This is a genomic window from Natrinema sp. DC36 (assembly GCF_020405225.1).
GTDB lineage: Archaea > Halobacteriota > Halobacteria > Halobacteriales > Natrialbaceae > Natrinema.
In genome coordinates this window covers 388,815-500,743 of the sequence record NZ_CP084472.1, presented here as the reverse complement: position 1 = coordinate 500,743, position 111,929 = coordinate 388,815, and the positions used below count along the sequence as shown (strand labels likewise).

The window sequence follows — 111,929 nt, the reverse complement described above, 5'->3', positions numbered from 1 at the left end:
AGGGTCGGACGGGACAGGGCCTCGAGCCGTCGACCGAGGGAATGACGGAAGCGGGCGACGAGCGGCATCCGGATACCGAGGAGGCCCCGCCGGAGGGAGACCGGACGGTTACGAAAGACCGCGGCGAGGACGAGGATCGATAATTGTGAGTGGCTATGGAGCAGGTGTTCGAGGGGACTTGGAAGGAAACGGACGCATTCTGCTATCGTGGCAACAGGGAATCGCCACGCCCTCCCCAGCCGATTCGCTCACTAGCGTTCGCTCATCCCTCGCACGACGTTTCGCCGCGCTTCATTGGCATTCACCGCGGCACAGCGCGCGCCACCGCACGCCGGTTGATCGATCCGAAGTGATCTCAAATCTCTCTCCTTACTGCATCCGGCCGTCTTGAAAAACGAGAGTTGTAGGCTATCGGTCCTCGAGCGTTCTCCCGACCGAACGCGAAAAAGCGTCGTTCGAATTCAGGCGCGGGCTCGCGTCTGTTCTGGCGTGTCGGCCTTGTTGTTGGCGTAGGCGTTGTAGGCCGAGAGGGCGGCGACGAGCAGGCCGGTGATCGCGGTCCCGGTCGCGAGCTCGTTGCTTCCCATCTCGATGAACGAGGGCGAGACGAGTGCCCACAGCCCGAGCAGGACCGCGAGCGATGCGACGCCGACGCTCGCCAATCGATCCCTCGAGAGGCGGACGAAGTTGTAGCCCGCGGCGAGGAAAATCGCCGTTCCGACGAGGGTGTCGTTCCAGATCGCCGCGTCCGTGGCCTCGAAGAGGAATGGGGAGGCGACGAGGTAGAGCCCGAGCAGCGCGACGAGGGCGCTCAGCCACTGCATCGCGTCCGTATTCAGTGAGTTGTAATCGGTCCGGGTATCGCGGCCGGTTTCGGTGTTCGGTGTGTCACTCATTTGTTACTCACTCGAAGGTAGCGGCCTTTCGAGCAAAACGTGCGTGCCTGCACCTGTCGGGAAATTCGCCGACTGGAATTTACACGTTATTGGCCAGTTCAGGGCTTCGTGTGGCTCAATCAGCTCTCTTCGTCAGCTATCGACCGACTGGCACGGTGGGTCGAACGCCGGAGCGCCGTCGGTGTTCACGCGTCTACCACGGATGGACTCGAGTGAACGAACAGCGGCGTTTCGGGTGCCGAATGCTCCAGTCCATTCGCGATATGTGAACCACCATCAGGATTTTCACGATGCCCGCCGTTCTCTCTCGTATGAGCCAGCAACGCACCGAACGGGGACGCGGCCACTACATCGGCGGCGAGTGGACCGACGGGAACGGCGCGGAACAGGGCCCCGCGAGCGATCGGACAGAGTCCGACGGCGAACGGACGTTCGAGAGCGAGAACCCCGCGACCGGGAAGCCGCTGGCGACCTTCCAGCGCGGGACGGCGGCCGACGTCGATGCGGCCCTCGCGGCCGCCGAATCGGCCGCCGAAGCGTGGCGCTCCCTGTCCTACATCGACCGCGCGGAGTATCTCTGGGACATCTACCACGAACTTCGGGACCGCCACGACGAGTTGGGGGAAATCGTCTCGAAGGAGTGCGGCAAGGAAATCTCGGAGGGAAAAGCCGACGTCACCGAGGCCTGGCACATGGTCGAGTGGGCGGCGGGCAACGCGCGCCACCCGCACGGGGACGTCGTCCCGAGCGAGATCGGCAGCAAGGACGCCTACATGCGCCGGAAGCCGCGCGGCGTCGTCGGCTGCATCACGCCGTGGAACTTCCCGGTCGCGATCCCGTTCTGGCACATGGCCATCGCCCTGGTCGAGGGCAACACCGTCGTCTGGAAGCCCGCCGAGCAGACCCCGTGGTGCGGGCAGATCATCGCCGAAATGTTCGAGGAGAGCGGGATCCCCGACGGCGTCTTCAACATGGTCCAGGGCTTCGGCGACGCCGGCGCGGCGATCGCGGACGACGAGCGCGTCGATACCGTCCTCTTCACCGGTTCCGCCGAGGTCGGCCACGAGATCGCCGGCAAAGTCGGCGGCGAACCCGGCAAACTCGCGGCCTGCGAGATGGGCGGCAAGAACGGAATCGTCATCACCGAGGAGGCGGATCTCGACATCGCCGTCCACGCCGCGATCATGTCGAGTTTCAAGACGACCGGCCAGCGCTGCGTCTCGAGCGAGCGCCTGATCGTTCACGAGGATGTCTACGACGAGTTCAAAGCCCGATTCGTCGACATCGCCGAGGACATCGCGGTCGGCGATCCGCTCGCGGAAGACACGTTCATGGGACCGGCGATCGAGGCCGACCACGTCGAGAAGATCCGCCGGCACAACGACCTCGCCCGCGAGGAGGGTGCGAACGTCCTCGTCGATCGATTCGAACTCGCGGACGAGGAGATTCCGGACGGCTCCGAAGACGGGGCGGCCACTGCCGCCGATGGTGAGCGTCGCGCTAGCTACGCGAACGGCCACTGGGTCGGCCCGTTCGTCTACGAGATCGACTACGAGTCCGACCTGCGCTGTCTGAACGAGGAGTGTTTCGGCCCCCACGTCGCCCTCATCGAGTACTCGGGCGATATCGAGGACGCAGTCGAGATTCACAACGACACCCCCTACGGACTGGCGGGCGCGATCATTTCGGAGGACTACCGCCAGCTCAACTACTTCCGAGACCGCGCCGAAATCGGGCTCGCGTACGCGAACCTGCCGTGTATCGGCGCGGAGGTCCAGCTTCCCTTCGGCGGCGTCAAGAAGTCCGGTAACGGCTACCCGAGCGCCCGCGAGGCCATCGAAGCCGTCACCGAGCGGACGGCGTGGACGATGAACAACTCCAGAGAGATCGAGATGGCACAGGGGTTGTCGGCCGATATCAAGACGACTGAGGACTGATAACAGTCGGCGAACTGTCAGCGCCGCACCGATACGTCGCTCGCTTCCCCACCAGTAGCAACGAACCACTCCACTTTCATTTTCTACCTCCGAACGAATCGCTTATCCGGGGATTCGTGGAAGGGAGGAGTACATGAAGGCAGTCGTTCTCGCGGCGGGTCAAGGGACGCGGATGCGACCGTTGTCAGAATCGGTTCCGAAACCCATGCTACCGGTCGCCGATCGACCGCTCGCGGCCCACACCGTCGACGCGGCAGTCGACGCCGGAGCCGACGAAATCGTCCTCGTAATCGGCTACGAAGCCGAAACGGTTCGGACTCACTTCGGTACCGAGTACCGCGGCGTCCCCGTTTCCTACGCCGTTCAGGAAGAACAGGCGGGGACCGCCGACGCGGTCAACGCCGCTCGAGACCATATCGAGGGTCCCTTCGCCGTGCTCAACGGCGACAATCTCTACGATCAGGCCGCGATCGACCGGTTGTTCGACGCCTGCCCGGCCGTGTGCGCGATCGAGGTCGACGAACCGAGCAATTACGGCGTCCTCAGTACCGACGGCGAGGACGGCCTGATAACGGAGATCGTCGAAAAGCCCGCCGATCCGCCGACGAACCTCGCCAACGCCGGGGCCTACGCCTTCCCCGCCGAAGCCCGTGAGTGGCTCGAGGTCCCCGCGAGCGAGCGCGGCGAACACGAGATCACCGACGTCGTCGCGCGGGTGATCGACGAGTACGACGTAACGCCGATCACCCTCGAGCGGTGGCTCGACGTCGGCCGACCCTGGGAGCTGCTCGAGGCCAACGAGTGGAAACTCGCGGAGATGGAGCGCCGGATCGACGGCGATGTGAGCGAGGATGCACGGCTCGAGGGAGCGGTCGTCGTCGAAGACGGCGCGACGATCGAACCCGGCGTCGTGATCGAGGGGCCGGCACTGATCCGCGAGGGCGCTGAGATCGGACCAAACGCATACGTCCGCGGCGCGACCTTAGTCGGCCCGGACGCCGAAATTGGCCATTCGGTCGAGATCAAAAACAGCGTCGTTTCCCGCGGAACGTCAGTCAGTCACCTCTCTTACGTCGGCGACAGCGTCCTCGGCCGCGACGTCAATTTCGGAGCGGGGACGAACGTGGCGAACCTCCGCCACGACGACGCAGACATTCGGTTTACGGTCAAAGGCGATCGCGTCTCGACGAACCGACGGAAGTTCGGCGTCGTCGCCGGCGACGAGGTCAAAACCGGGATCAACACGAGTCTCACACCCGGACTGAAACTCGAGACCGGAGCGACCACGAGGTCCGGCGAAACCATCGAGCGAGACCGTTGACATCCTCCCCGCCCTACAGGGCGGGCTTTCCCCCTGATTTTCCGTAAACTGTGCGCTGTATTCAGGTTCTGCGAAAGGGCTCACGTCGGTCGAACTGACTCTCCCTCGAGCGAACGGGCACGAAACTGAGATGGAAGGTGGGAGGCGAAAGGTGGGACGAGGCGGGTGCGGACGTGGTCGCTCGGTTCCCGCGGGAAACCGAGCGTGCGACGGGCCGGAGCGACGCGCTATGCCGGGTAGACGTGAAAAGCGCCTGTACCGGCATCCAAACGAATGACCTGATGAAATAAAAAGTCAGCGGTCGGTGCCCGTGGTGTCCGTGCTGTCAAAGCGGTCACGGGTGGGAGTCCTCCAGCGCTCACAGCCGCTGATCACGGAACAGTTACAGCTACCGATCACACAGCAGTCACAGCCGCCGATCCCGCAGCGCCGGGAACTCCGCTCGGACCCTCCCGACCGTTCCGGGGTCGATATCCGTCGTGACCAGCGCCGGCTCGTCGCCGCTCGAGGCCAGCGAGACGCCCCAGGGATCGTAGACGCTCGAGCGGCCGAGCAGCGTGGCGTCGTCGAACTCGCCGGCGCCGTTGATCGTCGCGACGTAGGCCTGGTTCTCGATCGCGCGGGCCCGCGAGAGGGTTTCCCAGTGTTCGATGCGCGGGTAGGGCCACGCGCTCGGGACGAGCACCAGTTCGACGCCGTCGTCGACCAGTCGCCGATAGAGTTCCGGAAACCGAAGATCGTAGCAGGTCGTCACGCCGACGGTGAAGTCGCCGATCGTCGCCGTCTCGAGGCGGTCGCCGGGGACGAGCAGTTCTGACTCTGCGGATTCGTAGCCGAAGAGGTGGTGCTTTCGGTAGACGAGTTGCAGGTCGCCGTCGGCGTCGAACAGCGCGGCGGTGTTCGCCAGTCCCTCGTCGGCCGGCGTGTCGACGCTGTCGGTCGCCGATAGATCCTCGACGATGCTGCCCGCGAGGACGGCGATGCCGTGGTTGGCGGCCGCCTCCCGAAGCCGGGTGAACGTCTCGCCGCCGAACGGTTCGGCGGTGCGCGCGTAGAGGTCGAACGCGAAGTAGCCCACGGTGAACAGTTCCGGCAGGGCGACCACGTCCGCACCGCGATCGGCGGCCCGCGACACTGCCTCGAGCGCCCGGTCGACGTTCGCGTCGATCTCACCGGCCTCGACGTGGATCTGTGCGAGTGCGAGCCTGAGCGAGTCGCCAGTCTCGGCGTCCGCAGCGGCGGCGTTCGCGTCGACAGTCATCGTTCACCTGTGGCCGCCCCACCACCGTTACTGTGTCGGCTGCGGTACCGTGTCGACCGCATCACCGTGATAGCTGCGTTACTGAGTCGTTTGCAGGTCCCGCTCGAGCGCGCGCTGGAGGTTCTCGAGTTCCGAATCGAGGTTTCGCTTGAAGAATCGCTCGACTCCCGGGAGCTTGCCGTCGACGACGAAGCTGTTCTGGAGGCGAGCACCGTCGTCGGTCTCGACGATCTCGTGTTCGCCGGTGACGTCCATCACTTTCGATTTGCCGACGAACTTGACGTACTCCGGCGGTCGTCGCGTGACGTCTTCGGTGTCGACGGCGATCGTTTTCCGAACGAGCGGGATCGGGAGCGAAACCTGCCAGGTCGCGCGCCGACCAGCCGGATCGTCGATCGAGTAGGATTCGACGACGCTGATCGCCTGGGCCCGGTTCGCCGGATCGACGATAAACTCCCAGACTCGTTCCGGCGACGCATCCACCTCAAATGATCGGTCGATCCGTACAGTCATGCCCGTACCTGTGCGATTGTCGGATAAAAAGACCGTGGACCGGCGGGGCCGGTCCTCGTTGCGATTGCAGTAATCTCCAGCGAATCCGGGCAGGAGTGGGAGAGTCGAGTGACGCGCGTTGACGCCGATCAACTGATCGTGACTCGCCAGGTCGTCGACCGGGCGCGGCCCCATTTCTCGATGTCGACGTCGTCCGTTTTCTCCGCGAGGTGTGGCAGTCGAGCGCCGACCTGTTTCGACGAGAGTCCGATCGCGTCCGCGATGTTCTTCGCCCGGAAGTACTGCTCGCCGCGGGCAGCGCTCTCGCGGAGGTACGAGACAATTCGCCGCTCTTCGTCGGAGTAGTCGGTCATCGTCCGTACGCCACTCTAGGTGGCCGTCGGTCTTAACTTTTAACGGCTGGAACGTGCCGGGTTCGGTACCGAGCGCCGTTCGATCAGCCGTCTCGAGCCACCGATTCGGTTCGATCCGTCGAGTCGATTCTCCTGTCGCTGCGCCTCGTCAGTCGAAGAGGTGGATGCCGACGACCGCGAGTGAGCTAAAGAGAACGGCCCCAGCGAAGCCCCACGCCGCCGTCACGTCAGGTGCACCGACGAGCATGACGAGTGCGCCGATCACCGCGAGTGCGCCCAGTGCGAGCGCCAGTCCGACGCCCTTGTCCGTCGTCTCGGTTTCCGTAGCCATGCTCGGGCGTTGTGTGTGGGGTCTCTTAACTTCTCTCTTTCGTGACCGAATGACAGCCGACGACGCCGGTCAACCCGGCGGCGCAGTCACTTGATCGTGGTGTGCTCGGACTCCTCATTGAGCGCAAGGTTCGCCGCGATTTCGGCGTTTCGCATCGCGTACTGGGCGGTCTGTTGCAGGCTGACGAGCACCTCGCGGACCCGTAGCAGATCTTCGTTATCCATCTCCGGTAACTCCGCGAGGATTTCCTGCTCGAGGTCGGAGATCTCGTGGAACAGCGCGCGGACCTCGTTGGACTTGTTGTAATCGCGTTCGACGGCCGCTTCGACGGCTCTGGACGTGATGTCGTCGACCAGTTCGTTTAGCTCCCGAATGTCGCGCATCACGGAGCTGTCGACGTTGAGCGAGTGCCCTTCGGTCTCGATGACGATCTCGGCGATGTCCTCGCCGTTGTCGGCGGTTAGCTCGAGGTTCTTCGCGATCGAGCGGTAGCCGATCAGCGGGAAGCCCGTGTTGAGACCGACCGCTCGCGCGAGGTTCGGGTTCTGGTAGGCCGTAAAGATCAGGCGAAGCAGGAGGACGAAGATCTTGTTCGCCTGTCGCTCCCGGTTCAGGGCGCGCTGGGCGAGATCGGGGTTGCCGTGGGCCAGCGCCTTGATCCCCTCGCCGCGCATCGTCTGGCCGGTCCGCTCGAGGCGCTCGAGCAGGTTGTCGAGCGTGAAGTCCTCGGGATCGACCGAGCAGCGGATCGAGATGCTCTCGGGGGTCTCCTCGATGACGCCGAGTCCCATCAGCTGGGTCTCGGCCTGGTAGACGGCGTTGATGTGATCGGACTCGAGGGCGCCGTCCTCGCGCTCGATGCGGATGATGCGCCGCCCGAGGACGTACTGGGCGACGATCGCGCGCTCGACGGCGTCGGCGTCGAGTTCGTCGGTGTGGATGATCGCTTCGGTCTCCTCCGTGTTGGCGGACTCGGGCATCACGGTCAGTGTACCCTTGCCGCTGGTCCGCAGCGATACTTCGTCGCCCTTTTCGACGGCGTGTTCGGACGCCCACTCCGCCGGGAGCGTCATGGCGAGGGTCGACGGACCGAGTCGTTGCACTTTCCGCGTTTCCATGTGACACCATAGTACCGACTTGACCTTAATCTTGACTATATGGTCATTATCGTGAGTCCAATCGTTATATGGTTGTAGTCAGCAGCCGTTTCGACATCATCCTTATATAATTTGTTTCGTGGCCGTCCGTTGAGCGGTTTTCCGGGGGTGCAGACGGCGGGGTACGACCTGTGACCGACGAGACGCTAACTGAGACGGCGATACTCGGGCGGACCCGAGGGGTCAGGCGACGGGGACCATCCGCGTGGTAAACCGCCCCGTCCGAACCTGCAGCCACCCCTCGAGTTGTTCGTTGATCTCCGCGTCGTCGGTATCGACGTGCAACGTATCGATTCCGTCCAATTTCTCGTCGGCTGCGACGACCTCGATATCGTCGGCGCGGCGGATCACTGCCGGCGAGATCTGGTGGTTCCCCCGACCGAAGATGAACCCTTGTCCCCCGATCGGCGAGACGACGATGGTGACCGGATCCGCGAGCACCGCGAGGATGTCCGACTCCGCGGCGTCGCGAGCGAGAATCTCACCGCGCTGGCCGGCAGACTCCGCGTCGTCGCCCTCCGTCCCATCCGTCCCGTCCGTTTCGATCCCAGCGCGCCAGATATCGACGCCCAGCGGCGAGGGGTCGATTCCCAGTTCCCGCTCGATGGCCCCGACGGTGCTGCCGGGACCGAAGACGTAGGTCCGCCCCGGTTCGACTTCGCGAGCGAATCCCGCGGCCAGCGAGTCGACGCTGCCGCTCGAGACCTGCTTGCCCGACTGCAACTCCGGTGCAACGGGGACCTGAACGATCGCCCGCAGTTCCGACCGGACCTCCCCTTCGCGGTAAGCGGCCTCGTCAATGTCGTTGACCTCGCGGGACTCGACGCGGTCGAACTCGGCGGCGATCCGGCCGGCGTCGGTCGGGGTGACGCCGAAGACCGACGAGTAAATCTTGACTCCGGCCGGCACGCCGAGCATCGGCGTCTCTCCCCCCGCCTCCTCGAGCACCGCGGCGACGTCGACCGCGGTGCCGTCGCCGCCGACGAACAGAAGTAGTTCGACCCCCCGCTCGAGCAGCGCGCGGACGGCAGCGCGGGTATCGTCCGCCGTCGTCTCGGCGGCTCCGGGATCGCCGGGTCTCGCCGGATCGCTCGAGCCGTCGTCGCCGGCCGCCCCCGGCTCGTAGACGACCGTGGGCTCGAAGCCCGCGTCCCGGGACGCCTGCTCGCCCAGCACGCCGGCGGCGGTGTAGACGGTGAGATCCGGTGCACGTCGGTGGAGCGATTGCAACGCCTCGCGCGCCCGGTCCGGCGCTCGCGGTTCGGCACCGCGCCGGCGCGCCTCCTCGACGTTTCCGTCGGTCCCCTTCAATCCGACCCGACCGCCCATCCCCGCGATCGGGTTGACGACGACGCCGATTGACTCCATGGCTGGCTATCCGAACGCCAGTGGGAAAGCGGTATCGCAGCCGTCCGTCGGTCTCGCGCCGCGTACGGTACCGCAACTCACCCACGACACAGCCGTCACTCACCCCCAACTCACCTCCGACTCGAGTCCGGCGAGCGACGAGCTATCCGCTCGGTTTCTGAACAATTAAGAGGGACGGGGACGGATCGCCGACCATGCCTGCACTGATCGACGCCGCCGTTCTCGCGACGGACACACAGCTGCCAATGGATATCGTCGGCTGGGGCGCGCTCGCCTTGGGCCTGCTCGTAACGGTCGCTTGGATGGCTTACTTCTACCGCTAACGTTCGAACTTGTCATTACGACGATTCGACCCGCTCGCGGAGCCACGCCGCCGCTTCCGCGACGGTCGCTTCGTCGGTCCCTTTGAGTTCGATCCGGACCGACTCGCCAGGATAGCTCCCGACGGAGACGTCGTAGCGCTCGCGGAGGGCGGCGATCCGATCGAGGAGCGCGCTTTCGGGTTCGTCGGCGACGACCGTCTTCCGGTAGGTCGGCGTCCCCGTGAACTCGTCGGCGATCGTCTCGAACATCGCTTTCATCTCCGAGGGGACGCCGGGAAGCACGTACACGTCCTCGAGGACTGCGCCCGGAGCGACACCAGTTTCGTTGTGCAGCGCCCGCGCACCCGCCGGCAGGTCGGCCGTCCCCGCCGCGAGGTCGTCGCGGGTGTAGCCGTCCGTCTCGAGCCAGGCGAGGGCGTCGTCGTGTTCCTCGAGCGAGCGCCCGAGCGCGGCCGCAACGCCCTCCATCGTGAGGTCGTCGTGAGTCGGGCCGAGCCCGCCGGTGACGATCACGGCGTCGTACTCGGCGCGGTACTCGTTGACGACGCGGGCGATGTCGCCGACCCGGTCGGGGAGCGTCGTCACGCGCTCGACGTCGACGCCGCGATCGTCGAGCTGCTCGCAGAGCCATGTTGCGTTCGTGTCCGCCGTTCGTCCGGCGAGCAGTTCGTCTCCGATCGTCACGACCGCGACCTTCATACCGGCTCGTTCGAGCCGGGACCTCAAATGCGTCTCGCCCTCGCCGACGCACGGATACACCACGCTTCGAGCGGGACCGCCGCCTCGGTCGTCTACGCTATCGGTTGATATCGCAGTAGTTGTAGCCGTAATAACACTCTACGAAGAGGATTGGTAATTGAGCGAATAATTCAGTATAACGTGTAACTCGCAACAACCATAAGATTCAATTATGGTAATTGATAACGAGCGGAGTATGTCTCGCAGTCGGACGGAACGAACGGACGCGGATTCGACCTCGGTGCTCTCCGCGCTAGGCAACAAATACAGTGCAGAAATACTCTGTGCAGCGGGAACGCCGAAATCAGCCCAATCACTGAGCGAAGCGATCGAGATTCCGATCGCGACCTGCTATCGTCGAATCGAAGAGCTCGTGGACGCCGGGCTGTTGACCTGCGAGGGCCGACAGCTCTCCGATGAAGGACGACGAACGAACATCTACCGACGCACGCTCGACGAGATCGAGATCGACTTCTCGGACGACGTGCCCGAGTTTTCGCGCAAGCGTCGCACCGAGGCGAAAAACCGGCTCCAGGATCAACTCCAGGACTGATACGGACTGTTATCAGTTCCGGAGCAACTGCGAACCGTTCTACGATTGCTCCAGTGCACCGGTACAGCAGACCGTACGACGACGGCTTCGATACCGGGTCCTCGCTGCTTTGTCACCGATTGACGCCGTCCCTCGTTGCCGGGAACCGCCCCTTCGTCGACGCTGATCCTATTGGCCGTCCGTGATCGGCCATCTTTAAGTATTCTCTTGAGAATACCTGAATATGACCAAACCAGTCGAAAGCCGCGAATCCGGATCGGCCGCCACGGCGGACGATGGTGTCGTCGGGAGCCGCCGCGTCCTCCACGTCGGCCGCGACCGACCGATCAGAATCAGCGCCGGTCACCGGATCAGACATCACGACGGCAAGTGTTCGCGACCCCACGGACACAACTACGAGGTCGCCGTCACCGTCGCGGGCCGCCTGACCGAGGAGGGATGGATCGCCGACAAGGGAGATATTACTGACGTAATATCCGAGTGGGACCACGTGTTCCTGCTCGAGGCCGGCGACCCCCTCGTCGAGGCCTTCGAGACTGCCGGCGACGACGATGCCGTCGTCGTCCTCGAGCACCCGCCGACGGCCGAGGTGATGAGCGTGATCATGGAGCGGAAACTCGAGGCGGCCCTGCCCGAGACGGTCACCGACGTTTCCGTGCAGGTCAGCGAGACGCACGAACTCTGCGGAGGAAGCGAGTTCTGAGATGCCGGTTTCCGATTCGGTCGATCTCGAGAACGCGGCCGATGCTGCTGCCGATACTGCGGCCGATACTGCGGCCGAGAACGCAACCGAAGCCGACGCCGGGGACGGTGGTTCTACCGAGGGACTTCCGATCAACGAACTGTTCTACTCGTTGCAGGGGGAGGGAACGCTCGCCGGCGTCCCCTCGGTGTTCGTCCGGACGAGCGGCTGTAACCTCCGGTGTTGGTTCTGCGACTCCTATCACACCTCGTGGGAGCCGACCCACGCGTGGCTGGGGCTCGAGGAAATTATGGCGGAAATCGAGTCCCACGACGCCGATCACGTCGTCCTCACCGGCGGCGAACCGCTGATTCACGAGGAGAGCGTCGCCCTGCTCGAGGCGCTCGACGAGCGCGGCTATCACACCACCGTCGAGACCAACGGGACGATCTACCGGGACGCGCCGATCGACCTCGCCTCCGTGAGCCCGAAACTCGAGAGCAGCACGCCGACGGCGGAGCGCGATCCCAAAGGGGAGGGCGAGTGGGAAGCACGCCACGAGAGCGACCGAATCGATATGGATGCGCTCGCTCGACTGGTCGAGGACTACGACGTTCAACTGAAGTTCGTCGTGACCGACGCCGAGGACATGTCGGAGATCCTCGACCTGCTCGCGGAGCTCCGCACCGTTGCCGAGGCTCCGATCAGCGACGACGACGTGCTCTTGATGCCCGAAGGGGCGACTCGGGAGCGCCTCGCAGAGACCCGCAACCGGGTCGCCGACCTCGCGATGGAGTACGGCTTTCGGTACACGCCGCGACTGCACGTCGACCTCTGGAACGACGCCCCCGAGACGTAATCACGGTTTTCGAGATCACTATGACCGAGACGATCATCGACTCCGCGACCGACGAATCGACCGCCAAACGAGCCGTCGTCCTTCTCTCGGGCGGCATGGACAGCGCCACCGCCGCCGCCGAGGCCCGCGAACGGGGCTACGAGATCTACGCGCTGCACACCTCCTACGGCCAGCGAACGGAGGATCGCGAACTCGAGTGCGCGCGCCGGCTCGCCGACGAGTTCGACGCGGCAGACTTTCTGCGACTCGAGACCGACCACCTGTCGGCGATCGGGGCCTCGAGTCTCACCGACGACGAAATGGCGGTCGACGACGCCGACCTCGAGAGCGACGAGATCCCCTCGTCGTACGTCCCCTTCCGGAACGCGAACTTGCTCTCGATGGCCGTTTCCTACGCCGAAGCGAACGATTGCGAGGCCGTCTTCATCGGTGCCCACAGCGAGGACTTCTCGGGGTATCCCGACTGCCGCCCCGAGTTCTTCGAGGCCTTCGAGACGGTCGTCGACGTCGGGACGAAACCCGAGACCGAAATTTCGATCGAAGCCCCCTTCGTCGACGACTCGAAGACCGACATCGCCGAGCGCGGCGTCGAACTCGAGGTCCCCTACGAGCACACCTGGAGTTGCTACCGCGAGAACGAACCCGCCTGTGGCACCTGCGATTCGTGTGCGTTCCGGCTGCAGGCGTTCCAGACCATCGGCGTTCGCGACCCGATCGAGTACGCCGAGCGACCGTCGTACGCGGACGAAACCGGCGGTCAGTAGCCCGCTCGCGATCCGTCAGGATCCCCTGGGATCCGTCGGAAACCGTGAAAATTAGCCGAGATCTGCCGGAATTCGACAGAGTTTATCAGAAGCTGTCAGAAACCGTTCGGGTTCCGGCACGCGATGAAAACCTTCAACAGCCGACACGTCGAACCGGCCGCTCGTGACGCACCCCGTGTTTCGATGGTTCCGAGACGACGACGGGAGCTGGCAGTTCCCCGAGGGGCGTCGCGGCGAGTTCGTGACGCTTGCAATCTCCCTGCCGGCTTTGGCCGCGTTCGTTCACATCGATGCGGGCCTTCCCCGGCCGCTCGAGTACTGGCCGGTCGTGATCCTCGGCGTTTGTTCCGGCTTCCTGTCCGTAACGTCCTATCGAGAACTGATCATCGAGCGCGTTCCCGATTGGGTCTCCGTCGGGCAGGTGTTCTCCCTCCTGGTCGGCGGGTTCGGCCTCACGCTCCTCCGGCTCATTCACGTTGCCGATCCCACGGTCCTGTTCATCCTCGCCGCCGGCGGAACGATCGCGCTGGTCTACGGCGTCAGGTTGTGCTCACCGTTCCACCCCGGCCTCGAGCCGCCGCGACGCGGGGTCGAACCGCCACCGGCGGTCGAATCGAGGTCGAAGATTAGAACGGAGACAACCGCGACCCGTGACCGCTGACCCCGACCGTCGCTATCGCGCCCCCCCTCGGGTCCGCGTTTCACTCGTCGTCGCCGGTCCGTCGGCGCAGCCACTCGAGGGCGAGCGCTCCGCCGGCGACGGTCGTCCCGGCGGAGAACCCGGGAGTTTCGTCGGCATCGTCGGACGATTCGGTATCGGCGTCGTCGGCCGCTCCGTTCTCGGAGCCACCGATCGATTCGGTTCCGGTGTCGTCGGTCGATTCGTTGTTGGCACCAGCAGATTCGTTTCCGCCGTCGGAGGCGGTCTCGTCTTCGCCGTCGGTCCGGATCGCGAACAGGGCATCTCCGCTGACGTAGACGGTGTCGCCGACGACCGCCACCTGTCGCGGCTCCGTCCCGGTATCGACGCGCCAGTCGCCGCTTCCGTTCGTTCGGTCGAACGCGGCCACGCCGGATTCCTCGAGCCCCACGTAGACGGAGTCGTCATCGACGACCGCCGACGCGAACGATCCGTCGCCGTCCGACGGTCGCCAGACGCGATCTCCCGTCTCCGAATCGTAGCCGGTGACGGTCTTCCGGTCGCCGTCTTCGGCGTCGGTCACGGCGTACACGCGACCGTCGGTGAGGACGTCCAGCGAGTGGGCGGGAACCGTCGATCGCTCCGCACCGGTTTCGGCGTCGTATATCGTTATGATATCGGCTTTGACGGCGGCAGCGACACCGTCGGCGGCGATCGGACGACCGGAGAACGTGCTCGAGGCCCAGTCGTCGACGCCGTCCGTCCACCGTTCGTCCCCCGTTTCGGCATCCAGGGCGAACAGCCGCTTGTTGCTGAGGGCGAACACCGTTCCGCCGGCGACGGCGACGGAGTCGCGCCGAAGGAAATCGCCTCGTTCTCGTCCGTCGTCAGTCGTCACCGTGCCCGGTTTGAACTGCCACTGCCGCTCGCCGCTGTGGGCGTCGAGCGCATACAGGACCTTGTCGGCGGCGAGGAACACCAGTTCGTTCGCGACGGTGGGTGACAGATTCGTCTCGGACCCGAGGCCGCTCTTCTGCCAGCGGGACTCTCCGGTTGCGACATCGAGCGCGGTCAGGTTCGGCTCGTCCCCTTTGCTGGTAACGTACACCGTCTCGTGTGCCACCGCCGGTGGCCCCATGGCGTGCACCGGCTCCGCTCGACTCGCCGCCGTAATATCGGTCTCCCACTCGAGCGAGCCGTCCATCGCATCGATCGCGCGCACCCGCCCGTCGTCGGCGACGAGATAGACCGTCCCGTCGACGACGGCGAACGTTCCGCCGTGCTCGTCCTCCCAGGCGACGCCGACCGGCGGTTTCGGTCCGGTCGAACCCGGAACGAAACCCGTGTTTCCCGCATCGCCGCGGATCGACGACCAGCCGCTCGAGCCGGCCGTAGTCACCGATTCGTCGGTCGTCGATTCCCCGTCCGCGGTTTCGTCGTCCACGGATCCGTCGGCGTCGGTTTCCTGGGCCGCTACCGTCCCCGTCGCCGCCCCCATTCCGGCGGCAATCGTGAGCCCGGCGTACCGGAGAACGGTCCGTCTTTCGTGCTCGCTCATGATCTAGCCGAACGGCGGTATCGAGCACTGTTACTTATCGGTTCGATAACACCGTTCCACCCCGGAAACGCGGGAGTTCAAACGGTTGTAACAGCGAAAATACTCGTCAGTGAGACGAAGTGCTGGCCGGTTTTTCGGGACTCACCACGCCCGCTCGAGCACGCCCTCGATTTCGTCGACGGTCGGCTCCAGTCCCGGCGGCGCGTTCGCCATGAACGCGTCGTTCAGAATCGCCTCCGCCACCGCGGTGAACGACTCGGGGTCGGGGCCGTCGACGTCCCGCAGCCGCGAGGGAAGGCCGAGTCCGTCCCGAACTTGGGTGACCGCCTCGACGACCGCGGCCTCGTGATCCGCGGCGTCCCCGACCCCGAGCGCGTCCGCGAGTATCCCCGCACGAGCGTCCACGCCGTCGCTCTCGAAGAGATACTCGAGGACGTGGGGGACGACGATGCCGTGGGCCGCCCCCTGCTGAACGTCGTCCGTCCGCGTGAGGCCGTGGCCGAAGGCGTGGACGATCGACGCCGTCGTCTCTCCGGGTCTCGAGATGCCGTACTGGACGAGGACGACTCCCTCGAGGAGCGTCTCGAACGTCCCGACATCCCGCTCGCCGTCGCCGAACGCTCGCAGTCCGTCCTGGAGTTTCTCGAGGCCGCGGCGGGCGGTCGCGTCGGTGACCGGCGTCGCGTTGCGCGCGTAGAGCGTCTCGATTCCCTTGTCGAAGCCGTTCATGGCCGAGCCCGCGAGGATCGAGTCGGGCGTGGTCCCGACGAGTTCCGGATCGTATACCGCCGCCGCGGGCATCAGTTCCGGATCGGAGATGCCGCCGCCGATCTCCTCGTCGACCAGCCCCGACTCGGGGGACGCGGTGACGCCGGCGACCATCGAGAGATCGGCCCCGGCGAGCGTCGTCGGAATCGCGACGATCGGAACCAGCCCCTCGTCGGGGACCGTGATCGTCCCGGTCTCGGCGAACTCGGTGGCTACCTCCCGAGCCGTGCGGTCGCTCGCTGCGAGGATGCTGACGACTTTCGCGACGTCGAGGCTGCTGCCGCCGCCGAGGCTGACGAGCACGTCGGCGTCGTCCATCCGCAGCCGCTCGCGGCCGTCGATCGCCGTCGCGAGCCGTTTTGCCGGCGTCGTCTCGTCGAAGACGCCGGCCAGCCGATCGCCCAGCCCCGTCCTGACCGGGTCGATCACGTCGGGCGTGCTTCCGACGGTCGAGCCGCAGACGACCAGCGCCCGCTCGAGACCCTGCGCCTCGAGTTCGCCCTCGAGGTCGTCGACGCAGCCGGCGCCGAACCTGACGGTGGCGGGTTCGTACTCGAATCGGAAGGCCGGATCGCGGTCGCTCGAGTCGGATGCGGTCATGCGCGCTCGTACGGGCCGGGCAGTGTTAAAAGCGCGAGCAGCGGCGATCCACTCGCCAGTCGTGCGAACCGTCCCTCGACCGCGGTAGTCGAACGCCCCTTCTGATCAATCCCCGCTCGAGCCCGTGTTCGGCCCGTCGAACGCCGGCAGCTGGGCCTCGATCTCCTCGCGTTCGTCCTCGAGCCACTCCGGGAGCGCCAGCCGTTCGCCCAGCTCCTCGAGGGCCTCGTCTTCCGTGAATCCGGGCCCGGTCGTCGCCATCTCGAAGAGGACGCCACCGGGCTCGCGCGTGTAGACCGACTGGAAGTACTTCCGGTCGATAACCTCGGAGGGCGACAGCCCCGCCGCGGCGAAGGCCTCGCGCCACTCCGCCTGTTCCTCGACGCTTTCCGCCACGAACGCGACGTGGTGAACGGTTCCGACGCCCATCTGCCCGCGGCCGGCGTCGGTCTCGACGAGGTCGACCAACGAGCCCGGCCCGCCCGTCGCGCTTCGGTAGCGCCGACGGCCGTCCGCTTCGGCCTCGAGTTCGTAGCCGAGCACGTCGGTCAGAATCGATTCAGTCGGGCCGTGGTCGTCGACGGCGAGCGTCACGTCGTCGAAGCCTCGTAGCTGGTGCTCGGTCGGAACCGGACCGTCCTCCCACGGCGTCGCGTCGAATTCACCGTCGCTCGCGACGAGTTCGAGTTCGATTCCGTCCGGATCCGAAAACCGGAGCACGGTCTCGCCGAACCGTTCTTTTTCTTCGAACTCGACGCCCCGGGACTCGAGGCGGTCGCGCCAGTAGTCGACCGAATCCGAAGCGATTCCGTAGGCAGTCGTCCGTGGCTGTCCAGCGCCGAACCGACCCTCGCGTCCCCGATCGGTCCACGGGAAGAAGGTGATATTCGTGCCGGGAGAACCTTTGCCGTCGCCGAAGTAGAAGTGGTAGGTGCCCGTATCGTCGTGGTTGACGGTCTTCTTCACGAATCGCAGGCCGAGCGTCCCGACGTAGAAGTCGGCGTTCGCCTGCGGATCGCCGGCGATCGCCGTGACGTGGTGGAGTCCGGATGTGTTCGGTGACATTGCCGCTCTTAGGGACCAATCGCTTGAATCGTTTGCTCGCGTTCGCGTTACCGGGGGACGCACGGGTTACCGCTCGATTCCGACTCGCTCAAAACCGACTCACTCGTGACTCGAGACGACGGTTCGGGACCGTCCCTCGAGGCGGGCGACGGAAATAACAACGACTGTTAACACCTAGCGGACGCAATGGTACGTATGAGCTGTCCATATCTCGAGTATCGTGACGGGTCGGACGACCCCGGTCGGGAGCCGTTCGACGAAGAGCGGGCGTACTGCACGGCGGCCGACCGGTTCGTCCAGCCGATGCGAGCCGATATCTGTACCGACCGCTACGATCTCGTCCACGAACGCGACTGCGAAATCTATCGCGAGCACGCCGACGACGCCGACCCCGCGGCCGACGGCGGCGAGGCTCCCGGCGCGGACGAAACGGGGGGTGAGGACGCGTGACCTATCAGGATTTTCTCGCCGGCGAACCGGCGATCATCACGGCGGCGCTGACCGGCGGCGTGCAAGGCAAGGAAACGTCGCCCCACATCCCGGAGACGCCAGCGGAGATCGGGAAGGCAGCAGCCGAGGCGGAGGCCGCCGGCGCATCCGTCGTCCACGTCCACGCGCGCCGACCGAACGGCGAGCGGAGCTTCGCCACCGAGCGGTTTCAGGAAATCGACGACGCGATCCGCGAATACGCGGACGACGTGATCATCCAGCACTCCACCGGCGGCACGGGCGCGCCCGATGCGGACCGCCACCTCCCCCTGCGAACCGATCCCGCCCCGGAGATGGCCTCGCTCGACATGGGCCCGCTGAACCGCTACGACCACCTCACCAGCGAGAACACCCGCGGGCTCGTCAACTCGCTCCACGAGGAGATGGTCGACCGCGGCATCAAACCCGAACTCGAGGTGTTCAACGACGGCCATCTGAACGAGGTTCACGGTCTGCTCGAGCGCCGCGACCTCGCCGAGCCGGTGTACGCGACGCTGATCTTCGGCCCCGGAACGCTGACTCCGCCGCGGCCGCGAAACTTCCTGAACGCGATCGACAACCTCCCCGACGGGGCGCTGTTCAACACGCTCGGTTTCGGCCGCCATCAGTTGCCGTTCGCGACGATGGGGCTCCTGTTCGGCGGACACGTTCGCGTGGGGCTCGAGGACAACGTCTACTACCGACGGGGGGAACTCGCCGAGAGCAACGCGCAACTGGTCGAACGCGTCGTCCGCGTCGCGGCGGAACTGGGTCGCGAGGTCGCGACGCCAGCGCAAGCGCGGGAGATTCTGGGACTTTGACGGGGACTATCGCGAGCGGATCGGCTCGCAGAAGCCGACCCAGCCCTTACAACGTCACAACCGCGGAATGCTAGCATGGATCTTCGAATACGCGGACTGGCGGACCTCGAGGATCGGCTGGAGACCGCCGCCGACCGAATCGGAGAGTTTCGGGCCGGAACGCACGTGAGTTTCAGTGAGTTCTTTTCGGACGCGTTCATGCGCGATCACACGCAGTTCGACTCGTTCGCTGCGTTTTGCGAGGCGAGTCCGTGGTCGCTCGAGGAGTCGCGGGATATCCAACACGTGGACAGACAGCAGCTCGATGCCTACGTCGCGGACGCGACGGCGTTCGAGAACTGGGACGCGATGAAGACGCAGGCCGCCGAAGCGGAGATAATCGAGCGGGTCGTTTCGGATCCCTCGTGAGTCACCCGAGCTTGGACGGCGTGCAGCCACGGGAGTCCGATATCGATTCGTTCACGGTAAATTCCGATCCCCGGAGAAACGAGTGGCCCGGCAGTCGTTCTACCACCACCAAACCGATTAGCCGCCTCCGGTACTAGTACCGGTATGGACGTTCTCGAGGCGCTCCGAGCTGAGTCCGGCGCCGTCGCCGTCGTCGGTGCGGGAGGCAAGAAGACGACGCTCTATACGCTTGCCGAACGCGCCGCCCGCGAGCGGTCCCTGCGAGCGGTCGTGACGGCGACGGTTCGGATCCCGATTTTCGATCGACGCGTCGAGGCAGTCGCCGTGACCGACGATCCGGTTACGGCCCTCGAGCGAGCGGACGCGTGGCCCGTCGGCGTCGTCCCCGAACAGAAGGGCGAAGATCGGTACGGGGGGTACGATCCCGAAGTCGTGGACGACATCGCGGCGGCCGGCGTCGCCGATCTCGTTCTCGTCAAGGCCGACGGTGCGCGGACGCGGGAGTTCAAGGCGCCGAACGACCGCGAACCGCAGCTTCCCCGACACGTCGATACCGTCGTTCCGATCGCGAGCGTGCAGGCGGTCGGAAAGCCGCTCTCGGCCGACCACGTCCACCGGCCGGAGCGAGTGGCGGCGATCACCGGGCTCGATCGCGGCGACGCGATCGGGCCCGAAGACGTCGCTCGAGTGCTCGCGAGCGATCGCGGCGGGCGCAAGGGAGTCCCGGACGGGGCGACGGTCGTCCCGCTGCTCAACAAGGTCGATGACCCCGAGCTGCGTGACACTGCCGAGGAAATCGGATGGGAGTTGCTCGAGCGAGCGCCGGCCGTCTCCCGGGTGGTGCTCGCGCGGATGGTCGCCGACGACCCGGTGGTCGATATCCTCGAGTCGTAGCTGCGGTCCCGTCAGTTCCCCTCAAGGCGCTCGAGCGCCGCCTCGAACTCCTCGCGGGTGTTGACGTTCTCGAACGTCTCGAGCGGCGCGTACTCCCGAACCTCGTCCTCGTCGACGACGACGTAGTCGAGGGCCAGCAGGGGCTCGACGACTCTGCGCTCGTCGCGCTCGAGGGCGCGCTCGCAGGCGTTGATCATCGCCGTGGTCCGATAGACTGCCTGCGTCGTCTGAAACCACTGGTCCTCGAGCCGCGGCACCGCGGCCTCGTGGCCGGCCACCCGGTCGAAAAGGTGGTCGACGAGAGCGGGATCGACGAAGGGCATGTCGCAGGCGACGACGACGGCGTACGCCGCCGTCGCCTCGCCGAGTCCGGTCCTGATCCCCGCCATCGGGCCGCGGTCGGGGATCCGATCGACGGCAAACGAGGCGTCCGGACCGCCCTCGAGCGCCGAGCGGATCGACGGCACCTGCTCGTCCCGGCAGTTGACGACGATTTCGTCGACGGCGGAGTCGAGACGATCGACGACGCAGCGGATCATCGGCGTCCCGGCGAGGTCGGCGACGGCCTTGTCCGCCTCGCCGAAGCGGGTCGAGTGGCCGCCCGCGAGGATGATAGCCGTGCGCTCGTCTCGCCCATTCTCGAGGGGCATAGTCGACCGTTCGTCCAGCGGTGGCAAAAGGGTCCGGGCGCAGTCCGGGTCGCAATCGAACGACGCCGCTCAGTCCGAGAGCCGCCAGAGCGCCCGATACAGCGTCCACAGATCGCAATCGAAGCGGTCGGCGAGCGATCGGCAGCGCTCGAGGTATGATTCGTACTGCGAAACCGACGGCGAATCCGGGTACGAGTGAGAGAGTTCGTCCGCATCCCGGAGCGTCGACCACTCGCGGGGGCCGACGACGACGTACTTCTCTGGGTCGATGAACATGCAAAACGCCGAGGCGACGGGGACGTCGACCGCCTCGAGTTCGGTCAGCGAGTCGATTCCCGCAGCGGCGTCGTTCGCGTTCACGGCGTCTGAAATGGCGTCTCTGACGGCCTCGAAGTCGTTGGTCCAGAATCGCTCTTCCGCGTCCCGTCGCTCGTCGTCGGGGTAGTCGCCGAGAAATCGCCGGTAGTACCATCTGACGACCCAGGCCGCGTCCCGCCGGCCGTACTCGCCCGACTCGAACGCCGCCGGGAGCGTCTCGAGGTTCTCTTCCTCGACGGCGTACAGGGGCTCTCGCTCCCGATACTCGCGCGCCCGGGATTCCACGAGCGACCGCGTGAGCTCCATCGTGCTACCGTTTCGCATGCACGACCGTTAGCGTTTCCCTGTCGGTGAGGACGCCAGGCCATCGGATTTGCAACCGGTGATACTGACGATCAGCGTTCGGCTCATACTGGTGACGAGAAGGCGTACTTCCTTCGTCCGGTTCGTTCGATCCGGACGACACTCCGCGCTGTCCGAGCAGTCGCTCGGTACGACGTACTACATCTATGGCAGAAAACCTCATGCACGCTCGGATAGTGGATTGTGTCTAACGGGTGCGACACCTGGAGGCACTACAGATGTCCAGTGATCAACAGGAACCAATCAAAACGATCTGTCCGTACTGTGGCGTCGGGTGTGGAATCAAGGTACAGCCGGGCGAGGAGCCCGGCGACGTGCAGTTCATGCCGTGGGGTGACGCCCCGGTCAACGAGGGGCGCATCTGCATCAAAGGCGGCGCGGCGACTGAGGTCGTCGACCACGAGGACCGGCTCACCGACCCGCTGATCAAAGAAGAGGGGGAGTTCCGCGAGGCCTCCTGGGACGAGGCCTACGAGTACATCGTAAGCGAACTCGAGCGGATTCGCGAGGAGTACGGCCCGGACGCGATGGGCTTTTTCGGGTCCTCGAAGGTGATGAACGAGGAGAACTACCTCCTCCAGAAGTTGGCTCGGCGCTACGGCACCAATAACGTCGACAACTGCACGCGGATGTGCCACGCCTCGACGGTCTGGGCGCTCCGGACGAGTCTGGGCGCGGGAGCGATGACGAACAGTATGCAGGACCTCCGCGAGGAGGCAGACGTGTTCTGGATTCAGGGAGCGAATCCGGGCGAGCAGCACCCGATCGCGAACAGCCAGTACTTCCGGCAGGCCGTCCTCGAGGGGGCGACCGTCATTCAGATCGACCCCCACGCGAACAAGACGACGCGGTCGTTCAAGATCGACGACACCGACCGTCACCAGCATCTGCAGCTGAATCCGGGGACGGACATCCCGCTTCTCAATATCGTCCTCAAGACGATCCTCGAGCACCACGAAGCGAACCCCGACGACGGCTGGATCGACGAGGAATTCATCGCAGAGCGTACGGAAGGGTTCGACCACCTGAAAGAGACCCTCGAGGATTTCGATAAAGAAGCGGCCGCCGAGGAGTGTGGCGTGCCGCTGGAAGCGATCGAACTGGCCGCCGAAAAGTACGCGACGGCCGACAACGCGGCCATCTTCACCGGGATGGGGATGAGCCAGCACGCCTGCGGCGTCGACAACGTGCAAAACGAGATCAACCTGGCGCTGATCACGGGTAACCTCGGGCGACCCGGCACGGGCGTCAACCCGCTGCGCGGGCAGAACAACGTCCAGGGGACCTGCGACGTCGGCGCGATGCCGAACGTGCTGCCGGGCTACCAGCTGGTCGACGACGACGAGGCCCGCGAGTCCGTCGAGGAGGTCTGGGGCTTCGAGATTCCGGACGAGCCCGGCCTCACGAACGTCGAGATCTCCTACGAGGCCGGCGACTCGATCAAGGGCCTCTACGTCATGGGCGAGAACCCCGTGATGAGCGAACCCGACGCCAACGCCGTCGCCGAACGGCTCGCGGACCTCGAGTTCACCGTCGTCCAGGACATCTTCCCGACCGAAACCGCGGAGTACGCCGACGTGATCCTCCCGGCGACGACCTGGGCCGAACGCGGCGGCACCGTCACCAACACCGACCGGCGCGTCCAGCGGATGCGCGGCGTCGGGAAAGTCCACGAGAACACGAAGCACGACCGCGAGATCCTGAGTGAGATCGGGACGCGGCTGTTCGATGACGGCGACGAGCAGTTCGGCTTCGCGGACCCCGAAGAAATCTTCGAGGAACTCCGGCAGGTCTGCCCGAGCTACCACGGGATGACCTACGACCTGCTGGGCGAGGAGGGGCTCCATTGGCCCTGCTACGAACCCGGCGACGAGGGCGACCCGTTCCTCTACGAACACGAGTTCGACACCGAGAGCGGCCTCGGCCGGATCGAGGGCGTCGCCCACCAGCCGCCGGCCGAGACGCCCGACGACGAGTACCCGCTGATCCTCACGACCGCGCGCCTCGAGGAACACTACAACACCGGGACGATGAGCACGCGATCGCCGACGCTCAACAAGCAGACGCCGGAGAACTTCGTCGACGTGCATCCGGCCGACGCCGAGCGCTACGGCATCGAGGACGGCGAGTACGTCCGCCTGCGCTCGAGACGGGGCGAGATCACGCTCGAGGCGCAGGTCACCGAGGACACCAAGGAGGGGGTCGTCTGGACGACGCCGCACTTCGCGGCCGCTTCGGCGAACAAACTCACGAACCACGTGCTCGACGAGCGCTCGAAGATTCCCGAGTACAAGGCCGCCGCCGCCGAGATCGACGTTGACATCGAACCCCTCGGCGAGACCGCGGATCCGGCGGCCGACGACGACTGAGACGGCCGTCCGTTACGGTTTCGATGTCGAGTCGTCCGCGACCGTCACCCCGGCCAACTCGAGCCACGGATCGGCGCTCGATTCGGTACCAACGACCTCGACCACCGGTCGATCACACTCCTCGCAGACGGATCGAATCCCCACGCGAGGCTTCCGACAGCAGTGCTCGAGTCGCTCGGCCGTCGTCGTCACCCCGCCGTCGCAGGCCGGACAGCGGTCCCGGAGCAGTCGCAGTCCCGTCAGGAGGTCGCGACGCTCGTCGACCTCGAGTGTTTCCCATCCCTCGAGCCGCGTTCGGAGTTCGGTCGCCGCGGCCGCGTCCGCCGCGAGCGCGGCGATCGACTCCCATCGGATCTGCTTTCGCCCGTCGAGAACGTACGACGCGTCGCCGAGTCGCCTGATTTCGTCCGCGCCGAGCATCGACCGCACGTCGTCCGAACACGGTTCGAGAGCGCCGTCGCGCGGTAGTCGCTCGTTCCACTGCTGCCGAAAGGACGGCGTCAGTTCGATCTCGCCCCCTCGCTCAGTTGCGACGCTGGTGGCGGTTAGAACGGTCTCGAGGGCGTCGGGTGAGACCGTCTCGACTGTCGGGACGTCCGGCGGAGATTTGCCGAACACGGTGAGAAGGCGATCCGGAAAATACCGTCGAGTGATCGTCGGGGTCCCCGGAACGAGGTAACCGCGGAGGCCGATGAGTCCCAGAAAAACGGTGAGCGCGAGTGCGCCGACGGGTGCGGTGGTCGCGACGCCGAGCCCGACCGCGAGCGTAATCGCGATGACGACGTTGACCGCCGTACACGGGAGACACCGGTTTTCACCGGTGTACGCGGGCTGCTCGAGTCGCGCGAGGACGTCGGGAAGATCGATCACCGGCCACCACTGTCGATCGGTACGCGCCGAACGGTGAAAAACTGCTGCCGTAATCGCGCCGTGGAAGTTACGTTCGGCAGCGGCGGTGACGATCCGCTGTTCCGATCGGGTGTGGCAAGACACGGTGCTCGTTTCGGGAAGGCGACCACTACAGTCGGTAACTGACTCCATATCGGATCCCGTCCGCTCTGGGGGCTGGTCGCCGCGTGCGACGAGGATCGAACGAACGAAACCGACTCTGTCCGCAACTTTATCTATCGCAGTCTCACTTTCATTTAGACAGTCCGTAGCAATCCGGAATTCATTGGTAAGCATTATCAAAACACGTAATGGAGTTCTTTGTGGCGTGGTATCATGACACAAATATCCACTGCGTCAGATATGACGGTCGCGGAACAACGCGATCTGGCGACGGCTCTCGGCGTCGACACCCCAGGGGACGGGGCGGTAACGTGGGAGCTACTCGCCGGACAGATCGAACCGCGGTCCGACTCGGCGTTCGCCTCTCGAGGCGAGACGATCCGGGCCGACCTCGCCGGGCGACTCGATCGCGAGTTGCTCGAGCGAGAACGCGAGACCATCGCGGACGAAATCAGCGAGTTACCGGCCGTTCGCGATGTCGGCGTCCCGGACGAACCGAGCGGACTGTATACCGACGTCGCAGCGCCCGGCTGGCGACTGTACGACCACCTGCTCGAGGTGGGCTTCTTCGAGAGTCTCGACGAGAACCTGCCGCGGTTCACGGCGGACCACATCGAGACCACGGCGCGCGAACTCCTCCTCGCGGACCCCCTGTCGTCGTCGCTCGACGACGTCGGGTTCGACGAGTCGGAGAAGACGGCACTGTTGCTCGACGTGGCGAATAACGACGAGCGGCTCGCCCGCTGGGTCCCGTCGAACCAGATTCCGGACGGCGTCGAGTTCGAGACGGAGACCGTCCCGCCGCTCCACCAGCGCGCGATGGGCGGGGCGCTGCTGTGGATCCGCGGGCTCGACAGACACCTCTGGCAGAACGAGGTAATGATCACCGATGAAATCCTCGACGACGCGGTCAGGTACGTCAAGGCGATGCTGGGCGGGCTGTTCGTGACGGCGACCGCTGCGTGCGACCTCGCCGGGGACGGGAAGTTCACGGACGAACAGCTGACCGCCGCGCTCACCGCGGGCTCGGCCGTCCAGATCGTCAGCCAGGAGGAGTTGCTGCACACCGTCTTCTACATCAGAGACGACGTGCGCGCTCCGAGCAAACTGAGGTGATTCCGTATGGCACTACGCAACGACAGGGCCGTTCAGGCCGCGCGCGATATCGAACTGCGAGAAATCGAAGACGGCTATACCCTGGTCGGAGGCCCCGAGGAGGCGGTCACCGAACAGCACGACACCGACCGAATCCCCGAGGTGGATGTCGATCAGGAGATGCTGAGCAACACCGGGGACGATCCCGAGTCGTGGCTCATGTACGGCGGGAACTACGAACAGCACCGGGCCACACCCGCCGACACCATCACGCCCGAGAACGTCGGTGACCTCGAGCTCGAGTACGAGCTGCCGGTCGGGACCGGCTCGAGCATGGAGGGGACGCCAATCGTCGTCCCGGGAGACCCGCCGGTCATGTACCAGACGAACGGGCCCAACCACATGAAGGCGATCGATCCCCGCGAGGGGGAGGTCCTCTGGAGCTACACCTACGCGCCGCCGATCGGGATCGAGCTCTGCTGTGACGACAACAATCGCGGGGCCGCCGTCCTCGGCGACAAGGTGTACATGACGACGCTCGACTCGGGCGTCATCGCGCTGGATCGCTACACCGGCGAGGAGGTCTGGTACACGCAGACGGCGGATCACACGGAGGGCTACTCCGCGACGTGGGCCCCCGTAATCCAGGATGGAACGATCTACACGGGGAGCGCCGGCGGCGAGTACGGCGTTCAGGGATTCATCGCCAGTCTTGACGCCGAAAGCGGCGAGATAGGGTGGCAGACGACGACCCTCCCCGAAGAGGAGTGGATCGGTGCGAGCCGGGACCACGGCTGCGGGACGAGCTGGATGACGCCGACGATCGACGAGGAGCGCGGCGTCCTTCACTCGCCGGTGGCGAATCCCGGCCCCGACTTCGACGGGACCGTCCGACCGGGACCGAACTTCCCTACCTGTGGGACGCTCACGCTGAACCTCGAGGACGGCAGCAGGGAGTGGGGATTCCAGAGCAGTCCCCACGACGTCTGGGACTACGACGCGGCCGCGCCGCGGGTGCTGGTCCGCGGCGTGGAAGTCGACGGCGAGTCGATGGACATGGTCGTCAGCTCCGACAAGTCCGGGTGGGTCTACATGTTGGACGCCGAGTCCGGCAAACTCCACGAGCGCAGTCAGGAGATCAGCCAACACATCAATATGTGGAAGATGATACCTCACATCAGCCAGGACGAACGGACGCCGTTCGTTCCCGGCGCGCCGGGCGGCAACGACTGGCAGCCGCCGTCGTACAACCCGGCGACGGGGTACGTGTACGTCGTCCACCAGAACTTCCCGCAGGATCTCTACTGGCGCTACGAGGAGTACGATCAGGGCAACCCCTACTGGGGCGGCGGGCTGGACGACCCGGCCAGCGAGTTCCCCGACGAGTGGAACGGCGCGATCACCGCCTTCGCGGCGGTCGATCCGGCGACGGGCGAGCGCGTCTGGCGCGACTGGATCGAGAGCGAGGACCGAATCTACATGTGGGGCGGATCGATGTCGACCGCGACGGGGATCGTGTTCAACGGCACGCAGAACGGCAATCTCGTCGCCTACGACGGCGAGAGCGGCGATCGCCTCTGGGAGCACCAGTTCGACGTGCCGATCAGCGCTTCGCCGATGAGCTGGTACGACCCTGGGACGGAAAAGCAGTACGTCGCCGTCCAGGTCGGCGGCAGCGGCTGGCTCCGCCAGGGACCGCGCGGCGACACGCTCGCCGTGTTCTCGATGGGGAACTGAGAGACGACCAACCAATCACACGATACAACCATGACGAACGAACAACGTTCACGCGACGACGTCTCGCGCCGCAGGCTGTTGCAAGGGACGGCGGCGCTCGCCGGAACGGCCGCCGCCGGCAGCGCGAGCGCGTACCGGGACGAGATCGACTTCCTGCTTCCGGCGGTGCAAAACGACGGCGAGGGGCGGACGTTCCAGATACTCGGCATCGTCGGCGGCTGGGTGGGCGTCGCACCCCACGAGATCGATGCCAAGTCCAACCCGCCGCTGCGACTGATCGAGGGCGAACAACACGAGGTCATCTGGACGAACGGCGACGGCGCGACGCACAACTTCAACATCACCGCGGGCAGCGCGCTGGACGATGACGCCGAGATACTCGAGACCACCGAGTCGCTGACCGAACAGGGAGCGACGACGTCCCTGCAGTTCACGGCCAGCGAGGAGATGGAGGAGTACTTCTGTATGCCCCATCCGGCCCAGATGCGCGGTCCGATCGAGGTGATTCAGCCCGGCGACGTCCACGAACTGGTAGTCCACGTCGAGAACGAAGCGGGCGAACCCCTCGGGGCGGAGGTATATCTCGACGGGATGCACTCGTTCTCGAACATCGCCGGTCGGCCGGATCCGACGGAGCAGGCGGAAGACGAGATGGCGGTCGCCCGCTTCGACATGCTCGAGAACGGCGAGTACGAACTCGAGGCCTGGACGTACGGCCACGAGCGGGTTACGGATACGGTAACGATCGACGGCGACGATCAGGAAGTTACCGTCACGGTACCCCCCATTGACCCCGGTGAACCGAGCGGGACCTACTCGATGCGCCTCGAGGACGGCCAGTGGGTCGGTCAGGAGCCCGACGCGATCGCCGACGAGACGAACCCGACGCTCGAATTCGAGGCGGGAGAGACCTACGCCGTCGAGTGGGAGAACACGATCGGTCGCCTCGAGCCGGAGGGAGAGAACAGACACTACGAACCGCTCCCCGGACACAACTTCGTGATCGCCAGCGGCGGCGACACCAACGAGTGGAACACGTACCTCCGATCGGACTTCACCGACGAGGTGGGCGAGACGCAGACCGTCACATTCGTCGCGAAAGAGGAGATGGCCGTCTACCTCGACCAGTCGCAACTCGACGCGATCGGCGAGGTTTCGGTCGCCGGTGCGGGTGACGAGATGGCCGACGCCGAGGACGCGACGACCGAAACGGACGGTAACGTGACGGTTACTACGGGCGGCAACGAGACTACTGACGCGGATGGTAACGAGACCACTGACGTGGACGGTAACGAGACCGTTGAGACGGCCGAGAACGAAACGGCCGGGAGCAACTGAGACGGTCGACTCACCGCCCGTTCGCTTTTTCGTACGTCGCTACTCGCCCTCGAGTGGCTCCCCTCGCCGATCGATTCGCGTCGCGGGGAGGCCGGCTCGATCGGCGTGTTCGCGGATCGTCTCCTCGTCGTCCCCCTCGTAGTGACAGAACGCCCCCGTTACGTGCCCGTCTTCGTTCGTCATCACCTCGGACTCGACCCATCGGATCTCGAATCCCTCGTCTCGTAGCTCTTCTAGCGCCTGTCCGGACTGTTCACCCGCGGCCTCGAGTTCGTCCTCGGTAATCGGTTCGTCGAGCGATCGGAGTATGAGGAACTCGGCCAGCTCCTGTTCGGACATCATGACCACCAGTCGCACGGACCACGCCCGCGGTAATGAAAGTGGCACGGACGGCCATCGTCGCTGGCACGAACGGATCGGTCGGCTTCGAACCACTCCCCTCAGTCCACCGCCTCGCCGCGACGCTCACGCTCGAGCGTCGTCACGGCGACCCCTGCGATCACGACGAGACCGCCGGCGACCGTGATCGCGTCGGGAACCTCCGCGAGCAAGACGAGCGCGAGCAGGGTTGCGCCCACCGGCTCGCCGAGCCAGGCGACGCTGACGACGACCGACTCGAGGTGCTCGAGAACCCAGTTGCTCACCGTGTGACCGAAGACGCCCGGACCGACGGCCAGCCCGAGGAAGAGGAGCCACTCTCGAGGGGGGTAGCCGACGTAGGAGTGACCTTGCACACCCACGAGGAGGAACAGGGTGAACACGCAAGCGCCGTAGACGACGGTCACGTAGGGAAACACCGGGACGCGCTGGCGGATCGAGCGGCCGGCGAGCGTGTAGCAGGCGACGGTCACCGCGCCCAGCAGCGCGAGCGAATTGCCGTACACCGTCGCGCCGGAGAGGGCCGCGTGGCCCGCACCGCCCAGCGACATCGCGCCGGCCCCCGCGATCGCGACGACGATGCCGACCACCGTTGCGCGGCTGATCCGTTCACCCAGGAAGAGCCCCGCGCCGAGAGCCACGAAGACCGGCTGAACCTGAACGATCGTGACGCTCGCTGCGACGCTGGTGTGGGAAAGACTCTCGAACCAGGCGGCGAAGTGGATCGCCAGCGCGACGCCGGCGACGGTGGCGCCAGCGAGGTCACGTCGCGATAAGCGCGCGAAGGCTGCGCGATGCCGGGTCAGGGCGATGGGGGCGACGAGCACCGTCGTGAAGAGCACGCGGTAGAAGGCCGCCACCGAACTCGGCGCCGCGCTCCAGCGTACGAGGATCGCGCTGGTGCTCGCCGCGAAGACCGCGAACGCGACCGCGAGCGCCGGCGTGACCTCGAGATCGACGTTCACGTCGTGTCCACTCGCCTCCTGGCGCAAACGAGTACCGGAACGATCGAGCCGTTACTCGTCGGGGAGCCGGCTCTCGCGGTAGATCACCGCGATTTCCATATCGACATCCTCGAGTCCGACGATGATATCCTCCTCGGGCGTCAGGTCCTCCGACTCCCACTCCTCGAGGAAGGCGACGGCGTCCTCGCGCTCGGCGTACGGGCGCGGATCGATCCCCATCGGGTCGTCGGCCGCCTCTTTGTCCGTGATCAGGACGAAATGCGCCGCGGTCGCATCGATGAGATCCCCGGTTTCGTAATCGGTCGTCCAGGCACCCGCGATCGGCGAGTCGGGAGTCGACGACACCGTGTACGCGAACAGACAGCCCGGCGAGTCGAAGGCGGCTGCCAGCCCGTTTTCGTGAACGAGCTGGCTCGTGCCGAAGGAATCCGTCACCGTCATCCCGCAGACATCACACCGTTGTGACTCAGTCAACTCGACCGGTCCCTCCTCGACGCCCTCGATCGAGGGCTCGTACACCTGTGGCGGTGGACCGTCGTCTCCGTCGTCCGCGGACCCGCCGTCGAGACAACCGGCAATTCCCCCGGCCGCGCCGACCCCGAGCGCGCCCAGCAGCCGCCGTCGCTCGAGCCCGTCGCGTTCACTCATACGCCGCGCTACGGAGCCAGCGGTCAAAACCGACGTGGTTCGGGCGTCGAATCCGAACGCGCTCTCGCTCGAGGGCACCGGGAGCGCCGCTCACTCGAGTCGCGCTTTCGCCAGCCGGTGGCGGGCCCGAAACATGGCCGTAAAGCCCGGTTTCGAGACAGGTTCAATCGCGTCGCCGAGGCGGCCGAACGGTAGCTCGTACTCGACTCGATCCCGGACGACCGTCCGATCCCCGTCGGCGAAGAAGCTGTGCGTGTGCACCCACCGATCGAACGGGCCGTGGACCATCTCGTCGCGGAAGTACGCCGCTCCCTCGTCGCGCTCGCGGTCCGTGATCACCGAGGTCCAGTGCTGGCGCGGCCCCACCCCGAACGGGCGCATCGAAAGCGCGACTTCCGAGCCGGGCTCGAGCACGTTCGGATCTGGCTCGCCGTCGGGGCCGATCACGCGCTCGACGCGCAGATCCAACCAGTCCGGCGTCACCGCCTCGAGGCCGGACACCTGTGAATGAAACGCCCAGACGTCGTCGAACGGTGAATTGACAGTCGTTTCGCGTTCGTACGTCGGCATCGCTCGTGGGTCCTACGACGGCCAGCGGGAAAACGTTCGTCCCACGAACGGCGACGGCGGAGACGAGAGTCGAGCGACCTACTTCAATCGCTCCTGCAGGAACGAGGGATGCGCCGCGGTGACGCCGTCGATTTCGAGCAGTTCCTCCGAGATGATCTCGCCCAGCGAGTCGCCGTCCTCGGCGCGCACTTCCGCCATCAGCATGTGATCTCCGCTGGAGCTGTATAGCGCCTCGACCTCCTCGAGGTCCTTGATCGCCTGCGTCGCCTCGACGTAGCGTTCGCTCGCGACGTCGAGCCCGACCAGGGCGATCGTCTGGCTCGAGAGTTTCTTCGGGTCGATGTCGGCCGAGTAGCCGATGATGACGCCGTCCTCCTCGAGCTGGTTGATATACTTCCGCACCGTCGGTTTCGAGACGTTCGCCCGGTCGGCGATCTCGGCGTAGGACGCCTGTGCGTCCTCTTCGAGAACCTCGAGAATACGATCTTCCGTCGCCTGAGTACTCATGACCGTATCTTTTGCTCCGGCGGAAAAATATCTTTTGTATACGAAAACGACGGATATCCGAATGGAAGACGATGCGACGGCGGTTCCGACGGTCATCTACGCGGGTACGTAACCGCCGGACTTATTCGCCCGCTGGTCGCAGGTTCGCTATCGATATGGTCGAACCGAATCTCGTCAGCGGTGCCGTCTGGATCGTCTGCGGGCTTGCGATTCTCGGTCTCGGTTCGCTCATCGCGTTTCGTGGACGAGTGGACCTACACGCGAACTACGACGAGTCGGTCGACCCTGCGCACGTCGCTCGCTGGGCTGGCGGGACGGCGCTGCTCATGGGACTCCTCGTCGTCGCCTACGGCGTTCGCGAGATGCGGTACGGATTCCAGCCTAGCCTGCTCGCCGGCCTGGTCGTCGCTCTGCTCGTTTTGAGCTACCTCTCGAAGCTGTTCGCCAGCGGCTTCGGTGCCAGCGAGTAGTCGACTGCTGGTACCTCGCTCCTGCCGTTGACCGGACCGATGCGTTAAAGAGACGCGACAGGTGACGTAGTGAATATGTCCGTCGGCGATAGCGACTACCGATCCGCGCTCCCCGTGCTGGCGCTGATACTGATTCTCTTGATGGCTGGATGCGCCGCCCTTCCGAGTTCCGGCCCGACTCCGGAGGACATCGAGCGAGAGATCGCCGCGGCTGACCCGCCCGATGAGGTCTCTGCGACGGTCGATGTCCGCCGAACGATCGACGGCGAAACGACCCATTACACCGAGGACATCTGGCTCCGCGCCGACGGTCGGAGCCGCGTCGAAACGAACGCCAACGGTGCCGAGACCGTGGTCGTCGACGACGGCGACGATCGCTGGCACTACGACCCCGCCGCCGACTGGGCGACCCGCCTCGAGACCGACCCGAACGCGACGTCGTACCTTCAGGGGATATACGAACAACAAGAGCGGTACCTCGAGGCTTACGAGATCACGGGCGTCGAGGAGGCGACGGTCGACGGCCGGGACACCTACCGCGTCACGTTCGATCCGCCGACCAACGAGACGATCGAGCGCTCGATCAGCGTCCTGATCGAGGACACCGAGTACGTCCTGCCGCTGGCGACCAGCGAGGGAGAACCCGCTCAGCGCGGCGCTGATCGCGTCGAGGTCTGGTACGACCGGGAGACGCTGTTCCCGGTCAAACACGCGATCGAGGGCGACGGCGTGACGCTGGAGCGAACCTATCGGAACCTCGAGATCGACGGCGGGATCGACGACGAGCGCTTCGCGTTCGATCCGCAGTCGTCGACGGGGAACGAGACGAGCGTCGAGACGATCACGTTTCCGTCGATCAATTCCTACGAGACCGTCGACGCGGCCGAAGACGCCGTCCCGTTCGAGGTCGTCGAGCCGTCCGCGGACGCGATGCCCGACGGGCTCGAACTCGAGTCGATCGACGCCTACGAGTTCCACGACGAGAACCGGACGCAGGTGTCGCTCCAGTATCGGACGCCGGACGACGAGACGGTATCGGTCACCACGAGCGACGGCCCGCGGCGGTTTGCGACCGGCGGCGACGCGGTCCCAGTCGGTACCGCCAGGGGGACGATCGCAGGAACGGACGAGGGGACGGAACTACAGTGGCCGTGTGGTGGCCGCTACTACTCGGTGTTCGCAGAGAGCGGGTTCGACGAAGAAACGGCGATCGCGGTCGGCGAGTCGCTCGAAACCGGCTGTTAGCCGACGGAACATCCTGAAAACCGGAGCTGCGACCGACAGTCGGTACCGGGCCGGCCCCCGACCGTCGGCTATGGGAACGGACCGCAATTCGGTGTGCGCTCAGGTGTGTCGCTCGAGCAGATCGTAGCTGCGCTCCCACTCGGCGTCCTCGTCGAAGTAGCGCTCGGCGAGGGGCTGGTCGGGGAGCTCGCCGACAGCGGCCTTCTCTTCCTGGTAGGACGGCCGGTCTTCGTCGACGTAGTACCGACCGGTCAGGACGGTGCCCTCGTTGAGGACGTCCTCGGTCTCGTGCATCATCTCGGCGGCCTCGCGCCGGTCGGTGATGTCGTGGTCGTAGTCCTCGGACTCCTGAATGTCGATGTAGGGGACGTACTGGCGGGCGTCCTTGTTCCAGGTCGGACACTGGGTCAGGAAGTCGACGTGGGCGAAGCCGTCGTGTTCGATGGCCTCCGCGATGATCTCCTTGGCCTGATTCGGGTTGACCGCGGCGGTGCGGGCAACGTAGCTCGCACCGGCGGTCAGCGACAGTGACAGCGGCCGGAGCGGCGTCTTCGCGCTGCCCGAGGGCTGGGTCTTGGATTTGTGACCCTTCGGGCTCGTCGGCGAGGTCTGGCCCTTCGTCAGGCCGAAGATCTCGTTGTTGAACACGATGTAGGTCATGTCGTGGTTCTCTCGAGCCGTGTGGATGAAGTGGTTCCCACCGATGCCGTAGCCGTCGCCGTCACCGCCCGCGGCGATAACCTCGAGGTCGGTGTTCGCCAGCTTCGCGGCGCGGGCCACGGGCAGCGAACGGCCGTGGATCGTGTGGAAGCCGTAGGTGTCGAGATAGCTGCTCAGTTTGCCTGAACAGCCGATTCCGGTGACCGTCAGCACCTCTTCGGGCGTCTTGCCGACTTCCGGCAGCGCCTGTTTCAGCGATTTCAGGACGCCGAAGTCGCCACAGCCCGGACACCAGGTCGGCTGCGGTTCGACGCCGGGGGTGAACTCGTCCCGGTCGATCTCTCGCTCCTCTCCGATTGCGTTGAATGCACTCATGGTTAGTCACCTGCCGCCGGTTCGATTCGTACCTGTGCGGTCGGTTCGCGGTCCTCGTCGGCGAGGTTGACTTCGTAGCCCTCGACGACTTCGGCGGGCTCGAAGGGATTGCCGTTGTACTTCAGCAGGCTGGTCATCTTCTCGCCGAAGCGGCCCAGTTCCTTCTGGATCAGGCCGCGGAACTGCGCGGTGGCGTTCATCTCGACGACCATCGCCTCGTCGACGCTCTCGAGGAACTCCGTGACTTCGGCCTCGGGGAACGGCATCATATCGGAGACACTGATTCCCTTGACGGCGTGCCCGTCGTCGTTGAGCCGCTCGACGGCCTCGTTGACGGCACCGTGGGACGAGCCCCACGTGATGATGCCGTACTCGGCCGTATCGTCGCCGTAGTAGGTCTGATTCGACTCGTGTTCCTCGTCGAGCTCCTCCCGGATGTTCTCCAGTTTCTCGATTCGCCGCGTCATCTGCGCGACGCGGTTGTCGGGGTCCTCGCTGATGTGGCCCACCGGCGAGTGCTCGTTGCCGGTCGCGAGGTATCGCCCGCCCTTCTGGCCCGGCAGCGACCGTGGGACGACGTTGTTCTCTGCGCCCTCGTGGTTGAACCGCTTGAATTTGCCGCTGGCGTCGTGGGCGGCTTCGGCGAGTTCGTCTTCGGTCAGGGTCGATCCCAGATCCGGCTGGGGCTCGCGGTCGAAGAACTCGACGTCGACGTTCTTGTTCTCGCCGGAGAGCTTCTGATCGTAGATGACGATCGCCGGAAGCTGGTAGTCCCACGCGATCTCGAAGGCGAGCCTGGTCTGTTCGTAGGCCTCTTCGATGTTGCTGGGAGCGAAGACGACTCTCGAGGAGTCGCCCTGGCTCGTGTAGAGGACGAACTCGAGGTCGCCCTGCTCGGGTTTCGTCGGCATCCCGGTCGAGGGGCCGGCTCGCATCGACTCGACGAGGACGAGCGGCGTCTCGGTCATCTCCGCCAGACCGAGTGGTTCGCTCATGAGCGCGAAGCCACCGCCGGAGGAGCCGGACATGGCCTTCGCGCCCGCGTGGCTCGCACCGAGTGCGAGCGCCGCGGCGGCGATCTCGTCCTCGACTTGCTCGGAGACACCGCCCATGTCGGGGAAGTTCTGGGCGAGGATGGTGAACACGTCCGTCCACGGCGTCATCGGGTAGCCGGCGATGAACCGACAGCCGGCGTCGATCGCGCCGTAGGCGATCGCGTTCGAGCCCGACAGGAGCGCCTGCTCGGTCTCGTGAGAGCCCTCGGGTGCGCGAAGGTCGTGCTCGAATTCGTACTCCGTATTGATCGTGTCGTAGGCCTCGTGAAGAATCTCGAGGTTCGCCTCGAGAACGTCTCCACCCATGGCGTCGGACATTAGGTCCTCGATGTGCTCGAGGTCCATGTCGAGCAGCGCGGCCGTCACGCCGACGCCGGCGGTGTTGCGCATGACCTCGCGGCCGTGTTCCCGTGCAAGTCCGCGGAGGTCCATCGGGAAGACGTGCCAGTCGTTCTCCTCGGCGCGGGCCTCGAGATCGATCGCCTCGACGTCCTCTTCGCTGATGAGACCCTCGTCGTAAACGATGATCCCGCCCTCGCGGAGCTCGTCGAGGTTCTCCGAGAGGGGTTTAATCTCCTCGTTCCCGTAGTAGGCCTCTTCCTGCGGGTTGCGGGCGAACGAGTCGCCCAACGAGAGCAGGAAGTTGTAGCCGTCGCCGCGTGACTGTACATCGTGGTCTGCGGCCCGAATTTCGACGTACGTGTGGCCACCGCGGATCCGCGACGGATAGTGGCGGTGTGTGAATACGTCGAGCCCCGAGCGCATCAGCGCCTTGGCAAAGTTCTGGCTCGTCGAGTCGATTCCGTCGCCGGAACCGCCCGCGATTCGCCAGATGAGTTCGTCGCTGCTCATATGTGGATCAGTGGCCTGTGGGCCAACCGTACTCGGAATTCGCACTACCGAACCTAAAGACTTTGCTATAGATTACCAAGGAACTTTCGTGAAGAATGGACATCCATTGAAGAATATGTGTGAAAGACCATTACTTTCGTCGCGAATTCCGGCCACGATTGTTCACATTCGTTCATTGAATACGACTCCCGTTTCTCACTATTGAATTCTCCACACGTTTCTAAGCGTTTCTACGATGTCGACGCGATCCCGTCGGGGACGACCGGCTCGAGGCCGGTCTCGTCGACGAACTCGGCGAGGAAGTCCGCGCGCTCGGGTATTTCGGCCGGGTGGTGTGAGTCGGTGCCGAGTGTGACAGCCACGTCGTGATCGCGAAGCACCGTCAAGAACGGCTCGGCGGGGTGGACGATCTCGGCGTCGGTGAGCGCCCGCCCGGCGTTGATCTCCGGGACGGTCCGCGAGTCGGCGAGCGCCTGTGCCGCCCGCCGATACTGGTCGGTCGTCGCCCGGCCCCGCAACGGCGGCGTCCGCTCGAGCAGATCCACGTGAGCCGCGATATCGAACAGTTCCGACTCGACGAGCGCGATCAGGGTCTCGAAGTACTCGTCGACGACCGCGTCGCGCTCGGCGTCGCTCATCGCCGCGAAGTTGGACGCGACCTGCACGTTGTTCCCGTCGACGTCGTGGACGCTCCCGATCGCGTAGTCGAAGTCCGCCTCCGAGAGGAACGCGTCGATAGCCGCCTCGTCGCGCGGATCGTAGTCCATCTCGACGGCGTCGTAGATCTCGAGGTCGAAATCCTCACGCAGGCGGTCGATTCCCCGTCGCCGGCGCTCGTATGTGAGGTCGAGATTGAACCCGTAGACGCTTCGCATCGACGCGTGGCGCTCCCGAGAGGCCACGTTACAGTGGTCGGCGAAGCCGACGCCCTCGAGGCCGGCCGATTCGGCCGCTCGAACCATCGATCGGAGGAAGTCGCCGTCAGAGTAGTTCGAGTGGACGTGAAAATCCCGCATACGTCGTCGACCATGGACTGCGGGTTAGGTGTTACGCTCGAGGAGCGTGTTTCGGAGCGGGGATCCGCCGGCGGTGTGGAGGGGCGCTCGTTCGCAGCAGACGGCGTGACCGGTTCGCTACGCGGGCGGAGTAACACCGGTGTAATCAGCTAACACCGGTATCCGCGAGCGCTTAAGTCGATCTCGGCCCCAGACCAACGTACGGAACCATTTGATGTCACAGCAGAAATCCGATTACGTAGACGACGCCGAGATCGACGCGACGCTCGACGAACTGCCGACCGAGGAGGCCGTCGAGACGGCCGCGGAAAACCTCGAGGCCAACGGCTTCGAGGTCGTCGTCGCCGACTCGGCTGAGGAAGCCCTCGAAACGATCCAGTCGCAGATCCCCGCCGGCGCGTCGGTGATGAACGGTCACTCCACGACGCTCGAGGAGATCGGCTTCGCCGACTACCTCTCCGAGGGCGACCACGAGTGGGAGAGCCTGGCGGACGAGATCTGGAGCATCGACGACGACGCGAAGCGTCAGACCGCCCGTCGCGAGTCACAGACCGCCGACTACTTCCTCGGCGGGATCAACGCGATTTCCCAGACCGGTGAACTCGTCGCGGCCGACCGCTCGGGCAGTCGGATCGGCGCCTATCCCTTCGCCGCGAGCAACGTCGTGATCGTCAGCGGCGTGAACAAGATCGTGCCGACGCTCGACGACGCGCTCGACCGCCTCGAGTCGGTGGCCTACCCCCTCGAAAACGAACGCGCACAGGAGGCCTACGGCGTCGATTCGGCCATCGCCAAGGAACTCATCTTCCGACAGGAACTCGAGGAGGGTCGCACGACCGTCGTCCTGATCCGCGATCAGTTAGGTTACTAACGAATTGGTCCGTCGGGTAGGGTCTCTGCAGTGCAGAGACGCCACTTGATACGGCATTCTCTCTTGAATTCCACTAATCAGTACAGACGAAGGCGTTACCGAAGCGGCTATTTACTTCTCCGATAGTTGCCAAAAACAGCGTGCTGCATACAGAGGATAAGTTCAGCACGGCGACTTCGTTTGTTTCACGCCGAAACCGGTGAACTACCCGCTCACTACACGTGCATACTGAACAGTTTGAAACAATTGCATACGACGAAATACTGTTAATTGATGGATAGGAATATGACCGGTATTCGTACGTCGTGTCGTTATGTGGAAACGACGATCCGTGCTGGCGACTGGGGCAGCGCTGTCGATCGGGACCGGACTCACTTCGGTGGGAGGCGCCGAGGCTGACACCGACGAACTTCCGAATGGAGGCGCGGACTTCACGCGCCCAGACGGGGTCGCCTGGCGGTACGACGGTCCCCACGACATGCGTTCGGCGACCGTCGAGGACGACCGGCTCTACACCGAGAACGACGGCACCGTGTACGCGATCGATACGGCGGACGGCTCGCTAGTGTGGGAGACCGGTGACATTGGGGCCGACGGGCCGCCCGTGGTCGAAGGGGGGATGGTCTACGTCGCCGGCGAACCGGTCCAGGCGCTCGACGCCGAGACGGGGGAGGTCAATTGGGAAAGCGAATTCGAGAGCTTCGAGATGGCGGTCGGCCACGGGATGGTCTACACCTCCGAGGACGGGACAGTCTACGCTCTCGACGCCAAGGACGGCTCCATCGAGTGGGAACGCAACGAGCTGACGGTCGAGTGGGAGACCAGCGGCGAAACCGAAGAGTTCACCGTAGATAGCCTGGAGGCGGGGGACACTGACGACAACCTAGTGTACGTGTCCGGTAACGTCGAACCATGGACGCTTACCGTTGCCGGACTCGATCCGATGACCGGCAAGCTGGAAATGACCATGGGTGGAATGGAGTCAGTCGTTGGGTTTGCCGCAGAATCCGGATACATGGGTATCCAATCCAACCTTGATTACACCTATCTGTACAACATATCGACCAAGGAACGCGTCGGTAGTGTGTATCCGTCAGGCGACTACACGTTCAGTGGCGACGGCTTCTTCGGTGCCAACCGTTACGGCGTCGTCTCGGCATACGATCTCTCGGCCGGCGGTGAACTGGCGTGGGAAATGGAATACGCCCAAAGCCTCCCGCAGGTCGTCGGAAACACGGCCATCGCGCTCTATGGACCGAGTCCCCTCCAACACACTCCCGAGGAGAGCGAAGACGAAGATAGGGTGGTTGCTTACGACCTCGCGACCGGTGAGGAGCAGTGGCGCTATGTCTTCGACGAGCGCGAATGGACTGCTAGTGACGGCCCATCGACGGGGGTCGAGATCGACGAGAACGCGATCTACGTTAGCCGTGACGGCGAGCTGCTGGCGCTTCGGTCCGAAACCGAAGCGCCCGACGATCCAGAGGATGGCGATCCTCGAGACGACGAGCAGGACGAATCCGACGAGCAAGACGAGGACCAGCAGGGCGGCGAGGACGACAGCGACACGGGAGAAGACGACAGTGACGACGAAGACGAGTGCTGACCGGACGACGATCCGGCCGACGACGGAGAGTCCGTCGATGACGGCGATAGCGGGAACGGAACCGCCGGAGATGGGACGCTGGAAACGAGACGAACGCTGAAAACAAGACGGACACCGAGAGCGACACTGAGGCCGACAACGAACCCGGCTTCACGACCGGTACCGGACTTCTCGGCGGGGCGCTCGGCCTCGAGTGGCTGCGCCGGAAAGCCGGCGTCGACGAATCGACCAGCGTGAACGAACCGTCTGAGTAAGGGGATCTCGAGTCGGACGAATTCGGACGAGATCACTGAACAACGTATCGGAATCTTCTATTTCACTGAAAAGGTCGTACACTACTTGCTCTGTACTGAGCGGTCGCCACCTTCGTAAATTAAGTCGAATCTCGTGCGACATTCGCGCTACGTATCTCGCACAACTCAATGATACTGACCAATGTCTGCCAGTACTTTCGGTGTGCAGTTCGTACATATCAGGTATTTTTCTTCCGATAGGTGTCTGACGAATCGGAGGGAGACAGCGGCGATTGGTTCTCTCTTGTCTGCTATCGACTCAATATACCGTCTACGTCCGCGAAACAGAATCGAGTGCGTGCTTCCGGACCGGCGAGCTACTCGTTGCGCGGACTGCTCGGGTGGTAGTCCGTGTCGTACTCTCCGGGCTGGTCGTCGACGCGGTCGGGGTTGAGCCGACCCGATAGCAGCATGAAGTCGACCAGGGTCAACGCCAGCATCGCCTCGACGACGGGTACGCCGCGCGGCGGGAGGACGGGGTCGTGGCGGCCGATGACCTGCTCCTCTTTGAGTTCGCCGGTCTCCCAGTCCGCGGTCTGCTGGGACTTCGGGATCGAGGTCGGGGCGTGTAGCGTCACCTCGCCGTAGATCGGCTCGCCGCTCGAGATGCCGCCCTGAATCCCGCCGTGATCGTTCTCGACGGGGGTCGGGTTCCCTTCACCGTCGAACTCCCAGTCGTCATTCCGTTCCTTGCCGGTCCATTCGGCCGCGTCGGTGCCGAGACCGAACTCGAACGCCGTCGTCGCGGGGACGGCCATCATCGCCTGTCCCAGCCGGGCCGACAGCGAGTCGAATCGGGGTGCACCGAGGCCGACCGGAACCCCCTGCGCTTCGAAGTAGATGCTGCCGCCGATGGAGTCGCCTTCCTCCTGGTACTCCGCGATCAGCTCCTGCATCCGCTCGGCGGTCTCCGGGTGGGCACAGCGAACGTCGTTTTCCTCCGAGTGCTCCACGATCTCCTCGAAGCTCACCTCGGGAGCCTCGATGTCGCCGATCTGGTTGACGTGGGCCTTGAGTTCGATTCCCTCCTGAGCGAGCAATTTTTTCGCGATCGCGCCGGCCGCGACCCAGTTGACCGTCTCGCGGGCCGAGGAGCGGCCGCCGCCGCCCCAGTTGCGCGTTCCGAACTTCGCCGAGTAGGTGAAGTCGCCGTGGCTCGGCCGGGGCGCGGTGATGAACGGTTCGTACTTGCCCGAGCGAGCGTCCTTGTTCTGGATGACCATACCGATCGGCGTCCCGGTCGTGTAGCCGTCCTGAACTCCGGACTTGATCGAGACCGCGTCGGGTTCGCCGCGACTCGTCGTGATCATCGACTGCCCCGGCTTTCGACGGTCGAGGTCCGCCTGGATGTCCTCCTCCGAAAGCTCGAGACCGGCGGGACAGCCCGAAACCGTACAGCCCATCGCCTCTCCGTGACTCTCGCCGAACGTGGTCACCTGAAAGAGGCGACCGAAGCGGTTGCCGTTCATTACCACGTCCTCGGTGGCGGGGCCACTTAGCGGTGCAGGATTCACGCAGGGCGTCCGAGATGGATGACTATCGAACTCGGTGACTATCGAACGCTCGAACCTGGTCGACACCGGATCGTTCTCCCGCGTCGCTTCAGTTTCGTGACACCGATACACTCATCACGATCAGAGTCATACATTCGTACTGGTATTTAATGGGACGACGCCGTCGGCGATCTCGAGGGAGGAGTACGAGACGCCGGTTTCTCGCGAAAGCATCGCTCGTTGGCGGGGGAGTCTTGCTTTTCGGCGGGACGGAGGCGTTCTCACAGCTCGGCGCGAGCCGGGCCGTTTCGATGAACGCGACCGAGGACGGCAACGCGTTGCTCGGACTCGACATCGCTTCGTCAGTGCGGGCTGGGACGGCCGATCAGAATCTGGTCGCCCTGACGAATAACGCGAGCGACACCATCGATGTCTCGCTTTCGCTCTCGAACCCCGATCAGGGGACGCTCTCACCGTCCGCCCTCTCGATCGAGAGCGGGGCGACTCGGTCCGTCCTCGTCTCCGTCGATGCCGACAGTCCGACCGGGAGCGACGCGCTGGGGTTTGACGTCGTCGCATCGAACGAGACGGTGAGCGTGTCACTGGAACGCCGCGTTACGGTCACCTCTGGACCGGCGTTCAAACAGCAAATTCGCGACGATTCGCGGAACAGCAACGCCGCGTTTACGATCTCCTACCGCGTAAGTCAGCTTCCGAACTTCGACCGGGTGGAGCTCGAGGTCGAGAACCTCGACGCCGGTCACATCGGCACGACGACGTACGTCGAGGGAGTCACGGAGCAGACCCTCTCGTACCCGCAGGGAGGGGGCAGTGATGGCGGTGCTGCCGGCAATACCTACGAGTTCCGATTTTGCGTTTACGACGGCTCGGGCGAGGTCACCGATCTCTCCACGGTGGTCACGACGACCGCCGACGGTTCGAACCCGCCGGGCGACGATTTGGCTGACGAAGGCGATCCGACGCTCGTCGGATTCTCCGTCACGAACGACGTGCAGTGGACGAACAATCGGTTCACCGTCGATTACGAAGTCGATCCGGGCGAGGACTTCGGGGAGGTCACCGTCGTTTTCGACAATACCGAACACGACTGGTCGGATGCCACGAAAACGAACGATTCGGCACCGACCGGGACGGTCATCTATCCGTCGGCAAACAACCGACAGGGGGGTGTCAACGGAGACACGTACGACGTCACCGTCACCGTCTCCAATCAGAGCGGTATCCCCGTCGACAGCGGCACCGTCTCTCTCACCGCCGGCTCCAGCGAAACGGTCGACTGGCCGTAATCGAACGCGCTCGAGCGCCCTCATCATCGTACAGCTATTTCTGTACTGACGGCGTACGATCACTGAATGGGTGACCACGAGTTCGAACTTGATCCGTTCGCCCTCGACGCAGCGGCCGGTGAGCTTCCGGTCGACGACGTATTCCAACTGCTTGCGGATCGTCACGCCCGCTACGCGCTTCTCTATCTTTACGACAACCCGACGCCGACGATCGAAGAACTCGCGGACGTCCTCGCGGCCAAGGATGCCAGCGTCCAAGCAACGATCGCGAGGCCGGCCGACCGGAATCCGATCCGAATTCGGCTGTATCATGCGATACTCCCCCGGATCGACGCGCTGGGGTTCATCACGTTCGACGCCGAAACGAACGCCGTCACCGACGCGGACATTCCCACCGCGGTCATCGACGCCATGGGAGTGACCGACTCGTCGCCATGAACTCGCTCGAAACCCTCATCGAACGGATCGAACGACGGCGAAAAACGCTCGAGGTCCACACGGACGACGACGCGGTCGGTGCGGAACTGGGACGCCAGTTCGAGACGCGGAACGTCGACGTGACCCACCGATCGCTCGGCTCGCTCGACGATTCGGGGTTCGTGATCGTTCGGAGCGCCGACGGCGAGTTCCGCGGCGCGATGGGGATCGACCAGTTTCGCGCGGTTCTCTCGCCGGAAATCCATCCACCCTGGGAACTTGCCGACGCCGATCACGACCGATCGGAACTGTTCGACTTCCTCGAGAACACGCTGTTCACCGCCTACGACCGCCGGCAGATGGTGGCCACGGCCCGCGAGATCGAAGAACGGGCGTGGCGCGTCGGTTCCGGCCGGCTGTACGCGGGGTTCCAGCGAGCGGCGGCGCTCGCCGCACAGACCGCGGTCTACGAACGGCTGGGGAGCCACGGCTCGCTCGCGGTGGCAGTGTTCCTCGACGACGCGTGGGACAGAGCGGCGCTCGACGGTGTGACGGTCGTGTCCGAACCGGACAGCGAACTCGGCGAGTACTGGTTCGTGGCGTTCGATGGCGGTGACAACGAGATGGAAACCTGCGCGTTGCTCGCTGAGGAACGCCGAGACGGTGCATTCTACGGCTTCTGGACGTACGACCCGTCGATGGTCGACGAGCTCGTTACGTATCTCGAGACGACGTACGACGTCTCATAGCTCTCGCTGACCGTCGCTCACTTCGTCTGCTCACGGCACGAAGTGCCGTTCGCACGGTATACGGAACCAGAGGTCCCGCACTATTCGCGAAGCGACCAAAAAACTCAGGGTGAGCGTCTCAGGGCAGTTCGAACTCGATCGCCGCTCCCTGTCCGAATCCGACGCACTCGGTCGCGATTCCGCGGTCGACTCCGCGGCGGTTCATCTCGTGGACGAGCGTCACCGGCAGGCGCGCGCCGGAACACCCCAGCGGGTGCCCGATCGCGATCGCACCGCCGTTGACGTTGAGCTGATCGTCCGGAATCCCGAGTTCGCGCTGGGAGTACAGCGTCTGACTGGCGAACGCTTCGTTGATCTCGACGAGCCCGTAGTCGTCGATTTCGCGGCCCGCTCGCTCGAGCAGGCCCTCGGTGGCGGGGACCGGACCGACGCCCATGACGGTCGGATCGACGCCCGCGACGTAGCTGGTCCCGACCTCGGCGAGGACCTCGAGGTCGTTCTGGGAGGCAAAGTCCCGGCTGGTCAGCAGAACACCGGCGGCGCCGTCGGCGATCTGAGAGGCGTTGCCTGGCGTGACCGTACCGTCTTCCTTGAATACGGTGGGGAGTTCGGCGAGTTTCTCGGCTGTGGTGCCGGGGCGCAGACCCTCGTCCTCGTCGTGGACGCCGTCTTCCGTCTCGATGGGGACGATCTCGTCGTCGAACTTCCCTTCCTCGGTGGCCTCGACTGCGCGCTGCTGGCTCCGTGCGCCGTACTCGTCCTGTTCCGCCCGGGAGATGTCGTGTTGCTCGGCGACCTTCTCGGCCGTTATCCCCATCTGGAGGTTGCGCATGCCGTACTCCTCCTCGAGTCCGGGATACATCTCGCCGCTGTCGGCGGCCCCCATCTTGACGCGGCTCATGCTCTCGACGCCGCCGGCGACGACGGCGCTGTGGCGGCCCGCGGCGATCGAGTCCGCCGCGCTGATGATCGCCTGCGCCGAGGAGGCACACTGCCGGTCGACGGTCGTCGCCGGAACCCCTTCGCCGAGTTCCGAGAAGAGCGCGATCTGTCGCGCGATGTTCGTTCGCTGTTCCGCTCGCTGCTGGGCGCAGCCCCACATCAGGTCGTCGACGTCCTCGCCGTCGACACCCGTCTCGGCGAGCATCTCGTTGACCAGCGGAATCGAGAGATCTTCGCTTCGAATGTCCGCGAGCGCACCGTCTTCTCTTCCCTGTGCTGTCCTAACAGCGCTAACGAGCACCGGCGTATTGCTTGCCATTGTATACCATCATTTTTCGGAGGTATAAAAAGCTATCTTTGTCGGAAGGCGACGAGCGAACTCACGGAATAGCTGTCGGCGTCGCTCTCGAGCGGCCGGGACGAACGATACCCGAGTCGTGACGCTCGAAGCTCCGACCAGATCCGCGAACGCCACGACACTCGAGACGGAGAACGCTGTCAATTTCGCCGTGTTCCCATCGTTTCATCGCGTTCTATAGCACAAAATTTATTAGACTACTTGACAATTGTTCTACATGGTTCGACGCCGCCAGATTCTGCTCGCGACAGTCGCCACCGGAGCGGCCGGTATTGCGGGCTGCGTGAGCGACGCCCCCTCCGACGAACGCGCCGACAACAACGACGAGGACACCCCGTCGGATCTGGAGTCCACGGGGGACGGCGCCTATCGAGTCGACATAACCGCCCGTAGCGACCGATCGGCGTCGATCGATGAGGTCAGTCATCGACCGTCGTGGATCGACCCCATCCGAGAGATAACCTACACTGGCGACCCCGAAATCGTCTGGGGATACGACAGTCTCGAGGCCGACGCCTCATCCTCCGAGGTTGCCGTCGATCCGGTCATCGACACGACCGACGACGCGGAGCACGTCTTTCTGGCCCCGGTCTACGACGCCGACGCCGGGAACTGGAACGTCCACGCGTACGTCGACGAGGCATACTACGAGGCCAGGGACACCCACCGGTTCTGGATCGGACGTCCGTTGGCGGAATTACGCGAAGACCCGGTTCGCGGCTACGAGGCAGCGTTCACCGAGCACCACGACGGCGTCTACCGCGCGACCGTCGAGTACGACGAGACGCCAAAAGACACCGATCCCAACCTGTTGAGCCAGGTGTGGCTCACGAACTGGCCGGTGGACAGGACTGCGGAACGATCGGAACCGATGCTCGGTGCCGCCGTTGCCGTCACTCGAGTCGGCCCGCCGCCGACGAACCCGGACTACGACGAGGTAGACGAGGGCGACCCGGCCCCGATGGTCGACCTCTCGTTCGAGTACGATCCCGACGCGAAGACGGTGACGATCGTCCACGAGGGCGGTCCCGCGTTCCGAGGCGATCACGTCCAGGTCGGGTTCGAGGGCGGCCTCACCGAGGTGCAGTTCTCCGGCGAGGTGACCGCCGGTGACTCGCTCACCGTCGGGGTTCCCAGCGCCGACCTCAGCGAGTACCTCGCGGTCACCTGGCGAGGGCCGGAACGGGAGCACACCATTGTCCTCGATCGATTCCAGATTCCCGAGTGAGCCGTCACCCCGATCACGGCGACCGTCCGACGGGTCATCGACGGGACGACGGTCGCTACTGCCGCCCGTCGCGCTCGAGTCCGACCCCTAACTCCTCGAGCATCCCGAAGAAACCCGGGAACGAGACGTCGACGTGGTCGGCCCCCTCGATGGTGGTCTCGCCGTCGGCGACTAGCCCCGCGAGCGCGAGCGCCATGATGATCCGGTGGTCGTCGCGTCCGGAGACGGTCGCCCCCGAGAGGCTCGAGTCGCCGCCGTGGATCATCAGCGAGTCCCGTTCCTCGGTCGTCTCGACGCCCATCTTGCCCAGCTCTTCGGCCATCGCGCTCACGCGGTCGGTCTCCTTGTACCGAACGTGCTCGGCGTTCGTGATGTGCGTGTTGCCCTCTGCGACCGCGCCCAGCGTCGCGATCGTCGGGAGCAGATCGGGTGTGTCCTCGACGTCGACCTCGATCCCGGAGAGCGGAGCCTTCGCAACGTCGATCGTTCCCGCGTCGCGGTCCCAGTCGACGTCGGCACCCATGCGCTCGACGATGTCGACGATCGCGGTATCGCCCTGCGCGCTCGGATGAGCGCCCTCGATGCGGACGCCCTCGTTGCCGGCGATCGCACCCGCCGCCAGCGGATACGAGATCGACGAGAAGTCGCCGGGCACAGCGTAGTCGCCACCCGCGGGGCGGTAGGACTGCCCGCCGTCGACCGCGAAGCCGGCGTCCGTCTTCCGCGCCTCGACGCCGAAGTCGTCGAGCACCTCGAGCGTGATGTCGACGTACGGCGCGGACTTGAGTTCGGTCTCGAGGTCGATCGCGATCCCCTCGTCGGTGACCGCACCGGCCAGCAGCAGGGCGGTGATGTACTGCGAGGAGACGTCGCCCGGAATCGAGAGTTCGCCGCCAGCGAGCGGACCGGTGACGACCAGCGGGGCCTGCCCGTTCCCGCGGGTGCTGTCGGCCTGGGCTCCGAGATCGGTCAGCGCCTCGAGCAGCGGGCCCTGGGGACGCGAGCGCAGGGACTCGTCGCCGGTCAGCACCGAGGTGCCGTCGGCCAGTGCGGCCGCGGCGGTGACGAGACGCATCGTCGTCCCGCTGTTCGCGCAATCGATGACGTCCGCCGGGACGTCGGGTCGTCCGTCGAAGCCGTCGATTTCGAGGGTCTCGTCCTCGCATCGGTCGACATCGCCGCCGAAGAGTTCCACCGCGCGGGCGGTCGCCTTGGTGTCCGCGCTCCAGAGCGCGTCGCGGACGGTCGCCTCGTCGGCGTAGCCCGCCGCGAGGATCGCCCGGTGCGTGTAGCTCTTCGAGGGCGGTGCCCGCGCCGTCCCCCCGACGCTCGAGGGCGTGATAGTGACGTTCATGGTCGCTCTGTGGGGTGGCCCCGCCTTACCGATACCGATCCCGTTAGTCCCGTCTCGAGGTGATCGATTCGGACAGTCCGGTTGTGAGTATAGTGGGACCGATCAGTAGACGTGCGAACATACCGACTCTTCAACCACCGTGCTAAGTAGCCAAGAAATCCCTTCACCGAAATTACTTGTACGCGAGGAAGATTGCCATCAGTATGGACAGTAGCGCATCAAGCAAGCGTCTCCCGTCACGGGTAGCGTGGGTGTTGGGAAGCATTTCCGTCGTTCTCGGGGTCACTGCTTCAGACTATCTCGAGGCGGGTCCCCTTGTAGCGGTCGCCGCAACCGCTGTCTTGATGTTGGTTCTGGCCCTCGCCTACGAGTTCGTGTCCACCTGAACACCTCGTCTTATTCTACTGCCATACCCAATAGGATCCAATTGTCATCCGTTAACTGCTTGGCCTGTACCGATCAGCAGAGCGTTCCTGTCCGAATGACAGTCGAAAAGAGGCGTCTACGAACGGATTACGAACAGCCGATCGAGGCCGCGATCTCGAGAAGCGGCGTGTCGTCGGTGAGGCTCGAGACCTCGTAGCTCAGGTCGTCGCACGTCCAGAAAATGCTTTGAATTCGCCCGTCGCGACGGTAGGCCGTGGTGCCGTCGACCTCGATCTCCTCGACATCCGGCGACGTCGGGCTGAACCGCTGGAACTCTCGGACGGCCACGTAGAGTTCGCGTGCGATCACGTTCGGATCGTTGTACCACAGCATCGCGGTGGTTCCACCGTACTCGTCTTCTCGATCGATGACGGTGATCCGGTCGAGCGCGTACGCGTCCGGCACGTCCGGATCCGGAAGCCCGTACGGGAGGTGCGCTTCGGCGGCCTCTCGACTCTCGAAGACGCCCTCGGGCTCGCGACCGTCGGTAACGACGGTCGCTCCGTTCGGCGGTTCGTACGTGAACGTCCCCGGTTCGAGCCCCTCGTCGATCGAGAGGTTCTCGTACGTGACGGTCAGTTCGTGGCGCGTCTCACCGTCTTCACGCATCGTGTTCCGTTCCTTGATCGGATACCGATACTCGGCATCGATCCACACGGTCCGGACCACCTCGAGTTTCTCAAGATCTTGGATGATATTCACCGGCATGACGTACGTCGTGTCTCCGACGACGAGTTCGACCTTCGGGCCGATGTCGTCGACCTGTGGTTTCGTCTCGACGACGTGTGCAGTGCGGCCGTCGACAGTCTCGGTTCCCTCGTAGCCGAGGCGGTACTCCTCGAGGAGGTTCTCGAGAACGAGACGCGTTCGGTCGGTGTCGACCTTGTTTGGATGATACTGTTTGTCCACCACCTCCGTTGACGGGTTGTACTCCCACGTCGTCGCCCGATTCGTCACGGTGATCGAACCGACCGGGACGTCCGGATCGGTCGACTCGAGCACTTCGATCCGCTGTTTGGCCGGCGGCCGTCGAGCGATGCGCTCGACTCGTTCGACGGTCTCGTCCGAGGCGCCGGCCGACACGGTTCGCCGGGCCTCGAGGGAGCGCATGTGGCGGCGCGTCTCGATCGCGTCTCGAACGAGACCCGCGCCCGTCGGCGTCTCGTCGTCGGGATCGCTGAGACAGCCGGCGAGTGCGACTGCGGCACTCGTTGCGAGGAGCCGACGACGGTTCATATCCGGGAATTACCATCGCTAGTGATAAGTTTGTGGGTATGAACCGATGGCCGGGAACCCCGGGATTATGTACGCCGCTGTCACACGTGCGTCCATGAACCTCGACGTCGATCTCTCTGCCCTTCGCGAATTTCTCGAGGCCAACGAGCTGGACGGCTATCTGATCGATGACGACGCTTCGGATTCCGACCAGCGGTACGTCTCCGGCTTCACGGCACCGGACCCCTTTCAGACGCTCGTGACCGCCGACGGGGTCCACCTGCTCGTCTCCGGCCTCGAGTACGGTCGCGCGAGCGCGGAGGCGAGCGCCGACTCCGTCACTCGTCGGGCAGCGTACGAGTACCAGCAATTCGTCGCCGAGTACGGCCGGTACGAGGGGAAGATCCGCATGCTGGCGGCGTTTCTCGAGGACCACGCCGTCGACTCGATTGCAGTCCCCCAGAACTTCCCGACGGGAACCGCGGACGGGCTCCGCGAGCACGGTCTCGCGGTGACGGTCGAACGCGAGGGGATCGTGACGGACATCCGCGCGACGAAAACCGAGTGGGAGGTCGACCAGATCCGGGCGAGCCAGCGGGCGAACGAGGCCGCGATGGCGAGAGCGGAGGAGCTGATCGCGACCGCGGGCGTCGAGGACGGCGTCCTCGTTCGCGACGGCGACGTGCTCACCAGCGAACGCGTCACGGAAGAGATCGAGGTCACCCTGCTCCGCCACGGCTGTGCGCTCGACGAGACGATCGTCGCCTGCGGAGCCGACGGTGCGGACCCCCACGACCGCGGGAGCGGGCCGCTCGAGCCCGACGAGCTGATCGTGATCGATATCTTCCCGCGGGACAAGGAGACGGGCTACTTCGCGGACATGACCCGGACGTTCGCCCGCGGCGATCCCGGCGAGGAGGCCCGGCGACGCTACGAGGTCACGTGGGAGGCCTACGAGGCCGCGCTCGAGACCGTCGAAGCCGGCGTGACGGGAGCCGCCGTCCACGCCGCGGCCTGTGACGTGATCGAGGACGCGGGCTACGAAACGCTGCGAAGCGATCCGAACACGGAGACGGGATTCATCCACAGTACCGGTCACGGCGTCGGCCTCGACATCCACGAGGAGCCCAGCGTCTCGCCCTCGGGCGGCGAGCTCGAGGCCGGCCACGTCATTTCGATCGAACCCGGCATCTACGATCCCGCGGTCGGCGGCGTCCGTATCGAGGATCTGATCGCCGTCACCGAGAACGGCTACGAGAACCTGACCGAATATCGGATCGCGCTCGAACCGACGGCCGATGATCGATAGTAGATAGACGCACGATTCCGTTCTTCACAGCCACTCGTGGAAATCGGGGAAAGAATGCTACTACGTTCACTTCGGACCGGTCAACTGACGCGGTGGCGCGCGCTGTCGGCTGCCCGAGTAATAGCGAGGGCAGTCGACGATGTTGCGCGAGGGATGGGCGAACGCTAGTGAGCGAATCGGCTGGGGAGGGTGTGGCTCTCCTAGTTACCACGATAGCAGGGCGCTTCGTTCCCTGATCACGTCAGAAAGCACTGTTCCGTTCACACGAACGAATCCGTCTACCAATTACTGTGAAACTCAGCGATAGCCGTCGCCGTCCCCACCGCGAGCGTCGTCGATCCGTCCGAACTGCTCGTCGCTCAACTCGAGTTCGACCGCGCCGACGTTCTCCTCGAGCTGGTCGGGCGTTCGCGCGCCGACGATCGGCACGCAGGTGAACCGATCCTGTTCCATCAGCCAGCGCAGCGAGACCTGCGCCGGCGTGGCGTCGACCTGCTCGGCGACGGACTCGACGGCCTCGAGCACTTCCCACGCGGTCTCGCTGGTATAACGGTCCTCGAAGAGGTCCGTGAGGGTGCCCCGGGAGCCGTCGGGCGCGATCACGCTGCCGTCCTCGCCCCGCTCGTACTTTCCGGTGAGGAAGCCACCCGCGAGCGGCGAGTACGGACAGACGGCGATGTCCTGATCCGCACAGACCTCGAGGTAGTCCGTCACGTCGTCGGTGTCGGCCGCGTTGAACATCGGCTGGGTCACGTCGAAGCGCTCGAGGCCCTCGACGTCGCTGGTCCACAGCGCCTTGGTGAGCTTCCAGGCGGCCATGCTCGAGGCTCCCAGATAGTGGACTTTCCCCTCGCGGACGAGTTCGGTCAGCGTCCGCATCGTCTCCCGGATCGGCGTGTTCTCGTCCCAGCGGTGGATATAGTACAGATCGAGGTAGTCGGTTCCCAGCCGCTCGAGGGTGCCCTCGATCTGTGCGCGGATGTGCTTGCGTCCCAGCCCGGAGTCGTTCGGACCGGGCTCGCCGCGACCGTCGAAGGGAAAGTAGACCTTCGAGGCGATGACGACGTCCTCGCGGTGGATATCGCGGTCCTCGAGCCACTCGCCGATCCACTCCTCGCTGGTGCCGTTCGGATCGCCGTAGACGTTCGCGGTGTCGATGAAGTTGATGCCGCGATCCCAGGCGGTGTCGAGCAGTTCGCGGGCCTGCTCGCGGTCGGTTTCGACGGTGCCGTCGCTCTCCTTTCCGAAGCGCCAGGTGCCGAAGCAGAGTCTCGAGACTGTCGTGCCCGTGTCACCGAGCGTGGTGTACTCCATGGCTACTGGTTCAATAGCGAGGAACAAAACGGATTGGAAAGCGGTGAGGTGGCAGTCGGTGTCGTCACATCACTGCACGAGGGGTGGACTTCCGAAGCTACAAACCACTCGATAGTCACGTACCAATGATGAACCACTGGTGGCGGCGAATCGTTCTCTCGCTGGTCGCCGTTCTCGTTCTCGTCCTCGTCTATGCGTGGCTCTACCAACTGGGAATGGCCACGTTCGAGGGTGAAACGAGGACGTACGCCGATGCGATCCAGACCGTCATCGAAACGCTGACGACGGCCGGTTTCGGCGGTGACGCGGGCGACTGGCAGAGTCCTCAGATGAACCTGTTTGTGGTCGTCATGAACCTCACGGGCGTCCTGCTCGTCTTCCTCGCGCTACCGCTAATCGTCGTCCCGCTGTTCCAGCAGGCGCTCGAGGATCGGCCACCGGAGTCGACCGAGCTCACCGACCACATCGTCATCTGCTCGTACACGCCGCGTTCGGACGTGCTCGCGGGAGAGCTCGAGGCGGCGAACGTCCCCTACGTCTTCATCGACGACGACCCCGAGCTGGTCGTCGAGCTCAACAGCGAGGGGACCAACGCCATCTACGGCGAACTCGATCAGGAGGAGACGCTGCAGGCGGCGAACGCCGCGGACGCTCACGCGCTCGTTACCGACATCGACGACGAGACGAACGCGATGGTGATCCTCACGGCGCGAGAGCTTTCAAGCGAGCTCAGGATCGTCAGCGTGGTCGAAGACGAGGACGTCGCGAGCTATCACCGCTACGCCGGTGCCGACGAAATCGTCCGGCCGCGACGGGTGCTCGGACAGAGCCTGGCGACGAAGGCGACGACGACGGTCTCCGAGGAGCTTCGGGACACGATCGAGCTCAGCGAGGAGCTCGCAGTGACCGAACTCCTCGTCCAGGAGCACAGCGACCTCGTCGGCCAGACGATCCCGGAGTCGGGCATCCGAGACCGGATGGGGATCACCGTCATCGGCGCGTGGTTCAACGGGGAGTTCGTCCCCGTTCCCGGCCCCGAAAACGTGATCGACGGCAATACGATCCTGCTCGTCGCTGGTCGCCGCGACGACCTCACGGAGCTGAAATCGCAGACCGTGTCGTCGCTGCGGCACAATCCGGACCGTGTGGTCGTCGGCGGCTACGGCGTCGTCGGACGAACCGCGGTCGAGACCCTGGTATCCGGCGGCGTCTCGACATGCGTCGTCGATATCGTAGACGAGGCCGGTGTCGACGTCGTCGGCGACGTCACCGACGAATCGGTCCTCGAGGATGCAGCCGTCGATGATTCCCGTTCGATCATTCTCACCCTCGACGACGATGTGACGACGATCTACGCGACGCTGGTCCTCAAACAGGTCGCTCCCGGCGTCGAGATCATCGCACGTGCGAACGAGACCGAGAACATTCCGAAGCTCTACCGAGCGGGAGCCGAGTACGTTCTGTCGCTGTCGACGGTGACCGGCCGGATGCTCGCCTCCATCCTGATCGAGGACGAAGAGATCCTCACGCCGGAGACTCAGTTCGAACTCGTTCGAACGACTGCCCCGCGGATCGTCGGCCGGAGTCTCGGCGACGTGGACCTACGAGCGCGGACGGGGTGTACCGTCGTCGCGGTCGAACGGAACGGAGACCTGCTGACCGACCTCGGACCGGAGTTCGTCGTCAGCGTGGACGACATGCTGATCGTCGCGGGGAGCGACGAGGCGATCAATCAGTTCGTCACGCTCGCGTGCTGAGCCCGGCGCGTCTGCCCCCTCCGTTACGACTCGAGTGTCGGAACCGCGAACGCGAAGGCCAACTCGTCGTCCGTTCGGGCGACCTCGAGGAGCCGTTCGACGAACGCCGTTTTCCCCATCGAGTAAGCGAGGAGGTCGTCGTGGTCGGTCGCCAGGTCGCGTTTCAGCGCCTCGTACTCCACACGGCGGTCGGACGCGCGGCGAGGACGTCGCGCTCGCTGCGGCCGTCGTCGACGACGGCCGCCGTGTCGATGAAGTCGATCTCCGACTCGAGGGTGGCGCGAACGACATCACGGCCGGTTTCGTCGGAGACGCCACCCCAACTGCCGCCGATGTTTCTGGTGCCGAATCCGACCGCCGACACGTCGCGTCCGGTCGAACCGAGTCGTCGATAGTTCGCGCGTGATCGATGGCGGTAGTATCGGGTATGCCTTGCCCAGGAGCAATCGCCACGCACGCCGATTCCGCACCGATTCGACACTGGTTCCGCGACGAAACGGCACCCTCAGAACGGTCCACCGCGGACGAGCCCTTCCATGACGGTCCGTTCGGCCCGCCGGAGCAACTCCCCCGCCGTCCCGCTCGAGCAGTCCAGCCGATCGGCGACATCCTCGAGCGAGGCCTCTCGCGTCGCGCGGTAGTAGCCGCAGTCGACGGCCGCGGAGACGGCCTCGAACTGGCGCTGGGTCAGGGCCGCCCGCGCGTCGATCCGTCCGGCGCGGTACTCGCCGATCGACAGGACGTCGACGTGCATCGCGTCGGACACGTCGTCGACCACCGTCTGGATCGCTTCGCTGGGGCCGACCGCCGTCAGCCGGATCGTGCCGTCGGCGCGGTGCTCTAGCGGCGGGACGACGATCAGTCCCGGCTGTTCGACCGCGTCCGCGAACGTTCGATCGGCTCCCGTCAGCGTCTCCCGCACGTACAGGTACAGGGAATCGTCGCGACAGGGTGCGAGTTCGTACTCGAGTATCGAGGGCGCGTCCTCGAGGGCGCGCTCGTAGGGTGCTCGTGGACCGTCGACGTGGAACAGCATCGCGTGCTCGTCACCGTACCGGTTTCCGTAGAGCAATCTCGACGCGGTGTACGCCTCGTGTTCGACGACGAACTGGTGCATCGGATGCCGTTCAGCCGGCGGTCGCCGAAGGCTCAGCTCGAGATAGCGCATTTCACTGGCCTGACGTACGTCCACTGTCACCTACAAAGCTACCGTCTCGGCGGACCGCTGGGAGGCGGATCGAACGCCTGCACGATGCGACCTATAAAGACCCCTCATATCTGCGGATCAAGTCGGACGATCGCGCCGGGCGAGTATCCACTCGGTATGACGACTCCACGCCTACGGGCGACCCGATCCGCGGAGTGGCCGGACGTTCGAACGCAGGCGAGCGACCTGATCCGGGTGGCCGGCGTCGCGGGCGCGGGTGGTGCCGGATTTCCCTCCTACGCGAAGTGGACGGATCTCGAGGCGGTCGATTCCCTCCTGATGAACCACCAAGAGAGCGAACCGAACTACTCCATCGACAAGTGGCTCGGGAAGACCCGCGCGGAGACGTTCGCCACACTGTTCGACGAGCTGATCGAGGGGGCGTTCGACCTGATCGTCGTCAGCGCGAAGTGGAAGGATCGCGACGAACACATGCAGGAACTCGAGGCCGAAACCGACGGGACGGTGATTCCGCCGGCCGAACTGCCGCTCGATCGGGACGCGGAGTCGGGCGTCGTATTCGCGTATACGGAGAACAAGTACCAGTACGGAATGGAGAGCGTTCTCCTCAAAACCGTCGACGGGACGGTCATCGGAAGCGACCTCCCCACCGATTACGGCTGGCTCGTCCAGAACACCGAGACCCTTTACGACATCGCCCGCGCGCTCTCGGCGGGCGCGCCAGTGACCCACAAGTACGTCCACGTCAGCGGCGAGGTGCCGCGAGACCGGTTCCTCGAGGTTCCGATCGGCACGCCCGCGAGCGAGCTCCTGCGCGCGGCCGACTGTCCGTCCGACGCGCTCCCCGCAGACGCAGTGATCGCCGACGGCGGGCCGGGCTGGTGCTTTCCGATTGATTCAGTACCCGACGAGTACGGTGTCCGCAAGCATACGAACTGCCTCCTCGTGCTCGACGCGGAGACCGTCGCGGAAAGTACGCTCGGCGGGGGGCGGATCGACGTGCTCGAGGAGTACGAGTGGAGCGACCGGGAGATGGAATCCGAACCAACTGCAACGATCGAACCGGACCGCGTCCGGATTCCGCTCGCGACGAACCCGAATCCGGAAGTCGTCGAACCTGCCGAACCGATCGTCGCGGTCGGCGACCGCGTCGAGCACGGCGATCGGATCGCGACCCCCAGTTCCGACGGGATCAGTATCCCTCAGCACGCGTCCGTCGCCGGCGAGGTGACGGCGGTGTCCGAGTCGGATATCGAGATCGAATCGCGCTCCGACGCGTAGCGAGCACCGAACCGGCGCGCCACTTCGATCACCGTCCCCTCAGCGGAACGACGGCAGTACCTCCTCCTCGTAGAACTCGAGCGCCTTCTCCTGTTCGTCACCGATCTGGTGGAAGTAGACGTGGTCGTAGCCCGCGTCGATCGCCTGCTCGATGCTGTCGATGTGGGCCTGCGGGTCGGGTTCGGTGGTGGTCCCGGCCTCGGCGATATCCTCTTTCTCGACCATCTGTGCGGCCTGTTCGAAGTGGACCGGCGTCGGCAGCTCCTGCCCGAGTTCGCCCGGAATCGAGCCGTTGGGCCACTGCTCGTAGATCGTCTCGATCGCTTCCTCTTCGCTATCGGCGTAGCAGCCGTGCAGTTGGGTGTACTTCGGCCCGTCTCCGCCGGCGTCCTCGTAGGCCTCGACCGGCTCCGATTTGGGGCCGGAACACCAGAGCCCGTCGGTGGTCTCGGCGACCCACTCGGCCGTCTGCGGGCCGAACGCGCTCCCGATCGTCGTCGGCTGCTCGTCCGGCACGGTGAAGAGCCGCGCGTTCTCGACCGTGTAGTGCTCGCCGTGGTGACTCGTCGTCTCGCCGGTCCAGAGCGAACGCATGACGTCCATCGCCTCGTCTAACATTTCGAGGCGAACGTCGTGTTCGGGCCAGCGCTCGCCCGTCACGTGTTCGTTCAGGTTCTCGCCGGTTCCGACGCCGAAGGTAAAGCGGTCGCCGAACATCTCGTCGGCGGTGGCGACGGCGTGGGCGACGTTGACCGGGTGAATCCGGATCGTCGGGCAGGTGACGCCGACGCCGACCTCGATCTCGTCGGTCGCGGTCGCGATACCACCCAGCGTCGACCAGACGAACGGTGATTCGCCCTGGGCCGACACCCACGGATGAAAGTGATCGGAAATCGAGAGGAAGTCGAAGCCGGCTTCCTCGGCGCGGCGGGCAATGTCGACCAGTTCCGTCGGGCCGAACTCCTCGCTCGAGAGGGTGTATCCGAGTTTCGTCATTCCCGATTTCGTATCACGACCGGACGGGTAACGGTTGTACCTGCGACGGCAAGAGCGCGGTTCGGAGCGAGCGCGGTTCGGAGCGAACGTAGTGAGCGAGAACCGCGGGGATGCGAACGGTGAGCGAAGCGAGCCGTGAGCGAACGTTGTGAGTGAGAAACACGAACGGCGCATCGCGCCGTGAGTAGGCGGTGAAGCTGTGAGAGAGAACCGTCCATTGCGAACGGACGTACGATAACCCGCGAGCCCGGCCGGCGGAATCGAACCCCTTACCCGCGATGCGCGGGAACCCGTCGGTATGGAAGCCGTAGTCGAAGCGACGGACCTCGAGAAGGTCTACGGCGAGACGACCGCCCTCTCGGGGGCGTCGCTCTCCGTCCAGAGCGGCGAGGTCTTCGCGCTGATCGGCCCGAACGGGGCCGGGAAGACGACGCTCGTCCGCGCGCTGACGGGGACCACCGAACCCGACGGCGGCAGCGCACGAATCCTCGGGGAGTCACCGTCGGCCGTCGACCGCGACCGACTCGGCGTGCTCCCACAGGAGTTCTCGCCACCGGGCAGGCTCAGCGCCAGGGAACTGCTCGCATACTATGCGGGGCTCTACGACGACGCGCGGGAGTCCAACAATGTCCTCGCGGACGTCGGCCTCGTCGACGCCGGCGACACCTGGTACGAGGACCTCTCGGGCGGCCAGCAGCGCCGGGTCTGCGTCGGCTCCGCGCTGGTCAACGACCCCGATCTGCTCTTCCTCGACGAGCCGACGACGGGCATCGATCCCGCCGGCCGCCGCACCGTCTGGCGACTGATCGAGGACCTCGCCGCGGGCGGGACAACCGTCGTCCTGACCACGCACGATATGGCCGAAGCCGAGCGGCTCGCCGACCGCGTCGGCCTGCTCGCCGACGGCTCGCTGGTTGCGCAGGGAAGCCCCGAAGCGCTCGTCCGGGAACACGGCGGCTCGAGCCGGCTCACGATCGAGACGGCGGCCGATCCGGACGCCTTCGCGGACCTCGAGTATCCGGTCGAACGCCCGGAGCGCGGCCGGGGCCGAAGCCCGGACGGGACAGTCGTCGTCCGCGATATCGATCCCGCCGCGATCGAAACCGTCGTCGACTATCTCGAGGCCCACGATATCGAGTACACCGAACTCTCGTGGGCCGAACCGGACCTCGAGGACGTCTATCTCTCCCTGGCCGACGCGACCGAGCGGGAGCGAACGGGTCAGCTCGCGGGCGTGGAGAACGGGGGAAGCGGGCGGAGCGGTTCCGACGAGTCTGATATCGCGCAGGCGGGTGAGACGGCGTGAGTCGGACGGGCCGCGTACGAGCCGAGACGAGCGCCGGCTGGCGGTCGTTCGTCCGCCGGCGGACGGCGGTCTTCTTCACCTTCTTCTTCCCGGTGATCTTGATCGTCATCTTCGGCGCGCTGATCCGCACCGATCCGACCGGCGAGGGCCTGTTCACCGAACCGGCGGCCTACTACGTGCCCGGCTATCTCGCCGTCGTCGTCCTCTTCACGCCGCTGTCGCGGATGGGCAGCGAGGTCGCGCGCCACCGCGAGGGGAGTCGCTTCGAGAAGCTCGCGACGACGCCGCTGACTCGAGGCGAGTGGTTGCTCGCTCAGACCGTCGTCAACGCTGCGATCATCGGGCTGGCGAGCCTGCTCATCCTCGGACTGGTAGTCGTGCTGACCGGCGCGGAGATCGCGTTCTCGCCGCTGCTGGTGCCCTACATCCTCGTCGGCGTCGTCTGCTTCTGTGGCGTCGGCGCGATGCTCGGTAGCTACACCGATTCGCAGGACGGCGCGGTCGCCGCGAGCAACGCGATCGGGCTCCCGCTGCTCTTCCTCTCGGAGACCTTCATCTCGCTTTCCCAACTGCCCGGCTGGTTCGAACCGCTCGTGAACCTCTCGCCGCTGACCTACTTCGCGCGGGGGGTGCGGGCCGCGACCTATTCGGGTGCCGAGACGCCCGCGGTCGCCGGCGTCGATCCCGCGCTCGCGAACCTCGGGATTCTCGTCGCGCTCGCCGTCGTCGCGTTCGCGCTGGGTGCGCGGTCGATTCCGCGGACGGACTGAGCGCCTCGAGAACGAACCGATTTACGCGCGGCACTCGAATCGACGGCAACCAGTATGCGCGCAGGCCACCCCACGGAGCAGGCCGTCGGTATGGAGTACTACGTCAGCGACGCGGACGGCGTCGGCGGCCGCCTCCGCGAGGACGACGCCGATTTCCGGGTGCGCGAACTCGAGCGCTTCGACACCGAACCCGTCGACGCGCCGACTGACGCCTACCCGCACCTCGTCTTTCGGGCGACGCTGCGGGGGTGGGACACCAACGACTTCGCCTCGCGGCTCTCGGACGCGCTGGGCGTCTCTCGCGAGCGAGTCAACTGGGCCGGTACGAAGGACAAGTACGCCGTGACGACCCAGCTGTTCTCGGTCTACGGGGCCGACCCCGCGGAGCTGCCCGAGATCAACGGGGTCGACATCGAGGTTCTGGGGCGGGCCGGCCGGAACCTCGAGTTCGGCGACCTCGCGGGCAACGAGTTCGAACTCGTGGTCACCGATCCCGAGCGGCCCGAAAACGCCGCGACGATCACCGACGAGTTGGGCGAATTCGGCGGGCTCGAGGACGGCGGTGGCGGCGTGTCGGACGGCGATTCGGACGGCGACGCCGCAGTTTCGATCGGCGTCCCCAACTTCTTCGGCCAGCAGCGCTTCGGGAGCCGTCGGCCGGTCACGCACGAAGTGGGTCTCGCGATCGCTCGCGACGACTGGGAGGGTGCGGTGATGGCCTATCTGGGGAATCCGACGGACGCGGAACCCGAGTCGACGCAGGAGGCCCGGACCTTCGTCGATCGCGAACTCCGACGGAGTTCGGATACCTCGAGCGGGGAGCAGCGCGACCCGCGAGAGGAGACGAGAGACTGGCAGGAAGCCCTCGAGCGGGTACCCAACCGCCTTCGCTACGAGCGATCGATGATCCACGCGCTCGCCGAGTACGACGGCGAGCCCGGCCCCGCGGAATTTCGGGAGGCCCTCGAGCGGGTTCCCTCGAACCTCCAGCGGCTGTTCGTCCACGCGGCCCAGTCCTACGCGTTCAATCTGATGCTGAGCGAGCGCCTCGAGCGCGGGCTGCCGTTCGACCGTCCCGTCGCGGGCGACGTGGTCTGTTTCTCGGACACCGACGCACCCGACGGGCTCGAGCTTCCCGACACCGACCGACTCCAGCGTGTCGACGAGCGCCGGGTCGACTCGGTGACCCGTCACTGTGAGCGCGGTCGTGCGTTCGTCACCGCGCCGCTGGTCGGCACCGAGACGGAACTCGCCGACGGCGAGCAGGGAAAAATCGAACGCACCGTCCTCGACGACCTCGGCCTCGAGCCCGCTGACTTCGATCTCCCCGGCGAGTTTCACTCGACCGGTACCCGACGCGCGATGCTCCTGCGAACGGATCTCCGCCTCGAGACCGAGCCGCTGGCGCTCGAGTTCGCGCTGCCGAAGGGGTCGTACGCGACGGTCGTCCTCCGAGAGTATCTGAAGGTCGATCCGGTCGACCTCGGATAGGAGTCGGACTTTCGACGGCGTCGGCCAGCCGTCACGGTCACCGCAGTTTTTAGGTCGCTGTCACGAGTACCGAACGGACGACATGGACATCGCGACTCACTATACGTCGGAGCGATCGGGTCCGCGAGCATGATCGGGACGAACGAGGACCGCGAGATCGTCGACTGGCGAACGCTAACCGAAGACGGGCAGACAGTGTACGAAATCGAGTATAACGAGCCAGTGTCCGAACCGACGGGGAGATCGAAGTCGCTGTTCGGTGCGAGCAGCGGCGGGACGGTTCCGGCGGGCGAGCAGTACTTTCACCTGCCGGACGGAGAGCGGATCCCCGCGAACGAAGCGGTGTTCGATGCCGACGGAACGACGTTGCGAGTCCGCCACGAACCGTCGATGGTGGCTCGCCTTCGGCGATACCTGCCGTGGTGACGACGTTGCTTGTGGTGAACCGCGGCCGGTGTTCAGGCGAAGTAGTCTCGGAGCACCGCGCCGAAGCCGGCGGCACCGATACAGATCGAGAGAATCGCGCCGACGCCGGTCACCGCGAGGATGCCGTTGATTCCTGCAGCGACCACCAGCGGCTTCAGCCAGCCGTCCTCGCGGCCGACCAGTCGTTCGGCGATTGCAAGGGAGGCGATCGCTGCGCCGATCGCCCACACGAGGTACGCGAGAAGTCCGAGTGGGAACGCCACCAGGATCCCGACGATCGTGATCACCAGGAGGAGAATTACGAGAGCGAGTGCGAGCAGTGAAACGATTCCGTACGCGAACGACCCGACTGGATCATCGAGCACGTCCACTATCATCCGTTCCGTGTACTCGGGGACGACGGCGACCAGAATCGCGCCGACGACGAGCGTGGTCAGGAACGCGGTGATCGCGCCCCCGAGGAGTCCGTTCGTCGTGCCGATATCGATGTCGACGCCGGGATTTGTCTGTACGATCAGCGTGACCGTCAAGAAAGCGTGACTGAGTCCGATCATAGCCCCCAGAGGGACTGCAGTGATGTGAACGTACTGTGTCGTCGCCGTTCCGGGACCTGCTGACAGACTTTTGCTCGCTCGTCTCCTACCACAACTGTGCGCAGCAAACACCTACAGCGGGAAATCGACGACCTCGTGGCGCAGGGATGGAAAATAGAGGAAGAAACGCCCGATCGTGTCGTGCTGGTCGACCGGGAGTTCGGCTCGGTGATCTCACACGTCCTGATCGCCCTCCTGACGTTCTGGTTCTCGATGGGGCTGGGAAACGTCGTCTGGGGCGCGTACAATTACGTCTCGAACTCCCAGCGTCGCGTCCTCTGGGAGGACGGCGGCGATTGTCCGTCCTGCGGTGCGGACGTGCCGTCGTCCGCGGACTACTGCCCGTCCTGCGGTGCGGACTTCGAGTCGGTCGCCGAGCCGAACGAGGGCGTCGTCTGCCCCGAATGCGACGCAGTCGCCGCCGACGGGTCGCGGTACTGTCCGTCCTGCGGAACGAAACTCGCGGCCACGTTCGGTCGCTCGTCGTCGGGGAACCGAACTGATACGTAGCTCGCCCGCTATCGACTGAACAGGCAATGGAACTGGACTCGGACCCCCACATCCTCCTGACGAACGACGACGGGATCGACGCGCCCGGCATTCGGGCACTGCACGACGCGCTCTCGGCGGTCGGGACGGTCACCGTCATCGCGCCCGATCGAAACCGGAGCGCTGTCGGCCGATCGCTCTCCTACGGCCGGACGAGGTCGTCGCGCGACGATGACGACTTTTCGCTGGATCTGGAGACGGACTCGTTCACCTCGCCGGTCCCCCACACCGAACACGAACTCGGCTACGCCGTCGACGGTACCCCCTGTGACTGCGCCATCGTCGGCACGAAAGGCCTCGAGCCCCGACCCGACATCGTCGTCTCGGGCTGTAACTCGGGCGCGAACCTCGGAGCCTACGTCTTCTCCCGATCGGGGACGGTCAGCGCCGCGATGGAAGCGGCGTTTCTCGAGACGCCGTCGATCGCCGTCTCGATGGACACCCTCGGCTACGATCGGGACCTCGAGCCGGGGGATTTCGAGCGAGCGGGCGAGATCACCGCCGATCTCGTCGCCGGTGCCGCCGGGACCGGACTGTTCGACCGCGTCGACTACCTGAACGTCAACGTCCCCCGGCCGGATCGCGAGCCGAACGGGTTCGAACTGACCCGACCGACCGAAGTCTACGAGATGGACGCCGCGTTCGAAAACGGCGCGTTTCAGTTGACTAACCGGCTCTGGCAGCAGATGGCGAACCGGGACATTCCCGACGCCGAGGACACCGATCGTCACGCCCTGCTCGAGGAACGGGTGTCGATTTCTCCACTTCGGGTCCCCTACGAGGTCGTGGATACGGAACCGGTCCGTAACGTCTTCGACGAAATTCTGTAAACCCGGTCTATCACTGCGTTCCGACTTTTCAGAAGCCAGTACGGTTTAGGTGGTCGGCTCACAAGGGGGACGCAATCGATCGATGTCGGACCGCAATCAGTCGGACGAACGCGACGACAATCGGGGACGGCTCCCCTCGAGTCCCCCGAGCGACGTCGGCCCGGCGTCCGAGACGGAGACCGACGTCGACTCCGTCGTCGCTCGGACCGATACCGGGACGACGGCGGACGACAAGACGACTGCGGGCGACGACGGAGAGACTGAGCAGGCGTCGGCTATCGCACCCGCCGACCCGCGGTCGAAGCGGCAGGTCATCGACGCAGTGCTCACGGACGTGACGGCGTTTTTCGACGAGCGCTTCGACGACGCCACCGATGAGGCGTTCCCCGGTCGCCCGTCCGACGCGTTCATCGAGGGGGAGTTCTTCGATTTCACTTACCTCGACGACTACGAGGAAGTCGAGCGCTACTGGGTGAACAGGCCGTACGCGTACGTGACGGTACTGTACGACGACGCGACCAACACCAATCGGTATCACGTCGTCGAACCCGATCTCGACGAGTTCGAGGAGTACGTCCGGGAGGACCTGATCCGCTCGCTCCGGAGCGACCTGATGTACAAGGAGTTCGACGGCGAGGTAAATCGGGCGGCCGCCTTCGACGAGGAAGTGCCGAGAGTCATGCGCGAACACGCCGCCACCGTCGGCGACGGCTCCCTGCAGCAACTCCTCTACTACCTCCGCCGGGACTTCGTGAACTACGGGAAGATCGATCCCATCATGCGCGATCGAGCCGTCGAGGACATCTCCTGTGACGGCGCGGCCAAACCCGTCTTCGTCTACCACCACGGCTACCGCGACCTCCGGACGAACCTCGCGTTCGGCGACGAGCGGCTGAGCGCCTACGTCGTGCGCCTCGCCCAGCGGGCCGGCAAACATCTCTCGGTCGCCGACCCGCTGGTCGACGCCTCCTTACCCGACGGCTCGCGGGTCCAGCTCACCCTCGGCGGCGAGGTGACGACCGGCGGCGCGAACTTCACCGTCCGGAAGTTCGCCGAGGTACCGTTCACGCCCGTCGACCTCGTCAACTGGGGGACGTTCTCGCTCGAGCAGATGGCCTACCTCTGGCTGGCCGTCGAGAACAACGCCTCGCTCATGTTCGCGGGCGGCACCGGCTCGGGGAAGACGACCAGCCTCAACGCGGTCTCGATGTTCGTCCCGCCCGAGAGCAAGGTCGTCTCCATCGAGGACACGCCGGAGCTCACGCTCCCCCACGACAACTGGATTCAGAGCGTTACCAGAGACGGCGTCACCGCGGGCGGGCGCGGCTCCGTCGGGATGTTCGACCTGCTGCAGGCCGCCCTGCGCCAGCGACCGGAGTACCTCGTCGTCGGCGAGATCCGCACCGAAAGCGACGTCGCACTCACCTTCTTCCAGTCGATCGCCACCGGCCACACGGCGTACACGACGTTTCACGCCGACTCCGTCCGCGGGCTGTTGAGTCGACTCCGGAACGAGCCGTTGAACGTCCCGACGCAGATGATCGGCAACCTCGATATCGTCTCGATCCAGCAGCAGACAACCCAGAACGGCAAGCGCGTCCGGCGGAATCGACGGCTCGTGGAGTTCAGCCACGGCGATCCGGACGGGGACGCCGACGAGATCGCCCCGCACGAGGTGTTTCGGTACGATCCCCACGCCGATCGGTTCGAACAGACCTCGGGATCGACGGTCCTCGGCGCCATCGCCGACGAACGGGGCTGGACGCCCGGGCACATCGAGCGGGAACTCGATCGACGGGAAGCGGTCCTGCGATACCTCCTCGAGGCCGAAATAACCGATTACGAGAGCGTCGCGCGGGTTATCCAGGGGTTCATCCGCGATCCGGAGTACATCCTCGAGGAGGTCCGCGCCGGCGACCTCGACCCCGACGAGATCGCGATGACGGAGGCCGACGACTGAACCGTGACCGAGCGCGACCGGTCCGGCAGTGATGATGAACGCGAGCGGTCCGATGACGATGTGGACCACAGGTGGTCCGAAAGCGGTGCCGACCGCGATCAATCCAACGGCGATGCCGACCGCGATCGGTCCGACGGTGATGTCGACACCGCCTCGGTCGGTGACGATATCGGCCCCGATGACGATCCCGAGCGCGATACGGACGAAGCCGCGTTCCGCGAGCCGTCCCTCGATCGGAAGACGGCCGCGGCCGTTCTCGAGGACGCGTTCGACGACGAGCCGACGGTCTCGTTCGAGTCGGATTCGAACGACTCGTTCGACGAGGCGGGTGACGGACGCCGAGCGGAACTGGACGACGCTGAACCGGAGCCCGAGGAGGTGCTCAGTCAGCCCCTCGCCGAGGAGCGGGAACTCGGCGCGGCGGAGCAACGCGAACTCAGGGATTCGTACGGGCGTATTCGGACGTTTTTCAAGACGCGACCGGAGCGATACCGCGGTCTCCAGCGGCTGCTCAAGCAGGCCCGCGTCCGGGATACCTACGATACGTATCTGACCGATAGCGTCAAATTGGCGGTGATCGCCGCGATCGCCGCTGGAATCGTCGCCAACGCCGCGCTCGTCGTGCTGGCGGTCACCGGCACGTGGTTCGACGTTCTCGAGCCGCTTTTCGGACTCTCCGGCCGGACGCGGGACGCCTTCCTGACGAATCCGCTGCTCGTCGCCGCGCTGCTCGTTCCCCTGGGCTGTTCGCTCGCCGCCGGCGGTGCCGTCTGGGTCGGCCGGAACTACTACTATCCGCGGAGCGTCGTCGCCGCGAGGCGGCGGAGCATCGCGCTCAACCTTCCCTACGCGATCACGTTCATGTACGCGCTGTCCAGCGGCGGAATGAACTTCATCGACGTGTGTCGTCGACTCGGGGACAGCGAGGAGGTCTACGGCGAGGTCGCAAACGAGTTCGACCTGGTCGTTCGCGAGATCGACCTGTTCGGAAACGACCTGCTGCAGGCCCTGGATAACGTCCGGCTGCTCACCCCGAGCGACGACTTCCGCCGGTTCCTCGACGACCTGCTGGGCGTCCTCGATTCCGGCGGCGACCTCGAGACGTTCTTCGAGGAGGAGTCCGAGGAGACGCTCGACGACGCGCTCGAGGAACAGGCGTCGTTCATCGAGACGCTCGGCGTGCTCAGCGAGGTGTTCGTCGTCGCGTTCGTCGCGGCTCCGCTCTTCCTGATCGTCGTGTTGATGGTCGTGAGCTTCCTCGGCGCGGAGACGGTCGGCCTGATCGCGGGGCTCGTCTACGTCGTCTTCCCGCTAGCGATGGTCGGATTCCTGCTCACCGTCGACCTGCTCTCGCGGCCCTACCAGGAGCCGACGGCCAGCCTCGCCGTCGAAGACGAACGGACGATCCGGACCGAGCGAGTCGAGGACGATCCTCGTTTTCCCGCTTACCGGCAGTCCAGACGAGAGACCGGCCTTCGAGCGTTCCTCTCGGATCCGTTTCGGGCGATCAGACGCCGCCCCGTCCTCTCGCTGGGGCTGACGATACCGGCCGCGATCGCCGTCGTCGGAGTCGGAGTCTGGGTCGGGCTCGTCGAGCCGACCGTCGCCGGGTTTCTCACGACGCCGCTCCGAACGACCGTCGGGCTCGTCGTCCTCCCGCTGGTAACCGCGACCGCGCCGCTGCTGCTCCTCCACGAACGTGAACGCCGGCGGACGAACGTCATCACCGAGCGGTTCCCGGACGTGCTGAGCATCCTCGCCAGCGCGAACCAGATGGGCGTCGACGTGGTCGACGCCTTCGACCTCGTCACGCGGTGGGCGAGCGGGACGCTCGCGGAGGAGCTCCGCCGGGTTCGTAACGACGTGGCCTGGAACCACGACCTGACACAGGCGCTGCTCGGATTCGCCGACCGGCTGAACGTTCCCCAACTCACTCGGACGATGACGCTGGTCGCGGAGGGGAGCCGCTCGAGCGGCGATCTCCACGGCCTGCTCGAGATCGCGGCGAGGAACACTCGAGCGCAGGCGAAACTCGCCCGGCAGCGCCGGCGCGAAGTCGGCTCCTACGTCGCCATCGTCGTGATCGGCTTCCTCGTCTATCTGCTGGTCATCGTCATGGTCAGCGCGAGCTATCTCGCGCCGATCGCCGAAATAGCGGCCGAATCCGGGACGACGGCGGCCGAGGGACCGGTCTCGCTGGGTGCGATCCCCGTCGAGACCTACGAACTTCTCTTCCTTCACTCGGCGCTGATTCAGGGGTTCGGAAGCGGACTGATCGCCGGTAAACTGGCCGAGAACGACGTCCTCAGCGGCCTCAAATACGGACTGGGGCTCGTCGTTCTCACCGTCGTCGCGTTCTTTTTCCTGGTGTAATCATGTACGGACATACCTCCCACGAGCCGTCCGAGAACGACGATCCCGAGAACGACGATCCCGAGAACGACGCACGGTCGACGGAACGTGCGGGCGTGCGAAGGATGGCTTCCGACACTGATCGCGCCGTCTCACCCGTTATCGGCGCGATATTGATGTTCGCACTCGCGCTCGCGTTGCTCGCAGTCCTCCAGATGACGGCGATTCCGGCGTTGAACGAGGGACTCGAGTTCCAGCACAACGAACGGGTCCAGACGGACGTAAGGGGCATCGCCGGGACTATCGATCGAGTCGCCGCGACCGGGTCCGAGGAGACGGTCTCGATCGAGGCCGGGCTTCGCTACCCGCCCCGGCTGTTCTTCGTCAATCCGCCACCCGTCTCCGGGACGGTCCGGACGACGGAGCCCGACACGCTCGAGATCGCCAACGCGGCCGCCGCCGGCGAGACCGGCGACTACTGGAACGGAACGCCGCGGACGTTCGAGACCCGATCGCTCGAGTACGCGCCGGACTACAACGAGTACGGGAGCGCGCCGGTGACGGTCTCCGAGCCGTGGGTCGTCTACGATCGATTCGACGGGACGAACCGAGCCGAGACAGAGCAGAATCTCGTCGACGGCCGCCGGATCGATTTCGTCGCGCTCGAGGGCGAACGCTCCGTCTCGCGGGCGGGGGATGTCTCGATCGGCGTCGAACCGACTAGCGCGCCGGCCCGGACGGTGACGGTCCGCGACGACGGCGAACCGGTCACGCTGACGGTCCCCACCCGGCTCACCGAAAACGAGTGGGCCGATCTCCTGGCAGACGAACTCGACTCGGCGGGCGAGCCGGACGACGGCCGGTACGTGAGGAGTATCGACTGTCAGCGAGCGCCGCCGGACCCCTGCGGGAAGTTGACGCTGGCGCTCGAGCAGGGAGCCACTTACGAACTCCGACTCGGGGCCGTCGCCCTCGGTAGCGGGGTGAGCGAGGAGAAGGCGGCGTACCTCACCGACGTCGACGGCAACGCGACGGCGATCCCGGAGGGCGGTCGCCAGCGGCTCGTCGTCGAGGCGCGCGATCGGTTCGACAACCCCGTTAGCGGTGTTACCGTGACCGGGAGTGCCGACGGTGACGGCACCGTTCGGGCGGTCCAGTCCGTCACCGACGTCGAGGGACGCGCGACGTTCGTCTACGACGCTCCCGACGACATCAACCGGACTCGAGACGTCGAGCCGACGCTTCGTTTCGGCGAGGGTTCGTCTCGAGAGGTCGCGTTCGATATCCGTGTGACGGATCGCGACGGCGGTTCGAATTCCGACGGCGGCGGATCGACCGACGGTGGCGAGAGCTCCGATACCGAACCGAGCGTGACGATCACCGATATCGCTCCGAACACCGGCGGGAACGATCGCTACGATGTCACCCTCGACGCGACCGATCCGGACGGCAACCTCCGGCGCGTTCGGTTCGAACTCCGCGACCCCGACGAGCCCGAGACGGCCGCGGCTATCGATGCGATCCAGGTAACTCTGAACGATGACGACGGCGATGCCGTAACCGCGACCAGGGAGTTGCGCGCTCGAGGGAGTGAGCGGCTCGCGTCGTATCGGATCGTCGTTACCGCTACCGACGCGGATGGAACCGTCGCGAGCGCCGAGCGGACTGTCAGCGGCGGGTAACTGGACACGCGACCGACCGTCGGTTCGGCTCGTTTGTGTCCCCGAGACCCGCGCGTTTCGAGACGGTCGGTCGACGAACTGCCGGCAACCCGCGGGTCCGGTCGGAAACACGCCTGTTTTACATCCGTCTCCCGAATCCCCGCTATGGAGTGTCGCCACTGCGCATCGCCCCTCGAGAAACCCGGGGACTTCTGTCTGGTCTGTCGGGAGGCCAACACCGAGGCGATCGTTCTCGAGGCGGCGCGCGACAGAGCGACCATCACGATGCTCGCCGGCGAACCCGACGAGCCGACCGACCGCGATTCCGAAGCCGACCGCGACGAGCTAGTACTCGGCGAGACGACGATCACGACGACGCCGGAAGACGGCGAGAACGAGCCGATCGAACTCCGGAACTTCGCGGGCCTGATCGGCGACGAAATACGTCGGAAACGTCCCGAGGAGGTCTACGCCGGCGGCGTCCGGACGGTGATTCGCGCCGTTCGAAATGACACCCACCACTCGTTCTATCGCGTCGACGACGACGATCCGGTTCGGGCGGTCCTCGAGCGCCGCGGGAATCGCGCGCTCGACGTCGTCGAGACGCCGCCGGCCGAGAAAATCGGCGGCAGCCACACGACGCTCATCGGGGGGCGGACCGGGATGCGGGCCATTCGGACCGTCGCGGACCATCCGCACGTCAAGAAGGTGATTCCCGGCCCGATCGACGCCGGTGGCAAGGGCTCTCAGTCCGGCATGCGCGCGAAGGTGACCCGCGCCGACGACGGCGGCAACGTGCGGATGCTGTTGCGGGACGGCTCGAGCGTCCAGGAAAACCGCGTCGTGACGACCGCCCGCGATCGAGAGATGGGCGAGCGGATCCGCGAGGATTTGAACGACGTGCTCACGGACGCGGAGTTTCAGTAGTTGCCAGCTTCAGCCGACGATGGCAGTATCGCGGTCGGGAGATTCTCGAGGCAAGTATTGTGGCTTCCTGATGGCGGTGACAGGTGCTGCTGGTTCTCCCAGCCTTAATGGGACCGATGTAATTAGATATAATTAGTCATGCTCGAGCGACCGGACGCCGTCCTGACCCTGATTCCGCTGGTGGCGGTTAGCGGCCTCGCGATGCGAACGCTGATCGCGACCACGGGTATCGGAACGTGGCTGCTCGGCGCGCCGCTCGCACCGGTCGGATACGTCGCCGCGCTCGCGCTCGTCTTTCTGGAGCTGCTGGCGTGGCCGGTCGCCGAGCGGATCGGCGAGTCGTAGCCGTCCCGATTCGACTCACCCGTCTCGACCGCGTCGGCTCGATCACCTCGTCTCACCGTGAGACGATCCCCCTGCACGAGCCGACGTGACTCAACAGGTTTAAGAATCCGCTGGCGATAGACAGCACTACTATGGCCAACAAAGGAGAGGTCGGTAGCGCCGGTCGGTTCGGAGCCCGCTACGGCCGCGTCGCACGACGCCGCGTCAGCGAGATCGAAGACGACATGAAGAACGCCGAAGTCGACGGCGACGACGTCACCCGCGTCGGCACCGGCATCTGGAAGAACGAGGAGACCGGCGAAGTCTTCACCGGCGGCGCGTACCGCCCCGAGACCCCCGCCGGCCGCACCGTCAAGCGCTCCATCCGCGCTGCCCTCGCAGAAGACACCGAGGACGAGTAACCCGCTTCGATACCAGTATGAGTTACAAATGCTCCCGCTGTAAACGCGACGTCCAGCTCGACGAGTACGGCGGCGTCCGCTGTCCCTACTGCGGTCACCGCGTGCTCCTGAAAGAACGCAGCCGCGACGTCAAGGAAGTCGACGTCCGGTAACCACGTGGCTTCTCACGACGCGACCCTCGAGTTCGAGTTCGAGACGCCGTCGCGCGCCCGACTCGTCGCCGAGAGCGTCGCTCGCGAAATCGGCGAGATCGACGACGAGCGCTCGCGGACGGCCCTCGAGCGAGACGGACGGGATATCCTGATCGAGATCGTCGCCGCCGACGTGATCGCGCTACGGGCGGCGCTGAACACCTGGTTTTCGCTGATCGACGTGGCGGAACGGACCGCCGACGCGGGCGAGCGCGTTCTCGAGTCGCGGTAATTCCACGATATCCTCGACTCGCGCCGACTTCCCGGTATCGGTCTCAGAACGCCCGTGATCCCGGAACAGGCAGGCACCGGCGTTTTGATCGCCTCGTTCGAGGAATCAGTATGGCCGAACGTGACGAGACGTGGCTCGGATTGCGACGGGACGCCAAGCCGCTGGTGGTCGCCGGCCTCGCACTCGGAGTGGGGCTTGGCGGCTTCTTCGACGGGATCGTCTTCCACCAGATTCTCCAGATTCACAACATGCTATCGTCGTATCCCGACTCGAGCGTCGCGACGGATCTGGAGCTCAACGTCATGGCCGACGGATTCTTTCACCTCGCGACGTACACCTTCACGATCATCGGTCTCGTCCTCTTTTCTCGCGCGTGGCGGTTCCATCCGGTGCCGAAATCCGGACGCATCTTGCTCGGCGCGGTGATCATGGGCTGGGGCGTGTTCAACGTCGTCGAGGGACTCGTCAACCACCAGCTACTCGGGCTTCACCACGTCTGGCCCGCCGGTCCCGGCCCGATCATCCTGTGGGACGCAGCGTTCTTGGTCTGGGGTGCGCTCTTCACCGTCGGCGGCTATCTCGTGATTCGGACCGACAGCGCCGCCGCGCCGGGGGCCAGCGACGAGGCGGTTGCGTCGGACGGCAGCGGCTCGAAGTAGCCCGCTCGGACGCTGCCGATAGGTCGGCCGTCGGTCCGCGGCCGAACGGCGATTCGGAAGACAAAGCTGGTCTTTATCAGTCCGGAGGGCGACGGTCGAGATATGCAAGGAAACCTGCCGCCCGAAGCACAGGAGAAAATCGAGCAGCTACAGGATCTTCAGGAGACGGCACAGGAAGTCGCCGTCCAGAAACAGGAAGCGGAGTCGGGACTCACCGACGCCCAGAACGCCCTCGACGAACTCGAGAACATCGACGAGGGAACGACCATGTACCGGAACGTCGGCGAACTCCTCGTCGAGACTGACTACGACCAGGCCGAGGAGGACCTCGAGGACAAGGTCGACACGCTCGAGATCCGCCTCGAGACGCTCGAGAAGCAAGAAGAGCGCGTGCAGGACCAGTTCGAGAGCCTCCAGAGCGAACTCGAGGAGATGCTCGGCGGTGGCGGCGGCATGGGCGGTCCGGCCGGCCCCGGCGGCCCGGGCGCTGGCGGCGCATAAATGTCGACCGACGAGCCGTCTGACGAGACCGTCGTCCAGACGGCAGCCGACGCTGCAGAGGGCGTGATCTTCTCGCAGTACAAACAATCCGACGTGCGCGATTACGACGTGACCGTCGTTTTCGAGGACGGCGTTCTCGAGGTCGACGTCTACCTCAACGCGCCCGACGACGAAGCCAATCCCGACCAAGTCGCCGACGACGCAGCGCTCGCGGCTCGAGAGGCGGTCGACGACCTGTTCGGCGAACAGTAACGGTTGCGAACCCGACTCGCTTTTCGGCCGTTCGGTGAGACTCGGTGAGCGACTCGTTCGAGCCGTGATCGACCGCTGGGAGGTCGCTACAGGCGACCGCCCCCGATGAACGCGAGTCCGAGACTGCCGACGAGCACCGACACGGTCAGGACGATTTCCGGGAACGGAACGACGCCCTCGCCGACGAACCCGACCAGGACGAGCGCGAGCGCGACGGCGGTCGGGAGCGGCTGCGCGGCGAGTTGCTGCCCGAACGCTCGGAGCGACCAGTAGCTCATTCGGGCGGTCGACGCGACGGTGGCACTGAGCGGCCGGTTCCCGTCCGGATTTTCAACCGGTTCGAACGTCTCGAGGTCGTCGTCGGCGACCGTCACGATCTCGCCGGTGGTGGTTCGCCGACCGTCGGCGTCCCCGACCCGAAGCAGCGTGGTGGACTCGTCGCCGGTACCAACGACGCGGTAGATTCCGTCCGGGTAGTCGCCGGTAGTCGGACGGACGTGATCGCGCATAGGGAGCGACGCCATTGCCGGTATCGTACGATCGCGGCCACGTAAGAGTAGAGGGTCGAAGGCGTCGATCTCGCGGGGCCGGGTCGGTGGCCGGTTCGTACTGTCCCGTTCTGCCGGCCGTCTGACTGCACGGAAATTTTACACGCGTACTCGGTGACGTGACTGACGATGTCGGACAGTATCGATACCGAGTTCGCCGATCGCGTCGTCACGATCACGATGAACGAGCCCGAACGAGGGAATCCCCTCTCTCGAGACGATTATCTTGCGATCTACGACGCGCTGCAGGCGGCGCGCGACACCGAGGCGCGGTGTGTCGTGCTGGAGGGTGCCGGGGACGCGTTCTCGTCGGGGTTCGACGTGGAGTCGATGGGTGAGTCGGACGCCGAAGACGGGTCGTTACACGACACCGTCGAGCAAATTCAGCGCCACGAGCACAGGCTCGTCCGGGAGATCATCACCCATCCGCTCCCCGTCATCGGGAAGATCGACGGGCCGGCCATCGGCGATGCGGCGGGGTTCGCCATCGCGTGCGACGTTCCGCTCGCGAGCGAGAGAACCAGGATCGGCTTTTCGCACGTTCGTTTCGGCCTGAGCATGGACTGTGGCATCTCGTACGTCCTCCCCCGACTCGTCGGTCGCGGACTCGCCATGGAACTGACGATGACCGGCCGGATCGTCGACGGCGACCGCGCTCGCGACCTCGGACTCGTCAATCACGTCTTCCCGACCGACGAGTTCGAGGAGCGGGCCGACGAGATCGTCGCGGAGATCGCGAACGGGCCGCCGATCGCTCTCAAACACATCAAGGAGCTCATCAGGACGAGTCACGAAACGAGCCTCGACGACGCGCTGGCAAACGAGGCGACGCGGCAGACGATCGTCTTCGAGACCGAGGACTACCAACGCGCGGTCGAGGCGCTGCGCTGCGGCGAGGAGCCGGAATTCCGGGGGCAGTGACGCCCGCTCGAGACCGGCCGGAACGCGGTTAGTGACCGTCGAACGAGGGGTCGCGGTCCTCGCCGAACGCCTCGACGCCCTCCTGGTGGTCCCGCGTGCTACTGGCGAGGTTCTGGGATTGCGCTTCCCGCTCGACAACTTCCTGAATCGAACTGTTGTGCGATCGGTCGATGTTGCGAACGGAGTAGTGCAGCGCGACCGTCGGTCCGGTGGCGATCCGCTCGATCAGGTCACCCGCCTCGTCCTCGAACTCGTCGGCCGGATACGCGTGGTTGACCAGTCCGATTTCGTCGGCCTCCTCGCCGGTAATCGTCTCGCCGGTGAGCGCCAGTTCCTTCGCGACGTACGGGCCGACGGCCCGCGTGACGAACAGCGACGTCGCGTAATCGAGCGTCAGGCCGATGTCCCGGAACGCGAGCCCGAACCGGGCGCGGTCGCTCGCCAGCACCATGTCACAGGACATCGCGACGCCGACGCCGGCCCCGACGCAGTAGCCGTCGACCGTCGCCACCGTCGGCAACTCGAGGTTGTAGATACGGATCGGGATCGCCTCGCAGGCCTCGACGATGCCCTGAGTGCGTTCGTGGTCCGTGTACTCGGCGTCGTCCATGCCGCTGATGTCGCCGCCGGCGCAGAACGCCTTCCCCGCCCCCTCGAAGACGACCACTCGTGCGTCGTCTCGGTCGGATACTTCGTCGAGCGCTTCCTCGATACCGGTTTTGATGCCCGCCGAGAGGGCGTTCATCCGGTCCGGTTGGTTCAGCGTGACGGTCGCGATGCCGTCCTGTACGTCCAAGAGTACGTCTTCACCAAGCATACCAGTTCCACCCTCAACGCTGACACGTATATCACTATCCCAGACGGTTTTCGGTGGCCGAAACGATGCTCCCTGCCCGTAAGCCAGCAGACCAGGTATCCGTCGAGGGACGACGTCGAACCCGCAGGCGGAGCAGTTGCGGCGGTACGATCTGGAGTTTCCCGCACCTTCACAGACGTCGATGGGCGAGCCCTATCGATCAGCGGTCGCGGCGTGAGACGTGCCCCTGCGCGGCGGTGGAGCGAGCAGTCGATCGCGAAGCCCCACGAAGAGACTCGTGTCGATCCGAGGGTGAACGGGCCGGCGTTGCCGGTGGTCCGGAGTAGCTGGTCGGCGTTACTCTCCGGTTCCACACCAGTCGATCGCCGTCAGCGCGAGCGTCTGTGCCGTCTCGACGAGCGACTCGATCTCCACGTACTCGTCGGCACCGTGGATGTTCGCGCCGCGTGGACCGACCGATGGACAGGGAATGTCGTAATACCGATTGTAGAACCGCTCGTCGTTGCCGGCGCTTCCGCCGCCGAAGGTCGTTTTCTCGCCGGTAATCGTCTCCGCGTTCTCCCGCGCGAGTCGGACGATTTCCTCGTCGGTGTCGAGTTCGTGCGGCGCGGCGTACCAGCCGAACCACTCGAACTCGGGCGGATGCTCGGACAGCCATTCGTCGTCCTCGGTGACCGCTCGCACGGCCGCTTCCACGTCCGCCCGAACCTCCTCGCGCGTTTCGCCGGGTGGCCAACCGATGCGTCCTTCCAACACCGCTCCGGACGGCACCGTCGAGGGCCAATCGCCACTCTCGATCGTTCCCACGTTCAGGTTAGTCTCGTGGCCGTCGAGTTTCGGGTTCTGCCGGACGGCCGGTTCGTAGGAGATGCGCGATTTCCGTTCCCGATCCAGTTCGTCCAGCGCCCGATAGAGTTTCGTCGCCTTCCCGATGGCGTTCACGCCCGCGTAACCCTGCGCGGCGTGTGCGGACTTCCCCGGCACGCGAACGCGGAAGTACATGACACCGGCGCTCGCCATCCCGATGTTCGGGAGGCCGGAGGGCTCGGTGATGATCGCCGCGTCGGGCCGATAGCCGCGTTCGAGCGCGGAGAGGACACCGCCGGGGCCGCCGTCCTCCTCCTCGATGGTCGTTTGGATCGTGAGGTCGCCGGCCAGTTCGACGCCGAGGTCGTCGAGCGCCTCGACGGCGACGAGAATGGATGCGACGCCGCCGAGCATGTCGTTGCTCCCACGTCCGTAGAGGCGACCGTCTTCGACGGTGGCGTCCCACGGGTCGTAGCGCCACTCGTCTTCGTCGACCGGAACGACGTCGACGTGTCCGCTCAGGGTTAGCGATCGCCCGTCTCCAACGCCGTCCCTCGTCGCTGCAACGTTCGGGCGGTCCTCGTACCCGTACGCCGCGTACGACGAGGTCTCGAAGAACCCGGGGTGGTCCCGCAGGTCGTCGGCGTCGGGTTCCCACGTGTCGACCTCGAGCCCGCGGGATTCCAACCGCGACACGACGACCTCCTGTGCGGGCTTTTCGTTGCCGGTCACGGACTCCTGGGCGATGAGTTCTTCGAGGAGATCGACGAGTTCCTCGCGCTTGTCCTCGATCCGATCGCGAAGAACGTCCCTGTCTACTGTGGACATTTACCGCGTTATGATACACCGTATCACATACTTACGTCTTTCTCCGATGCTCCCCCGGATCGGCGGTCGGGACTCGACAGTCCCTCCTCAACGACATCCGCGAAAGGGACCGCGACCGCAGCGGAAGATGCCGAGCGCCCGCTACGCCCGATACCCACCGGGGGCGAGCAACTCGATCGGATGAGGGACCTCGCGATCGAGCAGCGTCTCGAGTTGGTCTCCACAGGAGGTTCCCGACGCGACGACGGTCTCCGCGCCCTCGACCTCCGACGCCAGCCGCTCGCCGACATCCATACTCAGCTCGTAGTACTCCCGCTTGTAGCCGAACGAGCCGGCCATGCCACAGCACTCGGCGCTGGAGGTTTCGGGCGCGTAGCCACAGCGCTCGAGAACGGCTACCGTCGGTGCCTCGAGGTCGAGCGTGCGCTGCTGGCAGTGGGAGTGGTAGGCGACCGGCTCCGCGCCGTCGCCGGTCGACAGCGCCGAGGGGTCCGCGCCGTTCTCGAGCAGCCCGTAGACGTACTCACAGATCTCGTAGCTGTTCGTGCGGAGTCGCTCGACGGACCCCTCGGGGAGCAACCGCTCGTACTCGCGATGCACGGCCGCCAGATCGGAGGGCTCGATGACGACCACGTCCCGGCCGGCGTCGAGATCCTCAGCCAGCGCGGCGTAGAGCCGACTGGCCTGCCGATCCGCCGTCGCGATCATCCCCTGGGAGAGCGCCGCCCGCCCGCTCTCGGGGAGGTCCGGCACGCGGACCGGGACGCCCAGCGCCTCGAGCGTCCGGACGGCGGCCTTCCCGCGGTCAACGTCGACGTAGTTCGTGTAGACGTCGGGGTAGAGGACGACCTCGCGGTCGAGGCCGGTATCTCCGTCTCGAGTACCGGCTCGCTCCGCCCGCCGGCTCGAGACCGCCGCCCCGCCTCGCTGTACTCGCGGCTCCGCCGCTCGCCTTTTCGAGGTGGCGAAGCCCCCTCGCCCCTCGAACCAGTCGACGAGTGACTCTCGCTGGAACGAGGGAAGGTCGCGCCGGTGATCGATTCCGAGGGTTCGCTCGAGTAGCCTACGGACGGGACCGACGTCGGCGAGCCAGTTCGAGACGGGTGCGGTCGCGCTGGCGGCTTTCGCGACGGTGCCGATATTGCCGAAGAAGCGCTTGCCGAGATCGATGCCGCCCGTTTCCTCGTCGGGCGTGAGACCGTCCACGAGGAAGTCGTAGGATTCCGACTCGCCGCTCCGATTGACCCGATCCCGGACGACGGTGTTGATCCACGGAATATCGATCTTCACCGGGCAAGCGTCTACACAGCGCGAACAGCCGGTACAGAGGTCGTTGAACTCGGCCGCGGACTCCTGCCCGTGGACGCCGGCTTCCCAGCCGGTCGCTATCCCGCCCGAATAGGTCTCGCCGCCGAAACCGTGGCCGCCGACGGACTGAAAGTTCGCACACGAGTTCGAGCAGGCCCCACAGCGGATGCAATAGAGGGTCTCCCGGAGCTGGTCGTCCTCGCGCATGTTCATGCGGCCGTTGTCGAGCAGGACGAGGTGGAACTCGCGATCCGGATCCCCGGTTCCGTCCGCCGCTCCCGACCCGTCAGCCGCACCGTCATCGTCGCCCGTAATTGGCTCGTCAGGCGAATCGAAGTCCAGCGTCGGCGAATCCGTCGGGGGCGAAAGCATCGTCACGTACTGGGAGATCGGCTGGCCCGTCGCACTCTTGGCGATGATGTCGACGAACGGCTCGAGATCGGACAGCGTCGGAATCAGCTTCTCCACGCCCGCGATCGCGACGTGGGTGTCGGGCGTGACCGCACACTTGCGCGCGTTGCCCTCGTTCGTGATGAGCGTGATCGTCCCGCTGTCGGCGACGACGAAGTTCGCGCCGGTGATCCCCACGTCGGCCTCGCGGATGTGCTCGCCGAGGTGGTCGCGGGCGAACCGAGTGAGTTCCTCGGCCGTTTCGAAGGGCTCGTCGGGGTCGAAGCGCTCGTTGAACAGGTCGGCGATTTCCGGCCGCGAGATGTGCATCGCCGGCCCGACGATGTGCGATGGCGTGTCGTCGGCGACCTGCAGCACCCACTCGCCGAGGTCGGTTTCGGTGACCGCGATTCCCTCGGTCTCGAGTCCCTCGTTGAGATCGATCTCCTCGGTCGTCATCGATTTGGACTTGACGACCGACGGCGTGTCGCCGTCCTCCGTCGTTCCGTTCGCATCGGTCCGTGACTCGACCACGTCGGCCACGTACGCGTTCGCGTCCGCGGCGTCGTCGGCCAGGTAGACGGTGCCGCCGTTCGCCTCGACCGCCTCCCGGACCGTCTCGATCAGGTCGGGAAGCCGGCCGATAGCGTCTTCCTTGATCGAACGGGCTTCCGTTCGCAGCGCCTCGAGGTCGTCGGTCGCGCCGTAGGTCTCGTATCGGCGGGCGTTCGACGCGCTCGCGTGGGCGTGGATGGCCTCGCCTTCGGTCTCGAGCAGGTGGCGGATCCGGTCGGCCCGCTCCGTTCGGGTGCGCTGAGCCATCCTATCGATCCTCCAGGACGATCACGCGGACGTCGCCGGGGCCGTGGACGCCGTGGACGAGATCACCCATGTCGGCGGTCGCGCTCCGTCCGGTGGCGAAGACGACGCTGTCCCGACCCCGGTCGAAGCCGTCAGCGAGGCGGTCGAAGCCGGCGCTCAGATCCGGCACCACGTCGCTGGCCGCGACGACCGCGACGTGGCGCTCCGGGTAGAGGCTGATCGGCTCCGCGCCGTCGGCCGTCGACTCGACGGCGACGCTGCCGTACTCCGCGATCGCGAAGCCGACCGGCGTGACGCCCGTCCGGGCCGCCTCGAGTTCGGCGGTCGTCGGCTCGGTCGTCACCTCGCCGGGGAGCGAGACGCCGTCGAAGGGAAGCGGCGAACCGACCGCTGGCTCCGCGACGATCGTTTCGATTCGCTCGGTCGCGTCGGCGGCCGCGACGCGCTCGAGTCCTACTTCCAGTCCCTCGAGTGCGCGTTCGAACCGACCGACAGTGTCGACTGTCATCAGTTCTCATATCTGGGTGGGCAGTGAAGATACTACTGGATGCTCATTTGCCATTTCCGAGCCGATATCGGCGTTCGGCTATAACTCGTGACGCCGGAGCTGATCGAGACGCGGAGCAGGAGGCGGACGACGCCACCGATCGTCGCTTCGACACGACGAACGACACGGCGGATCGAGTCAGCGACGATGCGTCCGATCGCCCGGGAGAGTTGTCTCTCTAAGCGAGAGGAGATCCGGAAAATACGGTGTACGAGTGGAGGGCGCTGATTTCGATACGCGTGTAGCTCGCAGCTGAGACGGACGATATCGACCGCCAATAAAGCTGAATCGTCCGTACGCCTACTGCGATTCGCAGATCGACAGGAAGTTCTCGAAGATCTCGTCGCCCTCCTCGGTGTGGGCGACCTCGGGGTGCCACTGGACGCCGTAGAGATCGCGGTCGGTATCGCTCATCGCTTCGACGCCGCAGACGTCGCTTTTCGCCGTCAGATCGAAGCCCTCGGGCAACGCTTTGACCTCGTCGGCGTGGCTCGCCCAGACGCGAGTCTCGGGATGCAGGGAGCCGGTCAGCGGATCCTCCGCGTCGACGATGTCGACGCTGATGTCGGCGTAACCGCCGTACTCGCCGCCCCCGACGCGACCGCCCAGCTCTTCGGCGATCAGTTGCATGCCCAGGCAGATACCGAGAACGGGGACGTCCGCGTCGAGGTATTCGGCAGACCGTCCGATCCGATCCATATCCGGGCCGCCCGAGAGGACGACGCCGTCGGCGTCGACCTCCGCGGGTGGCGTGTCGTTGTCGATCAACTCCGTGTCGACGCCGAGGTCGCGAAGCGCCCGGTGCTCGAGGTGGGTGAACTGTCCGTGGTTGTCCACCACGACGATAGTCGTCATTGGGTGTTCGTAGCGGATCACCGGGTAAAAACGGTCCGAAACGCGCCCTCGATCTCCGTTCGGGTCGGGCCTCGGCGGGTCCTCGGAGAGTCGTCGCTCATTTCTCACGGCGGTCGTCGAGACTCACTCAGACGCGGTGGCGTTCCCGGCGGGCGCGTACGATTCCAGCTCCGACTCGGCGACGAGCACCCGAAGTGATCCGTCCTTGTCGCCGATACAGAGCGCGCCGTCGACGACGACCGGGCTCGTCGTCACCGCCGTTTGCAGTTCGTGACTCCACCGTTTCTCTCCCGATGCCGGGTCCAGCGCGTGGACGACGCCGTCGGATCCGCGCGCCGCGCCGACGTACAGCGTCTCCGAGGCGACACACGTTCCCGTCACCGAGGATCCCGCCTCGAACCGATACAGTTCGGTGCCGTCTGCCGTATCGAACGCGTAGACGGTGCCGTCGGTGTCGCCGGTGACCAACACGTCCGAGACGGTGGGGACGGCGTCGATTTCGGTCGCCATCTCCCCTTCCCAGACCACCTCGAGAGACTCGAGCGAGACCGCGAACACTCTCCCCCCTTCGGCCGCCAGATACAGCTGCTGGTCGTCCAGCGTCGGGGTCGACATCGGCCGAACGCCTTCCCCCAGTTCGCAGTGGTCCGTCTTCTCGCCCCTCTCGACGTCGAGTACGTCGACGCCGCCCGTGGTCGTGCAGTCGGACCAAATACCGCAGTCGGTGGTCGACGTCGGCACGTAAACGGCGCCGTCGCGAACCGACGGCGTATACCCGCTTCCGCCGCCGTACTCCCAGACGGGCTCGCCGGTCCCGGATTCGACCGCCGTCAGGGACCCGAAGACGGGTTTGCAGAGGACGAGGTCGTCGGTATATATCACGGAGGAGTCCACGCTCGAACCGAGGTTTCGCTTCCAGTTCCGGTCGCCGTTCTCGAGGTCGAAGGCGTGGACGTGGTTGTCACCTGCACCGACGAACAGTTGCTCGTCGCCGATCGCCACGGAAGACTCGATGTAGAAGTTCGTCCCGTTCTGCCAGACAACCTCGCCGGTCGTCGCGTCCGCCGCGATGACGTCTCCGCTTGCCGCCCCGAGGTAGAGCGTTCCGTCCCGGATGGCTGGCGCCCCGCTGAGCCCCGACTCGGTTAATCGTCTGTTGCTCCCGGTTCCTGTCCGCCAGAGCGGGGCCGGCGAACTCGCCGGGCCGCGCTCGTCGGGCGCGTACCCCGAGTGCGAGGGGTCGAAATCCGCCATCGGCCAGCCGCCCGAGACGCGCTTTTTCGACTCATTCCCTGCGGTCGAAGCGTCGCCGTTGCTGCCGTCGTTCGGCGTCCCGCCCGCACAACCGGCGAGCGCCGTCACGGTTGCTGTGCTGAGTAATCGAAGCGACTGCCGTCGATTCATACCGTCTCCGATTCATCGCACCCCGATTACCCTGACGGCCGTCGGGTCGGCACGTACTGAGATTCGGTCGTCGACATCGGGTGTGCGCCAGAGGGCGCTTTCGAGCTCGTCGCACCGAGTCGGAGTATTCGGGCGTATAAGAGAGGACACAGTTGGAGGTCCACTCTTTTTCGGCGACGGTACCGAGAACGGCCGAGAACAGTATGGAACGATCCGACGATTACGCGGGCGATATGCGGTGGGGCTGGACCTGTCCGCTGTGCGAGACGGACGCATCGGTAACGAGAGATCCCGATTCCGATACGTTCCGGTGGGAGTGTGACGCCGACGAGTGCGAGGCGGTCGGCTTCGGCTTCACATCGAGGCGCAGGGCGCGGCTCGCGCTGCGAGCGTACCGCGACCGGTACGAGAACATCTATCGATAGTTTGTAACGCGGGGGCCACTCGAGTCGCCGCCGAACCGGCGTTCCGGTACGTTTAAGCGTTCGTCACCGGATGGCAAGCATATGGCAGTCGATCTCGGCGAATTCGAGCATCCGGCGTGGCTCACCGCGGCTGGAATGGGCATCGGGTACGGACTGATCCTCGCGGTGCTGACGCTGGCGCTGTTCATCGTGCCGTGGCTCGTCTTTTCGGTCCTATAAGCGCGAGATGATGTACTGGCGGCTGATTTGACACCACCGTCGCTCCTCATTGCTACGTCTCTACTCCGATCAGCGCAGGCCGAGGAGTTTTCGCTGCGGTCGAGTCACAAGGGGTGCACCCGCGAGCGATCACCGGGAGCGAGCGGCCTTTTTAGCGTAGATTTTTGGAGGAGCGGTGAGCGAGTAACGCGAGCGAACCCGACGAGAAAAAGGTACGTCTCCAGAACTCTTGAACAGTGATGGCACCGCCTCTCCTGTCGAGACTGCCCACTCCGATACTCGATCCTTACTGCAGCTCTCGACTACCCGCGACCGTTCGCTCGAGCGCCGTTGCTCAGACGGGCGAAAAACGGAGCGAGAAACGACACCGACCTCGAGAGCGAGTTCAGGCGAACGTCTTCGAGACCTCTTCGGTCTCGTCGGATTCGGCTTGAACCTTGTCCCAGGCGTTGTGGAAGTCTTCCATTCGGATCTCGGTGCGGTCGTCGCGAATGGCGAACATGCCGGCCTCGGTACAGACGGCTTTGATGTCGGCACCGGAGGCGTTGTCGGCGTCTTCGGCCAGTTGGGCGAACTCGACGTCGTCGGCGACGTTCATCCCGCGCGTGTGGATCTCGAAGATGATCTCGCGACCCTCCGCGTTCGGCTTGGGCACCTCGATGAGGCGGTCGAACCGGCCGGGACGAAGGATGGCGCGGTCGAGCATATCGAAGCGGTTGGTGGCGGCGATGATGCGGATCTCGCCGCGCTCCTCGAAGCCGTCCATCTCCGAGAGGAGCTGCATCATCGTCCGCTGGACCTCGGCGTCGCCGGAGGTCTTGGACTCCGTTCGCTTGGAGGCGATGGCGTCGATCTCGTCGATGAAGATGACGGCGGGTTCGTGCTCGCGGGCGACATCGAAGAGGTCGCGGACGAGCTTGGCACCCTCGCCGATGAACTTGTGGACCAGTTCCGAGCCGGCCATCTTGATGAATGTGGCGTCGGTCTGGTTGGCGACGGCTTTGGCGAGCATCGTCTTGCCCGTCCCCGGCGGCCCGTAGAGTAGCACGCCGCTCGGCGGGTCGATCCCGACGTCGTCGAACATCTCGGGCTTCTCGAGGGGCATCTCGACCGTCTCGCGGACCTCTTGCATCTGGTCCTCGAGGCCGCCGATGTCCTCGTAGCTGACCTCCGGGCTCTCGGTGACTTCCATCACGCGAGCGCGCACGTCAGTTTCGTTCGAGAGGGGTTTGACGATAGACAGCGAGTTGTTGACCGCGACCCGCGCGTCGGGTTCGAGATCGCCGCGCATCTCGTCGGTGACTTCGGTCAGGGCCTCCTGGTTGTTCCCGTGTTGTTTGATGATGACGCCGTCGTCCGTGACTTCCTGGACGGTGGCGACGAACAGCGGGGACTGCTTGAGTTTCTTGTTCTCGTGCGTGAGCCGCTCGAGTTTCTGCTGGTACTTGTTGTTCTCGGCGTTAGCGTCGAGGAGCTTGTCGCGCATCTCCTCGTTTTGCGCCTCGAGGATCTCCAGCCGGTCCTCGAGTGACTGTATTTTCTCCTGTTGGGACGCCTCGTCCTCGTCATATGGGAGGTCGACGTCGTCCACGGTGTCGCTCATCACGCACCCTTTGGGTGTTGGTTCATAAGAGGCTTCGGGTAGGTGCACTCAATCGCGAAATATTACCACAAAGCATTATATGGAATAGAAAATATTATTACCCCGTATTCGGAATGGAGAGGTAGGATGAGTGCTTCAGAGTCGCTTCGACAGGAACCCGACGAACGAGGAACGTGGGACGACGTTCGAGACCTTCCGCCGAGCGCGAAACTCGTCGCGAAGGTCCTCGAGTACAACGAGACGATGACCCAACAACAGATCGCCGACGAGACGCTCTTGCCCTCCCGAACGGTCCGTTACGCGCTCAATCGGCTCGACGAGGAAAACGTCATCGACTCCCGCTTTTCGTTCTCCGACGCCCGCAAGCGCCTGTACGATCTCGATATTCGATCGTAACGGCTGATCGTCGCTCTCGATACCTCGATTCGTTTCGCTTCGATTTGTCGTCGCAGTCGATCCGAATGTGTCGCCACTGTAACGGCGGTTTATCAGCACGGCACGACGCACTCCGCAGTCCGGCGCGAGACGAACGCCTTCTTCCACTTCGCGTGACGTATCGATTCTACTTTCACTTCGGTCACGCAACCCCTTTAGGGTCGGCTCGCCAACGACTGGCCAATGACGCGGGTTATCCATACGGGCGATACCCACATCGGGTACCAGCAGTACAATTCGCCCGACCGACGACAGGACTTCCTCGAGGCATTTCGAACCGTCGTCGAGGACGCGGTCGCCGACGACGTCGACGCGGTGATCCACGCCGGCGACCTCTTTCACGACCGCCGGCCGTCGCTGGTCGACCTGCAGGGAACCGTCGAAATTCTCCGGACGCTCGCCGACGCCGATATCCCCTTTCTCGCGGTCGTGGGAAACCACGAGTCGAAACGCGACGCGCAGTGGCTCGATCTCTTCGCGGATCTCGGACTGGCGGCCCGGCTCGGTGCCGATCCGGTCGTCGTCGACGACGTCGCCGTCTACGGACTCGACTTCGTCCCCCGCTCGCGCCGGGAGGACCTCACGTACGACTTCGACTCGCTGCCGGACGAAGCGGACCACGCGAGCCTGGTGAGCCACGGCCTCTTCGAACCCTTCGCGCACGCCGACTGGGACACCGAAACCGTCCTCGAGGAGTCGACGGTCGACTTCGACGCCGTTCTGCTGGGTGACAACCACAAGCCCGACACGGCAGAAGTCTCAGAAACGTGGGTTACGTACTGCGGTTCGACCGAGCGCGCCAGCGCCAGCGAGCGCGAGGATCGAGGCTACAACCTCCTCGACTTCGAGGGTGACGGAACGGTCGCGATCAGCCGCCGCGGCCTCACGTCGACTCGCGAGTTCGTTTTCGTTGACGTCGAACTCGAGGCGGAGGAGGGAATCGACCGCGTGCAGGAGCGCGTCCGCCAGCACGACCTCGCGGACGCGGTCGTCATCGTCACCGTCGAGGGCGAGGGCCGACCGATCGCCCCGGCGGCCATCGAGGAACTCGCGATCGACCGCGGCGCACTCGTCGCCCGCGTGAACGACCGACGGGACCTCCCCGACGAGGACGAGGACGTGTCGGTGAGCTTCGCCAACCCGGACGAGGCCGTTCGCGAGCGGGTGCGCGAGCTGGGGCTCAGCAACGCCGCCCTCGAGATCGACGAGAGCGTCCGAAACGGTGATCTCGCCGACTCGAACGTTCGGGAGTCCGTCGAACGTCGGGTCCGCGAGTTACTCGAGGACGACGAGTCGGCGTTCGCACCCGCACCCGAGCGCGAACCGGGCGACGAGGACGTGACGACGGTCGCCGATCAGCTCACCGACGACGCCGATACAGCAGCTGACTCGGTAGATGCCGAGGCAACCGAAGCGGCTGAAGTAGCCGAAGTGGACGGAGGCGCCGAGACGGCAGCCACCGATACCGATAGCGATGCGACGACGGCACCGCCCGACCGCGACGCGCCGGACGACGGCGACGAGCCCGAGGAGACTGCCGACGCCGACACCGCCTCGCTGGGTGATTTCGCGTGAGAGTCGATCGCGTCCGCCTGTTGAACTTCAAGTGTTACGGCGACGCCGACCTCTCGCTCGAGCGCGGCGTCACCGTCGTCCACGGCGTTAACGGCAGCGGGAAGTCGACGCTGCTCGAGGCGGTCTTCTTCGCGCTCTACGGCTCGAAAGCGCTGGACGAGCGCACCCTCGATGACGTCATCACGACCGGCGAGGAGGAGTGCGAGATCGAGCTATGGTTCACCCACGACGGTCGCGAGTACCAGATCGAACGCCACCTCAAACTCCGCGGTGATCGCGCGACGACGACCAAATGCGTCCTCGAGACGCCGACGGAGACCATCGAGGGCGCTCGAGACGTTCGTCGGGAGGTGACCGAACTCCTGCGGATGGACGCCGAGGCGTTCGTCAACTGCGCGTACGTCCGACAGGGCGAGGTGAACAAGCTCATTCACGCTTCGCCGAGCGATCGCCAGGACATGATCGACGACCTCCTCCAGCTCGGCGCGCTCGAGGACTACCGCGAGCGGGCCAGCGACGCTCGACTCGGCGTCAAAACCGTCCTCGACGGCCAGCAGGAGGTGCTCGAGGACGTCGGAAAACAGGTCCAGAAAAAGGAGGATAAGGACCTCCACGAGCGACTGAACGGCCTCGAGTCCCGCCGCACGGACATCACCGACGAGATCGATCGGTTCGAGTCACAGCGCGAGCAGGCTCAGGAGACGCTCGAGGCCGCCGCGGACGTCCTCGAGCGCCACGAGGAGACCCGCGAGGAGATCGCGGAGCTCGACGACGAAATCGGTGAGCTACGGTCGAAAATTTCGGAGACCGAGCGCAAGCGCGAGGACGCGACCGACGAGATCAGTGAAATCCGGAGCCGACGCGAGGAGCTCGCGGACGAGCGCGCCGACCTCCTCGAGGACGTCGATCTCGAGGCGGCCGATCCCGACGAGGAGGTCGTTCGGAACCGCATCGACGAACTCGAGGCCCGCGACGAGGAGCTTCGAGACGACCTCGAGTCGGTCCGAGTGACGATCACGGAAGGGACCAACGAGATCGAGCGGCTCCGTGAGGAGGCCGACGAACTCGAGTCACAGGCCGAGGGGGCCCGCGAGAACGCCGACGAACTCGAGGACCAGATCGAGGCCGACGAGGAGACGATCGCCGATCGCGAGGAGAAACTCGACGACCTCGACGAACAGATTGACGACGCGCGGGCGACGTTCGACGACGCGCCGGTCGAGTTCGGGGTGGCCGGATCGCACCTCGAGGACCTCGAGACCGAGCGCGAGGAACTCGTCTCGGCGCACAACGACATCACCGCCGATATCCGAGCCGCCGAGAACGCGATCGAAGAGGGCGAACGACTGCTCGAGGAGGGGAAGTGTCCCGAGTGCGGACAGCCGGTCGAAGACTCCCCCCACGTCGACGTGCTGGACGAACGCCGGGAGGAACTCGCCGATCTCGAGGCCGAACGCGAGGACCTCGAGACCGAGCGCGACGACGTCGACGAGCGGATCGACCGCGCCGAGGAACTGCGAGAGGCCGAACGGCGGGTCGATCGGCTCGAGGAGAACCGTGACAACATCGAGCAGCTGCTCACGGAGAAACGCGAAAGCCTTGCAGACCGGCGTGACCAGCGCGATCAGTTGCGGGACGACGCCGAGGAGTACGAGGCCGACGCCGAGGAGAAGCGGGCCGCAGCGGATGAGCGCGAGGAGGAGGTCGCTGACGCGCGCGAAGCGCTCGGCGAGATCAACACCGAGCGCGGGGAAATCTCGGAGACGCTCGAGTCACTCGAGCGCAGCTCGGAAATCGCCGACGAACGAGCCGACCTCGAGAGCGACATCGAAACCCTCCGCGAGCGCCTGCAAGACTGGGAGACGATGAACGACGAGCGCCGAGAGGGACTGACCGAAAAGCGCGACCGCAAGCGCGAACTCGAGTCGGCGTTCGACGAGGAGCGAGTCGAAACCGCGCGAGCGGACAAGCAAAACGCAGAGACGTACATCGAACAGGTCGACGAGAAACTCGCGGAGCTCGAGGAGCAACGAAACGGGATCCAGAACGCCATCGGTGCCGTCGAGAACGAACTCGAGGAACTCGAGCGCCTCCGGGAGCGCCTCGAGACGGTCGAGGATCGGTGCGAGCAACTCGAGTCGCTCTACGACGAAGCCGAGACGCTGCAGACGACCTACGGGGAGCTACGGGCGGAACTGCGCCAGCGCAACGTCGAGACCCTCGAACGACTGCTCAACGAGACGTTCGATCTCGTCTACCAGAACGACTCCTATGCGGCGATCGACCTCGACGGCGATTACCGGCTGACGGTCTATCAGAAGGACGGCGAGGCGCTCGAGCCCGAACAGCTTTCGGGGGGCGAGCGGGCGTTGTTCAACCTCAGCCTGCGGTGTGCGATCTACCGATTGCTCGCGGAGGGTGTCGAGGGAACGGCCCCGATGCCGCCGCTGATCTTGGACGAGCCGACCGTCTTCCTCGATTCGGGCCACGTCACGCAGCTCGTCTCGCTGGTCGAGTCGATGCGCGATCTCGGCGTCGAACAGATCGTGGTCGTCAGCCACGACGAGGAACTCGTCGGCGCGGCCGACTCCATCGTTCGCGTCGAAAAAGACGCCACGTCGAACCGCTCGCGGCTCGAGCGCGGTCAGCCGCCGGAGGCGGAACTGCTCGCGTCGGACTGACGACGAACGATCAGTCGTCCCCGTCTCGAGCCGGCCAGTTCGTTCGCGCTCAGGACTCTTCTACCGCCGACTCGTCCGTCGCCTCGGTATCCGTCCGGATCGCTTCGAGTGCGGTCTCACACGTTTCGGTGATTCGATAGCCGCGCTCGCCGGCGACGTCGGTTTCCTCGAGCAGCCCGGCGGCGGTAAGGACCGTGAGCCGGCCGTGCAAGTCGCTCTCACAGAAGTCGTAGGCGTCGAGCAGGGTGCGAACGGAGAGCGGTCCCCGCTCCGAGAGTTCGACCAGTAGACCTAGTGTTTCCTCGTCGTGGACGGCGGTCAGTAGCGTCAGAACCGGATCGCTCACGCTTCGCGCAGCCGTCTCGAGGGCCGATTCATCGCCCACCGCCTCGAGGCGATCGTTCTGGATGTAACACTCGTTGCCGGTTTCGGGGTCGCGAACCAGACTCGCGCTATCCGATCGCTTGAGAAGCAGGTACCGTTTGCCAGTGTCGTCCTCGATTGTGTTCATGGGCTGTCGTTTCGGGTCGGTGACTGGTGTCGGGAGATGTCCCCGGAAGTCGTTTCGGCCCGATCGTCCCCAGTCGACTCGATCGGGTCAGTATCGCTCTCGACGGTGTCGTCAGTGCCGGTGGTGGTGTCAGTATCGTTGGTGTCGTCGGTGCGGCTGGTGGTGTCGGTGTCCGTGTCGCTGGTAGTACTGGCGTCGTCGTTCCGGAAGCGCCGATATCGTCGACCGGCCAGCCCGAACAGGACGACGCCGGCGGCGACGAGGACGCCACCACGAATCAGACTCCCCTCGAAGACGGCCAGTAACAGACCGAGTGAAACGGCCAGGACGGCGGCGTTGAGGACCAACACGAGCGCCCAGAAGGCCTGGAGGATGTCACCGGGAACGTCCGTCTCGGCGGTGGAAACGGCGGGTGGCTCGATCACGCTCGAGAGATCATCGAGGTCGTCGTCCGGTTCGTCGTCTCCGGTCGACACCTGGGGGATCGTCAACCCGTCGCTGTCGGGGTCGTAGAACTCCTCTTCGGGGTCCCACTCCTCGGGCTCGTTCTCGGTCCGGTCGAATACCACATACGATCCGATGACCAGCGGGAGGAAAAGCGTTCGCTTCGCAAGTGCCGTCTCATACGGACTACTGTGTTTCATACGGACTACTGCCAGTCAATCCCGCTCACCCGCATGGCGGGTCGCAGGTGTGCCGGGACACGGGTACGGCAGATAGTCTCAGGCCAGATCCTCGAGTGTGAGCGTTCGGGAGGTCTCTACCCACGCCAGCGGGTTCTCGGCGTCATAGAAGACGACGCCGTCGTCGGTCTCGTAGGATTCGATCGTTGCGGTCCCCTCGGGTTCGCTGCTCGGTTCACTCCGATCCGTCGCATCGTCTTTCATGTGGGTGGACACATCGATCACCTGATCCCATGCTATGTGTTACCAAGTTATATGTCTTGTTGCTCCTGCAAGCCTTCGATGCAGCGTATGAACATCTCCACTATGGAGAATAAATATCCATATCCTATCACGGAATAATATTGTCGAAGTCACTATGGGGAGCCGGTCTACAGGGACAACGTCGGTCTCTACGTGGGTCGTGGTCTCGCCGTACACTCCCGTCGGGTCGGTCGTAACAATCGGGCTCACCCCGTAATCGATCACACTCCGTGTGACACCGCTCGCGGGCGGGGATTGCAGGGGTTTTTATCCGCCGACTGCAAATCTCGCTATCATGACTGAGGCGGGCCAGACCGGACTCACGGAGTTCGGCGGCGACTCCGAGGAGACCGACGACCGGCCGGCAGAAGAGGCGGTTGCCATCGCCGGTAACGGCGGATCGAACGCCGCAGAGGTGATCGACGTCGTCGAGGAGACTCTCCCCGAACCCGAGGGCGAACTCGAACTCGCCGTGATGCAGGTCGACTACACGATCGCCGGCTACGGCGACGAGGAGCGACCGATCATGCACGTGTTCGGGCGGACGCCCGACGGCACGCTCGAGCACGTTCAGTTCGTCGGCTTCAGGCCGTACTTCTACACGCCGACGGAGACGCTCGAGCGGCCCCCAGCGGAGCAGTACGACCGGCTCACCGGCAGCGAGGAGTACGACGAGAATGGCGAGCCCTACGAGAGCATTCGGGGCGAGAAACTCACCAAAATCTTCGGCCAGACGCCCCGGGACGTCGGGCAGATCCGAGACGACTTCGATCACTTCGAGGCCGACATCCTGTTCCCGAACCGGTTTCTGATCGACAAGGACATCCGGAGCGGCATTCGGGTGCCGGAGCGACGCGCGGACGACGATTCACTGGTCGTCCCCCACACCGAAGTCGAGGCGGCCGACGTCGACGCCGACCCTCGCGTGAACACGTTCGACATCGAGGTCGACGACCGACAGGGGTTCCCCGAGGACGGCGAGGAGCCGATCGTCTGTCTGACGAGCCACGATTCGTACGACGACGAGTACATCATGTGGCTCTACGAGGCCCCGATCGGCGACGGCGAGATCCCCACCGAAATCGACGACTACGACCCCATCGAGGGGGATATCGACCACGAGGTCCGAGCCTTCGCGGAGGAGGAAGCGATGCTCGAGGCCTTTATCGAGTACATCGACGACACCGATCCAGACATCCTCACGGGCTGGAACTTCGAGGACTTCGACGCGCCGTACTTCCTCGACCGCCTCGAGGAACTCGCGGGACCCCACCACGAGTACGACCTCTCTATCGACCAACTCTCTCGCGTCGACGAGGTCTGGCGCAGCAACTGGGGCGGCCCCGACATCAAGGGCCGCATCGTCTTCGACCTGCTCTACGCCTACCAGCGGACGGTCTTCTCCGAACTCGACTCCTACCGGTTGGATGCGGTCGGCGAGGCTGAACTGGGCGTCGGGAAGGAGCGCTACGCCGGTGACATCGGCGACCTCTGGGAGGGCGATCCGACCAGGCTGCTCGAGTACAACCTCCGGGACGTGGAGCTCTGCGTCGAACTCGACCGCCAGCAGGAAATCATCACCTTCTGGGACGAGGTGCGCTCGTTCGTCGGCTGTAAACTCGAGGACGCGCCGACGCCGGGCGACGCGGTCGACATGTACGTCCTCCACGAGGCCTACGGGCGGTTCGCGCTGCCCTCGAAGGGGCAACAGGAGGCCGGCGAGGAGTACGAGGGCGGCGCGGTGTTCGAGCCGATCACGGGCGTCAAGGAAAACGTCACCGTGCTCGACCTGAAGTCGCTGTATCCGATGTGCATGACGACGATTAACGCCTCGCCGGAGACGCGAGTCGATCCCGACGAGTACGACGGGGAGACCTACGTTGCGCCGACCAGGCCCGAACCGACTCACTTTCGGAAGGAACCGGACGGCGTCATGCGGGAGATGATCAACGAGTTGCTGGCCGAACGCGAGGAGAAGAAGTCCCAGCGCAACGAGTACGAACCCGGTTCCAGAGAGTACGAGCAGTACGACCGACAGCAGGGCGCGGTCAAGGTCATCATGAACTCGCTCTACGGGGTGTCGGGGTGGGAACAATTTCGGCTCTACGATAAGGACGCGGCATCCGCGATCACCGCGACCGGCCGCGAAGTGATCGAGTTCACGGATACCGCCGCAGGCGAGCTGGACTACACCGTTGCGTACGGGGACACGGACAGCGTCATGCTCGAGCTCGGCCCCGACGTGTCGAAAGAGGAAGCACTCGAGCAGTCCTTCGAGATCGAGGAGTACATCAACGGCCGCTACGACGACTTCGCGCGCGAGGACCTGAACGCCGAGGAACACCGCTTCCAGATCGAGTTCGAGAAGCTCTACCGCCGATTCTTCCAGGCCGGCAAGAAGAAGCGCTACGCGGGCCACATCACCTGGAAGGAGGGCAAGGACGTCAACAACGTCGACATCGTCGGCTTCGAGTACCAGCGCTCGGATATCGCCCCGATCACCAAGGAGGTCCAACACCGGGTCATCGAGATGATCGTCCGCGAGGGTGATGTCGAAGGCGCGAAGGAGTACGTCAACGGCATCATCGAGGACGTCCTGGACGGTGACATCTCGCTCGAGGATATCGCGATTCCGGGCGGGATCGGCAAGCGACTGGACAACTACGACACCGACACGGCGCAGGTCCGCGGCGCGAAGTACGCTAACCTGCTGCTTGGAACCAACTTCCAGCGCGGAAGCAAACCAAAGCGCCTCTACCTCGACCGCGTCGATCCGTCGTTCTTCGAGCGCCTCGAGGCGGAGGAAGGGTTCGACGCCCGAACCGACCCGCTCTACGGCGCGTTCAAGCGCGACCCCGACGTCATCTGTTTCGAGTACGAGGACCAGATCCCCGAGGAGTTCGAGGTCGACTACGACAAGATGCTCGAGAAGACGCTGCAGGGACCGATCGAGCGGATCCTCGAGGCGCTCGACATCTCGTGGGACGAAGTGAAGAGCGGGCAGGAGCAGACGGGCCTGGACAGCTACATGTGAGTCGGTCGGTGACGACATCGAAGCGAACGCCGCCGTTCGTTCCCGCAGTCGCCCGAACGGACTTCGCTGTACTCGAACCTGTGGGTTTCCGAAACGGAAAATAATCTTCTCGAAATCGGACTGCATCCAATCGAACACGAAAACGTTATGGGGCGAACGGCCCTTCGTCCATACGACAGAATACTATGGCACGTCTCGAACTAAACAACCTGCATGCGGAAGTCGCGGAGGGCGACGAGAAGATTCTCGAGGGCGTAAACCTCGAAGTACAGTCGGGCGAGATCCACGCCCTGATGGGGCCGAACGGCTCCGGGAAGTCGACGACCGCGAAGGTCATCGCCGGCCACCCCGCCTACGAGGTCACCGAGGGCGAGGTTCTCCTCCACCTCGAGGACGAGGAGTTCGGCGAGGATATCGAGATCGACGAGGACCAGCGAACCTGGAACCTGCTCGATCTCGAGCCCAACGAGCGCGCCGCGCTCGGCATCTTCCTCGGCTTCCAGTATCCGGCCGAGATCGAGGGCGTCACGATGACGAACTTCCTCCGAACGGCGCTGAACGCCAAGATCGAGGAGCGAGAGGAACTCTTCGAGGACGAAGACGGTGAGGAAGTCGAAGAAGAAGACGACGGCTTCGAGACCTCGCCGATGGAAGGCAACGTCGACGAAGGCGAAGTCGGCGTCGCCGAGTTCCAGGGGATCCTTCAGGAGAAGATGGAACAGCTGGAGATGGACGAGAAGTTCGCCCAGCGCTACCTCAACGCCGGCTTCTCCGGCGGGGAGAAGAAACAGAACGAAGTGCTGCAGGCCGCCATCCTCGAACCCTCGATCGCCGTCCTCGACGAGATCGACTCCGGGCTCGACATCGACCGGCTGCAGGACGTCTCGAACGGGATCAACGCGCTGCGCGACGAGCAGGGCACCGGGATCCTCCAGATCACCCACTACCAGCGCATCCTCGACTACGTCGAGCCCGATCACGTCCACGTGATGCTCGACGGGCAGATCGCCAAGAGCGGCGGTCCCGAACTCGCCGAGAAGCTCGAGGATAAGGGGTACGACTGGGTCCGCGAGGAAGTCTACGGCACCGCGTAACCGAATCCGACTAGAACAACCGTAATAACGCTACAGCCGTAAACACAACTACATCAACCAATGAGTTCCGATCAAGACCACCTAAAAGAGACAGACACTGAGGCCCGGTTCGAGTTCAAGAAGGAAGAGAACTCCGCCGTTAGATCCGGGAAGGGCCTGACCGAGGAGGTCATCCGCATGATCTCCGACGACAAGGACGAGCCCGACTGGATGCTCGAGCGGCGTCTCCGCGCGCTCGAGCAGTACCAGAATATGCCGATGCCGTCCGACTGGCCCGGCATGCCCGACCTCTCCGAACTGGACGTCGAAGAGATCATCCCCTACATCCGCCCGGACGTCGACAAGCGCGAAGGCGTCGACGACTGGACGGAGCTGCCGGACGAGATCAAGGACACGTTCGACAAGCTGGGCATTCCGGAAGCCGAGAAGAACGCACTCTCCGGCGTCGGCGCCCAGTACGAGTCCGAGGTCGTCTACCAGAACATGCAAGAGCAGTGGGAGGAGAAGGGCGTCGTCTTCTGTAACATGGACGAGGCCGTTCGCGAGCACCCCGAACTCGTCAAAGAGCACTTCATGACGACCTGCGTGCCGCCGAGCGACAACAAGTTCGCCGCGCTCCACGGGGCCGTCTGGTCCGGCGGGTCGTTCGTGTACGTCCCCGAAGACGTTACCGTCGAGATGCCCGTTCAGGCCTACTTCCGTATGAACTCGGAAGGGATGGGGCAGTTCGAGCACACCCTCATCATCGCCGAGGAAGGCTCCGAAGTCCACTACATCGAGGGCTGTTCCGCACCGAAGTACGGCACCCACAACCTCCACTCGGGCGGCGTCGAGGTCTTCGTCGGCGAGGACGCGCACGTTCAGTACTCGACCGTCCAGAACTGGTCGAAGAACACGTTCAACCTGAACACCAAGCGCGCCATCTGCGAGGAAAACGGCACGATGGAGTGGGTCTCGGGCAGCATGGGATCGAAAGTGACCATGCTCTATCCGTGTACCATCCTCAAGGGTCGCGGCTCGACCGACACCCACATCACCATCGCCCTGGCGGGCGAGGGCCAGGATATCGACACCGGAGCGAAGGTCTACCACAACGCGCCGGATACCAGTTCGACCATCGAGTCCAAGTCGATCTCCAAGGACGGCGGCCGCACCAACTATCGCGGGCTCGTCCACATCGCCGACGGCGCCGAGAACTCCTCGACTGCGGTGGAGTGCGACGCGCTGATGTTCGACAACGAGTCCACCTCGGACACCATGCCGTACATGGAGATCGAGGAGTCGAAGGTCGACGTCGCTCACGAGGCGACCGTCGGCAAGATCGGCGACGAGGACATCTTCTACCTCCAGTCGCGCGGACTGGACGACGACGACGCAAAGAAGATGATCGTCGCCGGCTTCATCGAGCCGATCACGGAGGAACTGCCGATCGAGTACGCGGTCGAACTCAACCGTCTCATCGAACTCGAGATGGAGGGGAGCCTCGGATAATATGAGTGCAGGAACGCAGGTACACGCCAATCTAACGGAAGAACAGGTACGCGAGATCAGCGGCGACCTCGACGAGCCCGAGTGGCTCCTCGAGACCCGTCTCGAGGCCCTCGACGCGCTCGAGGAACTCGAGATGCCCGACGTCATCCGGACGCCGGGTCGGGACTGGACGAACCTCCACGAACTGGACTTCGAGTCCCTCGTGGATCCGCTGAACGCGGCCGAGAACAAGGACCAGGTCGGTCCCGACGAAGCCGAGGTCCTCTCGTGGGCCGACGCGGTTCAGGAACACGAGGACCTCCTGAAGGAACACTTCGGCAGCACCGTGGACCCGCAGGAGAACTACCTGACGGCACTCTCGACCGCCCTCTTCAGCACCGGGACGGTCGTCTACGTCCCTGAGGGCGTCGACGCCGAGGACGTCGCCATCCGAACCGAGCAGAACTCCCGCTCGCTGTTCAACTACACGCTCGTCGTCACCGAGGAGTCGTCCTCGGTCACGATCATCGAGCGGCAGTCGACGGGCGCAGAGCAGGACGAACAGTACTACAGCGGCGTCGTCGAAGTCGCCGCGGGCGAGAACAGCTACGTCCAGTACGGCAGCCTCCAGAACCTCTCGGAGGAGGCCTACAACTTCACCGTCAAGCGCGGCGTCGCCGACACCTACGCTACGATCGACTGGATCGAGGGCAACATCGGCACGCAGCTGACCAAGACCGAGGTCTCGACGACGCTCAGCGGCGACTCGTCGGAAACGCAGATCGTCGGGGCCTTCTACGGCCACAACGATCAGCACTTCGACCTCGACGCGAAGGTCTGGCACCGCGCGGAGCACACGACCGCCGACCTCGTCACCCGGGGCGTTACCGACGACGTGGCTCGCTCGGTCTACGAGGGCGTCCAGGACGTCGGCGCCGACGCGTGGGACACCAGTTCCTACCAGCGAGAGAACACGCTGATGCTCTCCGACGAGAGCGAGGCCGACGCCTCCCCGAAGCTGATCATCAACAACCACGACACCGAGGCCAGCCACTCCGCGACGGTCGGCCAGATCGACGCAGAGGATCTGTTCTACATGACCTCCCGCGGCGTCGATCCGCGTTCGGCCCGCAACATGCTCGTCGAGGGCTTCTTCGTGCCCGTCCTCGAGGAGATCGACGTCGACGAACTCCGTGACGACCTCGAGGGACTGATCGGGGCTCGACTGCGCCAGCGGGACTAGCCGCCGTCGCATCCGCTTCGATTCAGTACCGATTCGTTTTCGCTGCCCGATTTTGCTGTCCGCTCTCCGAGACGACTAAGTAACAGCGGCTCTCTTGTCACGATATGAGTCTGGGACAGCGTGTCTCGAGCGACCACCAGTTGACCCGATTGCTGCAGATCGGGGTCGTACTGGAGGAACTCGTCGAGTCACGCGCCGCCCACCACATCGAGTCCCTGCCCCCCCAGGAGCGGGCGGAGTTCGACGAGGAGGTGGAGGAGTTGCTCGCCGAGGCGGCCGCCGAGTCGGCCGACCACCGCGAGCGACTCGAGGCGCTGATCGACGATCTCGAGGCGGAAACGGTCGGATACGAGGAGATCAACGCGCTGGTCGACGCCCAGTACGGGCCGCCAGCGGATACGGACGGCGTCCTCTACGATCAGTTGGCGAACGAGGAGACGGCCTACAAGTTCTACGACGACCTGATCAACGCGATCGAGGCGTCGGACGCCGCGTTCGCCGTCGATCGAGATCGGCTGCTCGAGACGCTGTACAGCATCCGCGAGGAGGAAAAAGAGGGCGTCGAGGAAGTGACCGAGATCATGGAGCACAGAGCATGATCGAGGGACGGACGACCGCGGCGACCGCTATCGACGGCTCGCCGTCTGACGTCCGTATCGGCTCCCAGGTTCGGTTAGATCGGTGCAACACGAACGCGATCCACGGCAGTCCCAATGGAGGGAGAGCATGAACACCGCAGATCAATATCTCAAAGCGATCTATCTGGCGCAGCGAATCGAGGATGGCCCCGCATCGACCGGAACGCTTGCGGACCTGCTCGAGGTGAGTCCGGCCAGCGTCAACGAGATGATCGGTAAACTCCAGGACCGCGAACTCGTCGACCACGAGAAGTACAAGGGTGCCAGTCTGACCGACGAAGGACTCGAGCGCGCCCACAATGCCCTCCAGACATACTGTATCATCGAGCGATTCCTCGCGAACGTCCTCGAGGTCGAGGAGTTTCGCGACGAGGCCCGCGCCCTCGAGAGCGTCATCGACGACACCGTCGCGGAACGGCTGGACACGATCATCGACCGGCCCGAGCAGTGTCCCGACTGTTTCGATGCGGAAGCGGACTGCTGTGAACTGCTCGAACTCGAGGCCGGCGGTCACGCGGACTGATACGGTCTGTTGTAACGATTTACCGGTGCAACTGGAGGACGGTCGCGGTTGCACCGGAAATGACTGACAACGGTCCGTATGAAAATCCCTTTTCGCACACCTGATCCCGTCCGAGTACACCGCTTCATTCGAGCGACGGAAACACGAGACGGCCGATTCGATGCGGCAGTCACCGTCGATCAGGTGCGTTCGGACAGCGTCTGATCACCGAACCGAATGTACCGCCGTCCGATAATCGCCGCAGCGGCGAGTGCAACGACGACCGCCACGCTGAGTCCGATCGGGAACGACCAGGTATCGCCCGACCAGTCGGATTCGAACACGTCGGCGTAGTAGCTCGCAACTCGCTCGCCGTGAAGCGCGACGAGCACCTCGCGGTTGTTCTCGAGCGAGTTCGCGTTCCAATTTGCGCTGCCGACGATCGCGACCTCTCGGTCGATCACCACGCCCTTTGCGTGAATTTTCTCGAACCGGTCGGTATCCGCGACGAGGCGGACCTCGAGCGGGAGGTCCTCTCGATCGGCGACCCGCTCGAGGTCGGCCGCGAGCCGCTCGTTTTCGTCGGCGTTGTACCACGTCGATCCGAGCAGAATTTTCACGTCGACGCCGCGGCGGGCCGCCTCGAGGGTCGCCTCGAGCAGCGAGACGTCGGCGGCGATGCTGGGCTGGACGACGAGGATTTCGTCGTCGGCGCCGGCGAGTAGCTCCCGCAGTCGGCCCTCGGCGTTGTCCGGCGCGAGCAGGAGTTCGGCCGAGTCGACGGGGACCGTTGCGGGTTCGTGGGTCGTCGGGAACTCGGATCGAGACGACGAGAAGCCCTGCTCCTCGTCGTCGACGAACGAGGCGTTCGCGCGGTAGTTCTCACCCGTTGTCGTGTCCCACCCCTCGAAATCGGCTCGAAAGACGCTCGCGAGATCGGCTGCAAGCGTCTCGTCCTCGAGTCGGACGCCCCAGCCGCGGCTGCTCTCGCCGCCGACGCCCGCGGCCTTCCAGTTCTCGCTGGTGACCAGCACGCGGTCGTCGGCGACGGCGTACTTGGGATGGTGATACCGGTAGCGTGCGCTTTCGCCACCGATAACCCGCGCGTCGACCCCGCCGGCCGCGAGCGTCTCGAGGACGCCCTCGGTCGCCGCCGGCGTGCCACCGACGGGGCTCGCCTCGAGGAGCACCGAGACGTCGACGCCGCGTTCGGCCGCATCGACGAGGTCCGCGGCGATCGTGTCGGAGGTGACGGTGTAGCCCGCGAGCAGCAGCCGATCGTCGGCGTTCCGGATCGTCTCCCGTGGAACCGCGGGACCGTCGGGGAGGACGAACGCAGTGGCCTCGTCGACCTCGGCGCTCGAGACGGGGAGACAGGTCGCGTCTCGTGGCCACCACTGGCTGCCGCTTTCGCCCTCCGCCTCGGCGTCGGTCGGCTCCGTTCGGTACCACCGTTCGGCTTCCGGCGCGCTGTCGTAGGAGACGGAATCGATCGTGGCCGTCGCGTTTCGGAGTCGCAGGTCGTCGCCATCGTTTGCGAGTTGAAGGTGGCCCTCGAGCCCGAGGACCGGGTGCTCGGTCAGCGATTTCGTGACGTTGGGTGCCGTGCTCACCGCGATGCGCCCGGTGACCGTCTCGTTCGGGAGTGTCGCCGTTGTGTGGCCGTCCGTGAGCGTCAGGGTCTCGAGGCGGGTTTCGGACGGGACCTCGAGGACGACGAACTCGCCGGCGTTGCCGTCAGTGGTGGGGTTCGGGTAGAGGCCGACGATTTGGGGGCTCTTCGCCGTGTCAGTGAGGGTCGAATTGCTCTCCCCTGCTCGAGAGGGACAGGCGAGTTCGGACGGGCTCGGTGTTCCATCCGCGGTTGCTCGAACGGCGGGCCGTTCGGGCGCCGATGTTCCGTTGGCGACCGCGAACCCGGCGAGTATCGTTGCACTGGCAACGAGACAGCAAGCGAGTACAGCGACGAGGGCGGCCCGCCGGAGATCCATCGCTCCGTCTGGCCGCTTTTCTCTACTTAAAATATCGGTGCCGAGTTCTGGTCGCGATCGAATTCGTCTGTGGAGTATAGGGTACCGAGAGGTGATACTGCCCGTATCGACTTTCCCAGTGTCGGACGGTCGAAGCAGTCGAAAGACGGTTCTCCGTAACGCCGATCGTCAGGCTGCGGGCTCGAGGTCCACGCTCTCGGCTTCGGCCTGGACGAGGTAGGCGCGGTCGTCGTCGTAGTCGGCGACGGTCTCGAGAGCGTCCTGGGTGCCGATGCGGTTGAGCGCCCACGCGGCGCTGGCCCGGACGCGATCGGAGTCGTCGTCCGCGAGGACGTCCGCGAGCGGCTCGACGGCGCGGGTGTCCCCGATCAGGCCCAGTGCGCGGGCCGCCCAGCTTCGGACGTCCGCCTCGTCGGCGACGAGCTGTTGAGCGATCGGCTCGACCGCGTCCGCGGCACCGATTTCGCCGAGGGCGCGGAACGCGGGCTGCTGGAGGTTCGGGTTGGAGTCGACGTAATCGACCAGCGTCTCGACGATCTCCTCGTCGTCGACGCCGATTTTTCCGAGGACGGCCATCGCGGCCTGATCGCGGCGGTTGGCCTTCTGGATCATCGGATCGATGGCCTCCTCGGGCCCCATCCGTTCGAGGGCCTCCATGCAGTGTTCCTCCATGAAGTCGGAGTCGAACGTCTCGAGGGCGAGCAGGATCTGCTCGACGTTCCCCTGCTTCTCGTGGACCTTGAGCGCGTGCCACTCCGGCGGGAAGTCCTTGACGTGATCGAGCACGTCGTAGTAGCCCTCGCGGCGGAGCTGCTCGCGAATCTCGAGGTCGGTCCACTCGGTCGCATCGTCGATGTCGCTCTGCAGATCGTCGGTCGCCTCGAGCAGGTCCGCGATCGTCTCGGCGTCGTCGTCGGCGTCGAGTGCGGCGTCCTCGACGGCCTCGCTCGCGTCATCGAGGGTCGCATCGAGCTGTTCGGGAACCGTCTCGCCCCGATTGACCAGCGTGACCGAGCTGCCGAGTAGCCCGTTCAACTCGTCGAGGAAGCCGTCGACCGCCTCGATCAGTTCGGCCTTGCCCTCCTCCGTCCAGCGGGTGCCCGTGATCGTGCCGCTCGCGTCGTCGATCTCACCCACGACGTCCTCGCCGTAGGGGCCACGCTGGTCTTCGAGGTCGGACTCGAGGTCCGAGAGGTCGCTCTCGATTTCGTCGTATTGTTCCTGCAGTTCCTCCTCCGGCGCGGGTTCCGCGTCTTCGTCCTCCTCGTCCTCGTCGGCTTCAGGCGGCTCCGGCACTTCGACGCTCTCGAGTTCGGCCCGGAACGACTCGAGGTCCGCCTCGACCACGTCGAGGTCGTCCTCGGTCTCGGCCGCCTCGAGGGTGGAATCGAGTCCCTCGAGATCAACGGCCAGCGCCTCGAGTCGCTCGCGGATCTCCTCGAGGTCGGCGGGCTGTTCGTCGTCGCCCGGTTCGTCCTCGACGGTCCCGTCGTCACCGTTCGCCTCGTCCTCGCTCATCGTCCCACCTCGAGGCGACGCCGACGCGTGACAGTGTCCATACCCTACGGTCGTGTCAGCACGGCCCTAAGCGTTTCCATGCACGCCGACCTCGCCGGTTCGTTCGGCGTCGCCCCAGTACAGCCAGGGACTGAGCACCATGTACGCCAGCCCGAGCGTCAGGAGTGCGTACGGAAAGGTCCGACCGACGAAATCGGGAACGAGGATCGCGAGGGCGTGGATGACGCCCATGATGGCGGCGTCTCGAGCCAGCAGATCGGGGTACTGGATCCGCGAGACCATCAGGTAACAGAACGCGCCGGTGACCGCGAGCACGAGCCACGGCTGGGTTTCGCCGGCGAGGATCGCTGCACCGAGGATCGTCGCGGCCAGCGTCGTCTGAACGCCTTCGGTGTAGCTGCCGGAGATATCGTAGGCGGTGTACATTCCGAGTCGGGTGACGGCCATCGCGACGAACAGCGCACAGACCGTCGTCACGAGCAGGAGTTCGGCGCTGATCGCGCTGAAATCGATTCCGAGACCGTCCCGCACGACGACGAAGGAGAGAACGGCAGGTGCGACGGCGAAGGAGGCGACGTCGGCGAGCGAATCGAGGTACGGGCCGGCGTCCGTGCCGCCGTAGCGGCGTGCGAGGATGCCGTCGAGGCCGTCCGCGATGGCCGCCAGGAGGATCAACCGGGCTGCCAGATCGATGTCGACGACCGCGACGACGACCGCGACGAACCCCAGTGCGGCGTTGGCGATCGTCACCGCGTCGGCGACGCCGAGCCGACCGACGAACCGGGGGAGCATATGCCCGGAATCGACGGGGAGCTACCTTACGTGTTTTCGTTTCCAGGGCGTTCCCACGTTCGAGGATTGAACCGGGGCGGTTATACCGCGACTCTCCTAACGATCACGTATGCACCGGCGTGCCTATCTCGCCGCCGTTGGAACCGCCGCCTCGGCCGGCCTCGCGGGGTGTTCGTCCGCCCTCAGCGTCCTCGAGGGAGATCCCTGTACCGGCGACGACTGCCACATCGGCATGAACCGAACCGAGTTCCTGCCCGAGGTGTACGAGATCGCCGTCGGCGACACGGTGGTCTGGAAGAACACGAGCGAAGCCGACCACACCGTCACGGCCTACGAAACGCTCATTCCGGACGACGCCGAGTATTTCGCGTCCGGTGGCTACGAGAGTCAGGCGGCCGCGTACGACGCCTGGGACGACCGCGGCGGCCGACTCGGAACGCGCGAGACGTTCGAGCACACCTTCGAGATCCCCGGGACGTACGAATACTTCTGCATTCCCCACGAAGGGGCCGAGATGATGGGCGAAATCGTCGTTTCGGAGTGACGGCCGCCGAAGGCCACCGGCTCGAGCCTCGCGGACTACTTTTATCCCCTCCCGGTCGAACTATTCCGTTGGAATGATCGTTATTCACGCGAGTTTTCCGATCGACCCTGACCGGCGCGACGACGCGCTCGAGTTAATTGAGGAACTCGTCACCGAGTCACAGCGAGAAGACGGGATGATCGACTACCGGGCGACGACGGACGTCTCCGATCCGAACGTCGTCCGCTTTTTCGAACGGTACGAGGACGAGGCCGCGCTCGGGGCGCACACGCAATCCGATCACTTCCAGGAGTTTTCGTCGGCGTTACCGGAGCTGCTCGCCGGCGAGCCGACGGTGACTCGATTCGACGTGGAGTCGGCCGAAGAACTCGAGCTCTGAGACGGACTGCTGTCGGTCGTTTTTGGCCCAAAATGTCGAAATCGGCACCGCGAAAATCGATCGTGCTCGGCGACGGGTTCAGTCGTCCGTAGCGACGTCTTCGTCGTCGACGTCGACCGCGGTCGCTTCCTCTTCGGCGACTTCCTCGGGGTGTGCCTCGAGGGTGGCCTTCTGGATCTCGACGCGGCGAAGCGGGTAGATCGTCTTGGATTCGCCGTAGATCGCGGAGGAGAGATGTCCCTCGACGACGCTGTCGATGATCTCCTCGAAGGAGCGGTCCTCGGCGGCGTCCTCGATCATCGCGACCATCTGCTCGCGGATGGCCTTCTCCTGGCTCGCGTCGGCCTTTTTCGTCGTGAAGGCGACGGGCTGGATCTGGACGCGGTAGTCGTCCGTCGTGAGGACGGTGACGTAAGCCTCGATCTTCGAGGCACCGCGTCGGACCAGCGAGCGCAGGTAGTCCCGCGTCAGGGAGTGTTCGACGAACTCCGTGTACGCGCTGTCGCTCCCCACGTCGTTGATCTTGAAGGTGAGCTTCGTGTTGTTCTCGCTGGCGTTGTTGTTGAGTTCGCCGAGCGTCGTTTCGATGGTTCGGTCGTAGACCTTTTCCGGTTCGTCAGCGGGGGTTTCGCCGAGTTCCTGGCGATCGAACTGCTCGGGTGCCAGAACGGTGTACCACCGCTTCTCCTGTTTCGCGCGTGAAACTGATCGTTCACTCATTGTGTTGTATCGTGTGTTGAGTCGCTACCGCGTTCGGACACAGGTCCCGTGTCCGTCGGTTCCGCGTGCTGTACTGTCCGTGCCTGCGACGTCACGTCGATCGCGACCTCGAGGTTGACGACGTAGTCGTCGACCGTCGATCGGAGGCCGCTCGTCGTCTCGCGGTCGATCCGCGTCACGACGGTGCCTGCGCGCTCGTCATCGTCGTCGGCCGTCGCTGCAGTGCCATTGCACTCGACGGTCGTCGACATCTCGTCGGTGTTGTCCGGGCTGAGCGCCCGCGCGATGAGGGCCGCGTCGTCGCGATCCGTCCTGATCGTCGCGCGCCGGCTCATCGGAACTCCCTCACTGCCGCGATGATCGCCGATTCGTCCACGTCCGGGTCGTATCGAAGGTAGCCGCGTCGGTGGCCGACATCGTACTCGACCGCGATACCGGCCTCGGGGGCCGTCTCCGAGTCCGCGTCGGCCGCTCCGGTCTCGAGTTCGCGGGCGACGCCCTCGACGGTCGCATCGAGGGGGTCGGCGTCGCGGGTCGCGATGGCCGATTCGCCGTTTCCGACGGCGAGAACGGCCGACTCCGGCGACCGGTAGGCCGCCGCGATCCGCGCGACCGCTTCGACGGGACCGTCGTCGATCCCGACGACGAACAGGCCGTCGTAGCGTCCGGTCGAGGCGTCCGCGAGCGCAGTGTGAGCGCGGCGTCCGTGCTCGCGCCAGGCGTCGAGTGCCGTCTCGCTGACGTCGTGGCCCATCGCGAGCGCCGTTCCCGTGCCCGGTTCGGTTCGGGCCAGGGCCTCGAGCACGTCGGCGAAGCCGCCGAGCGTCGCGAAGGGGGCCTCGGGCGTGGCGTACGGCCGTAGCGCGCGCCCGATCGACGCCGCGGCGGCGTCGGCCGCCCCGTCCGCACCGACCACGTCGAGTGCGACCAGCGAGCCGATCGCACGGTGATCGTCCGCATCGAGGTCGTCGGGGTCGCCGTCGACGGTGTCCGCGAGCGCCTCGCGCGTCGCGTCGGGATCGCCCGACCACGGCGCGTGGAGGCGCGTCGAGTACGCGAGGCCGTCGACCGGATCGGCGGTCGGCACCGCGACGCCCGGTCGCTGCTCGACGAGGCCGCGCTCGAGCGCGGTCTCGAGGAGCCACTCGCTCTCGCCGGCACCGGGTTCGCTCCCGCCGGCGACGACGCCGGCGAGTGCGAGCACCGGATCCGGCGTCGCACCCATTTCGCGGACGAGGTCGACGGCTTCCAGCGTCGCCGGTCGATCCGCGGCCGCGAGCCGGACGAAATCGTCCGTTTCGGCCGCGTCGGCGGCGCCGACGAGGATCGTGGCCTCGTCCTCGCTACTCGGGGTTGGAACGCGATCGGATCGGTCCGCGATCGTTCGGCCGACGGTTACCTGGTACGGCGTCTCGCGCTCGGCGAGGGCGCTCGCGATGAGGCCGCTCGCAGCGAGTGCGTCGCCGTCGGCGCGGGCGACCAGACGGACGAAGCCGGCGCTCTCGAGCGCGCTCGTGGCGGACGCCGGCTCGGCGGATCGACCCTCGGTGGACATGCGGGTTATTCGTCCTCGAGCAGCTCGGTCGCAACCTCGTGGGAGTACTGGAAGTCGGGCGCGATTTCGTCGCCGCGGTAGTACTTGACCAGGCGGCGAACCTTCGCTTCGGTGTTTTGCAGGGCGCGCTTGTTCTGGAAGTCCTGCTGGTTCTCACGGACGTGCTCGCGCAGGCGCACGGCACGGATCATGAGGTTCCGGAGATCCTCGGGGAACTCCGATTTCGCGTCGTTCTCCTCGAGAATCTCGGTGATCTTCTTCCCGGTCGCCAGCTTGACGTCCGGGACGGGCGTGCCGGTGACGCCTTCGTCACGCAGCTTCATTCCGATCTGACTGGGATCGTGGCCCTGTTCTGCCAGTTCGACGACTCGGGCTTCGATATCGTCCGAGTCGACGTCGCTCCACTCCGGCGGTTCGTCTGCCGACGGCTTGTCCGAACCGGACGAGCCGCGACGGCGGGTGTGCATTCGTGCCATTGGTTGAGGATAGGAATCGCACTGACCGCGAGTGTCGTCTGTCGAGCGACAGTCACTGCTCCCGCGACGGGAGTTGCGCTGTCCGACAGTACGTGGCTCTCGCCGTGCACTTCCGCAATCCCAAGCCACCCGAAAGAGGGGGTGACACAGTCGGATTTGCGGCCGTGCGCTTCCCACTACCGCTTCCGGCGTCGGGGACTAAAGCGTTTCTACATCGACACCACGGTTGCCGGGCGGATGGGCGAGTCCGCCGCGGCTACCGCGGGGCTGCCGGTCAGAGGAAAAGTGCGAAGACCAGCACGGAGAGTCCGATCATGGCGGCGGCGTGTTTCGTCCCCGCTCCGACATCCCCGGTGCTCAACTGGCCGGCGATCAGCCCCGAGAACGTCCCCTGAACGAGGGTCGCGTGGTAGAACAGCGTGGCGTAGGCGTCGGCACTGACCTGGGAGAACCCGCCCAGGCCGCTGATTCCGGTGCCGGACGCGGCGGGCAGCTCCGCACCCCCGGTCGGGAGGTTCGGGATCAGATAGCCGGCGAGCACCGCGATGATGAACAGGAAGACCAGAAACGAGACGTAGACGACCACCATGTACTCGACCATCGCCTGCTTTCGCTCGCGCTCGAGACGGCGATCGGCCGCGGCCTGTCGCGCGGCAATTCGGAGGGTGGTCTCGAGGTTGCCGCTGGCCTTCATCGATTCGGTGAGCAGGGTGACGACCCGGGAGATCGAACGGGTACCGACGCGACCCTCGAATCGGCCGAGCGCCGTCCGGAGATCTGCACCCCACTGGACGTCGTTCCAGATCCGGTCGAGTTCGGGACCGAGCGGCCCGAGATCGGACCCCCGAACGCGGCCGATCGACGCGACGATCGACAGGCCGGCCTCGTTGACGCTGGCGAGTCGATCGAGCAGGTCCGGGACCGCGCCTTCGATCGCCGCGAGCCGGCGACGGTGGAGTTCGTAGGCGATCGCGAAGGCGGTCAGGGCCCCGAAGGTCCCGATGGCGACGGTGTCGTCGACCGCAGTCGCGTCGAATCCGCCCTCGAGCGCCGTCGGAAGCTGACTAACCAGTGCTCCGAGCACGATCGGGACGGTGATCGCGAGCGTGAGCGCCGGCCGCTCGACGAGCGTTCGAATCGGGTGGCCGAACCGATCGCAGATCCCGGCCAGCAGGCGATAGTACCGCACCCGTTCGACGTTCGGGTGCGGGGTCGGGCTCGGTCCGGTGGCGACGCCCTCGTCCGGTCCAGTCCCGCCGTCGGCCCGTCGTTCGACGCCTGACGGGACCGCGTCGACTGACGTGGTGTCGACGGCGGGCGACCCCTCGGCGACCTCGCTGCTGGGGTCGAGCTTGTCGGTCACCGTGCTCAGATACACCATAAACCCGACGTTAGCCAGGGGCAAGACGAGGTAGACGAACAGCCGCAACTGTCCGAACGTGTCGTCGCCCGCGATCCCCATGACGACGAGAATGGTGATCAGGAAGAGCGGCCCCGCGACCAGCACCGTGACGTAGGCTTCGGCCAGCGTCCCGAGCAAATCGAGGGCGCTCTCCTGCTGGGATTCGGCGTCCTCGCGGTAGTCCTGATACTGTCGCTCGAGGAACGGCGAGAGTCCCTGTCCGCTCTGGAGGACGCTGACGAGGTTCTCGGTGAACTCGCGGAACTGCGGGCTGGGCGAGCGCCGCCCCATCGTCTGGAGGGCGGTGATCACGTCGGTTCCGAACGTGTCCATGCTCCGGCAGGCGACCGAAAACTCCGCGGCGGCCTCGCCGTAGGTGTCCTGCTGATCGGCGACGACGCGGACGACCGCCGGGAACGCCATGCCGCTCCGCGAGAGCGCGTAGATAAAGGCGACCAGTGCGGGTAACCCCGCCTCGATCCGTCGGGCGCGGGCGTCGGCGACGTACCCCGGATACCACCACCGAAACCAGTACGCGGCGTAGCCGGCCACGGCCCCGAGCGTGAGCGCGGAACCACAGAAGAGGACGACGAGTTCGACCAGCGACAGGGACGGGAGCCCGCCCATGGCCGCGAGGAACCCGAGCGGGCCCGGGAGCGCCGCCCGCAGCGTCTCGGGATCGATCGAGAGGAGAACGAGGAGGCCCCAGATCGCGTAGATTCCGAGAATCGAGCCGGCGACGGCGGCGATGGCGGCGTACAGTAGCGTCTTCGACCCGTAATCGCGGCCGGTCGTCGGAACCCGTGCGGCTCGTAACGCCGCTCGCCTATCCGGGCGCTCGCCGCGGACCGCATCGACGGTGCTCCCGAAGAGACGGATCGCGATCCGACTCAGGGCTCTATCGACGCGATCGGCGTATCTGGCGCTCACGACCAGTGCACAGAGCATCACCGCCAACGCCAGCGGACCGACGGTGACGAGTCTCATCCGTCTCGAGCGTCGTCGATCTCAGTTCGGGTCGATCCGTCGATGCGTCCCGCGTCGGGGCGGGTGGGAGCGCTATCGTCGTCACCGGTCGGATCATCAGCGGCCTCGTCCGCAGCAACGTCCACGTCGTCCGCGATCGTCTCGAGGATCCGATCCGGGTCGCTGTAGTACTCGTTGACGAGCGCGGTAAAGCGTCGGTAGTCGGCGATACCGTTTGCCTGGAGGTACTCGAGGAACCGCTTTCGGTTTGCGAGTTCGCTCAGTAGCTCCTGCTGGCTCCAGCCGCGTTCGTCCCGGATCTCCGAGAGGAGCTTGCTGCCGGCGCTCCGGAAGCTGTCGGTCTCGCTGTTCCACGTGTAGGCCGTCGAGTAATCGAGTTCGCCGGTCCGCTGGTCGACGCCTTCGATTTCGGCGAGGACCTTGTTCCGGCGCACGCGCTGATCGCCCGTGCGTGTCAGCGTCTGCACCGCGAGCACGTCGAGGCTCTGGACCATCGATCGGGGAACGTTGATCGGCTCGTTCTCGAGCCGGTTGATGGCCGTCTGCACCGAATCGGCGTGCATCGTCGAGTACGTCGTGTGGCCGGTGTTCATCGCCTGAAAGAGGGTCATCGCTTCCTCGCCGCGGACCTCGCCGACGATGATGTACTCGGGGCGGTGCCTGAGCGCGGATCGCAACAGATCGTACATCGTCACGTCCGTTCCCTCGTGAACTCGCTCGCGCGTGATCGACGAGAGCCAGTTGTCGTGAGATAACTGGAGTTCGCGGGTGTCCTCGATCGTTACCACCTTCGATCGGGGCGGGATGAACATCGAGATGGCGTTCATGCTGGTCGTCTTCCCCGACGCGGTGCCGCCCGCGAAGAGCAGGCTCTTGTTGTGCTCGATCGCGAGCCAGAGGTAGGCCAACTGTTCGACGTCGAACGTGCCGTACTCGAGCAGATCGATGGGCGTGAACGGCTCGTCGGCGTACTTTCGGATGGTGAACGCGGAGCCCCGCGGTGTCACCTCCTCGCCCAGCGCGAGTTCGGCCCGGGAGCCGTCGGGCAGGGTCGTCTCGACCATCGGGTCGCCGATAGAGATGTGTCGGCCGGAGTGCTGGGCCAGCCGAACGACGAACCGATCGAGCGCGGACTTCTCGAAGGAGACGTTCGTCGCGACGTCGGTGTACTCGTCGTGGTAGACGAAGAGGGGCAACTCGTAGCCGTCACAGGAGACGTCCTCGACGTGCGGGTCGTGCATGATCGGGTCGAGCGGGCCGTAGCCCCGGAAATCCCGGTAGATGTAGTAAAACAGGCGGTAGAACGTCGCCGCGTCGATCTCGGCCCCGTAGCGCTCCAGGAACTCGCGGATCGTCTCCCGGAGCAGCGACTCGATGTCGTCGCCCTCGTCCTCGCGGTACAACAGCGGATCGCGGACGTCCTCGAGCAGCGTCTCGAGCAGGACCGCCTCCTCGTCGCGGAGCGTCGGTTCGACTGTCCGGTACCGGTGTTCGCTGGCGTCGTGGTCGTAGCCGATGGAGACGAACGAAAACGGTGCATCGACCCAGTATCGGTCGACTTCTTCGAGCCCCTGGCGGTCGTCGAACGTGACCAGCGGACCGTGACTGCCCGGCTCGTAGGCTCCGACGTCGACGGTCGACCCCCGGAGGGTCTCGACGACCCGTCGGAGCGCGCGCCGAGCGGCGTCGATCGTCGACTCGAGGCGCTCGCCGGCGGCCACGTCCGAACCGTCGGTGCCGGTAGCCGCGGAATCGTCGGACGGACGAGCGTCGACGTCGCTCTCGTCGTCGGTTCTCGCTCCGCCCGAACCGCTGTGGTCTGAGGATTCCATCGATCGCGGGTTTCGTGACACGTCCGGACGCGACTGCCATAAATGAGACGGCCGACCGGTGCGTCGACCGTCAGCTCGAGGCGAGTGACGAATCACCGTGCTCACGATACCGCACGAATTGTTGACCACTATCGATGAATTACAGTTCGAATTCGGCCGCCTACATAATTTGCCGTGCGTTACGTTCATACCGTGGGAGTCCGAAGCAACGGGTACGGAATGAGGCGCGAGCACTTCACGTTAGATGTCGTTCATATCGACTGGGTCGAGACCGACGGCGAACCGAAAAAGCCCGTGGTATCGATCGATTTCACCGGCCCGGCGACGATGCTTCGCGAGCGCCTGACTGGTCCCGGCGGCGACGTTCTCGAGGCGAGCGAAACGGACGTTGCCCTTCGATTGCAGGGGCCGTTAGGAGACGACACTGCGGGGGTAGTGAGCGTCACCAATCGTATAACCGGCGAGTTCATCCTCGAACTCAACGAGGACGCCGACGACGTCCTTCAGTTCATTCAGGCTGCGCGAGGATACGGCGACGCCGCCGACGACGAGGGCCGGTACGCGGTCGAGATCACGCTCGACGGTGACTCGTTCGTCGACTACGACAAACGAACGTTTCTCGTCTACGACGACGAGGGGAGCCTGCTCCGGCAACACAGCCTGATCCCCAGCGGCGTCGAACTCTGAGCGTCGTGTCGCG

At 65.2% G+C, this 111,929-nt stretch carries 113 protein-coding genes (1 of these 113 only partly in view); 61 read left to right on the top strand and 52 right to left on the bottom strand.

Features of this window, described 5'->3' with window-relative positions; genetic code table 11:
- Positions 1–143 carry the end of a hypothetical protein gene (locus tag LDH74_RS02615; RefSeq protein ID WP_226041082.1) on the top strand. It extends 379 nt beyond the left edge of the window, so the window shows 143 of its 522 coding nt (coding positions 380–522); its start codon lies off the left edge, out of view; its stop codon occupies positions 141–143.
- Positions 144–461: 318 nt separating this feature from the next.
- Here the strand turns inward: LDH74_RS02615 and LDH74_RS02610 are convergent, their stop codons facing one another.
- Entirely contained in the window at positions 462–896 is a 435-nt protein-coding gene (locus LDH74_RS02610) for an SPW repeat protein (RefSeq protein ID WP_226041081.1), read from the bottom strand.
- 311 nt (positions 897–1,207) lie between these two features.
- On the opposite strand from LDH74_RS02610, the gene LDH74_RS02605 reads away from it, so the two are divergent.
- Both LDH74_RS02605 and glmU read left to right on the top strand, forming a co-directional pair.
- Positions 1,208–2,833 (top strand): aldehyde dehydrogenase family protein, encoded by a 1,626-nt coding sequence (locus tag LDH74_RS02605; protein WP_226041080.1) that lies wholly within the window; start codon positions 1,208–1,210, stop codon positions 2,831–2,833.
- Positions 2,834–2,966: 133 nt separating this feature from the next.
- Positions 2,967–4,154 carry a bifunctional sugar-1-phosphate nucleotidylyltransferase/acetyltransferase gene (gene glmU / locus LDH74_RS02600; protein WP_226041079.1) on the top strand — a complete coding sequence of 396 codons (1,188 nt, stop codon included), beginning with the start codon at positions 2,967–2,969 and terminating at the stop codon, positions 4,152–4,154.
- A 406-nt stretch (positions 4,155–4,560) separates the two neighbouring features.
- Here glmU and LDH74_RS02595 read toward each other — a convergent pair whose 3' ends face one another.
- The 6 genes from LDH74_RS02595 to LDH74_RS02570 form a co-directional block, all read right to left on the bottom strand.
- Entirely contained in the window at positions 4,561–5,415 is an 855-nt protein-coding gene (locus tag LDH74_RS02595) for a carbon-nitrogen family hydrolase (protein WP_226041078.1), read from the bottom strand.
- Between the two features lie 78 nt (positions 5,416–5,493).
- On the bottom strand, positions 5,494–5,928 hold the full coding sequence (locus tag LDH74_RS02590) for an SRPBCC family protein (protein ID WP_226041077.1): 435 nt from the start codon (positions 5,926–5,928) through the stop codon (positions 5,494–5,496).
- A 128-nt stretch (positions 5,929–6,056) separates the two neighbouring features.
- Positions 6,057–6,281, bottom strand: a complete 225-nt coding sequence (locus LDH74_RS02585) for a hypothetical protein (RefSeq protein ID WP_098724144.1) — start codon at positions 6,279–6,281, stop codon at positions 6,057–6,059.
- Between the two features lie 148 nt (positions 6,282–6,429).
- Positions 6,430–6,612 carry a hypothetical protein gene (locus LDH74_RS02580; RefSeq protein ID WP_226041076.1) on the bottom strand — a complete coding sequence of 61 codons (183 nt, stop codon included), beginning with the start codon at positions 6,610–6,612 and terminating at the stop codon, positions 6,430–6,432.
- An 86-nt stretch (positions 6,613–6,698) separates the two neighbouring features.
- Positions 6,699–7,730, bottom strand: a complete 1,032-nt coding sequence (locus LDH74_RS02575; RefSeq protein WP_226041075.1) for a phosphate uptake regulator PhoU — start codon at positions 7,728–7,730, stop codon at positions 6,699–6,701.
- Positions 7,731–7,952: 222 nt separating this feature from the next.
- Positions 7,953–9,137 (bottom strand): ATP-NAD kinase family protein, encoded by a 1,185-nt coding sequence (locus LDH74_RS02570; RefSeq protein WP_226041074.1) that lies wholly within the window; start codon positions 9,135–9,137, stop codon positions 7,953–7,955.
- A 194-nt stretch (positions 9,138–9,331) separates the two neighbouring features.
- Here LDH74_RS02570 and LDH74_RS26410 point away from each other — a divergent pair, with 194 nt between their 5' ends.
- Complete coding sequence (locus LDH74_RS26410) at positions 9,332–9,460, top strand: hypothetical protein (protein WP_255680917.1); 129 nt, start codon at positions 9,332–9,334, stop codon at positions 9,458–9,460.
- Positions 9,461–9,475: 15 nt separating this feature from the next.
- Here LDH74_RS26410 and LDH74_RS02565 read toward each other — a convergent pair whose 3' ends face one another.
- Complete coding sequence (locus tag LDH74_RS02565) at positions 9,476–10,159, bottom strand: molybdopterin-binding protein (RefSeq protein ID WP_226041073.1); 684 nt, start codon at positions 10,157–10,159, stop codon at positions 9,476–9,478.
- Positions 10,160–10,394: 235 nt separating this feature from the next.
- On the opposite strand from LDH74_RS02565, the gene LDH74_RS02560 reads away from it, so the two are divergent.
- From LDH74_RS02560 to LDH74_RS02540, 5 genes are all read left to right on the top strand, one after another.
- Positions 10,395–10,751: a helix-turn-helix domain-containing protein gene (locus LDH74_RS02560; protein WP_226041072.1), complete on the top strand. Its 357-nt coding sequence runs from the start codon at positions 10,395–10,397 to the stop codon at positions 10,749–10,751.
- A gap of 223 nt (positions 10,752–10,974) precedes the next feature.
- Positions 10,975–11,454, top strand: coding sequence for a 6-pyruvoyl tetrahydropterin synthase family protein (locus LDH74_RS02555; protein WP_226041071.1), 480 nt, complete (start codon positions 10,975–10,977; stop codon positions 11,452–11,454).
- Between the two features lies 1 nt (position 11,455).
- On the top strand, positions 11,456–12,292 hold the full coding sequence (locus LDH74_RS02550; protein WP_226041070.1) for a 7-carboxy-7-deazaguanine synthase QueE: 837 nt from the start codon (positions 11,456–11,458) through the stop codon (positions 12,290–12,292).
- 20 nt (positions 12,293–12,312) lie between these two features.
- A complete protein-coding gene (gene queC, locus LDH74_RS02545; protein ID WP_226041069.1) occupies positions 12,313–13,056 on the top strand; it encodes a 7-cyano-7-deazaguanine synthase QueC in 744 nt (247 codons plus the stop codon).
- Between the two features lie 163 nt (positions 13,057–13,219).
- Entirely contained in the window at positions 13,220–13,717 is a 498-nt protein-coding gene (locus LDH74_RS02540) for a hypothetical protein (RefSeq protein ID WP_226041068.1), read from the top strand.
- A 40-nt stretch (positions 13,718–13,757) separates the two neighbouring features.
- On the opposite strand, the gene LDH74_RS02535 is transcribed toward LDH74_RS02540, so the two are convergent.
- The 3 genes from LDH74_RS02535 to LDH74_RS02525 all read right to left on the bottom strand — a co-directional run bounded on the left by LDH74_RS02535 (position 13,758) and on the right by LDH74_RS02525 (position 17,687).
- Positions 13,758–15,254 (bottom strand): PQQ-binding-like beta-propeller repeat protein, encoded by a 1,497-nt coding sequence (locus LDH74_RS02535; protein WP_226041067.1) that lies wholly within the window; start codon positions 15,252–15,254, stop codon positions 13,758–13,760.
- A 141-nt stretch (positions 15,255–15,395) separates the two neighbouring features.
- Positions 15,396–16,622 (bottom strand): iron-containing alcohol dehydrogenase family protein, encoded by a 1,227-nt coding sequence (locus tag LDH74_RS02530; protein WP_226041066.1) that lies wholly within the window; start codon positions 16,620–16,622, stop codon positions 15,396–15,398.
- A gap of 105 nt (positions 16,623–16,727) precedes the next feature.
- On the bottom strand, positions 16,728–17,687 hold the full coding sequence (locus LDH74_RS02525; RefSeq protein WP_226041065.1) for a ring-cleaving dioxygenase: 960 nt from the start codon (positions 17,685–17,687) through the stop codon (positions 16,728–16,730).
- Positions 17,688–17,882: 195 nt separating this feature from the next.
- On the opposite strand from LDH74_RS02525, the gene LDH74_RS02520 reads away from it, so the two are divergent.
- The 4 genes from LDH74_RS02520 to yqeC all read left to right on the top strand — a co-directional run bounded on the left by LDH74_RS02520 (position 17,883) and on the right by yqeC (position 20,278).
- Positions 17,883–18,137: a hypothetical protein gene (locus tag LDH74_RS02520; protein ID WP_226041064.1), complete on the top strand. Its 255-nt coding sequence runs from the start codon at positions 17,883–17,885 to the stop codon at positions 18,135–18,137.
- The gene (locus LDH74_RS02515; protein ID WP_226041063.1) at positions 18,134–18,976 is read left to right on the top strand and encodes a 3-keto-5-aminohexanoate cleavage protein; all 843 of its coding nucleotides are present in this window, start codon (positions 18,134–18,136) and stop codon (positions 18,974–18,976) included. Before LDH74_RS02520 ends, LDH74_RS02515 begins: the two co-directional genes overlap by 4 nt.
- A gap of 75 nt (positions 18,977–19,051) precedes the next feature.
- A complete protein-coding gene (locus tag LDH74_RS02510) occupies positions 19,052–19,384 on the top strand; it encodes a hypothetical protein (RefSeq protein ID WP_226041062.1) in 333 nt (110 codons plus the stop codon).
- Positions 19,385–19,528: 144 nt separating this feature from the next.
- Positions 19,529–20,278: a selenium cofactor biosynthesis protein YqeC gene (gene yqeC / locus LDH74_RS02505; RefSeq protein WP_226041061.1), complete on the top strand. Its 750-nt coding sequence runs from the start codon at positions 19,529–19,531 to the stop codon at positions 20,276–20,278.
- Between the two features lie 11 nt (positions 20,279–20,289).
- Here the strand turns inward: yqeC and LDH74_RS02500 are convergent, their stop codons facing one another.
- Together LDH74_RS02500 and LDH74_RS02495 are read right to left on the bottom strand one after the other, a co-directional pair.
- Complete coding sequence (locus LDH74_RS02500) at positions 20,290–20,928, bottom strand: molybdenum cofactor guanylyltransferase (protein ID WP_226041060.1); 639 nt, start codon at positions 20,926–20,928, stop codon at positions 20,290–20,292.
- A gap of 69 nt (positions 20,929–20,997) precedes the next feature.
- Complete coding sequence (locus LDH74_RS02495; RefSeq protein ID WP_226041059.1) at positions 20,998–21,552, bottom strand: hypothetical protein; 555 nt, start codon at positions 21,550–21,552, stop codon at positions 20,998–21,000.
- Between the two features lie 275 nt (positions 21,553–21,827).
- Here LDH74_RS02495 and fdhF point away from each other — a divergent pair, with 275 nt between their 5' ends.
- On the top strand, positions 21,828–23,978 hold the full coding sequence (gene fdhF, locus LDH74_RS02490) for a formate dehydrogenase subunit alpha (RefSeq protein WP_226041058.1): 2,151 nt from the start codon (positions 21,828–21,830) through the stop codon (positions 23,976–23,978).
- Between the two features lie 12 nt (positions 23,979–23,990).
- Here fdhF and LDH74_RS02485 read toward each other — a convergent pair whose 3' ends face one another.
- Positions 23,991–25,019 (bottom strand): hypothetical protein, encoded by a 1,029-nt coding sequence (locus tag LDH74_RS02485; protein WP_226041057.1) that lies wholly within the window; start codon positions 25,017–25,019, stop codon positions 23,991–23,993.
- A 210-nt stretch (positions 25,020–25,229) separates the two neighbouring features.
- On the opposite strand from LDH74_RS02485, the gene LDH74_RS02480 reads away from it, so the two are divergent.
- Genes LDH74_RS02480 through LDH74_RS02470 form a run of 3 tightly spaced genes read left to right on the top strand, consistent with a single transcriptional unit; the run spans position 25,230 to position 29,159 of the window.
- Complete coding sequence (locus LDH74_RS02480; RefSeq protein ID WP_226041056.1) at positions 25,230–26,105, top strand: hypothetical protein; 876 nt, start codon at positions 25,230–25,232, stop codon at positions 26,103–26,105.
- A 6-nt stretch (positions 26,106–26,111) separates the two neighbouring features.
- The gene (locus tag LDH74_RS02475; protein ID WP_226041055.1) at positions 26,112–27,821 is read left to right on the top strand and encodes a PQQ-binding-like beta-propeller repeat protein; all 1,710 of its coding nucleotides are present in this window, start codon (positions 26,112–26,114) and stop codon (positions 27,819–27,821) included.
- Positions 27,822–27,851: 30 nt separating this feature from the next.
- A complete protein-coding gene (locus tag LDH74_RS02470; RefSeq protein WP_226041054.1) occupies positions 27,852–29,159 on the top strand; it encodes a plastocyanin/azurin family copper-binding protein in 1,308 nt (435 codons plus the stop codon).
- A 39-nt stretch (positions 29,160–29,198) separates the two neighbouring features.
- On the opposite strand, the gene LDH74_RS02465 is transcribed toward LDH74_RS02470, so the two are convergent.
- The 5 genes from LDH74_RS02465 to lrpA1 form a co-directional block, all read right to left on the bottom strand.
- Positions 29,199–29,498, bottom strand: coding sequence for a DUF4242 domain-containing protein (locus LDH74_RS02465; RefSeq protein WP_226041053.1), 300 nt, complete (start codon positions 29,496–29,498; stop codon positions 29,199–29,201).
- A 101-nt stretch (positions 29,499–29,599) separates the two neighbouring features.
- On the bottom strand, positions 29,600–30,502 hold the full coding sequence (locus LDH74_RS02460) for a DMT family transporter (protein WP_226041052.1): 903 nt from the start codon (positions 30,500–30,502) through the stop codon (positions 29,600–29,602).
- Positions 30,503–30,553: 51 nt separating this feature from the next.
- Positions 30,554–31,150, bottom strand: a complete 597-nt coding sequence (locus LDH74_RS02455; protein WP_226041051.1) for a nitrous oxide reductase accessory protein NosL — start codon at positions 31,148–31,150, stop codon at positions 30,554–30,556.
- Positions 31,151–31,240: 90 nt separating this feature from the next.
- Positions 31,241–31,720: an SRPBCC family protein gene (locus tag LDH74_RS02450; protein WP_226041050.1), complete on the bottom strand. Its 480-nt coding sequence runs from the start codon at positions 31,718–31,720 to the stop codon at positions 31,241–31,243.
- A 78-nt stretch (positions 31,721–31,798) separates the two neighbouring features.
- Positions 31,799–32,227, bottom strand: a complete 429-nt coding sequence (gene lrpA1, locus LDH74_RS02445) for an HTH-type transcriptional regulator LrpA1 (RefSeq protein ID WP_226041049.1) — start codon at positions 32,225–32,227, stop codon at positions 31,799–31,801.
- 155 nt (positions 32,228–32,382) lie between these two features.
- Between lrpA1 and LDH74_RS02440 the strand changes: the two genes are divergently transcribed.
- Complete coding sequence (locus LDH74_RS02440; protein ID WP_226041048.1) at positions 32,383–32,697, top strand: hypothetical protein; 315 nt, start codon at positions 32,383–32,385, stop codon at positions 32,695–32,697.
- Between the two features lie 75 nt (positions 32,698–32,772).
- On the top strand, positions 32,773–33,942 hold the full coding sequence (locus tag LDH74_RS02435; RefSeq protein ID WP_226041047.1) for an outer membrane lipoprotein carrier protein LolA: 1,170 nt from the start codon (positions 32,773–32,775) through the stop codon (positions 33,940–33,942).
- 99 nt (positions 33,943–34,041) lie between these two features.
- Here LDH74_RS02435 and LDH74_RS02430 read toward each other — a convergent pair whose 3' ends face one another.
- The 3 genes from LDH74_RS02430 to LDH74_RS02420 form a co-directional block, all read right to left on the bottom strand.
- Positions 34,042–34,977, bottom strand: a complete 936-nt coding sequence (locus LDH74_RS02430) for a thiamine pyrophosphate-dependent enzyme (RefSeq protein ID WP_226041046.1) — start codon at positions 34,975–34,977, stop codon at positions 34,042–34,044.
- A 2-nt stretch (positions 34,978–34,979) separates the two neighbouring features.
- Complete coding sequence (locus LDH74_RS02425; RefSeq protein WP_226041045.1) at positions 34,980–36,884, bottom strand: 2-oxoacid:acceptor oxidoreductase subunit alpha; 1,905 nt, start codon at positions 36,882–36,884, stop codon at positions 34,980–34,982.
- A gap of 230 nt (positions 36,885–37,114) precedes the next feature.
- Positions 37,115–37,900 (bottom strand): PHP domain-containing protein, encoded by a 786-nt coding sequence (locus tag LDH74_RS02420; protein WP_226041044.1) that lies wholly within the window; start codon positions 37,898–37,900, stop codon positions 37,115–37,117.
- 214 nt (positions 37,901–38,114) lie between these two features.
- Here LDH74_RS02420 and LDH74_RS02415 point away from each other — a divergent pair, with 214 nt between their 5' ends.
- From LDH74_RS02415 to LDH74_RS26405, 3 genes are all read left to right on the top strand, one after another.
- Positions 38,115–38,771 carry a lactate utilization protein gene (locus LDH74_RS02415; RefSeq protein WP_226041043.1) on the top strand — a complete coding sequence of 219 codons (657 nt, stop codon included), beginning with the start codon at positions 38,115–38,117 and terminating at the stop codon, positions 38,769–38,771.
- 313 nt (positions 38,772–39,084) lie between these two features.
- The gene (locus LDH74_RS02410; RefSeq protein WP_226041042.1) at positions 39,085–40,377 is read left to right on the top strand and encodes a PQQ-binding-like beta-propeller repeat protein; all 1,293 of its coding nucleotides are present in this window, start codon (positions 39,085–39,087) and stop codon (positions 40,375–40,377) included.
- Positions 40,355–40,477 carry a hypothetical protein gene (locus LDH74_RS26405; RefSeq protein ID WP_255680916.1) on the top strand — a complete coding sequence of 41 codons (123 nt, stop codon included), beginning with the start codon at positions 40,355–40,357 and terminating at the stop codon, positions 40,475–40,477. The genes LDH74_RS02410 and LDH74_RS26405 overlap by 23 nt, the downstream gene beginning before the upstream one ends.
- A 510-nt stretch (positions 40,478–40,987) precedes the next feature.
- On the opposite strand, the gene aroC is transcribed toward LDH74_RS26405, so the two are convergent.
- On the bottom strand, positions 40,988–42,139 hold the full coding sequence (gene aroC, locus LDH74_RS02405) for a chorismate synthase (protein ID WP_226041041.1): 1,152 nt from the start codon (positions 42,137–42,139) through the stop codon (positions 40,988–40,990).
- Between the two features lie 194 nt (positions 42,140–42,333).
- On the opposite strand from aroC, the gene LDH74_RS02400 reads away from it, so the two are divergent.
- The 3 genes from LDH74_RS02400 (at position 42,334) to LDH74_RS02390 (ending at position 44,636) form a co-directional block, all read left to right on the top strand.
- A complete protein-coding gene (locus LDH74_RS02400; RefSeq protein ID WP_226041040.1) occupies positions 42,334–43,470 on the top strand; it encodes a hypothetical protein in 1,137 nt (378 codons plus the stop codon).
- A 66-nt stretch (positions 43,471–43,536) separates the two neighbouring features.
- Complete coding sequence (locus tag LDH74_RS02395) at positions 43,537–43,908, top strand: hypothetical protein (protein WP_226041039.1); 372 nt, start codon at positions 43,537–43,539, stop codon at positions 43,906–43,908.
- Positions 43,905–44,636 (top strand): DICT sensory domain-containing protein, encoded by a 732-nt coding sequence (locus LDH74_RS02390; RefSeq protein WP_226041038.1) that lies wholly within the window; start codon positions 43,905–43,907, stop codon positions 44,634–44,636. Before LDH74_RS02395 ends, LDH74_RS02390 begins: the two co-directional genes overlap by 4 nt.
- 118 nt (positions 44,637–44,754) lie before the next feature.
- Here the strand turns inward: LDH74_RS02390 and LDH74_RS02385 are convergent, their stop codons facing one another.
- Positions 44,755–45,897 carry a thiolase family protein gene (locus LDH74_RS02385; RefSeq protein WP_226041037.1) on the bottom strand — a complete coding sequence of 381 codons (1,143 nt, stop codon included), beginning with the start codon at positions 45,895–45,897 and terminating at the stop codon, positions 44,755–44,757.
- Between the two features lie 256 nt (positions 45,898–46,153).
- Between LDH74_RS02385 and LDH74_RS02380 the strand changes: the two genes are divergently transcribed.
- Positions 46,154–47,164, top strand: a complete 1,011-nt coding sequence (locus LDH74_RS02380) for a hypothetical protein (RefSeq protein WP_226041036.1) — start codon at positions 46,154–46,156, stop codon at positions 47,162–47,164.
- Positions 47,165–47,219: 55 nt separating this feature from the next.
- Here LDH74_RS02380 and aroA read toward each other — a convergent pair whose 3' ends face one another.
- Entirely contained in the window at positions 47,220–48,518 is a 1,299-nt protein-coding gene (gene aroA / locus LDH74_RS02375; RefSeq protein WP_226041035.1) for a 3-phosphoshikimate 1-carboxyvinyltransferase, read from the bottom strand.
- Positions 48,519–49,031: 513 nt separating this feature from the next.
- Entirely contained in the window at positions 49,032–50,180 is a 1,149-nt protein-coding gene (locus LDH74_RS02370; RefSeq protein ID WP_226041034.1) for a DUF2092 domain-containing protein, read from the bottom strand.
- Between the two features lie 94 nt (positions 50,181–50,274).
- On the opposite strand from LDH74_RS02370, the gene LDH74_RS02365 reads away from it, so the two are divergent.
- Positions 50,275–51,468 (top strand): Xaa-Pro peptidase family protein, encoded by a 1,194-nt coding sequence (locus tag LDH74_RS02365; protein WP_226041033.1) that lies wholly within the window; start codon positions 50,275–50,277, stop codon positions 51,466–51,468.
- Positions 51,469–51,765: 297 nt separating this feature from the next.
- Here the strand turns inward: LDH74_RS02365 and LDH74_RS02360 are convergent, their stop codons facing one another.
- Positions 51,766–52,782 (bottom strand): aldo/keto reductase, encoded by a 1,017-nt coding sequence (locus tag LDH74_RS02360; protein WP_226041032.1) that lies wholly within the window; start codon positions 52,780–52,782, stop codon positions 51,766–51,768.
- Between the two features lie 128 nt (positions 52,783–52,910).
- Between LDH74_RS02360 and LDH74_RS02355 the strand changes: the two genes are divergently transcribed.
- Positions 52,911–54,539, top strand: a complete 1,629-nt coding sequence (locus LDH74_RS02355) for an NAD-binding protein (protein ID WP_226041031.1) — start codon at positions 52,911–52,913, stop codon at positions 54,537–54,539.
- A gap of 23 nt (positions 54,540–54,562) precedes the next feature.
- Here LDH74_RS02355 and LDH74_RS02350 read toward each other — a convergent pair whose 3' ends face one another.
- The 3 genes from LDH74_RS02350 to LDH74_RS02340 form a co-directional block, all read right to left on the bottom strand.
- Positions 54,563–54,721 carry a GrpB family protein gene (locus tag LDH74_RS02350; protein WP_226041030.1) on the bottom strand — a complete coding sequence of 53 codons (159 nt, stop codon included), beginning with the start codon at positions 54,719–54,721 and terminating at the stop codon, positions 54,563–54,565.
- Positions 54,703–54,903 carry an aldo/keto reductase gene (locus LDH74_RS02345; protein WP_226041029.1) on the bottom strand — a complete coding sequence of 67 codons (201 nt, stop codon included), beginning with the start codon at positions 54,901–54,903 and terminating at the stop codon, positions 54,703–54,705. Before LDH74_RS02345 ends, LDH74_RS02350 begins: the two co-directional genes overlap by 19 nt.
- A 141-nt stretch (positions 54,904–55,044) precedes the next feature.
- Positions 55,045–55,707: a helix-turn-helix domain-containing protein gene (locus LDH74_RS02340; protein ID WP_345778546.1), complete on the bottom strand. Its 663-nt coding sequence runs from the start codon at positions 55,705–55,707 to the stop codon at positions 55,045–55,047.
- 156 nt (positions 55,708–55,863) lie between these two features.
- On the opposite strand from LDH74_RS02340, the gene LDH74_RS02335 reads away from it, so the two are divergent.
- Positions 55,864–56,988: an NADH dehydrogenase subunit gene (locus LDH74_RS02335; RefSeq protein WP_226041027.1), complete on the top strand. Its 1,125-nt coding sequence runs from the start codon at positions 55,864–55,866 to the stop codon at positions 56,986–56,988.
- Positions 56,989–57,027: 39 nt separating this feature from the next.
- On the opposite strand, the gene LDH74_RS02330 is transcribed toward LDH74_RS02335, so the two are convergent.
- Positions 57,028–57,984: a TIGR03557 family F420-dependent LLM class oxidoreductase gene (locus LDH74_RS02330; protein ID WP_226041026.1), complete on the bottom strand. Its 957-nt coding sequence runs from the start codon at positions 57,982–57,984 to the stop codon at positions 57,028–57,030.
- Positions 57,985–58,282: 298 nt separating this feature from the next.
- Here LDH74_RS02330 and LDH74_RS02325 point away from each other — a divergent pair, with 298 nt between their 5' ends.
- The 4 genes from LDH74_RS02325 (at position 58,283) to LDH74_RS02310 (ending at position 61,977) form a co-directional block, all read left to right on the top strand.
- Positions 58,283–59,290 (top strand): ABC transporter ATP-binding protein, encoded by a 1,008-nt coding sequence (locus tag LDH74_RS02325; RefSeq protein WP_226041025.1) that lies wholly within the window; start codon positions 58,283–58,285, stop codon positions 59,288–59,290.
- Entirely contained in the window at positions 59,287–60,060 is a 774-nt protein-coding gene (locus tag LDH74_RS02320) for an ABC transporter permease (RefSeq protein ID WP_226041024.1), read from the top strand. Before LDH74_RS02325 ends, LDH74_RS02320 begins: the two co-directional genes overlap by 4 nt.
- Before the next feature lie 54 nt (positions 60,061–60,114).
- Positions 60,115–61,551, top strand: a complete 1,437-nt coding sequence (gene truD / locus LDH74_RS02315) for a tRNA pseudouridine(13) synthase TruD (RefSeq protein ID WP_226041023.1) — start codon at positions 60,115–60,117, stop codon at positions 61,549–61,551.
- Positions 61,552–61,680: 129 nt separating this feature from the next.
- A complete protein-coding gene (locus tag LDH74_RS02310) occupies positions 61,681–61,977 on the top strand; it encodes a hypothetical protein (RefSeq protein WP_226041022.1) in 297 nt (98 codons plus the stop codon).
- A gap of 32 nt (positions 61,978–62,009) precedes the next feature.
- On the opposite strand, the gene LDH74_RS02305 is transcribed toward LDH74_RS02310, so the two are convergent.
- Positions 62,010–62,531: a hypothetical protein gene (locus LDH74_RS02305; protein ID WP_226041021.1), complete on the bottom strand. Its 522-nt coding sequence runs from the start codon at positions 62,529–62,531 to the stop codon at positions 62,010–62,012.
- Positions 62,532–62,627: 96 nt separating this feature from the next.
- On the opposite strand from LDH74_RS02305, the gene LDH74_RS02300 reads away from it, so the two are divergent.
- The 13 genes from LDH74_RS02300 to LDH74_RS02240 all read left to right on the top strand — a co-directional run bounded on the left by LDH74_RS02300 (position 62,628) and on the right by LDH74_RS02240 (position 73,430).
- Positions 62,628–63,080: a zinc ribbon domain-containing protein gene (locus LDH74_RS02300; RefSeq protein ID WP_226041020.1), complete on the top strand. Its 453-nt coding sequence runs from the start codon at positions 62,628–62,630 to the stop codon at positions 63,078–63,080.
- 26 nt (positions 63,081–63,106) lie between these two features.
- Positions 63,107–63,949 carry a 5'/3'-nucleotidase SurE gene (gene surE / locus LDH74_RS02295; RefSeq protein ID WP_226041019.1) on the top strand — a complete coding sequence of 281 codons (843 nt, stop codon included), beginning with the start codon at positions 63,107–63,109 and terminating at the stop codon, positions 63,947–63,949.
- Between the two features lie 82 nt (positions 63,950–64,031).
- Positions 64,032–65,909, top strand: a complete 1,878-nt coding sequence (locus LDH74_RS02290; RefSeq protein WP_226041018.1) for a type II/IV secretion system ATPase subunit — start codon at positions 64,032–64,034, stop codon at positions 65,907–65,909.
- Positions 65,910–65,912: 3 nt separating this feature from the next.
- A complete protein-coding gene (locus LDH74_RS02285) occupies positions 65,913–68,282 on the top strand; it encodes a type II secretion system F family protein (protein WP_226041017.1) in 2,370 nt (789 codons plus the stop codon).
- A gap of 2 nt (positions 68,283–68,284) precedes the next feature.
- Positions 68,285–69,943: an Ig-like domain-containing protein gene (locus LDH74_RS02280; protein WP_226041016.1), complete on the top strand. Its 1,659-nt coding sequence runs from the start codon at positions 68,285–68,287 to the stop codon at positions 69,941–69,943.
- A gap of 144 nt (positions 69,944–70,087) precedes the next feature.
- Positions 70,088–70,849 carry a DUF2103 domain-containing protein gene (locus LDH74_RS02275; RefSeq protein ID WP_226041015.1) on the top strand — a complete coding sequence of 254 codons (762 nt, stop codon included), beginning with the start codon at positions 70,088–70,090 and terminating at the stop codon, positions 70,847–70,849.
- Positions 70,850–70,987: 138 nt separating this feature from the next.
- A complete protein-coding gene (locus tag LDH74_RS02270; protein WP_098724082.1) occupies positions 70,988–71,194 on the top strand; it encodes a hypothetical protein in 207 nt (68 codons plus the stop codon).
- Positions 71,195–71,325: 131 nt separating this feature from the next.
- On the top strand, positions 71,326–71,595 hold the full coding sequence (locus LDH74_RS02265; protein ID WP_226041014.1) for a 50S ribosomal protein L37ae: 270 nt from the start codon (positions 71,326–71,328) through the stop codon (positions 71,593–71,595).
- A gap of 17 nt (positions 71,596–71,612) precedes the next feature.
- Positions 71,613–71,747 (top strand): DNA-directed RNA polymerase subunit P, encoded by a 135-nt coding sequence (locus LDH74_RS02260; protein WP_005581305.1) that lies wholly within the window; start codon positions 71,613–71,615, stop codon positions 71,745–71,747.
- 4 nt (positions 71,748–71,751) lie between these two features.
- Entirely contained in the window at positions 71,752–72,018 is a 267-nt protein-coding gene (locus tag LDH74_RS02255; RefSeq protein WP_226041013.1) for a KEOPS complex subunit Pcc1, read from the top strand.
- A 110-nt stretch (positions 72,019–72,128) separates the two neighbouring features.
- Entirely contained in the window at positions 72,129–72,677 is a 549-nt protein-coding gene (locus LDH74_RS02250) for a DUF2243 domain-containing protein (RefSeq protein WP_226041012.1), read from the top strand.
- Between the two features lie 102 nt (positions 72,678–72,779).
- On the top strand, positions 72,780–73,178 hold the full coding sequence (locus LDH74_RS02245; protein ID WP_226041011.1) for a prefoldin subunit beta: 399 nt from the start codon (positions 72,780–72,782) through the stop codon (positions 73,176–73,178).
- Complete coding sequence (locus LDH74_RS02240) at positions 73,179–73,430, top strand: DUF3194 domain-containing protein (protein ID WP_226041010.1); 252 nt, start codon at positions 73,179–73,181, stop codon at positions 73,428–73,430.
- 86 nt (positions 73,431–73,516) lie between these two features.
- On the opposite strand, the gene LDH74_RS02235 is transcribed toward LDH74_RS02240, so the two are convergent.
- The gene (locus LDH74_RS02235) at positions 73,517–73,954 is read right to left on the bottom strand and encodes a hypothetical protein (protein WP_226041009.1); all 438 of its coding nucleotides are present in this window, start codon (positions 73,952–73,954) and stop codon (positions 73,517–73,519) included.
- A gap of 153 nt (positions 73,955–74,107) precedes the next feature.
- On the opposite strand from LDH74_RS02235, the gene LDH74_RS02230 reads away from it, so the two are divergent.
- Positions 74,108–74,899: an enoyl-CoA hydratase-related protein gene (locus LDH74_RS02230; protein WP_226041008.1), complete on the top strand. Its 792-nt coding sequence runs from the start codon at positions 74,108–74,110 to the stop codon at positions 74,897–74,899.
- A 28-nt stretch (positions 74,900–74,927) separates the two neighbouring features.
- On the opposite strand, the gene LDH74_RS02225 is transcribed toward LDH74_RS02230, so the two are convergent.
- The 6 genes from LDH74_RS02225 to LDH74_RS02200 form a co-directional block, all read right to left on the bottom strand.
- Positions 74,928–75,716: an enoyl-CoA hydratase-related protein gene (locus tag LDH74_RS02225; protein ID WP_226041007.1), complete on the bottom strand. Its 789-nt coding sequence runs from the start codon at positions 75,714–75,716 to the stop codon at positions 74,928–74,930.
- Positions 75,717–76,052: 336 nt separating this feature from the next.
- Complete coding sequence (locus LDH74_RS02220; RefSeq protein ID WP_226041006.1) at positions 76,053–77,351, bottom strand: ArgE/DapE family deacylase; 1,299 nt, start codon at positions 77,349–77,351, stop codon at positions 76,053–76,055.
- A 141-nt stretch (positions 77,352–77,492) separates the two neighbouring features.
- On the bottom strand, positions 77,493–79,871 hold the full coding sequence (locus LDH74_RS02215; RefSeq protein ID WP_226041005.1) for an LUD domain-containing protein: 2,379 nt from the start codon (positions 79,869–79,871) through the stop codon (positions 77,493–77,495).
- 1 nt (position 79,872) lies between these two features.
- Positions 79,873–80,379, bottom strand: coding sequence for an LUD domain-containing protein (locus LDH74_RS02210; RefSeq protein ID WP_226041004.1), 507 nt, complete (start codon positions 80,377–80,379; stop codon positions 79,873–79,875).
- A gap of 339 nt (positions 80,380–80,718) precedes the next feature.
- Entirely contained in the window at positions 80,719–81,273 is a 555-nt protein-coding gene (locus tag LDH74_RS02205; protein WP_226041003.1) for a GMP synthase subunit A, read from the bottom strand.
- Positions 81,274–81,396: 123 nt separating this feature from the next.
- On the bottom strand, positions 81,397–82,677 hold the full coding sequence (locus LDH74_RS02200) for a PQQ-binding-like beta-propeller repeat protein (protein ID WP_226041002.1): 1,281 nt from the start codon (positions 82,675–82,677) through the stop codon (positions 81,397–81,399).
- A 203-nt stretch (positions 82,678–82,880) separates the two neighbouring features.
- Here LDH74_RS02200 and LDH74_RS02195 point away from each other — a divergent pair, with 203 nt between their 5' ends.
- Together LDH74_RS02195 and LDH74_RS02190 are read left to right on the top strand one after the other, a co-directional pair.
- Positions 82,881–83,102 carry a hypothetical protein gene (locus LDH74_RS02195; protein ID WP_226041001.1) on the top strand — a complete coding sequence of 74 codons (222 nt, stop codon included), beginning with the start codon at positions 82,881–82,883 and terminating at the stop codon, positions 83,100–83,102.
- An 81-nt stretch (positions 83,103–83,183) separates the two neighbouring features.
- On the top strand, positions 83,184–83,321 hold the full coding sequence (locus LDH74_RS02190) for a hypothetical protein (protein WP_226041000.1): 138 nt from the start codon (positions 83,184–83,186) through the stop codon (positions 83,319–83,321).
- Positions 83,322–83,706: 385 nt separating this feature from the next.
- Here the strand turns inward: LDH74_RS02190 and LDH74_RS02185 are convergent, their stop codons facing one another.
- The gene (locus LDH74_RS02185) at positions 83,707–84,924 is read right to left on the bottom strand and encodes a proteasome-activating nucleotidase (RefSeq protein WP_226040999.1); all 1,218 of its coding nucleotides are present in this window, start codon (positions 84,922–84,924) and stop codon (positions 83,707–83,709) included.
- A 126-nt stretch (positions 84,925–85,050) separates the two neighbouring features.
- Between LDH74_RS02185 and LDH74_RS02180 the strand changes: the two genes are divergently transcribed.
- From LDH74_RS02180 to rad50, 3 genes are all read left to right on the top strand, one after another.
- A complete protein-coding gene (locus tag LDH74_RS02180; RefSeq protein WP_226040998.1) occupies positions 85,051–85,320 on the top strand; it encodes a helix-turn-helix domain-containing protein in 270 nt (89 codons plus the stop codon).
- Positions 85,321–85,542: 222 nt separating this feature from the next.
- Positions 85,543–86,934, top strand: a complete 1,392-nt coding sequence (gene mre11 / locus LDH74_RS02175; RefSeq protein ID WP_226040997.1) for a DNA double-strand break repair protein Mre11 — start codon at positions 85,543–85,545, stop codon at positions 86,932–86,934.
- Positions 86,931–89,615, top strand: coding sequence for a DNA double-strand break repair ATPase Rad50 (rad50, locus tag LDH74_RS02170; RefSeq protein WP_226040996.1), 2,685 nt, complete (start codon positions 86,931–86,933; stop codon positions 89,613–89,615). The genes mre11 and rad50 overlap by 4 nt, the downstream gene beginning before the upstream one ends.
- 49 nt (positions 89,616–89,664) lie before the next feature.
- On the opposite strand, the gene LDH74_RS02165 is transcribed toward rad50, so the two are convergent.
- The 3 genes from LDH74_RS02165 to LDH74_RS02155 form a co-directional block, all read right to left on the bottom strand.
- Positions 89,665–90,126, bottom strand: a complete 462-nt coding sequence (locus LDH74_RS02165) for a hypothetical protein (protein ID WP_226040995.1) — start codon at positions 90,124–90,126, stop codon at positions 89,665–89,667.
- Positions 90,123–90,695 (bottom strand): hypothetical protein, encoded by a 573-nt coding sequence (locus LDH74_RS02160; RefSeq protein WP_226040994.1) that lies wholly within the window; start codon positions 90,693–90,695, stop codon positions 90,123–90,125. The genes LDH74_RS02165 and LDH74_RS02160 overlap by 4 nt, the downstream gene beginning before the upstream one ends.
- Positions 90,696–90,848: 153 nt before the next feature.
- Positions 90,849–91,034: a hypothetical protein gene (locus LDH74_RS02155; RefSeq protein WP_226042592.1), complete on the bottom strand. Its 186-nt coding sequence runs from the start codon at positions 91,032–91,034 to the stop codon at positions 90,849–90,851.
- A gap of 313 nt (positions 91,035–91,347) precedes the next feature.
- On the opposite strand from LDH74_RS02155, the gene LDH74_RS02150 reads away from it, so the two are divergent.
- The 6 genes from LDH74_RS02150 to LDH74_RS02125 all read left to right on the top strand — a co-directional run bounded on the left by LDH74_RS02150 (position 91,348) and on the right by LDH74_RS02125 (position 99,054).
- Positions 91,348–94,086 (top strand): DNA-directed DNA polymerase, encoded by a 2,739-nt coding sequence (locus LDH74_RS02150; protein WP_226040993.1) that lies wholly within the window; start codon positions 91,348–91,350, stop codon positions 94,084–94,086.
- Between the two features lie 185 nt (positions 94,087–94,271).
- On the top strand, positions 94,272–95,180 hold the full coding sequence (locus tag LDH74_RS02145; protein WP_226040992.1) for an ABC transporter ATP-binding protein: 909 nt from the start codon (positions 94,272–94,274) through the stop codon (positions 95,178–95,180).
- A gap of 60 nt (positions 95,181–95,240) precedes the next feature.
- A complete protein-coding gene (gene sufB, locus LDH74_RS02140; protein ID WP_226040991.1) occupies positions 95,241–96,671 on the top strand; it encodes a Fe-S cluster assembly protein SufB in 1,431 nt (476 codons plus the stop codon).
- Between the two features lies 1 nt (position 96,672).
- Entirely contained in the window at positions 96,673–97,893 is a 1,221-nt protein-coding gene (gene sufD / locus LDH74_RS02135) for a Fe-S cluster assembly protein SufD (protein WP_226040990.1), read from the top strand.
- A 104-nt stretch (positions 97,894–97,997) separates the two neighbouring features.
- Positions 97,998–98,492: a ferritin-like domain-containing protein gene (locus LDH74_RS02130; RefSeq protein ID WP_226040989.1), complete on the top strand. Its 495-nt coding sequence runs from the start codon at positions 97,998–98,000 to the stop codon at positions 98,490–98,492.
- A 127-nt stretch (positions 98,493–98,619) separates the two neighbouring features.
- A complete protein-coding gene (locus LDH74_RS02125; protein WP_226040988.1) occupies positions 98,620–99,054 on the top strand; it encodes a metal-dependent transcriptional regulator in 435 nt (144 codons plus the stop codon).
- Between the two features lie 179 nt (positions 99,055–99,233).
- Here the strand turns inward: LDH74_RS02125 and LDH74_RS02120 are convergent, their stop codons facing one another.
- From LDH74_RS02120 to LDH74_RS02110, 3 genes are all read right to left on the bottom strand, one after another.
- Positions 99,234–101,024 carry a phospholipase D-like domain-containing protein gene (locus tag LDH74_RS02120; protein ID WP_226040987.1) on the bottom strand — a complete coding sequence of 597 codons (1,791 nt, stop codon included), beginning with the start codon at positions 101,022–101,024 and terminating at the stop codon, positions 99,234–99,236.
- A gap of 168 nt (positions 101,025–101,192) precedes the next feature.
- Positions 101,193–102,542, bottom strand: a complete 1,350-nt coding sequence (locus tag LDH74_RS02115) for a HEAT repeat domain-containing protein (RefSeq protein ID WP_226040986.1) — start codon at positions 102,540–102,542, stop codon at positions 101,193–101,195.
- Positions 102,543–102,608: 66 nt separating this feature from the next.
- Complete coding sequence (locus LDH74_RS02110; protein ID WP_226040985.1) at positions 102,609–103,334, bottom strand: protein sorting system archaetidylserine synthase; 726 nt, start codon at positions 103,332–103,334, stop codon at positions 102,609–102,611.
- 109 nt (positions 103,335–103,443) lie between these two features.
- On the opposite strand from LDH74_RS02110, the gene LDH74_RS02105 reads away from it, so the two are divergent.
- Both LDH74_RS02105 and LDH74_RS02100 read left to right on the top strand, forming a co-directional pair.
- Positions 103,444–103,878, top strand: coding sequence for a plastocyanin/azurin family copper-binding protein (locus LDH74_RS02105; protein ID WP_226040984.1), 435 nt, complete (start codon positions 103,444–103,446; stop codon positions 103,876–103,878).
- A 73-nt stretch (positions 103,879–103,951) separates the two neighbouring features.
- Positions 103,952–104,257 (top strand): putative quinol monooxygenase, encoded by a 306-nt coding sequence (locus LDH74_RS02100; RefSeq protein WP_226040983.1) that lies wholly within the window; start codon positions 103,952–103,954, stop codon positions 104,255–104,257.
- Positions 104,258–104,335: 78 nt separating this feature from the next.
- Here LDH74_RS02100 and LDH74_RS02095 read toward each other — a convergent pair whose 3' ends face one another.
- The 6 genes from LDH74_RS02095 to LDH74_RS02070 all read right to left on the bottom strand — a co-directional run bounded on the left by LDH74_RS02095 (position 104,336) and on the right by LDH74_RS02070 (position 111,229).
- On the bottom strand, positions 104,336–104,977 hold the full coding sequence (locus tag LDH74_RS02095) for a 30S ribosomal protein S3ae (RefSeq protein WP_226040982.1): 642 nt from the start codon (positions 104,975–104,977) through the stop codon (positions 104,336–104,338).
- Positions 104,974–105,312: a KEOPS complex subunit Pcc1 gene (locus LDH74_RS02090; protein WP_226040981.1), complete on the bottom strand. Its 339-nt coding sequence runs from the start codon at positions 105,310–105,312 to the stop codon at positions 104,974–104,976. Before LDH74_RS02090 ends, LDH74_RS02095 begins: the two co-directional genes overlap by 4 nt.
- On the bottom strand, positions 105,309–106,532 hold the full coding sequence (locus LDH74_RS02085) for an exonuclease (RefSeq protein ID WP_226040980.1): 1,224 nt from the start codon (positions 106,530–106,532) through the stop codon (positions 105,309–105,311). Before LDH74_RS02085 ends, LDH74_RS02090 begins: the two co-directional genes overlap by 4 nt.
- 5 nt (positions 106,533–106,537) lie before the next feature.
- Complete coding sequence (locus LDH74_RS02080) at positions 106,538–107,008, bottom strand: 30S ribosomal protein S15 (RefSeq protein WP_226040979.1); 471 nt, start codon at positions 107,006–107,008, stop codon at positions 106,538–106,540.
- Positions 107,009–107,282: 274 nt separating this feature from the next.
- Positions 107,283–109,397: a type II secretion system F family protein gene (locus LDH74_RS02075; protein WP_226040978.1), complete on the bottom strand. Its 2,115-nt coding sequence runs from the start codon at positions 109,395–109,397 to the stop codon at positions 107,283–107,285.
- The gene (locus tag LDH74_RS02070; RefSeq protein ID WP_226040977.1) at positions 109,394–111,229 is read right to left on the bottom strand and encodes a type II/IV secretion system ATPase subunit; all 1,836 of its coding nucleotides are present in this window, start codon (positions 111,227–111,229) and stop codon (positions 109,394–109,396) included. The genes LDH74_RS02075 and LDH74_RS02070 overlap by 4 nt, the downstream gene beginning before the upstream one ends.
- Before the next feature lie 219 nt (positions 111,230–111,448).
- Between LDH74_RS02070 and LDH74_RS02065 the strand changes: the two genes are divergently transcribed.
- A complete protein-coding gene (locus LDH74_RS02065) occupies positions 111,449–111,916 on the top strand; it encodes a DUF5793 family protein (RefSeq protein WP_226040976.1) in 468 nt (155 codons plus the stop codon).
- Positions 111,917–111,929: the final 13 nt, after the last annotated feature.

Coding starts and splice junctions, on each gene's coding strand:
- yqeC (WP_226041061.1), top strand. CDS start 19,529: ATGGACGTTCTCGAGGCGCTCCGAGCTGAGTCCGGCGCCGTCGCCGTC.
- LDH74_RS02485 (WP_226041057.1), bottom strand. CDS start 25,019: ATGGAGTCAGTTACCGACTGTAGTGGTCGCCTTCCCGAAACGAGCACC.
- queC (WP_226041069.1), top strand. CDS start 12,313: ATGACCGAGACGATCATCGACTCCGCGACCGACGAATCGACCGCCAAA.
- LDH74_RS02590 (WP_226041077.1), bottom strand. CDS start 5,928: ATGACTGTACGGATCGACCGATCATTTGAGGTGGATGCGTCGCCGGAA.
- LDH74_RS02395 (WP_226041039.1), top strand. CDS start 43,537: ATGGGTGACCACGAGTTCGAACTTGATCCGTTCGCCCTCGACGCAGCG.
- LDH74_RS02560 (WP_226041072.1), top strand. CDS start 10,395: ATGTCTCGCAGTCGGACGGAACGAACGGACGCGGATTCGACCTCGGTG.
- LDH74_RS02370 (WP_226041034.1), bottom strand. CDS start 50,180: ATGAACCGTCGTCGGCTCCTCGCAACGAGTGCCGCAGTCGCACTCGCC.
- LDH74_RS02185 (WP_226040999.1), bottom strand. CDS start 84,924: ATGAGCGACACCGTGGACGACGTCGACCTCCCATATGACGAGGACGAG.
- LDH74_RS02570 (WP_226041074.1), bottom strand. CDS start 9,137: ATGGAGTCAATCGGCGTCGTCGTCAACCCGATCGCGGGGATGGGCGGT.
- LDH74_RS02125 (WP_226040988.1), top strand. CDS start 98,620: ATGAACACCGCAGATCAATATCTCAAAGCGATCTATCTGGCGCAGCGA.
- LDH74_RS02480 (WP_226041056.1), top strand. CDS start 25,230: ATGACGGTCGCGGAACAACGCGATCTGGCGACGGCTCTCGGCGTCGAC.
- LDH74_RS02520 (WP_226041064.1), top strand. CDS start 17,883: ATGAGCTGTCCATATCTCGAGTATCGTGACGGGTCGGACGACCCCGGT.
- LDH74_RS02495 (WP_226041059.1), bottom strand. CDS start 21,552: ATGGAGCTCACGCGGTCGCTCGTGGAATCCCGGGCGCGCGAGTATCGG.
- LDH74_RS02095 (WP_226040982.1), bottom strand. CDS start 104,977: ATGAGTGAACGATCAGTTTCACGCGCGAAACAGGAGAAGCGGTGGTAC.
- LDH74_RS02475 (WP_226041055.1), top strand. CDS start 26,112: ATGGCACTACGCAACGACAGGGCCGTTCAGGCCGCGCGCGATATCGAA.
- LDH74_RS02440 (WP_226041048.1), top strand. CDS start 32,383: ATGGTCGAACCGAATCTCGTCAGCGGTGCCGTCTGGATCGTCTGCGGG.
- aroA (WP_226041035.1), bottom strand. CDS start 48,518: ATGAACGTCACTATCACGCCCTCGAGCGTCGGGGGGACGGCGCGGGCA.
- truD (WP_226041023.1), top strand. CDS start 60,115: ATGCGCGCAGGCCACCCCACGGAGCAGGCCGTCGGTATGGAGTACTAC.
- LDH74_RS02270 (WP_098724082.1), top strand. CDS start 70,988: ATGCTCGAGCGACCGGACGCCGTCCTGACCCTGATTCCGCTGGTGGCG.
- LDH74_RS02355 (WP_226041031.1), top strand. CDS start 52,911: ATGAACCACTGGTGGCGGCGAATCGTTCTCTCGCTGGTCGCCGTTCTC.
- glmU (WP_226041079.1), top strand. CDS start 2,967: ATGAAGGCAGTCGTTCTCGCGGCGGGTCAAGGGACGCGGATGCGACCG.
- LDH74_RS02100 (WP_226040983.1), top strand. CDS start 103,952: ATGATCGTTATTCACGCGAGTTTTCCGATCGACCCTGACCGGCGCGAC.
- LDH74_RS02550 (WP_226041070.1), top strand. CDS start 11,456: ATGCCGGTTTCCGATTCGGTCGATCTCGAGAACGCGGCCGATGCTGCT.
- LDH74_RS02225 (WP_226041007.1), bottom strand. CDS start 75,716: ATGCTTGGTGAAGACGTACTCTTGGACGTACAGGACGGCATCGCGACC.
- LDH74_RS02180 (WP_226040998.1), top strand. CDS start 85,051: ATGAGTGCTTCAGAGTCGCTTCGACAGGAACCCGACGAACGAGGAACG.
- LDH74_RS26410 (WP_255680917.1), top strand. CDS start 9,332: ATGCCTGCACTGATCGACGCCGCCGTTCTCGCGACGGACACACAGCTG.
- LDH74_RS02200 (WP_226041002.1), bottom strand. CDS start 82,677: ATGAATCGACGGCAGTCGCTTCGATTACTCAGCACAGCAACCGTGACG.
- LDH74_RS02470 (WP_226041054.1), top strand. CDS start 27,852: ATGACGAACGAACAACGTTCACGCGACGACGTCTCGCGCCGCAGGCTG.
- LDH74_RS02340 (WP_345778546.1), bottom strand. CDS start 55,707: ATGCGCTATCTCGAGCTGAGCCTTCGGCGACCGCCGGCTGAACGGCAT.
- LDH74_RS02070 (WP_226040977.1), bottom strand. CDS start 111,229: ATGGAATCCTCAGACCACAGCGGTTCGGGCGGAGCGAGAACCGACGAC.
- LDH74_RS02115 (WP_226040986.1), bottom strand. CDS start 102,542: ATGAGCGAGGACGAGGCGAACGGTGACGACGGGACCGTCGAGGACGAA.
- LDH74_RS02385 (WP_226041037.1), bottom strand. CDS start 45,897: ATGGCAAGCAATACGCCGGTGCTCGTTAGCGCTGTTAGGACAGCACAG.
- LDH74_RS02525 (WP_226041065.1), bottom strand. CDS start 17,687: ATGTCACCGAACACATCCGGACTCCACCACGTCACGGCGATCGCCGGC.
- LDH74_RS02430 (WP_226041046.1), bottom strand. CDS start 34,977: ATGAGTGCATTCAACGCAATCGGAGAGGAGCGAGAGATCGACCGGGAC.
- LDH74_RS02400 (WP_226041040.1), top strand. CDS start 42,334: ATGGGACGACGCCGTCGGCGATCTCGAGGGAGGAGTACGAGACGCCGG.
- LDH74_RS02250 (WP_226041012.1), top strand. CDS start 72,129: ATGGCCGAACGTGACGAGACGTGGCTCGGATTGCGACGGGACGCCAAG.
- LDH74_RS02065 (WP_226040976.1), top strand. CDS start 111,449: ATGAGGCGCGAGCACTTCACGTTAGATGTCGTTCATATCGACTGGGTC.
- LDH74_RS02280 (WP_226041016.1), top strand. CDS start 68,285: ATGTACGGACATACCTCCCACGAGCCGTCCGAGAACGACGATCCCGAG.
- LDH74_RS02260 (WP_005581305.1), top strand. CDS start 71,613: ATGAGTTACAAATGCTCCCGCTGTAAACGCGACGTCCAGCTCGACGAG.
- LDH74_RS02145 (WP_226040992.1), top strand. CDS start 94,272: ATGGCACGTCTCGAACTAAACAACCTGCATGCGGAAGTCGCGGAGGGC.
- LDH74_RS02330 (WP_226041026.1), bottom strand. CDS start 57,984: ATGACGAAACTCGGATACACCCTCTCGAGCGAGGAGTTCGGCCCGACG.
- LDH74_RS02325 (WP_226041025.1), top strand. CDS start 58,283: ATGGAAGCCGTAGTCGAAGCGACGGACCTCGAGAAGGTCTACGGCGAG.
- LDH74_RS02380 (WP_226041036.1), top strand. CDS start 46,154: ATGGTTCGACGCCGCCAGATTCTGCTCGCGACAGTCGCCACCGGAGCG.
- LDH74_RS02075 (WP_226040978.1), bottom strand. CDS start 109,397: ATGAGACTCGTCACCGTCGGTCCGCTGGCGTTGGCGGTGATGCTCTGT.
- surE (WP_226041019.1), top strand. CDS start 63,107: ATGGAACTGGACTCGGACCCCCACATCCTCCTGACGAACGACGACGGG.
- LDH74_RS02085 (WP_226040980.1), bottom strand. CDS start 106,532: ATGTCCACCGAGGGTCGATCCGCCGAGCCGGCGTCCGCCACGAGCGCG.
- LDH74_RS02165 (WP_226040995.1), bottom strand. CDS start 90,126: ATGAACACAATCGAGGACGACACTGGCAAACGGTACCTGCTTCTCAAG.
- LDH74_RS02215 (WP_226041005.1), bottom strand. CDS start 79,871: ATGGCTCAGCGCACCCGAACGGAGCGGGCCGACCGGATCCGCCACCTG.
- LDH74_RS02245 (WP_226041011.1), top strand. CDS start 72,780: ATGCAAGGAAACCTGCCGCCCGAAGCACAGGAGAAAATCGAGCAGCTA.
- LDH74_RS02555 (WP_226041071.1), top strand. CDS start 10,975: ATGACCAAACCAGTCGAAAGCCGCGAATCCGGATCGGCCGCCACGGCG.
- LDH74_RS02585 (WP_098724144.1), bottom strand. CDS start 6,281: ATGACCGACTACTCCGACGAAGAGCGGCGAATTGTCTCGTACCTCCGC.
- LDH74_RS02535 (WP_226041067.1), bottom strand. CDS start 15,254: ATGAGCGAGCACGAAAGACGGACCGTTCTCCGGTACGCCGGGCTCACG.
- LDH74_RS02120 (WP_226040987.1), bottom strand. CDS start 101,024: ATGGATCTCCGGCGGGCCGCCCTCGTCGCTGTACTCGCTTGCTGTCTC.
- LDH74_RS02565 (WP_226041073.1), bottom strand. CDS start 10,159: ATGAAGGTCGCGGTCGTGACGATCGGAGACGAACTGCTCGCCGGACGA.
- LDH74_RS02415 (WP_226041043.1), top strand. CDS start 38,115: ATGTCACAGCAGAAATCCGATTACGTAGACGACGCCGAGATCGACGCG.
- LDH74_RS02390 (WP_226041038.1), top strand. CDS start 43,905: ATGAACTCGCTCGAAACCCTCATCGAACGGATCGAACGACGGCGAAAA.
- LDH74_RS02305 (WP_226041021.1), bottom strand. CDS start 62,531: ATGATCGGACTCAGTCACGCTTTCTTGACGGTCACGCTGATCGTACAG.
- LDH74_RS02500 (WP_226041060.1), bottom strand. CDS start 20,928: ATGCCCCTCGAGAATGGGCGAGACGAGCGCACGGCTATCATCCTCGCG.
- LDH74_RS02110 (WP_226040985.1), bottom strand. CDS start 103,334: ATGCTCCCCCGGTTCGTCGGTCGGCTCGGCGTCGCCGACGCGGTGACG.
- fdhF (WP_226041058.1), top strand. CDS start 21,828: ATGTCCAGTGATCAACAGGAACCAATCAAAACGATCTGTCCGTACTGT.
- LDH74_RS02435 (WP_226041047.1), top strand. CDS start 32,773: ATGTCCGTCGGCGATAGCGACTACCGATCCGCGCTCCCCGTGCTGGCG.
- aroC (WP_226041041.1), bottom strand. CDS start 42,139: ATGAACGGCAACCGCTTCGGTCGCCTCTTTCAGGTGACCACGTTCGGC.
- LDH74_RS02230 (WP_226041008.1), top strand. CDS start 74,108: ATGTCGGACAGTATCGATACCGAGTTCGCCGATCGCGTCGTCACGATC.
- mre11 (WP_226040997.1), top strand. CDS start 85,543: ATGACGCGGGTTATCCATACGGGCGATACCCACATCGGGTACCAGCAG.
- LDH74_RS02080 (WP_226040979.1), bottom strand. CDS start 107,008: ATGGCACGAATGCACACCCGCCGTCGCGGCTCGTCCGGTTCGGACAAG.
- LDH74_RS02575 (WP_226041075.1), bottom strand. CDS start 7,730: ATGGAAACGCGGAAAGTGCAACGACTCGGTCCGTCGACCCTCGCCATG.
- LDH74_RS02595 (WP_226041078.1), bottom strand. CDS start 5,415: ATGACTGTCGACGCGAACGCCGCCGCTGCGGACGCCGAGACTGGCGAC.
- LDH74_RS02610 (WP_226041081.1), bottom strand. CDS start 896: ATGAGTGACACACCGAACACCGAAACCGGCCGCGATACCCGGACCGAT.
- LDH74_RS02310 (WP_226041022.1), top strand. CDS start 61,681: ATGATCGGGACGAACGAGGACCGCGAGATCGTCGACTGGCGAACGCTA.
- lrpA1 (WP_226041049.1), bottom strand. CDS start 32,227: ATGAGTACTCAGGCGACGGAAGATCGTATTCTCGAGGTTCTCGAAGAG.
- LDH74_RS02205 (WP_226041003.1), bottom strand. CDS start 81,273: ATGACGACTATCGTCGTGGTGGACAACCACGGACAGTTCACCCACCTC.
- LDH74_RS02220 (WP_226041006.1), bottom strand. CDS start 77,351: ATGTCCACAGTAGACAGGGACGTTCTTCGCGATCGGATCGAGGACAAG.
- LDH74_RS02410 (WP_226041042.1), top strand. CDS start 39,085: ATGTGGAAACGACGATCCGTGCTGGCGACTGGGGCAGCGCTGTCGATC.
- LDH74_RS02425 (WP_226041045.1), bottom strand. CDS start 36,884: ATGAGCAGCGACGAACTCATCTGGCGAATCGCGGGCGGTTCCGGCGAC.
- LDH74_RS02190 (WP_226041000.1), top strand. CDS start 83,184: ATGGCAGTCGATCTCGGCGAATTCGAGCATCCGGCGTGGCTCACCGCG.
- LDH74_RS02530 (WP_226041066.1), bottom strand. CDS start 16,622: ATGACCGCATCCGACTCGAGCGACCGCGATCCGGCCTTCCGATTCGAG.
- LDH74_RS02150 (WP_226040993.1), top strand. CDS start 91,348: ATGACTGAGGCGGGCCAGACCGGACTCACGGAGTTCGGCGGCGACTCC.
- LDH74_RS02365 (WP_226041033.1), top strand. CDS start 50,275: ATGAACCTCGACGTCGATCTCTCTGCCCTTCGCGAATTTCTCGAGGCC.
- LDH74_RS02510 (WP_226041062.1), top strand. CDS start 19,052: ATGGATCTTCGAATACGCGGACTGGCGGACCTCGAGGATCGGCTGGAG.
- LDH74_RS02090 (WP_226040981.1), bottom strand. CDS start 105,312: ATGAGCCGGCGCGCGACGATCAGGACGGATCGCGACGACGCGGCCCTC.
- LDH74_RS02105 (WP_226040984.1), top strand. CDS start 103,444: ATGCACCGGCGTGCCTATCTCGCCGCCGTTGGAACCGCCGCCTCGGCC.
- LDH74_RS02290 (WP_226041018.1), top strand. CDS start 64,032: ATGTCGGACCGCAATCAGTCGGACGAACGCGACGACAATCGGGGACGG.
- LDH74_RS02450 (WP_226041050.1), bottom strand. CDS start 31,720: ATGCCGACGTACGAACGCGAAACGACTGTCAATTCACCGTTCGACGAC.
- LDH74_RS02580 (WP_226041076.1), bottom strand. CDS start 6,612: ATGGCTACGGAAACCGAGACGACGGACAAGGGCGTCGGACTGGCGCTC.
- LDH74_RS02335 (WP_226041027.1), top strand. CDS start 55,864: ATGACGACTCCACGCCTACGGGCGACCCGATCCGCGGAGTGGCCGGAC.
- LDH74_RS02195 (WP_226041001.1), top strand. CDS start 82,881: ATGGAACGATCCGACGATTACGCGGGCGATATGCGGTGGGGCTGGACC.
- LDH74_RS02455 (WP_226041051.1), bottom strand. CDS start 31,150: ATGAGTGAACGCGACGGGCTCGAGCGACGGCGGCTGCTGGGCGCGCTC.
- LDH74_RS02130 (WP_226040989.1), top strand. CDS start 97,998: ATGAGTCTGGGACAGCGTGTCTCGAGCGACCACCAGTTGACCCGATTG.
- LDH74_RS02235 (WP_226041009.1), bottom strand. CDS start 73,954: ATGGCGTCGCTCCCTATGCGCGATCACGTCCGTCCGACTACCGGCGAC.
- LDH74_RS02420 (WP_226041044.1), bottom strand. CDS start 37,900: ATGCGGGATTTTCACGTCCACTCGAACTACTCTGACGGCGACTTCCTC.
- LDH74_RS02275 (WP_226041015.1), top strand. CDS start 70,088: ATGGAGTGTCGCCACTGCGCATCGCCCCTCGAGAAACCCGGGGACTTC.
- LDH74_RS02240 (WP_226041010.1), top strand. CDS start 73,179: ATGTCGACCGACGAGCCGTCTGACGAGACCGTCGTCCAGACGGCAGCC.
- LDH74_RS02210 (WP_226041004.1), bottom strand. CDS start 80,379: ATGACAGTCGACACTGTCGGTCGGTTCGAACGCGCACTCGAGGGACTG.
- LDH74_RS02265 (WP_226041014.1), top strand. CDS start 71,326: ATGGCCAACAAAGGAGAGGTCGGTAGCGCCGGTCGGTTCGGAGCCCGC.
- sufD (WP_226040990.1), top strand. CDS start 96,673: ATGAGTGCAGGAACGCAGGTACACGCCAATCTAACGGAAGAACAGGTA.
- LDH74_RS02360 (WP_226041032.1), bottom strand. CDS start 52,782: ATGGAGTACACCACGCTCGGTGACACGGGCACGACAGTCTCGAGACTC.
- sufB (WP_226040991.1), top strand. CDS start 95,241: ATGAGTTCCGATCAAGACCACCTAAAAGAGACAGACACTGAGGCCCGG.
- LDH74_RS02605 (WP_226041080.1), top strand. CDS start 1,208: ATGAGCCAGCAACGCACCGAACGGGGACGCGGCCACTACATCGGCGGC.
- LDH74_RS02465 (WP_226041053.1), bottom strand. CDS start 29,498: ATGTCCGAACAGGAGCTGGCCGAGTTCCTCATACTCCGATCGCTCGAC.